The organism is Pseudomonas sp. TE24901 (assembly GCF_054058375.1).
Map to the genome: position 1 here is coordinate 56612 of NZ_JBSSAF010000011.1, position 114276 is coordinate 170887.

At 62.4% G+C, this 114276-nt stretch carries 100 protein-coding genes and 4 tRNA genes (2 of these 104 only partly in view); 48 read left to right on the plus strand and 56 right to left on the minus strand.

What is annotated here, in order from left to right; all coding sequences use genetic code 11:
* The 7 genes from ACVWVP_RS21765 to ACVWVP_RS21795 all read left to right on the plus strand — a co-directional run.
* Positions 1–1284 carry the 3' portion of a Na+/H+ antiporter family protein gene (locus tag ACVWVP_RS21765; RefSeq protein ID WP_259174622.1) on the plus strand. It extends 36 nt beyond the left edge of the window, so the window shows 1284 of its 1320 coding nt (coding positions 37–1320); its start codon lies off the left edge, out of view; its stop codon occupies positions 1282–1284.
* A gap of 986 nt (positions 1285–2270) precedes the next feature.
* Complete coding sequence (locus ACVWVP_RS21770; RefSeq protein ID WP_178924203.1) at positions 2271–3188, plus strand: substrate-binding domain-containing protein; 918 nt, start codon at positions 2271–2273, stop codon at positions 3186–3188.
* Positions 3189–3251: 63 nt separating this feature from the next.
* Positions 3252–4760: a sugar ABC transporter ATP-binding protein gene (locus tag ACVWVP_RS21775; RefSeq protein ID WP_457407972.1), complete on the plus strand. Its 1509-nt coding sequence runs from the start codon at positions 3252–3254 to the stop codon at positions 4758–4760.
* Entirely contained in the window at positions 4726–5718 is a 993-nt protein-coding gene (locus tag ACVWVP_RS21780; protein ID WP_178924199.1) for an ABC transporter permease, read from the plus strand. Before ACVWVP_RS21775 ends, ACVWVP_RS21780 begins: the two co-directional genes overlap by 35 nt.
* Positions 5719–5745: 27 nt before the next feature.
* Positions 5746–6825 carry an alcohol dehydrogenase catalytic domain-containing protein gene (locus ACVWVP_RS21785; protein WP_178924197.1) on the plus strand — a complete coding sequence of 360 codons (1080 nt, stop codon included), beginning with the start codon at positions 5746–5748 and terminating at the stop codon, positions 6823–6825.
* A gap of 2 nt (positions 6826–6827) precedes the next feature.
* On the plus strand, positions 6828–8360 hold the full coding sequence (locus ACVWVP_RS21790; protein WP_457407974.1) for an FGGY-family carbohydrate kinase: 1533 nt from the start codon (positions 6828–6830) through the stop codon (positions 8358–8360).
* Positions 8361–8495: 135 nt separating this feature from the next.
* Positions 8496–9221, plus strand: coding sequence for an SDR family oxidoreductase (locus ACVWVP_RS21795; protein ID WP_259175397.1), 726 nt, complete (start codon positions 8496–8498; stop codon positions 9219–9221).
* Here the strand turns inward: ACVWVP_RS21795 and ACVWVP_RS21800 are convergent.
* From ACVWVP_RS21800 to ACVWVP_RS21865, 14 genes are all read right to left on the minus strand, one after another.
* Positions 9218–10222: a LacI family DNA-binding transcriptional regulator gene (locus ACVWVP_RS21800; protein WP_457407976.1), complete on the minus strand. Its 1005-nt coding sequence runs from the start codon at positions 10220–10222 to the stop codon at positions 9218–9220. The genes ACVWVP_RS21795 and ACVWVP_RS21800 overlap by 4 nt on opposite strands.
* 58 nt (positions 10223–10280) lie before the next feature.
* A complete protein-coding gene (locus ACVWVP_RS21805; protein WP_178924190.1) occupies positions 10281–11144 on the minus strand; it encodes a LysR family transcriptional regulator in 864 nt (287 codons plus the stop codon).
* A 497-nt stretch (positions 11145–11641) separates the two neighbouring features.
* Entirely contained in the window at positions 11642–13048 is a 1407-nt protein-coding gene (locus ACVWVP_RS21810) for an amidase (protein WP_457407978.1), read from the minus strand.
* Positions 13045–14313: a Zn-dependent hydrolase gene (locus ACVWVP_RS21815; RefSeq protein WP_457407979.1), complete on the minus strand. Its 1269-nt coding sequence runs from the start codon at positions 14311–14313 to the stop codon at positions 13045–13047. The genes ACVWVP_RS21810 and ACVWVP_RS21815 overlap by 4 nt, the downstream gene beginning before the upstream one ends.
* A gap of 13 nt (positions 14314–14326) precedes the next feature.
* Positions 14327–15022, minus strand: a complete 696-nt coding sequence (locus ACVWVP_RS21820) for an ABC transporter ATP-binding protein (protein WP_105522648.1) — start codon at positions 15020–15022, stop codon at positions 14327–14329.
* The gene (locus tag ACVWVP_RS21825; protein WP_010209301.1) at positions 15022–15771 is read right to left on the minus strand and encodes an ABC transporter ATP-binding protein; all 750 of its coding nucleotides are present in this window, start codon (positions 15769–15771) and stop codon (positions 15022–15024) included. The genes ACVWVP_RS21820 and ACVWVP_RS21825 overlap by 1 nt, the downstream gene beginning before the upstream one ends.
* Positions 15768–16778: a branched-chain amino acid ABC transporter permease gene (locus tag ACVWVP_RS21830; protein WP_178924185.1), complete on the minus strand. Its 1011-nt coding sequence runs from the start codon at positions 16776–16778 to the stop codon at positions 15768–15770. Before ACVWVP_RS21830 ends, ACVWVP_RS21825 begins: the two co-directional genes overlap by 4 nt.
* A 1-nt stretch (position 16779) precedes the next feature.
* Entirely contained in the window at positions 16780–17640 is an 861-nt protein-coding gene (locus ACVWVP_RS21835; RefSeq protein WP_176998951.1) for a branched-chain amino acid ABC transporter permease, read from the minus strand.
* Between the two features lie 57 nt (positions 17641–17697).
* Entirely contained in the window at positions 17698–18900 is a 1203-nt protein-coding gene (locus ACVWVP_RS21840) for an ABC transporter substrate-binding protein (RefSeq protein ID WP_178924183.1), read from the minus strand.
* 162 nt (positions 18901–19062) lie between these two features.
* Positions 19063–19830, minus strand: a complete 768-nt coding sequence (locus ACVWVP_RS21845; RefSeq protein WP_178924181.1) for a FadR/GntR family transcriptional regulator — start codon at positions 19828–19830, stop codon at positions 19063–19065.
* Positions 19831–19946: 116 nt separating this feature from the next.
* Positions 19947–20708 carry an alpha/beta hydrolase gene (locus ACVWVP_RS21850; protein ID WP_259175391.1) on the minus strand — a complete coding sequence of 254 codons (762 nt, stop codon included), beginning with the start codon at positions 20706–20708 and terminating at the stop codon, positions 19947–19949.
* A 107-nt stretch (positions 20709–20815) separates the two neighbouring features.
* Complete coding sequence (locus ACVWVP_RS21855; RefSeq protein ID WP_457407984.1) at positions 20816–22228, minus strand: efflux transporter outer membrane subunit; 1413 nt, start codon at positions 22226–22228, stop codon at positions 20816–20818.
* Positions 22221–24191: a MacB family efflux pump subunit gene (locus ACVWVP_RS21860; RefSeq protein ID WP_457407986.1), complete on the minus strand. Its 1971-nt coding sequence runs from the start codon at positions 24189–24191 to the stop codon at positions 22221–22223. Before ACVWVP_RS21860 ends, ACVWVP_RS21855 begins: the two co-directional genes overlap by 8 nt.
* 1 nt (position 24192) lies before the next feature.
* Positions 24193–25365, minus strand: coding sequence for an efflux RND transporter periplasmic adaptor subunit (locus tag ACVWVP_RS21865; RefSeq protein ID WP_259175386.1), 1173 nt, complete (start codon positions 25363–25365; stop codon positions 24193–24195).
* A gap of 259 nt (positions 25366–25624) precedes the next feature.
* Between ACVWVP_RS21865 and ACVWVP_RS21870 the strand changes: the two genes are divergently transcribed.
* The 4 genes from ACVWVP_RS21870 (at position 25625) to ACVWVP_RS21885 (ending at position 29764) form a co-directional block, all read left to right on the plus strand.
* The gene (locus tag ACVWVP_RS21870; protein ID WP_178924171.1) at positions 25625–26107 is read left to right on the plus strand and encodes a sigma-70 family RNA polymerase sigma factor; all 483 of its coding nucleotides are present in this window, start codon (positions 25625–25627) and stop codon (positions 26105–26107) included.
* A 121-nt stretch (positions 26108–26228) separates the two neighbouring features.
* Positions 26229–27566, plus strand: coding sequence for a lysine N(6)-hydroxylase/L-ornithine N(5)-oxygenase family protein (locus ACVWVP_RS21875; RefSeq protein WP_178924169.1), 1338 nt, complete (start codon positions 26229–26231; stop codon positions 27564–27566).
* A gap of 147 nt (positions 27567–27713) precedes the next feature.
* Positions 27714–28934 (plus strand): putative DNA modification/repair radical SAM protein, encoded by a 1221-nt coding sequence (locus ACVWVP_RS21880; RefSeq protein ID WP_457407988.1) that lies wholly within the window; start codon positions 27714–27716, stop codon positions 28932–28934.
* On the plus strand, positions 28931–29764 hold the full coding sequence (locus tag ACVWVP_RS21885; protein WP_457407989.1) for a TIGR03915 family putative DNA repair protein: 834 nt from the start codon (positions 28931–28933) through the stop codon (positions 29762–29764). Before ACVWVP_RS21880 ends, ACVWVP_RS21885 begins: the two co-directional genes overlap by 4 nt.
* 35 nt (positions 29765–29799) lie before the next feature.
* On the opposite strand, the gene ACVWVP_RS21890 is transcribed toward ACVWVP_RS21885, so the two are convergent.
* The 7 genes from ACVWVP_RS21890 to ctlX all read right to left on the minus strand — a co-directional run bounded on the left by ACVWVP_RS21890 (position 29800) and on the right by ctlX (position 35719).
* Positions 29800–30297, minus strand: coding sequence for an Lrp/AsnC family transcriptional regulator (locus ACVWVP_RS21890; RefSeq protein ID WP_071487193.1), 498 nt, complete (start codon positions 30295–30297; stop codon positions 29800–29802).
* Positions 30298–30301: 4 nt separating this feature from the next.
* Complete coding sequence (locus ACVWVP_RS21895) at positions 30302–31132, minus strand: ABC transporter ATP-binding protein (RefSeq protein ID WP_178924164.1); 831 nt, start codon at positions 31130–31132, stop codon at positions 30302–30304.
* 3 nt (positions 31133–31135) lie between these two features.
* Positions 31136–31849: an ABC transporter permease gene (locus tag ACVWVP_RS21900; RefSeq protein ID WP_178924163.1), complete on the minus strand. Its 714-nt coding sequence runs from the start codon at positions 31847–31849 to the stop codon at positions 31136–31138.
* Positions 31846–32547 (minus strand): ABC transporter permease, encoded by a 702-nt coding sequence (locus tag ACVWVP_RS21905; RefSeq protein ID WP_178924161.1) that lies wholly within the window; start codon positions 32545–32547, stop codon positions 31846–31848. Before ACVWVP_RS21905 ends, ACVWVP_RS21900 begins: the two co-directional genes overlap by 4 nt.
* 177 nt (positions 32548–32724) lie before the next feature.
* The gene (locus ACVWVP_RS21910; protein WP_178924159.1) at positions 32725–33504 is read right to left on the minus strand and encodes an ABC transporter substrate-binding protein; all 780 of its coding nucleotides are present in this window, start codon (positions 33502–33504) and stop codon (positions 32725–32727) included.
* Between the two features lie 225 nt (positions 33505–33729).
* On the minus strand, positions 33730–34776 hold the full coding sequence (locus ACVWVP_RS21915; RefSeq protein WP_457407994.1) for an ornithine cyclodeaminase: 1047 nt from the start codon (positions 34774–34776) through the stop codon (positions 33730–33732).
* Positions 34777–34792: 16 nt separating this feature from the next.
* Positions 34793–35719, minus strand: coding sequence for a citrulline utilization hydrolase CtlX (gene ctlX / locus ACVWVP_RS21920; RefSeq protein WP_178924155.1), 927 nt, complete (start codon positions 35717–35719; stop codon positions 34793–34795).
* Positions 35720–36004: 285 nt separating this feature from the next.
* Here ctlX and ACVWVP_RS21925 point away from each other — a divergent pair, with 285 nt between their 5' ends.
* On the plus strand, positions 36005–36898 hold the full coding sequence (locus ACVWVP_RS21925; RefSeq protein WP_457407997.1) for a GNAT family acetyltransferase: 894 nt from the start codon (positions 36005–36007) through the stop codon (positions 36896–36898).
* A gap of 141 nt (positions 36899–37039) precedes the next feature.
* Here the strand turns inward: ACVWVP_RS21925 and ACVWVP_RS21930 are convergent, their stop codons facing one another.
* From ACVWVP_RS21930 to ACVWVP_RS21950, 5 genes are all read right to left on the minus strand, one after another.
* Positions 37040–38059: a branched-chain amino acid aminotransferase gene (locus ACVWVP_RS21930; RefSeq protein WP_176998934.1), complete on the minus strand. Its 1020-nt coding sequence runs from the start codon at positions 38057–38059 to the stop codon at positions 37040–37042.
* 193 nt (positions 38060–38252) lie between these two features.
* A complete protein-coding gene (lpdA, locus tag ACVWVP_RS21935; RefSeq protein ID WP_457407999.1) occupies positions 38253–39632 on the minus strand; it encodes a dihydrolipoyl dehydrogenase in 1380 nt (459 codons plus the stop codon).
* 3 nt (positions 39633–39635) lie between these two features.
* Complete coding sequence (locus ACVWVP_RS21940; RefSeq protein ID WP_178920896.1) at positions 39636–40895, minus strand: dihydrolipoamide acetyltransferase family protein; 1260 nt, start codon at positions 40893–40895, stop codon at positions 39636–39638.
* Entirely contained in the window at positions 40896–41954 is a 1059-nt protein-coding gene (locus ACVWVP_RS21945) for an alpha-ketoacid dehydrogenase subunit beta (protein WP_176998931.1), read from the minus strand. It abuts the gene before it with no gap.
* A gap of 1 nt (position 41955) precedes the next feature.
* Positions 41956–43191, minus strand: a complete 1236-nt coding sequence (locus tag ACVWVP_RS21950) for a 3-methyl-2-oxobutanoate dehydrogenase (2-methylpropanoyl-transferring) subunit alpha (protein ID WP_259175374.1) — start codon at positions 43189–43191, stop codon at positions 41956–41958.
* A gap of 195 nt (positions 43192–43386) precedes the next feature.
* Between ACVWVP_RS21950 and bkdR the strand changes: the two genes are divergently transcribed.
* On the plus strand, positions 43387–43875 hold the full coding sequence (gene bkdR / locus ACVWVP_RS21955; protein WP_178920892.1) for a Bkd operon transcriptional regulator BkdR: 489 nt from the start codon (positions 43387–43389) through the stop codon (positions 43873–43875).
* Positions 43876–44034: 159 nt separating this feature from the next.
* Here the strand turns inward: bkdR and ACVWVP_RS21960 are convergent, their stop codons facing one another.
* Positions 44035–44898, minus strand: a complete 864-nt coding sequence (locus tag ACVWVP_RS21960; RefSeq protein WP_178920890.1) for an MBL fold metallo-hydrolase — start codon at positions 44896–44898, stop codon at positions 44035–44037.
* A gap of 95 nt (positions 44899–44993) precedes the next feature.
* Here ACVWVP_RS21960 and ACVWVP_RS21965 point away from each other — a divergent pair, with 95 nt between their 5' ends.
* The 5 genes from ACVWVP_RS21965 (at position 44994) to ACVWVP_RS21985 (ending at position 50387) form a co-directional block, all read left to right on the plus strand.
* On the plus strand, positions 44994–45329 hold the full coding sequence (locus tag ACVWVP_RS21965) for an ArsR/SmtB family transcription factor (RefSeq protein WP_017136253.1): 336 nt from the start codon (positions 44994–44996) through the stop codon (positions 45327–45329).
* Between the two features lie 51 nt (positions 45330–45380).
* On the plus strand, positions 45381–46625 hold the full coding sequence (locus ACVWVP_RS21970; RefSeq protein WP_178920888.1) for an NAD(P)/FAD-dependent oxidoreductase: 1245 nt from the start codon (positions 45381–45383) through the stop codon (positions 46623–46625).
* Entirely contained in the window at positions 46626–47432 is an 807-nt protein-coding gene (locus tag ACVWVP_RS21975; RefSeq protein WP_178920886.1) for a sulfite exporter TauE/SafE family protein, read from the plus strand.
* Positions 47433–47601: 169 nt separating this feature from the next.
* On the plus strand, positions 47602–49245 hold the full coding sequence (locus tag ACVWVP_RS21980) for an MFS transporter (protein ID WP_178920884.1): 1644 nt from the start codon (positions 47602–47604) through the stop codon (positions 49243–49245).
* Complete coding sequence (locus ACVWVP_RS21985; RefSeq protein ID WP_259175369.1) at positions 49242–50387, plus strand: HlyD family secretion protein; 1146 nt, start codon at positions 49242–49244, stop codon at positions 50385–50387. Before ACVWVP_RS21980 ends, ACVWVP_RS21985 begins: the two co-directional genes overlap by 4 nt.
* 72 nt (positions 50388–50459) lie before the next feature.
* Here ACVWVP_RS21985 and ACVWVP_RS21990 read toward each other — a convergent pair whose 3' ends face one another.
* The 8 genes from ACVWVP_RS21990 to ACVWVP_RS22025 form a co-directional block, all read right to left on the minus strand.
* Entirely contained in the window at positions 50460–51320 is an 861-nt protein-coding gene (locus tag ACVWVP_RS21990; protein WP_457408006.1) for an aldose 1-epimerase, read from the minus strand.
* Between the two features lie 11 nt (positions 51321–51331).
* A complete protein-coding gene (locus ACVWVP_RS21995) occupies positions 51332–52207 on the minus strand; it encodes an SMP-30/gluconolactonase/LRE family protein (RefSeq protein ID WP_178920878.1) in 876 nt (291 codons plus the stop codon).
* A gap of 3 nt (positions 52208–52210) precedes the next feature.
* A complete protein-coding gene (locus ACVWVP_RS22000) occupies positions 52211–53035 on the minus strand; it encodes an NAD-dependent epimerase/dehydratase family protein (RefSeq protein WP_178920876.1) in 825 nt (274 codons plus the stop codon).
* 226 nt (positions 53036–53261) lie between these two features.
* Positions 53262–54524: an OprD family porin gene (locus ACVWVP_RS22005; RefSeq protein WP_457408009.1), complete on the minus strand. Its 1263-nt coding sequence runs from the start codon at positions 54522–54524 to the stop codon at positions 53262–53264.
* Between the two features lie 689 nt (positions 54525–55213).
* Positions 55214–56071 (minus strand): copper homeostasis membrane protein CopD, encoded by an 858-nt coding sequence (gene copD / locus ACVWVP_RS22010; RefSeq protein WP_457408011.1) that lies wholly within the window; start codon positions 56069–56071, stop codon positions 55214–55216.
* A 3-nt stretch (positions 56072–56074) separates the two neighbouring features.
* A complete protein-coding gene (copC, locus tag ACVWVP_RS22015) occupies positions 56075–56440 on the minus strand; it encodes a copper homeostasis periplasmic binding protein CopC (protein WP_259175359.1) in 366 nt (121 codons plus the stop codon).
* Complete coding sequence (locus ACVWVP_RS22020) at positions 56434–56901, minus strand: GNAT family N-acetyltransferase (RefSeq protein ID WP_178920869.1); 468 nt, start codon at positions 56899–56901, stop codon at positions 56434–56436. The genes copC and ACVWVP_RS22020 overlap by 7 nt, the downstream gene beginning before the upstream one ends.
* A 95-nt stretch (positions 56902–56996) precedes the next feature.
* Complete coding sequence (locus ACVWVP_RS22025) at positions 56997–57860, minus strand: sensor domain-containing diguanylate cyclase (RefSeq protein WP_178920868.1); 864 nt, start codon at positions 57858–57860, stop codon at positions 56997–56999.
* A 238-nt stretch (positions 57861–58098) separates the two neighbouring features.
* Here ACVWVP_RS22025 and ACVWVP_RS22030 point away from each other — a divergent pair, with 238 nt between their 5' ends.
* Positions 58099–58719, plus strand: coding sequence for a TetR/AcrR family transcriptional regulator (locus ACVWVP_RS22030; protein WP_025854871.1), 621 nt, complete (start codon positions 58099–58101; stop codon positions 58717–58719).
* Between the two features lie 122 nt (positions 58720–58841).
* Here the strand turns inward: ACVWVP_RS22030 and preA are convergent, their stop codons facing one another.
* From preA to hydA, 3 genes are all read right to left on the minus strand, one after another.
* Entirely contained in the window at positions 58842–60116 is a 1275-nt protein-coding gene (gene preA / locus ACVWVP_RS22035) for an NAD-dependent dihydropyrimidine dehydrogenase subunit PreA (RefSeq protein ID WP_178920867.1), read from the minus strand.
* Entirely contained in the window at positions 60116–61483 is a 1368-nt protein-coding gene (locus ACVWVP_RS22040) for an NAD(P)-dependent oxidoreductase (protein WP_259175351.1), read from the minus strand. Before ACVWVP_RS22040 ends, preA begins: the two co-directional genes overlap by 1 nt.
* A 158-nt stretch (positions 61484–61641) precedes the next feature.
* A complete protein-coding gene (gene hydA, locus ACVWVP_RS22045) occupies positions 61642–63081 on the minus strand; it encodes a dihydropyrimidinase (RefSeq protein WP_457408018.1) in 1440 nt (479 codons plus the stop codon).
* 591 nt (positions 63082–63672) lie between these two features.
* Between hydA and ACVWVP_RS22050 the strand changes: the two genes are divergently transcribed.
* Together ACVWVP_RS22050 and ACVWVP_RS22055 are read left to right on the plus strand one after the other, a co-directional pair.
* The gene (locus ACVWVP_RS22050; RefSeq protein WP_259175348.1) at positions 63673–65160 is read left to right on the plus strand and encodes an NCS1 family nucleobase:cation symporter-1; all 1488 of its coding nucleotides are present in this window, start codon (positions 63673–63675) and stop codon (positions 65158–65160) included.
* Positions 65161–65328: 168 nt separating this feature from the next.
* Positions 65329–66612 (plus strand): Zn-dependent hydrolase, encoded by a 1284-nt coding sequence (locus ACVWVP_RS22055; RefSeq protein WP_457408020.1) that lies wholly within the window; start codon positions 65329–65331, stop codon positions 66610–66612.
* Between the two features lie 105 nt (positions 66613–66717).
* Here ACVWVP_RS22055 and ACVWVP_RS22060 read toward each other — a convergent pair whose 3' ends face one another.
* Genes ACVWVP_RS22060 through ACVWVP_RS22070 form a run of 3 tightly spaced genes read right to left on the minus strand, consistent with a single transcriptional unit; the run spans position 66718 to position 72500 of the window.
* Entirely contained in the window at positions 66718–68136 is a 1419-nt protein-coding gene (locus tag ACVWVP_RS22060; protein ID WP_457408021.1) for an efflux transporter outer membrane subunit, read from the minus strand.
* Positions 68120–69289: an efflux RND transporter periplasmic adaptor subunit gene (locus ACVWVP_RS22065; protein ID WP_259175344.1), complete on the minus strand. Its 1170-nt coding sequence runs from the start codon at positions 69287–69289 to the stop codon at positions 68120–68122. The genes ACVWVP_RS22060 and ACVWVP_RS22065 overlap by 17 nt, the downstream gene beginning before the upstream one ends.
* Positions 69279–72500: an efflux RND transporter permease subunit gene (locus ACVWVP_RS22070; protein ID WP_457408023.1), complete on the minus strand. Its 3222-nt coding sequence runs from the start codon at positions 72498–72500 to the stop codon at positions 69279–69281. The genes ACVWVP_RS22065 and ACVWVP_RS22070 overlap by 11 nt, the downstream gene beginning before the upstream one ends.
* Before the next feature lie 226 nt (positions 72501–72726).
* Between ACVWVP_RS22070 and ACVWVP_RS22075 the strand changes: the two genes are divergently transcribed.
* On the plus strand, positions 72727–73137 hold the full coding sequence (locus ACVWVP_RS22075) for a PA0061/PA0062 family lipoprotein (protein ID WP_178920856.1): 411 nt from the start codon (positions 72727–72729) through the stop codon (positions 73135–73137).
* Here ACVWVP_RS22075 and ACVWVP_RS22080 read toward each other — a convergent pair.
* On the minus strand, positions 73134–73295 hold the full coding sequence (locus ACVWVP_RS22080; protein ID WP_259175342.1) for a hypothetical protein: 162 nt from the start codon (positions 73293–73295) through the stop codon (positions 73134–73136). The two genes, ACVWVP_RS22075 and ACVWVP_RS22080, sit on opposite strands and share 4 nt — an antisense overlap.
* 211 nt (positions 73296–73506) lie before the next feature.
* Between ACVWVP_RS22080 and ACVWVP_RS22085 the strand changes: the two genes are divergently transcribed.
* Positions 73507–74169, plus strand: a complete 663-nt coding sequence (locus ACVWVP_RS22085) for a peptidase C39 family protein (protein ID WP_178920851.1) — start codon at positions 73507–73509, stop codon at positions 74167–74169.
* Between the two features lie 144 nt (positions 74170–74313).
* Here ACVWVP_RS22085 and pbpG read toward each other — a convergent pair whose 3' ends face one another.
* Positions 74314–75237: a D-alanyl-D-alanine endopeptidase gene (pbpG, locus tag ACVWVP_RS22090; protein ID WP_176998904.1), complete on the minus strand. Its 924-nt coding sequence runs from the start codon at positions 75235–75237 to the stop codon at positions 74314–74316.
* A 207-nt stretch (positions 75238–75444) separates the two neighbouring features.
* Positions 75445–76299: a bifunctional methylenetetrahydrofolate dehydrogenase/methenyltetrahydrofolate cyclohydrolase FolD gene (gene folD / locus ACVWVP_RS22095; protein WP_178920847.1), complete on the minus strand. Its 855-nt coding sequence runs from the start codon at positions 76297–76299 to the stop codon at positions 75445–75447.
* 275 nt (positions 76300–76574) lie between these two features.
* Between folD and ACVWVP_RS22100 the strand changes: the two genes are divergently transcribed.
* The 10 genes from ACVWVP_RS22100 (at position 76575) to ACVWVP_RS22145 (ending at position 86197) form a co-directional block, all read left to right on the plus strand.
* Positions 76575–76651 (plus strand) — tRNA-Arg (locus tag ACVWVP_RS22100).
* A gap of 32 nt (positions 76652–76683) precedes the next feature.
* Positions 76684–76759 (plus strand) — tRNA-His (locus ACVWVP_RS22105).
* 56 nt (positions 76760–76815) lie between these two features.
* Positions 76816–76900 (plus strand) — tRNA-Leu (locus tag ACVWVP_RS22110).
* A 76-nt stretch (positions 76901–76976) separates the two neighbouring features.
* A tRNA-His gene (locus ACVWVP_RS22115) sits at positions 76977–77052 on the plus strand.
* A 612-nt stretch (positions 77053–77664) separates the two neighbouring features.
* A complete protein-coding gene (tig, locus tag ACVWVP_RS22120; protein ID WP_178920845.1) occupies positions 77665–78975 on the plus strand; it encodes a trigger factor in 1311 nt (436 codons plus the stop codon).
* A gap of 91 nt (positions 78976–79066) precedes the next feature.
* Positions 79067–79702 (plus strand): ATP-dependent Clp endopeptidase proteolytic subunit ClpP, encoded by a 636-nt coding sequence (gene clpP, locus ACVWVP_RS22125; RefSeq protein ID WP_017129550.1) that lies wholly within the window; start codon positions 79067–79069, stop codon positions 79700–79702.
* Positions 79703–79814: 112 nt separating this feature from the next.
* On the plus strand, positions 79815–81098 hold the full coding sequence (clpX, locus tag ACVWVP_RS22130; protein WP_010209414.1) for an ATP-dependent Clp protease ATP-binding subunit ClpX: 1284 nt from the start codon (positions 79815–79817) through the stop codon (positions 81096–81098).
* Between the two features lie 175 nt (positions 81099–81273).
* Positions 81274–83670: an endopeptidase La gene (gene lon, locus ACVWVP_RS22135; protein WP_178920843.1), complete on the plus strand. Its 2397-nt coding sequence runs from the start codon at positions 81274–81276 to the stop codon at positions 83668–83670.
* A 148-nt stretch (positions 83671–83818) separates the two neighbouring features.
* Positions 83819–84091, plus strand: a complete 273-nt coding sequence (locus ACVWVP_RS22140; protein ID WP_003174819.1) for an HU family DNA-binding protein — start codon at positions 83819–83821, stop codon at positions 84089–84091.
* Between the two features lie 231 nt (positions 84092–84322).
* Positions 84323–86197 carry a SurA N-terminal domain-containing protein gene (locus tag ACVWVP_RS22145; RefSeq protein ID WP_178920841.1) on the plus strand — a complete coding sequence of 625 codons (1875 nt, stop codon included), beginning with the start codon at positions 84323–84325 and terminating at the stop codon, positions 86195–86197.
* Positions 86198–86245: 48 nt separating this feature from the next.
* On the opposite strand, the gene ACVWVP_RS22150 is transcribed toward ACVWVP_RS22145, so the two are convergent.
* Positions 86246–87421 carry an MFS transporter gene (locus ACVWVP_RS22150; protein WP_457408026.1) on the minus strand — a complete coding sequence of 392 codons (1176 nt, stop codon included), beginning with the start codon at positions 87419–87421 and terminating at the stop codon, positions 86246–86248.
* A gap of 118 nt (positions 87422–87539) precedes the next feature.
* Here ACVWVP_RS22150 and ACVWVP_RS22155 point away from each other — a divergent pair, with 118 nt between their 5' ends.
* Both ACVWVP_RS22155 and ACVWVP_RS22160 read left to right on the plus strand, forming a co-directional pair.
* Positions 87540–88439, plus strand: a complete 900-nt coding sequence (locus tag ACVWVP_RS22155) for a LysR substrate-binding domain-containing protein (RefSeq protein ID WP_457408028.1) — start codon at positions 87540–87542, stop codon at positions 88437–88439.
* Positions 88440–88528: 89 nt separating this feature from the next.
* The gene (locus ACVWVP_RS22160; protein WP_259175321.1) at positions 88529–89326 is read left to right on the plus strand and encodes a DUF2242 domain-containing protein; all 798 of its coding nucleotides are present in this window, start codon (positions 88529–88531) and stop codon (positions 89324–89326) included.
* A 1-nt stretch (position 89327) separates the two neighbouring features.
* Here the strand turns inward: ACVWVP_RS22160 and aceE are convergent, their stop codons facing one another.
* The gene (aceE, locus tag ACVWVP_RS22165) at positions 89328–91988 is read right to left on the minus strand and encodes a pyruvate dehydrogenase (acetyl-transferring), homodimeric type (protein WP_457408032.1); all 2661 of its coding nucleotides are present in this window, start codon (positions 91986–91988) and stop codon (positions 89328–89330) included.
* A 145-nt stretch (positions 91989–92133) separates the two neighbouring features.
* Here aceE and ACVWVP_RS22170 point away from each other — a divergent pair, with 145 nt between their 5' ends.
* Positions 92134–92604 (plus strand): MarR family winged helix-turn-helix transcriptional regulator, encoded by a 471-nt coding sequence (locus ACVWVP_RS22170; RefSeq protein WP_178920831.1) that lies wholly within the window; start codon positions 92134–92136, stop codon positions 92602–92604.
* 62 nt (positions 92605–92666) lie between these two features.
* Here ACVWVP_RS22170 and ACVWVP_RS22175 read toward each other — a convergent pair whose 3' ends face one another.
* On the minus strand, positions 92667–93671 hold the full coding sequence (locus ACVWVP_RS22175) for a transketolase-like TK C-terminal-containing protein (RefSeq protein WP_457408035.1): 1005 nt from the start codon (positions 93669–93671) through the stop codon (positions 92667–92669).
* Positions 93672–93816: 145 nt separating this feature from the next.
* On the opposite strand from ACVWVP_RS22175, the gene ACVWVP_RS22180 reads away from it, so the two are divergent.
* On the plus strand, positions 93817–93996 hold the full coding sequence (locus tag ACVWVP_RS22180; protein ID WP_457408037.1) for a hypothetical protein: 180 nt from the start codon (positions 93817–93819) through the stop codon (positions 93994–93996).
* Positions 93997–94004: 8 nt separating this feature from the next.
* Here ACVWVP_RS22180 and ACVWVP_RS22185 read toward each other — a convergent pair whose 3' ends face one another.
* Positions 94005–95039 carry an AraC family transcriptional regulator gene (locus ACVWVP_RS22185; protein ID WP_259175318.1) on the minus strand — a complete coding sequence of 345 codons (1035 nt, stop codon included), beginning with the start codon at positions 95037–95039 and terminating at the stop codon, positions 94005–94007.
* Positions 95040–95043: 4 nt separating this feature from the next.
* Positions 95044–96174, minus strand: coding sequence for a carbon-nitrogen hydrolase family protein (locus ACVWVP_RS22190; RefSeq protein ID WP_457408040.1), 1131 nt, complete (start codon positions 96172–96174; stop codon positions 95044–95046).
* Between the two features lie 212 nt (positions 96175–96386).
* On the opposite strand from ACVWVP_RS22190, the gene ACVWVP_RS22195 reads away from it, so the two are divergent.
* Together ACVWVP_RS22195 and ACVWVP_RS22200 are read left to right on the plus strand one after the other, a co-directional pair.
* Positions 96387–98426 carry an NADPH-dependent 2,4-dienoyl-CoA reductase gene (locus tag ACVWVP_RS22195; RefSeq protein WP_259175316.1) on the plus strand — a complete coding sequence of 680 codons (2040 nt, stop codon included), beginning with the start codon at positions 96387–96389 and terminating at the stop codon, positions 98424–98426.
* Positions 98427–98483: 57 nt separating this feature from the next.
* Entirely contained in the window at positions 98484–99368 is an 885-nt protein-coding gene (locus ACVWVP_RS22200) for a 1-aminocyclopropane-1-carboxylate deaminase/D-cysteine desulfhydrase (RefSeq protein WP_259175315.1), read from the plus strand.
* Between the two features lie 44 nt (positions 99369–99412).
* On the opposite strand, the gene ACVWVP_RS22205 is transcribed toward ACVWVP_RS22200, so the two are convergent.
* The 3 genes from ACVWVP_RS22205 to ACVWVP_RS22215 form a co-directional block, all read right to left on the minus strand.
* Positions 99413–100006 (minus strand): cytochrome b, encoded by a 594-nt coding sequence (locus ACVWVP_RS22205; protein WP_259175314.1) that lies wholly within the window; start codon positions 100004–100006, stop codon positions 99413–99415.
* Positions 100007–100238: 232 nt separating this feature from the next.
* A complete protein-coding gene (gene phnX / locus ACVWVP_RS22210) occupies positions 100239–101066 on the minus strand; it encodes a phosphonoacetaldehyde hydrolase (RefSeq protein WP_259175312.1) in 828 nt (275 codons plus the stop codon).
* A gap of 87 nt (positions 101067–101153) precedes the next feature.
* A complete protein-coding gene (locus ACVWVP_RS22215; protein ID WP_457408042.1) occupies positions 101154–102263 on the minus strand; it encodes a 2-aminoethylphosphonate--pyruvate transaminase in 1110 nt (369 codons plus the stop codon).
* Between the two features lie 112 nt (positions 102264–102375).
* On the opposite strand from ACVWVP_RS22215, the gene ACVWVP_RS22220 reads away from it, so the two are divergent.
* Both ACVWVP_RS22220 and ACVWVP_RS22225 read left to right on the plus strand, forming a co-directional pair.
* Positions 102376–103233, plus strand: coding sequence for a LysR substrate-binding domain-containing protein (locus ACVWVP_RS22220; RefSeq protein WP_178918838.1), 858 nt, complete (start codon positions 102376–102378; stop codon positions 103231–103233).
* Positions 103234–103331: 98 nt separating this feature from the next.
* Entirely contained in the window at positions 103332–104039 is a 708-nt protein-coding gene (locus ACVWVP_RS22225) for a YebC/PmpR family DNA-binding transcriptional regulator (protein ID WP_016974084.1), read from the plus strand.
* A 120-nt stretch (positions 104040–104159) separates the two neighbouring features.
* Here the strand turns inward: ACVWVP_RS22225 and ACVWVP_RS22230 are convergent, their stop codons facing one another.
* Positions 104160–105464: a protein kinase gene (locus ACVWVP_RS22230; RefSeq protein WP_457408044.1), complete on the minus strand. Its 1305-nt coding sequence runs from the start codon at positions 105462–105464 to the stop codon at positions 104160–104162.
* A 39-nt stretch (positions 105465–105503) separates the two neighbouring features.
* Positions 105504–106598, minus strand: a complete 1095-nt coding sequence (gene zapE / locus ACVWVP_RS22235; RefSeq protein ID WP_457408046.1) for a cell division protein ZapE — start codon at positions 106596–106598, stop codon at positions 105504–105506.
* 215 nt (positions 106599–106813) lie between these two features.
* Here zapE and ACVWVP_RS22240 point away from each other — a divergent pair, with 215 nt between their 5' ends.
* The 7 genes from ACVWVP_RS22240 to ACVWVP_RS22270 all read left to right on the plus strand — a co-directional run bounded on the left by ACVWVP_RS22240 (position 106814) and on the right by ACVWVP_RS22270 (position 113185).
* Positions 106814–107317: a Csu type fimbrial protein gene (locus ACVWVP_RS22240; RefSeq protein WP_457408142.1), complete on the plus strand. Its 504-nt coding sequence runs from the start codon at positions 106814–106816 to the stop codon at positions 107315–107317.
* Complete coding sequence (locus ACVWVP_RS22245) at positions 107311–107853, plus strand: Csu type fimbrial protein (protein ID WP_259175307.1); 543 nt, start codon at positions 107311–107313, stop codon at positions 107851–107853. Before ACVWVP_RS22240 ends, ACVWVP_RS22245 begins: the two co-directional genes overlap by 7 nt.
* Before the next feature lie 18 nt (positions 107854–107871).
* Positions 107872–108414: a Csu type fimbrial protein gene (locus tag ACVWVP_RS22250; RefSeq protein WP_178918842.1), complete on the plus strand. Its 543-nt coding sequence runs from the start codon at positions 107872–107874 to the stop codon at positions 108412–108414.
* Between the two features lie 4 nt (positions 108415–108418).
* Positions 108419–108919, plus strand: a complete 501-nt coding sequence (locus ACVWVP_RS22255) for a Csu type fimbrial protein (RefSeq protein ID WP_178918843.1) — start codon at positions 108419–108421, stop codon at positions 108917–108919.
* Positions 108920–108944: 25 nt separating this feature from the next.
* Complete coding sequence (locus ACVWVP_RS22260) at positions 108945–109739, plus strand: fimbrial biogenesis chaperone (RefSeq protein WP_178918844.1); 795 nt, start codon at positions 108945–108947, stop codon at positions 109737–109739.
* 99 nt (positions 109740–109838) lie between these two features.
* Positions 109839–112175 carry a fimbria/pilus outer membrane usher protein gene (locus ACVWVP_RS22265; RefSeq protein WP_457408050.1) on the plus strand — a complete coding sequence of 779 codons (2337 nt, stop codon included), beginning with the start codon at positions 109839–109841 and terminating at the stop codon, positions 112173–112175.
* Between the two features lie 23 nt (positions 112176–112198).
* Positions 112199–113185, plus strand: a complete 987-nt coding sequence (locus ACVWVP_RS22270; protein WP_457408052.1) for a Csu type fimbrial protein — start codon at positions 112199–112201, stop codon at positions 113183–113185.
* Here the strand turns inward: ACVWVP_RS22270 and ACVWVP_RS22275 are convergent.
* Positions 113182–113931 carry an anti-sigma factor family protein gene (locus ACVWVP_RS22275; protein ID WP_259175302.1) on the minus strand — a complete coding sequence of 250 codons (750 nt, stop codon included), beginning with the start codon at positions 113929–113931 and terminating at the stop codon, positions 113182–113184. The two genes, ACVWVP_RS22270 and ACVWVP_RS22275, sit on opposite strands and share 4 nt — an antisense overlap.
* Positions 113928–114276: the 3' portion of a sigma-70 family RNA polymerase sigma factor gene (locus ACVWVP_RS22280; RefSeq protein WP_178918848.1), read on the minus strand. It continues 158 nt past the right edge of the window; 349 of the gene's 507 nt are visible here — the last part of the coding sequence; the start codon falls outside the window, past its right edge — the gene reads right to left on this strand; the stop codon is at positions 113928–113930. The genes ACVWVP_RS22275 and ACVWVP_RS22280 overlap by 4 nt, the downstream gene beginning before the upstream one ends.

Below are 114276 nucleotides of genomic sequence, written 5' to 3' on the forward strand. Positions count from 1 at the left end.
GTGCTCAGCTTGTCCCGCGTGCATGTGGTCATCGCCATCATCGTCGGCGCCCTGGTGGGCGGCTTGACCGGTGGCCTGGGCATCGAGGCCACGCTCAAAGCCTTCAACGGCGGGCTGGGCGGCGGCGCTACTGTGGCGCTGTCCTACGCCTTGCTCGGCGCGTTCGCCGTGGCCATTGCCAAATCCGGCCTGGCCCACGCGCTGGCCGACAAGGCGCTGATGCTGGTGGACCGCCAGGAAGCCACCGGCGGCAGCCATGTCAAATGGCTGTTGATCGGCCTGCTCTGGGTCGTGGCGATCGCCTCGCAGAACATCCTGCCGATCCATATCGCGTTTATCCCGTTGCTGGTGCCGCCGCTGCTGTACGTGCTGACCAAGCTGCAACTGGACCGCCGCCTCATTGCCTGTGTGATGACCTTCGGCCTGATCACCCCGTACATGTTCCTGCCGGTGGGCTTCGGCAATATCTTCCTCAACCAGATCCTGCTGGCCAACGTGGCCAAGAGCGGGGTGGACATCAGCCAGGTCAACGTCACCCACGCCATGGGGTTGCCAGCGCTGGGCATGGTGGTCGGCCTGCTGGTGGCGGTGTTCGTCAGCTACCGCAAGAAACGCGTATATGACCTGGAGAAAATCGAACGGGTCGAGCAAGTAGCCGTGCAGTACAACCCGCTGACCCTGCTGGTGGCCGGCCTGGCGATTGCCTCGGCGTTCATCATTCAGCTGTGGCTGGACTCGATGATCATCGGCGCCCTGGCCGGTTTCCTGATCTTCTCGGTGTCGGGCATCGTGCGCTGGCGCGAGACCGACGACCTGTTCACCGAAGGCATGAAGATGATGGCCATGATCGGCTTCATCATGATCGCCTCCTCAGGCTTCGCCGAAGTGCTCAAGGCCACAGGCGACGTGCGCTCGCTGGTGGAAGCCTCGGCGGCCTTCATCGGCCATAGCCGTGGCGTCGGCGCCTTGTTGATGTTGTTGGTGGGGTTGCTGGTGACCATGGGCATTGGTTCGTCGTTCTCCACGGTGCCGATCCTGGCGGCGATTTTCGTGCCGCTTTGCGTACAGCTGGGTTTCAGCCCGCTGGCCATCGTGTGCATCGTCGGCACGGCCGGCGCGTTGGGCGATGCGGGGTCGCCGGCGTCGGACTCCACCCTGGGCCCGACCTCCGGTTTGAACATTGACGGCCAGCATCACCATATCTGGGATACGGTGGTGCCGACGTTTTTGCATTACAACATTCCGCTGTTGGCTTTCGGCTGGCTTGCCGCCATGACGCTCTGATTGGGGACGGAGTACCTATCCATTGTTTGGGTAACGGCTACTTAGGGTTCCGCCCTTACGGCGGGTCACTTTTGGAAGAGCGCCAAAAGTAACCAAAAACGCTCTGCCCCAACACTCGGCACCTCGCCTAGGCTCGGTGTGCCCGAACGCAGGCTTGAATCCGTGGGCCGCCGCCACGCGCCATCCATGGCGCGGGGCGGCTAAGCCGGCGTCCTGCCGGGTTACCCACGGATTCAAGCCTGCGTTCGGCCAGCGTGTTTGACGGGGCGCCTAAGATCAAAATCAAAAGCAGACGCGGCGGCCTGGTAGCCGACCGGTATCTGACTGTCGGCCCGGGTCAACTGTGGGAGCTGGCTTGCCTGCGATGCAAACACCTCGGTACATCAGGCACACCCAATCGATGCCATCGCAGGCAAGCCAGCTCCCACAGTGGGGCTCCGCGTTCTGCCTGATTTTTTGCGCCATCGTTAACCACCATCGCCGCGGTGCGACGATTCGACAAGCCGGCTCCTACAGTGGACCGCGTTTGCCTTTGCTTTTGCCTTTGCTCCACACCACTCAAGCCGGCTGTCAGGCCGCTGTGCTTTTGCTTTTGATCTTGATTTTGATCTTAAGCGCCCCGTCAAACACGCTGGCCGGAATTCGGCAGGGATTTGGGGGGTAAGCCGGCAGGACGCCGGCTTAGCCGCCCCGCGCCATGGATGGCGCGTGGCGGCGGCCCCCCAAATACCTGTCGGATTACGGGCACACCGAGCGTGAGCGAGGTGCCGAGTGTTGGGGCAAGAGCCCTTTGGTTACTTTGGGGCTCTTTTCCAAAGTGACCCGCTGTAAGAGCGGAACCAATATCAGCCATCCCCCAATAACGGATATGCCCCCAAAGCCCGACCAACGGCAGCTTGCACCTTCCCCCCAACCTTGCTAACTTCCCACAAAATGTTAACGATAACATTTGCTCTAACAATAAAAACAAAACAGAGACCCACGCCATGAAAATGCTCCCGAAAACCCTGTGTTTACTGGCCGTCAGCATCACCCTCGGCACTCAGGCGTTCGCCGACGCCGCCAAACCCATCCGCATCGGCGCGTCCTTCCAAGAAATCAACAACCCCTATTTCGTCACCATGAAAAACGCCCTGGAAGAAGCGGGCGCGACCATCGGCGCGAAATTGATCATCACCGACGCCCGCCACGACGTGTCCAAGCAAGTCAGCGACGTTGAGGACATGCTGCAAAAAGGCATCGACATCCTGCTGATCAACCCCACCGACTCGGTCGGCGTACAGTCGGCCGTCAAATCCGCCCATGCCGCCGGCGTTGTGGTGGTCGCGGTAGACGCCCAGGCCGACGGCCCGCTGGACGCCTTTGTCGGTTCAAAAAACTTCGACGCCGGTTTCCAGGCCTGTGAATACCTGGCCAAGAACATCGGCGACAAAGGCAATATCGCCATCCTCGACGGCATTGCTGTAGTACCCATTCTGGAGCGCGTGCGCGGTTGCAAAGAGGCCGTGGCCAAGCACCCGGACATCAAGATTGTCAGTATCCAGAACGGCAAGCAGGAACGTGACCAGGCGCTGACCGTCACCGAAAACATGCTGCAGGCCCAGCCCACCCTCAAGGGCATTTTCAGCGTGAATGACAACGGCTCCCTCGGCGCGTTGTCGGCCATCGAAGCCAGTGGCCTGGACGTGAAACTGGTGAGCGTCGACGGTGCGCCGGAAGCGATCAAGGCGATCCAGAAACCCGGCAGCAAGTTCATCGCCACCTCGGCCCAGTACCCCCGCGACCAGATCCGTCTCGCCCTGGGTATCGCCCTGGCCAAGAAGTGGGGCTCGCAAGTGCCCGCCACGATTCCGGTGGACATCACCCTGATCGACCAGGCCAAGGCCAAGGACTTCAGCTGGTAAATCGCCCCGGCCCCGCGCCATGCGTGGGGCCCCGGTCATCCTTCTGAGCACGAGGTCGGCGGTATGAGCAGTCTTCTGAAGCTGGAAAACATCTGTAAGCGTTACCCGGGGGTGCAAGCCCTCAAGTCCATCAACCTGCAAGTGGAGCGGGGCGAGATCCACGCGTTGCTGGGAGAAAACGGTGCGGGCAAGTCGACTCTGATGAAGATCCTGGGCGGCGTCGAGCATCAGGACGAAGGGCAGATCCTGATCGACGGTCAGGCCCGGCAGTTTGCGACTTATCGCGATGCGATCGCCGCCGGCATCGGCATCGTGTTCCAGGAATTCAGCCTGATTCCTTACCTCACCGCCGTGGAAAACATCTTCCTCGGCCATGAGCTGAGCAACCGCTTCGGCCTGTTGCGCAAGCGCGAAATGGTCGAGGTGTCCGAGGCCCTGTTCAAACGCCTGGGGGTCACCCTGGACCTGCAGTGCGCGGTCAAGCACCTGAGCGTGGCCGAGCAGCAGTTCGTCGAAATCGCCAAGGCCCTGGCCCTGGATGCGCGCCTGCTGGTGCTGGACGAACCCACCGCAACCCTCACCCCTAGCGAAGCCGAGCTGCTGTTCGACATCATGCGCGAGCTCAAGCGCCAGGGCGTGGCGGTGATTTTTATCTCCCACCACCTGGAGGAGATTTTCCAGGTATGCGACCGCATCAGCGTGCTGCGCGACGGCGGCAATGTGGGCGTGACCGATGTGGCTGACAGCGACATCGACCGCCTGGTGGAAATGATGGTCGGACGCCGCCTGGAAAGCAGTTTTCCACCCAAGCCGACAACGGCGCGCGGCCCGCTGCTGCTGGAGGTCAAGGACATCCAACTGGTGCGCAACGGCCCCCACAACTGCTTTCAATTACACAAGGGCGAGATTCTTGGCTTTGCCGGCCTGGTCGGCTCCGGTCGCACCGAGCTGGCGCTGGGCATGATGGGCGCGCTGCCGTCGGTGAGCAAAGACGTGTGGCTGCGCGGTGAAAAAATCACCCTGGATGACCCGGCCCAGGCCCTGGCCCATGGCATCGGCCTGCTCCCGGAAAGCCGCAAGAGCGAAGGGCTGATTACGGATTTCAGCATTCGCGAAAACATCTCCCTGAACAACCTGCCCAAATACCAGAACGCCAGTGGCCTGATCGACAAGGGCCGTGAATGCGCCAGTGTCGACAGCCTGATGAAACAACTGTCGATCAAGGCGCCCAGCGGCGAAAGCCGGGTGTTCAACCTCAGTGGCGGTAATCAGCAAAAGGTGGTGATCGCGCGCTGGATCAACCATCACTGCGATGTGCTGGTGTTCGATGAGCCCACGCGTGGCATCGACGTCGGCGCCAAGGCGCAGATCTACGCCTTGATGCGCAGCCTCACTGAACAGGGCTACGCAATCATCATGATTTCTTCCGAACTGCCGGAAGTCATCGGCATGTGCGACCGCGTCGCCGTGTTCCACAAGGGCGCCATCGTCAAGGTACTGGAAGCGTCTGCCGTCAATCCTCAAGAGGTCATGCGCCATGCAACAGGGGGCTCAAGTGAATATGTCCATTAACACCCCAGGCACCAGCCCGTTGCGCCTGAACCTGGCGCGGCTGGTGCGCTCGCCGGCGTTTTACCCCTTTGTGGGGCTGGTGGTGGTGACGCTGGTGATGATCCTGGCCAGCGACACCTTCCTCACCACCAGCAACCTGTCGAACATCGCCCGTCAGGTGTCGATCAACGCGATCATCGCCGTGGGCATGACCTGCGTGATCCTCACCGGCGGCATCGACTTGTCGGTGGGGCCGGTGATGGCCTTGTCCGGCACGCTGACAGCCGGGCTGATGGTGGCGGGGCTGCCGCCTGGGTTGGCCATCGGCGCCGGGATGCTGATCGGCGTGGCCTTCGGCATCGGCAACGGCCTGTTCGTCGCCTACCTGCACATGCCGCCGATCATCGTCACGCTCGCGACCATGGGCATCGCCCGGGGCCTGGGCCTGATGTACACCGACGGCTACCCGATCTCCGGGTTGCCGGAGTGGTTTGGCTTCTTCGGCCGCCAGAGTCTGTTCGGCATCGAGGTGCCGATCCTGATCATGCTGATCACCTACGCCGCAGCCTATGTGCTGCTGCAACACACGCGCATCGGCCGCTACATCTACGCCATCGGCGGCAATGAAGAAGCCGTGCGTTTGTCGGGCGTGCGCGCCGCGCGCTTCAAATTATTGGTGTACGGCATCAGTGGCCTGACTGCGGCGATTGCCGGCCTGGTGCTGACGTCACGCCTGATGAGTGGCCAGCCGAATGCCGGCGTGTCGTTCGAGCTGGATGCGATTGCCGCCGTGGTACTCGGTGGCGCCTCGATTGCCGGTGGGCGCGGGGTCATCGTCGGCACCTTGCTCGGCGCCATGCTGCTGGGTGTGTTGAACAACGGCCTGAACATGCTGGGCGTGTCGCCCTACGTCCAGAGCGTTATCAAGGGCGGGATCATTTTGCTGGCGATTTTTATCAGCCGTCAGCGCCACAAATAACCTTCTAACAAAAACAGGACCCACACCATGGACAAGCACACCGAAATGCAAGCCGTCGTCTGCCACGGCCCGAAAGACTATCGCCTGCAACGCATCGGCAAACCCCAAGCGCGGCCCAATGAACTGGTGATCCGCATCGCCGCCTGCGGCATCTGCGCCAGTGACTGCAAATGCCACTCGGGGGCGGCGATGTTCTGGGGCGGCGACAACCCGTGGGTCAAGGCGCCGGTGGTGCCGGGGCACGAGTTTTTCGGCTACGTGGTGGAGGCAGGCGAGGGTGCCGAGGAGCACTTTGAGGTCAAGGTGGGTGACAAGGTCATCGCCGAGCAGATCGTGCCGTGCGGCAAGTGCCGCTTCTGCAAATCCGGCAAGTACTGGATGTGCGAAGTGCACAACATCTTCGGCTTCCAGCGTGAAGTGGCCGAAGGCGGCATGGCCCAGTTCATGCGCATTCCCAAGACCGCCATCGTACACAAGATTCCGGAGTCGGTATCGCTGGAGGATTCGGCGCTGGTGGAGCCCATGGCGTGCTCGATCCATACCGTCAACCGCGGCGATATCCAGCTCGACGACGTGGTGGTGATCGCAGGCGCCGGCACCCTCGGGCTGTGCATGGTCCAGGTGGCCGCGTTGAAAACTCCGAAGAAACTCGTCGTGATCGACATGGTCGACGAGCGCCTTGAACTGGCGAAAAAATTCGGCGCCGACGTGGTCATCAACCCCTCGCGGGACAACGCCCGTGAAATCATCAACGGCCTGACCGACAACTATGGCTGCGACGTGTACATCGAGACCACCGGCGTGCCGGCCGGCGTCACCCAGGGCCTGGACTTGATCCGCAAGCTCGGCCGCTTTGTCGAGTTCAGCGTGTTCGGCGCCGAGACCAGCGTCGACTGGTCGATCATCGGCGACCGCAAGGAACTGGACGTGCGTGGTGCGCACCTGGGGCCGTATTGCTACCCGATCGCCATTGACCTGTTCGAGCGTGGCCTGGTCACCTCCAAAGGCATCGTCACCCATGACTTTCCGCTGGACGACTGGGCCGAAGCCTTTGAGCTGGCCAACTCGACCAAATCGATCAAGGTGCTGTTGAAGCCGGTGGTCTGAGCATGAGCTACGTGATGGGGGTCGACATAGGGACCCAGAGCACCAAGGCGCTGCTGGTGGATGGTCAAGGCACGATCATCGCCCAGCACAGCCAGGGGTATCGCGTGGATACCCCGAAAGTGCGCTGGGCCGAGCAATGGCCGCAGGTCTGGTTGGACGCGGTTGAGGCTTGCGTGGCGCAGTGCATGGCAGAGGCCGGTGTTGCCAAGGCGCAAGTCAAGGCGCTGTGCATCAGCAGCCTGTATGGCGGTTCGGGGATTGCGGTGGACGCGCAGATGACGCCGCTGCACCCGTGCCTGATCTGGATGGACCGCCGCGCGAGTGAGCAGGTCGCCTGGGTGCGGGAAAACGTTGACCTCACGCGGTTGTTCGAGGTCACCGGCAACTCGGTCGACAGCTACTACGGCTTCACCAAGATGCTCTGGCTCAAACAGCATCAACCTGAGGTGTGGGCCAGCACGCGCTACTTGCTGCCGCCCAACAGCTACATCAACTGGTGCCTCACGGGCGAGTTGGCGGTGGACCACAGCAGCGCGGGCAACATCGGTGGCGTCTACGACGTGAAGGCGCGCGGCTGGTCTGCTGAGATGCTCGATGCATTGGGCATCCCGCAGGCGATGATGCCGGAGCGGCTGGTGTATTCCGGGGAAATCGTGGGTGGTTTGTTGGCGGATTGGGCGACGCGCCTGGGCCTGCAGGCAGGCACGCCGATCCTGGCCGGTGGCGTCGATGCGGCCATGGCCACGCTGGCGGCGGGCGTGACGCAGCCGGGCAACCATGTGGCGATGATCGGCACCAGCATGTGCTGGGGCTACCTGAACCAACAGGTGGATGCCCATCACGGCCTGGTCAGCATGCCCCACGTCTACAACGGCCACCGCGACCTGTACATCTTCGGCGGCGCGATCACGGCGGGCGCGTCGGTCAGCTGGTTTCGCGAGCAGTTCTGCCAGGCCGAAGAGCAGCAGGCCAAGGCCACCGGCCAGGACAGCCTGGTGCTGCTGGAGCAGGCGGCGACGAAGATCCCGGCGGGCAGTGAAGGCCTGGTGTTCCTGCCCTACCTGATGGGCGAGCGCAGCCCGGTCTGGGACGACCGCGCCAGTGGCAGTTTTGTCGGGTTGAACCTGTATCACACGCGCATCCACCTGTACCGGGCGGTGCTGGAGGGCGTGAGTTTTGCCCTGCGGCACAACATCGAAGCGGGCACGCGCGGTGCGCATTCGCTGGACCCGCGCCTGATCGTGGTGGGCGGCGCGAGCCATTCGGATTTGTGGATGCAGATCATCGCCGATGTCACGCGCTACCCGGTGTACACCATCGTGCAGGAGGTGGAAGCAGCGTTGGGCGCGGCCTTGCTGGCAGCGCACACGGTGGGGTTGGTGAGTGATGGGGAGATGGACAAAGGCTGGGTACAACTGGCGTTGCGGGCACAGCCCAAGCGGGAAACTATCGCCACCTACGACCACGCGTTTGCCGAGTATTTGAAGCTGTATCCGGCCCTGAAACCGATCATGCACACCTTGCAATCTCATTGAATCAACCCATTCCAATGTGGGAGCTGGCTTGCCTGCGATTGCGGTGTATCAGTACCAGATGGATTGGCTGACACTCCGCTATCGCAGGCAAGCCAGCTCCCACAGGGGATCTTCATCGTCTATGGAACAGTGACCATGAACGCAGCCTTCGACTTCACCCACCACCGCATTCTTGTCACGGGCGCCAGCAGCGGCATCGGCCGTGAAATCGCCGTGCAACTGATCGCCAGCGGCGCCGATGTCTTCGCCCTGGGCCGCGATGCCCAGGCCTTGGCCACGCTCGGCTGCCACACTCTGTGCCTGGACATCGCCGACAGCGCCGCCCTCGACCGGGCCCTGCAAGACCTGCCGCCCTTGCACGGCCTGGTCAACTGCGCCGGTATCTCGCGCCTGGAACCCGCCGCCGCCATCAGCGCCGAAGCCTTTGATCAGGTGATGAACGTCAACGCCCGGGCCGCCGCCCAAGTCGCCAGCCGTGTGGCGGCGAAGATGATCGAAGCGCAGATCGCCGGCAGCATCGTCAACGTCTCCAGCCAGGCTTCATTGGTGGCCCTGGACGATCACCTCGGCTACTGCGCTTCCAAGGCTGCGCTCGATGCAATCACCCGCGTGCAATGCGCCGAGTGGGGCCGCTTCGGCATTCGGGTGAACAGCGTCAACCCGACGGTCACGCTGACGCCGATGGCGACCATGGCCTGGTCCGCGCCGGCCAAGCGCGACCCGGCCCTGGCGGCCATTCCCCTTGGGCGCTTTGCACACCCTGTGGAAGTTGCCTTGCCGGTGCTGTTTCTGCTCAGCCAGGCGGCGAGCATGATCAGCGGCGTCAGCCTGCCCATCGATGGCGGCTACACCAGCCGCTAGCCGTTTTCCAGCAGGCCGGCGATCACCACCTTGTCCCGTGGCTTGAAGGGGTCTTCGAGGCGGTCGAGCAGCAGGCGTACCGCGCTGCTGCCGGCCAGGGACGCGTCGTGGGCGACGCAGGCGATCGGCACGCCGAAGATATCGGCGAAGGGCAGGCGGTCGATGCCGCAGATGGTCAGGCTGTCATGGGGGATGTTGTGCATGCGCAGCGCACGCAGGGCGCCGAGGGTGATCAACTGGTTGAAACCCATGATCGCATCCGGCGCCGAGTGTTCGGCCAGGTAGTCGAGGGTGTGCAGGTAGGACGGCATCAGCGTGTAGTCGCCGGCCTGTACTTCAACCTGCACGTGGGGGTGCTCGGCCAGGACTTCGCGCAGGCCCTTGAGGCGCTCCACGGTGATGCGCGAATGCTCGGGGCCGGTCAGCACCAGCAGGCGCTTGAGGTGCGGGGTCTGGCGCAGCAGGTAATGGGCAGCCTGGATGCCGCTGTGGTAGTTGTCGAGCACCACGCGGCTGAACGGGCTGTCGTGGATCGTGCGGTCGAGCAGCACCACCGGGGTCTTGCCGTTGCCCAGGCGTTCCAGGTAATCGGGTTGGTAGTTCGGCTCATCGGAGACCGGCGACAGGATGATCCCCGCCACGCGATAGCCGAGCAGGGTGTCCACGGCTTTGCTTTCCAGTTCTTCAAGTTCGTCGGTGTCCACCAGCATGATGGTGTAGCCGTACTTTTTCGCCTCGCGGGAAATCGCCTTGATCATCTCGCTGTAGAACGGGTTGTCCACGGAGGCGGTGATCACCCCGATGATCAGGCTTTCACTGCGCTTGAGCCCGCGGGCGAAGGCGTTGGGCACGTAGTCCAGCTCCCGCGCCACTTCGAGGATGCGCGCCAGGGTGGCCGGCTTGACCAGGTCGGGTTTGCTCAGCGCGCGGGACACCGTGATGGTGGTCATGCCGACCCGCTTGGCGATGTCGCTGATGGTGACGGACTTTTTCTTGTTCATCGGTAAGGCTGCAAGAGGAAACACCCGCAGGCTAGCATGCACGGCGGCCGTTGGTGATTCAAATCAACGGATCCCAACGCTGCGACCAGTCACTTTCGGCCTTGACCACTCCCCGCAGCAATTCCAGTGCCTGCTGCAACACAGCCGAGTCCCGCGCCCGCGAATACACCAGGTACGTGGGGAAACTGAACTCCGGCGCCTTGGGCACCCGCTGCATCACGCCGCTGTCCAGGTAGCTTTGCACGACCCGCGTGCGGAAGTAGCCGGCGCCGCCGTTCTCCAGGATGTACTGCAACGCCAGCGGCCCCAGGTTGAAGCTCAGTGCGGCGCGGGCCTTGTCGGGCAGGGCGGTGTCGTGTTGCTGGCGAAACCCCGGGCCCCAGTCGATGTACACGTAGGGATCGGGCTTGCTGACCAACTGCACCAGGATCAGTTTTTCTTCCAGCACCTGCTCCACTTGCAAGCCGGGCCAGTAGTGCGGCTGGAACACCAGCGCCGCGTCGAGCACCCCCAGCTCCAGTTGGCGCAGCAGGTAGTCGCCTTCACGCACCTCGGTACGCAGGGCATGGCCGGGGATGTGTTCACGCAGGGCCTGGGCCCAGCCCAGCATCAACGGGTTGCACAGGCTGACTTCGCCGCCGATGTGCAGCACGTTGCGGTAGCCATCGGGCAACGGCAGGTCGCGCTTGGCCGCTTCCCAGGTCTGCAGCAACTGGTTGGCGTACACCACAAAGGCCTCGCCATCCGGCGTCAGTCGCGCCCCCGCGCGGTTGCGCACAAACAAGGTGCTGCCCAACTGGCTTTCAAGGTTCTTGACCCTGGCGGTGATCGCGGTCTGGGTGACGTGCAGCTTCTCGGCCGCCGCAGCCAGGCTGCCGCAGCGAGTGATTTCGAGGAAAGTGCGTGCCAGTTCGATATCCATGAAGCCCCCGGGAAATGAGTGGAAGGCATTGTAGTGGAATGCGCTCAACACGGTAGGAGCCGGCTTGTCCCTCTGGCTGGCGACTGCTATCTAACTGTAGCCCCGCGATCCAATGTGGGAGCTGGCTTGCCTGCGAAGGCGGCCTGACAGGCGACCAGGATGTTGGATCAGACGGAGTACATATCCGTTATCTAGGTAACGGCGGCTATTGGTTCCGCCCTTACGGCGGCTCACTTTTGAAGAGCGCAAAAGTAAGCGAAACGCTCTTGCCCCAACACTCGGCACCTCGCTTAGGCTCGGTGTGCCCGTAATCCGACAGTGATTTGGGGGGGCGCCGCCACGCGCCATCCATGGCGCGGGGCGGCTAAACCGGTATCCCTGCCGGTTTACCCCCCAAATCCCTGCCGAATTCCGGCCAGCGTGTTTGACGGGGCGCCTGAGATCAAAAGCAAGATCAAGATCAAGAGCGGCTCGCTTCGCATCGTGGTTGGCGGGGTCTACAGTGTTTTGGTGATTGGGGCTTGTAAGTGCTTTGTGGGGAATGCTTTTGCATACACCTGGCACACCCTTAACACCTGCTCATCGGCAAACCGCGCGCCGACCACGTGCAAGCCCACCGGCAGGCCATTCGCTGCCAAACCGCACGGCACCGAGGCGGCCGGTTGTTGCGTCAGGTTGAAGGGGTAGGTGAACGGCGTCCATTCCATCCAGGCCTGCATGCCCGAACCGGGCGGTACGTTATGCCCGGCCTCGAACGCAGTGATCGGCATCATCGGCGAGACCAGCACGTCGTAGTGCTCATGGAACGCCGCCATGCGCGCCACCAACGCGGCGCGGGCTTCAAGGGCGGCGTTGAAGTCATCCAGGCTCAAGCGTTCGCCCTGTTGCGCGATGCTCAGTAGCCCAGGGTCGAGCAGCTGTTTCTGCGCCTCGCTCATGGGCCCGGTGAGGCGTGCGGCACCGGCCGCCCACAGGGTGTTGAACACCTCCAGCGGGTCGCTGAAGCCCGGGTCGATCTCTTCCACGTGCGCGCCCAGTTGCACCAGGCCCTGCACGGCCCGGGCGACGACGCTGGCTACCTGCGGGTCGACATTCACGTAGCCGAACGCGGGGCTGTAGGCCACGCGCAAGCCTTTGAGGTCCGTGTCCGGGGTGAGCCAGGGCGTGGTCCTGGGCGCACCGATCAGGCCATCCCGTGCATCAGGTTGCGCGACGGTCTGCAGCATCAGCACGGTGTCTTCCACGGTGCGGGTCATCGGCCCCAGGTGCGACAGGATGGTCATCGAACTGGCCGGCCATTGCGGCACATAACCGAAGGTCGGCTTGATGCCGAAGGTGCCGGTAAACGCGCAGGGAATCCGGATCGAGCCGCCCGCATCGCTGCCCTGATGCAGCACGCCAAGGTTCAAGGCCGCGGCCGCGCCGGCACCGCCCGAGGAACCGCCGGCGGTGGTGCGGGTGTCCCACGGGTTGCGGGTGATGCCATACAGCGGGTTGTCGGTGACGCCCTTCCAGCCGAATTCCGGGGTGGTGGTCTTGCCCAGCAGCACGGCGCCGGCCTTGCGCATCAAGGCTGAAAAGGGTGCGTCCACGTCCCACGGCCCTTCGGCGGATGAGGTGCGTGAGCCTTTGCGGGTGGGCATGCCGACCGTCAGGGTCAGGTCCTTGATCGACGCGGGTACACCGTCCAGCGCACCGCACGGCTGGCCCTTGAGCCAGCGTTGTTCCGAAGCGCGCGCGGCGTTCAGTGCGCCTTGCGGGTCGACATGGCAGTAGGCATTCACCACCGGGTTGTAGCGTTCGATGCGCAGCAGCGCATCTTCGGTGACTTCTACCGGCGACAGGCTCTTGTCGCGAAAATGCGCCAGCAGTTGCAGCGCCGTCAGTTGGCCGATCTCACTCATGCCACATCCCCCTGGGCCGCGTTGACCATGGCGCGCAGCAGCACCGCGCAGCCTGCCGCCAGGTCGTCCGGCGCGGCGTTTTCGATTTCGTTATGGCTGATGCCGCCTTCGCACGGCACAAAGATCATCCCGGCCGGGCCCAGTTCGGCAACGAAAATTGCGTCGTGCCCGGCGCCGCTGACGATGTCCATGTGGCTCAAGCCCAAGGCCTGGGCGCCTTCGCGCACGGCGTTGACACACGCCGGGGCGAAGTCCAGCGGTGGAAAGTCGGCCGTCGGCGTCAGCTCAAAGCTCAAGCCGTGTCGCTGGGCGGCGGCTTCGATCACGCCGCGCACCTCATCGACCATGGCGTGCAGCTTGTCGGCGTGCAGGTGGCGCAGGTCGATCGTCATCTGCACCTGGCCGGGAATCACGTTGCGCGAACCCGGGTGCAGGCTCAGGCAACCGACCGTGCCGCAGGCATGGGGTTGTTGCTGGTGCGCGATGCGGTTGACCGCACTGACCACCTCGGCGGCACCCACCAGGGCGTCCTTGCGCAGGTGCATCGGCGTCGGCCCGGCGTGGGCTTCGACACCGGTGAAGGTCAGGTCGAACCACTTCTGGCCCAGGCAGCCCATGACCACGCCGATGGTGGTAGCCTGGTCTTCCAGTACCGGGCCTTGTTCGATGTGTGCTTCGAAATACGCACCCACCGGATGGCCAAGCACGGCGCGGGTGCCGGCATAGCCGATGCGCTGCAATTCGGCGCCCACCGACAGGCCCTGGTCATCGACTTTGTCGAGGGTGTCCTGCAAGTCGAACTTACCGGCAAACACCCCGGAGCCCATCATGCAGGGCGGAAAACGCGAGCCTTCTTCGTTGGTCCACACCACCACTTCAATCGGCGCTTGGGTTTCGATGCCCAGGTCATTCAGGGTGCGGATCACTTCCAGCCCGGCCATCACCCCGTAGCAGCCGTCGAACTTGCCGCCGGTGGGTTGGGTGTCGATATGGCTGCCGGTCATCACCGGGGGCAGGGCGGGGTTGCGCCCGGCACGGCGCGCAAAGATATTGCCGATGGCGTCGACACTGACGCTGCAGCCAGCCGCCTCGCACCATTGCACAAACAGGTCGCGGGCCTGGCGGTCGAGGTCGGTCAGGGCCAGGCGACACACGCCGCCCTTGACGGTGGCACCGAGCTGGGCCAGGTCCATCAGCGATTGCCACAAACGGTCGCGGTTGATCAGCGGGGCGTTGCTCTGGAGCGGTTGCGCAAAACTATTCATCTGCATTCTCCGGTCAGGCACTCAGGGCCAAATAGCGATTCTTGATACTCGGGTCGGCGCGGAAGTCAGCGGCGCTGCCCTCGTACACCACGCGGCCTTGTTCGAGCACGTAATGGCGGTCGGCGAGCTTGTCGCAGACCATCAGGTTCTGTTCCACCAGCAGCACGGGCAGGCCATCGTCCTTGACCTTGCGCAAGATTTTCACCAACTCGTCGACGATCACCGGGGCCAGGCCTTCGGTGGGCTCGTCAAGGATCAGCAGCTTGGGATCGTTGAGCAGGGCGCGGGCGATGGCGAGCATCTGCTGCTCGCCACCCGACAATGCGTGGCCGGCATTTTTGCGCCGCTCCTTGAGGCGCGGGAACATGGCGTACACGTCTTCAAGCTGCCAGCGGCTGGTCTTGCGCGCAGCAATGCGCAGGTTCTCTTCGACGGTGAGCAGGCGGAAAATCCCGCGATTTTCCGGCACCAGCGCCAGGCCCTGGCGGGCGATTTCAAAGATCTTCTGCCCCACCAATGCCTGGCCGTTGAAATGGATCTGGCCCTGGCGCGGGCAGATGATGCCGAGGATGCTGCGCAGGGTAGTGGTCTTGCCAGCGCCGTTGCGCCCTAGCAGCGTGACCAGTTCGCCGGGGTTGACGGTCAGCGACACGCCTTCGAGCACATGGCTCTTGTCGTAGTAGGAATGAATGTTTTCGACGATCAGCATCAGGCAGCCTCCCCAAGGTATGCAGTGCGCACACGTTCATCGGCGCGCACGAATTCCGGCGTGCCTTCCACCAGGATCTGGCCGTGGCTCATCACCGTGATGCGTTGGCTGATGGACATGACAATGCTCATGTTGTGTTCGATCAGCAGCACCGTGTGGTCGCGGCCGAGGTCGCTGATCAGTTGGGTCATGATCGGGATGTCGTCGATGCCCATGCCCGAGGTGGGTTCATCCAGCATCAACAGTTTGGGCTTGGAGCAGATCGACATGCCCACCTCCAGCACCCGTTGCTGGCCGTGGGACAACTCGCCGGCCAGGGTGTCGGCGCGGGCGGTGAGTTGCAGGCGCTCCAGCACTTGGTCGGCCATCTCCAGGTGTTCGCGCTTGCTGTCGACACGGCGCCAGAAGTTCAGCGCGCGGGCACCGTCGCGGCCTTGGGCGGCCAGGCGCAGGTTTTCGCGCACGCTGAGGTTCTGGAACAGGCTGGTGAGCTGGAACGAGCGCGCCATGCCCAGGCCGACGCGGCCATGGGCGGGTTTGCGCATCAGGTTCTTGCCGTCGAAATGAATCGCCCCGGCCGTGGCCTGGCGTTCGCCGGTCAGGCAGTGGAACAGGCTGGTCTTGCCCGCGCCGTTGGGCCCGATGATGGTGTGGATAGTGCCGGCCTCGACCTTGAGGTTCACACCGTTCACCGCATGGAAGGCGCCATAGGCCAGTTCCAGGTCTTTGGTTTCCAGCAGGATGCTCATAGCCCTTCCTCCTTGGCGACAACTGCGGCCTTGCGGCTGCCGCGTACCTTTTCGAACAGCGACGCGAGGCCGCCCCACAAACCACCCCGCATGAAGATCACCACCAGGATCAGGATCACCCCCAGCAGCATCAGCCAGCGTGGCCACAGGTCGGAGAGGAAATCGCCGAGCAGCACGATGGAGCCTGCGCCCAGCAGCGAACCGAACAATGAGCCGGTGCCGCCGACGATGGTCATGATCAGGATGTTCTCGGACATCGCCAGGTCGATGTTCGACAGCGGCACAAAGTGCAGCAGCATCGCGTACAGCGCGCCGGCAATCCCGGTGACGGCGCCGGACAGCACAAACACCAGGATCTTGAAGTGGCGGGTGTCGTAGCCGATGGCCGAGGCGCGGGTTTCGTTTTCACGGATCGCCATCAGCGTGCTGCCGAACGGCGAGGCGATCACCCGGCGCGCGCCGATGAAAATCAGCAGGAACAGCACCGCGACAAAGGCGTAGAAGGCGCGGGCGTCGCCGAGCGACAGCAGCACCGTTTCACCGACACGGATCTCCGGGCGCGGCACGCTGAGCAGGCCGTTGTCACCACCGGTCCAGTCGCTGAGGGTGTAGGCGACGAAGTAGGCCATCTGGCTGAACGCCAGGGTCAGCATCACAAAGTAGATGCCGGTACGCCGGATCGCCAGGGCACCCACCAGCAAGGCCAGGAAGCCACCGGCCACGGCGGCGCCGAGCAGGGCGGCGAACAACCCCAGTTGCAGGTGCAGCATCAGCAACGCGGCGCAGTAGGCGCCCGCGCCGAAGAAGATGCCTTGGCCGAACGACAGCAGCCCGGTGTAACCCAGCAGCAGGTTGCAGGCCAGGGCGGCCATGGCAAAGATCAGGATCTCGGTGGCCAGGGTCGCCGAAGGCAAGATCAACGGCAGCCCAATCAGCACCGCCAACACCCACAGCAACATAGCGCGCGATTGCGTCTTGGCAAACGGCAGGGGATTTTTCTCGCTCATGTCAGGCTCTCCCGAACAGGCCGTAAGGACGCACCAGGATCACCACGGCCATCGCGCCGTAGATCATCAGGCTCGCGCCCTGGGGCCAGAGTGTGGTCATCAGGCTTTGCACCACGCCCACCAGCAACCCGCCGACCAGCGCACCGCTGAACGAGCCCATGCCGCCGATCACCACCACCACGAAGGCCACGCCCAGGATCTCCGGGCCGACAAAGGGCTGGGCGCCGCGCAACGGGGCGAACAGCACGCCCGCAACGCCGGCCAGGGCAACACCGAGGGCGAACGTCATGGAGAACAGACGAAAGATATTGGTGCCCAGCAACGACACGGTTTCAGTGCTTTCACTGCCGGCGCGCACCAGGGCGCCGAAGCGCGTACGTTCCAGCAGCAGCCACAGGCCCAGGCCGACCAGGCCGGAGAAACCGATCAGGAACAGGCGGTAGTGCGGGTACACGAAGTCGCCCACCACCAGCACGCCGCGCAGCAATTGCGGTACCGCAACGCTTTTGCCCACCGGGCCCCAGATCATCACGCTGGCTTCCTGGATGATCAGCGCGATCCCCAGGGTCACCAGGATCTGGAACATGTGCGGCAAGTGATAGATGCGCTGGATCAACAGTCGCTCGATCACCCAGGCCAACGCGGCCACCACCAGCGGCGCGATCAGCAGCGCCAGCCAGAAGTTGCCGGTGAGGCTGACGGCGGTGTAGCAGATGTAGGCACCCAGCAGGAAGAACGCGCCGTGGGCAAAGTTGACGAAGTTGAGCAGGCCGAAAATGATGGTCAGCCCGACGGCGATCAGGAAATAGATCATTCCCAACCCCAAGCCGTTGAGTATCTGGAACAGGTAAAGATTAAGCATGCAGGCACCCTCGGCAGGAAGCTGCTCACGCAGCCCTGCTGTGCAATGTTCAGGGGATCAGGCGAGCGTGCAGCCGGTGGCTTCCACGGGCGGGAACGACTGGCCGGCGCTGAGTACCTTGGCCAGGTCATCCTTGTCGGCCATGTCGCTGGCGGCTTTGCCGATGAGCAGGTAGTAGTCCTTGATCACCTGGTGATCGCCGGCGCGGATCGACTCCTTGCCGGTCGGGCCTTCGAAGCTCAGGCCTTGCATGGCCTTGGCCACGGTGGGGCCGTCGAAGCTGCCCGTCGATATGATGGTGTCGAGCATGACCTTGGTGCTGATGTAGTCAGCGGCCAGCGGGTAGGTGGGGTTGATGCCGTATTTGGCCTGGGTCAGCTTGACCAGTTCGCGGTTGAGCGGGGTGTCGACCTGATGCCAGTACTGCGCGCCGAGGTACACGCCTTCGAGTACATCGCTGCCCAGTTCCTGGAATTGATCGAGGCCCGCGGACCATACCAGCAGCACCTTCATGCGTTCCTTGATGCCGAAGTTCACCGCCTGGCGCAGGGTGTTGGACGACTGGCTGCCGAAGTTGAGCAGCACCAGCACATCGGGCTTGGCGGCGATGGCGTTGGTCAGGTAGCCGGAGAATTCCTGTTCCTGCAGCGAGTGGTAGCTGTTGCCGATGTGCTCCAGGCCATTTTCCTTGAGCACGTTCTTGGCGCCTTCGAGCAGCGCTTCGCCGAACACGTATTGCGGGGTGATGGTGTACCAGCGCTTGGCGTCCGGCAGCAGCTTGATCAACGGCACCATGGTTTCGCGGATCGCGCCGTAGGTGGGCACCGACCAGCGGAAGGTCGCGTGGTTGCAATCCTTGCCGGTGACTTCATCGGCGCCCACCGGGGTCATGAACACACCGCCGACCTTGTCCACTTCCTTGGCCACGGCCAGCGCCGAGGACGACAGGGTGCAGCCCTGGAAGAACCGTGCGCCGTCCTGCTGGATGGCTTCCTGCACCTTGCGCACCGCCTTGCCGGCGTTGCCTTCGGTGTCGATGACCTTGTAGTTCAACGGGCGGCCGAGCACTTCGGGGTGTTGGCCCACCGCCAGGCGTGAACCCATGTCGGCAAACTTGCCATAGCTGGCAAAGGCGCCAGACATGGACTTGAGGCCGTAGAAGGTAAAAGGCTCGGCGGCGAATGCCGACCGCACGCTCAGCGGAAGGCTGAGGGCCGCGGCGGCGGTAAGACTGGCTTTCAATAACGTACGACGCTGCATGGGGTGACTCCCTGGTTTAGTTATTGGCAGGAGCGGCAAGGGCGATACGGTGGAGCAAGGGCCTGTGGGCAGGCCTGTTATTGGATGGGGTGAAACGGTTTGACGGTTTGATCCGGGTCGAAATGTAGGAGCCAGCTCCCACATTGGGTCCGTGGTGTTTTTTTAAGAGTGATCAAACTCCAGCAGAAAGTGCGGGCTGACCTCGCCTTCAAGGGCGGTCATGTGGTGTTCGGCATCGCACATGTGTTCGTGCATCAGGCTGCGCACCGCGCTTTCGTCCCCGGCGCGAAAGGCGATCAGCAACTGCTTGTGGTAGTCGAGGTTGGCCGCATCGAACTGTTTGCGCTTGGGCTTGTAGGCTTTTTTCAGCACCACCAGGTCGCGCAGCAGGTCGTTGAGAAATTGCGCCATGAAACTCAGCAGCGGGTTGGGGCAGGCCTTGGCCAGCAGGTTGTGGAACTCCAGTTCCGCCAGGCGTTGTTCGCGTTGGCCGGCTTCGCTGTCTTCCGGTGCGCTGCAGAAATCCACGTTGTCCTGCAGGGCCTGGTAGTCGTCCTCGCTCAGGCGCCCGAGCACCGACACCGCCAGTTCCACCTCGATGACTTTGCGCAGTTGGTACACCTGCTCGCCGTCCAGGTGCTGGAAGTGCAGGTAATTGCGCAACGCTCGGCTGGCCGGCTCGGTGCCGGCCTGGTTCAAGTACGCGCCGCCGCTGGGGCCGGTGCGGGTGCTTACCAGGCCTTCGACTTCCAGGGCCTTGAGCGCTTCGCGTGCCGAACCCTTGGAGCACTGGAAGCTTTCCATCAACTCACGTTCGGTGGGCAAACGGTCACCGGGCTTCAAGGCGTCGGTGACGATGGAGCGCTTGACCGACTCGACAATCACATCGGACAGCTTCTGGCGTTTGCGTTTCAGCGGGCGGCTTAGCATGGGTTCGATTTATCGTATTAATGCGGATAAATAGCACTTAATAACGCTTGAGCCGTCAGGTCAACGCAGGGTGTCGTTTTCGGTGGCAAGGGGTCGCAAATGCGTTATTGCGGGTGTCATTCCCACTGGCCGCTGTCGACACAACGTGCTGAAGGCGGCGGTTGTTTTCCATACATCAGGAAGTCGCCCAACCACCGTTCGACGCAGCCGTTGGCGAGCTTGCTCGGGGCGGGCGGCGCCTTGAGCAACAGGTGCTCGATACCCGATGTGATGGGGTCACCGTGGCTGGCATTAACCAGCACCATGCGCGCAACACGCTCCGGAAACAGCGCGCCATAGCGGCTGCCGAGCCGGGTGGCGTCAGCATTGCCGACAAAGTTGAGGCGTGCCTCGCCCAGTTGTGTGCGCACAAACTCCATGTCCAACGCCGCTTGCTCGACGCCTTGGGCCTGGCGCAAATCACGCGGGGTGAGTTCGATCACGTCGTAAAGGTTGGTCAGTGCGCGGTAAGCCGGTGTGGCGTAGGACTCCCAGCGGCTGGCGAGCTGGAGGGCGAAAGGCGTGTTTTTGCCATGGTGCGGTTCGCCGGACTGGGCGAACACGACGCCCTCGCGGTTCAACGGCTGGCGGGCGCCGACACGGGTCAGCACCAGGCGTATGCGGCCGCGCGCAGGGGCTGCGTGGTCGCGGGGTACGCTCACCACGCCGCATTGCGTGCGTTCCAGCACTTCCGGGTCCAGCCGGGCAACGGCGGGCAGCGGACAGTCCAGCAGCCAGTCAATGGCGGTGGGTGGGATCAGCGGCTCGGCCAGGGACGGGGCGGCGATGAGCCCGATCAACCACCAGGCCAGGCGAGTCACGCGAACACTGGGTTTCATCAAAAGGTCCTGGGCTGCCGTGTGAGAGCGGCTTTTTTACCAAGGACCCCAGGTTGAATAATGTAGGTTGATAAAACGACTTCAGTAGGAAGCCAGACTTTTGTTTATCAGATTTCGGTTTTCCAGCCGCCGCCCAATGCTTTGTACAAGGCAATGCTGGCCTGCAGTCGCGACAGTCGCAGCTGCACGTTCAAATCCTGCGCGGCGTACAGGGTGCGCTGGGTTTCCAGCACCGTCAGCAAGTCCTCGGCCCCCGCCTGGTAGCGGCTTTCGGCGATCTGGAAGGCGGTCTGGGCCTGCTCTAGTTCCTCGGCTTGCCACTGACGCTGCTGGTCCAGGCGCGTGATGCTGCTCAGGGCTTTTTCGACGTCGGCAAAGCCGTTGATGATTGCCCCGCGATAGGTCTGCAGCAGCTCATCCTGGCGGGCGCTGGCCTTGTCGCGTTCAGCACTTAAACGCCCATGGTTGAAGATCGGCGCCACCAGCCCTGAGGTCAGGTTGTAGAACGGGCTGCGCAGGATGTCTTCGGCCTTGTACGACCCCGACCCCACGGTGGCGCCCAGGGTGACCGTGGGCAACATGGCCGCCCGGGCCACGGTGACGTCGGCACGGGCGGCCGCCAATTGCGCTTCGGCCTGGGCCAGGTCGGGGCGGCGGCTCAGCAATTGGCTCGGCACGCCCGCGCCGATAGACGGCCAGTTGAGCGCCTGGAACCCTTCGTTGCCCAGGTCCAGGGCCTGCACCGGCTGGCCGAGGAGGGCAGCGAGGGTGATCCGGGATTCTTCCGCCACTTGCTGGATCAGCGGCAGTTGCCGTTGCTGGCTGGCGACCAGGCTTTTCTGCTGGGCCAGTTCCAGGGCGGTGGCGGAGCCGGCGGTGTAGCGGGTTTGTACCAGGTCCAGCACGTTGCGCGCATTCGCCAGGTTCAGCTCGGCGATCTGTTGGCGCTGGCGTGCGGCCAGGGTTTGCGCGTAGCGGTCGGCGACGTTGCTGAGCAGGGTCAGCTCCACGGTGGCCTGGTCGAATTCACTGGCCCGCAGGCTTTGCAGGGCGCTGTCCCGTGCGGCGGCGCGTCCGCCCCAGAAGTCCACCTCGTAACTGGCGGTGAGGTTGGCGCCGAAGCTGTCGACGGTGTTGTTGCTTTCGGTGGCGTCCAGGGCCGAACTGCCGCTGCCGCGCAGCAGTTTCTCACGGCTGGCGGAGAGGTTGAGCTTCACCTCGGGCAACAGCGGCGCACCGGCGATCACGGCGCTGGCCTGGGCCTGGCGCACCCGGGCCATGGCGGCGGCCACGTCGTAACTGTCGCGGCGGGCCTGGTCGATCAGGCGGTTGAGTGACGCGCTGCCAAATTGCGTCCACCAGCGGCGGTTGAGCGCCTGGGCGGCATCCCGTTCGGCGTATTGCCAGGTGGCGGGCGTTGCGATACCGCTGTCGACGGCGGGCGGGTTGCCGGTGCAGGCGTTGAGCAACAGGCACAGGCTGAGCACGGACAGGGGCGGTGCGATGGATCGTTTATTCACTGGTCAACGCCTTAACCGGATCGAGCCGGGCAGCTTTACGGGCCGGCATGAAGCCGAATACGACACCGGTGACCAGCGCACAGCCAAACGCGCCCAGCACCGCCACCAGGGAAAACTGCACCGCCACTTCGGCCAGTACCAGCACGCCGCCCACCAGCAGCGCCAGGGCGATCCCGAACAGGCCGCCGACCAACGAAAGCATCACTGCCTCAGTGAGAAACTGGCGCAGGATGTCGCGCTGGCGCGCCCCAGTGGCCATGCGGATACCGATTTCACGGGTACGTTCGCGCACGGTCATCAGCATGATGTTCATCACGCCGATTCCGCCCACCAACAGGGAAATGGCGGCGATCGAGCCGAGCATCAGCGACAGGGTGTTCTGGGTGCGCGCCTCGGCCTGGATCATCGCGGCGTTGTTGGTCAGGTGGTAGTCGTCCTTGCCGTGGTGCAAGCGCTTGAGCAACTGGTCGATGGCCTGTTCGGCGTCGTGTACCCGGCTGGCGTCGGCGGCGGCAATCACCACGTATTCCGGGTTGTAGCTACCGAACAGGCGGATGCTCGCGGCGGAGTAGGGGATGGCGATGCGGTCGTCGCTGTCTTTGTTGCCGGAGCTGGAACCCTTTTCCTGCAGCACGCCGATCACCTGGAAGGGGACGTTCTCGATCAGGATGTATTGGCCGATGGGGTTGACCAGCCCCTTGAACAGTTTGTCGCGTACCCGCGCGCCGATGACCGCCACGGTGGCGGCGTTGCGCTCGTCGGCTTCGGTGAAGTAGCTGCCTTCCACCACGGGCCAGTTGAAAATAGTCGGGAAGTTGGTGTCGTTGCCGCCGACGTACGCCATGTAGTCGATATTGCCGAAGCGCACACCGGCCTCGGCGCCGTTGACCGGCATGATCCGCTTGACCTGCGGCAGCGTGGCCAGGGCCGCCACGTCCTGCGGGGTGATGATGCCCAGCGGCGTGCGCGGGTTGGGCGACGAGCCGCTGACGTACAGGATGTTGGAGCCGAACGCGCCCATTTGTGCCATCACCTGGCGCTTGCTGCCTTCGCCGACCGCCAGCATCACCACCACCGACGCGACACCGATGATGATGCCGAGCAACGTCAGGGCGGTGCGGAAGCGGTTGATCCACATCACCCGCCAGGCCGCGCGCACCGCGTCAAGCAGTTCCGCTTTCCAGGCGCCGTTGTGTTCGGCACCGTCGGCCAGGCGCTGGCGCAGGTCCACGGCTTGCAGGGCGCCCGCCGCGAGGGAAGGGGCGGCGTTGCTGTCATCGGCCGAGTCGCTGATGATCAGGCCGTCGCGGATCTCGATGATGCGATTGGCCCGCGCGGCCACATCGCGGTCGTGGGTGATCAGGATGACCACGTGGCCCTGGCTCGCCAGTTCGTCGAGCAAGGTCATGACTTCGGCGCCACTGTGGCTGTCGAGGGCGCCGGTGGGTTCGTCCGCGAGGATGATATGCCCGCCGTTCATCAATGCCCGGGCAATCGATACCCGTTGCTGCTGGCCACCGGAAAGCTGGTGCGGGCGGTTGCCGGTGCGCTCGGCCAGCCCCAGGCGAGTGAGCAGGGCGCTGGCACGGGCATGGCGTTCGGTGGCGCTGATGCCGGCATAGATCGCGGGCATTTCGACGTTTTCCTGGGCGGAACCGGAGGGGATCAGGTGATACCCCTGGAACACAAATCCGAAGGCTTCGCGGCGCAACCAGGCCAGGGCGTCGGTGTCGAGGTGGGCGACGTTTTCGCCGGCGAACAGGTACTCGCCTTCGGTGGGCCGGTCGAGGCAACCGAGGATATTCATCAAGGTGGACTTGCCGGAGCCGGAAGCACCGACGATGGCAACGAACTCCCCGGCGTGGATCGACAGGTCGATGCCGCGCAATACATCGACCTGCGGGCTGTCGCCGCCGCCGTAGGATTTGCGGATGTGCTTGAGTTCGATCAGGGGCGTGGTCAAGTCAACCCCCGCTGCCGTCGGCCGGGCCGATCAGCAGGTGATCGCCTTCGTTCAGGCCGCCCAGCACCTGCACCCGCAGGCGGTCGCTGATGCCCAGGTGAACTTCGCGGTCTTCGATGGCGCCGTTTTTCGCCACGACCCGGGCGATTTGCTTGTCGCCAGTGGGCATGCCTTGCAGGGCGGCAACCGGCACCGTGAGGGCGTCCTTGACTTGGCTGGCGACGAAAAATACCTGGGTGGTCATTTCGGCCATCAGTGCATTATCGGCGTTGTCCACATCCAGCAGCACGGTGTACAGCACCACGCGGCCGCTGCCGCTTTTGCTCGAACTGCTCGGGCTGCCGCTGCCTTGGCTGGTCTCGTTGAGCGGCTTGGGCGGGATCGGCAGGATCTGGCGCACGGTGCTGGTCCAGCGCCGGCTGCCACCGGCGAGGGTGGTGAAATAGGCGCTCATGCCGGGCTTGACGTGGCCGATGTCGGCTTCGGAGACTTCGGCCCACACGGTCATCGGCGACAGCTTGGCGATGCGCAGGATCAAGGGGGTCTGCTGCTGGGCGTTGAGGGTCTGGCCGACCCGCGCGTCCACCGCGACCACGGTGCCGGCCATGGGCGCGAAAATCCGTGTGTAGCCCAGTTCGGCTTCGTCACTGCGCAGGCTGGCCTGGGCCTGGCGGATCTGCGCCTGGAACATGTCGACCCGCGCCTGGGTGGCACTCAGTTCGGCCTTGGCGGTCTGCACGTCTTCTTCGCGGGTGGCGTTGCCGGCGGCCAGGCGTTGCTGGCGCTGGTACTTCTGGCGCGCCAGTTCGTGCTGGGCCTTCTGTTCCTGCAACTGGGCCTTGAGGTTCTCGATGGCGTAGCGGCTGGCGTCAAGCTTGGCCTTTTGCGTGGACGGGTCGATCTCCACCAGCAGTTGGCCTTCCTTGACCTGGTCGCCGGCCTCGACGTGGATCTTCTGGATCTGCCCGGACGCCTGGGCGCCTACGTCCACGTATCGACGCGGTTGCAGGGTGCCCAGGGCGGTCACGCTGTTTTCGATATTGCCGCGGGTGACGGTGACCGTGACCAGGTTGTCGCGTCCCGACGGCAGCACCTGCCAGGCGGCAACCGCAATGATGGGGATCAGGCACGCCACAACAAGCAGGGCGCGTCGGGCAGGTCGAGGGCGTTTCATGCTTAGGTTCCAGCAATGGAAGTTCGGGGCGCAGTTGCGCAGAGCTGACAGTTAAACGATGGAAAAGCGTGGGGATTTAGGCTGTTACACAAGCAGTTACAGGTCTTTTCAGTAAAAAAAATCGCGTGTGGGTGTGAGACTTCTTTAAAAGTAGATGAGAATTACTATAAATTGCACACACTCAAACTGCCATCATCGATGGGCTGTCTTCTTTAGCACTCAAGGATCTGATGCCGTCTCCACCGGGCGGCCGGGAGTCATGTTGGAAAACTACTATCGCGAGCTGGTGTGTTTCCTCAACGCCAAGCTGGGCAACCGTCAGGTCGCCGAGGATGTGGTGCATGACGCTTATGTCCGGGTGCTCGAGCGCTCCAGTGACACGCCGATCGAGCAGCCCCGCGCGTTTCTGTACCGCACCGCACTCAACCTGGTGATCGACGGCCATCGGCGCAACGCCCTGCGCCAGGCTGAACCCCTGGACGTGCTCGACAGCGAAGAGCGCTTCGCCGCTTGCTCGCCCCACACCAGCCACGACCAGGGCCAGCGTCTGGAGATGCTTGAACGCGCCCTGGCCGAGTTGCCTGCGGTCTGTCGCGACAGCTTCCTGTTGCGCAAGCTCGACGGCCTGTCCCACCTACAGATCGCTGAACGCCTGTGCATTTCCCGCAGCCTCGTGGAAAAACACATCGTCAACGCCATGAAGCACTGCCGGGTGCGCATGCGCGAGTGGGAAGCGCACTGATCGGCGAGTTAGTTAAATTTTATTTCACTGTCCTCGTTTCCTATCAACACACGGCCTGTTGTTCAGGCCTTGAAGGTATTCCCGCCCCAATCGCCAAGGGGCTTATCCAGAGGACACTGGAATGACACAGGCAATTGCTTCGCCCGCGGTTCACGACCTGATCGGTATCGGTTTCGGCCCTTCGAACCTGGCGCTGGCCATCGCCCTGCAGGAGCGTGAAAAGGCCCAGGGCAAACTGGACGTGCTGTTTCTCGACAAGCAGGCCGACTACCGCTGGCACGGCAATACCCTGGTGACCCAGAGCGAATTGCAGATCTCGTTCCTCAAGGACCTGGTCACCCTGCGCAACCCCACTAGCCCTTATTCCTTCGTCAACTACCTCAAGGCCCACGACCGTCTGGTGGATTTCATCAACCTGGGCACCTTCTACCCCTGCCGCATGGAGTACAACGACTACCTGCGCTGGGTTGCCGGGCAGTTCCAGGACCAGGCCCGCTATGGCGAGGAAGTGCTGGCCATCGAGCCGATCCTGCACCAGCAACAGGTGGAAGCCTTGCGCGTGATTTCCCGCGATGCCCTGGGCGAACAGCATGTGCGCACCACCCGCTCGGTGGTGGTCAGCGCCGGGGGCACGCCGCGCATTCCCGAAGCCTTCAAGGCCCTCAAGGATGACGGCCGAGTGTTCCACCACTCCCAATACCTGGCACGCATGGCCACCCAGCCGTGTGTCGACGGCAAGGCGATGCGCATCGCGATCATCGGCGGCGGCCAGAGCGCGGCCGAGGCCTTTATCGACCTGAATGACAGCTTCCCGTCAGTGCAGGTCGACATGATCCTGCGCGGTTCGGCGCTCAAGCCGGCCGATGACAGCCCATTCGTCAATGAAGTGTTCTCGCCGGCTTTTACCGACCTGGTGTTCCAGCAGGTGGGTGCCGAGCGTGAGCGCCTGGTCGCCGAGTACCAGAACACCAACTATTCGGTGGTGGACCTGGACCTGATCGAGCGCATCTATGGCATTTTCTATCGCCAGAAAGTTTCCGGCATTGCCCGCCAGGCCTTCCGCACCATGACCGTGGTCGAGAAAGCCAGCGCCGGCCCGCTGGGCATCGAACTGGCCCTGCGCAACAACGCCACCGGCGAAACCAGCGTGAGCCACTACGACGCCGTGGTGCTGGCCACCGGTTACGAGCGCCAGATGCACCGCGAACTGCTGGCGCCGCTGGAAGCCTACATGGGCGACTTCGAAGTGGCGCGCGACTACCGCATCGTCACCGACGAGCGCTGCAAGGCGGGCATCTACATCCAGGGCTTCAGCCAGGCCAGCCACGGCCTGAGCGACACCTTGCTGTCGGTGCTGCCGATCCGCGCGGATGAGATCGCCGCGTCGCTGTTCGAGCACGACCGCAGCCGTGGCAAGGGGCGCTCGGTGCAGGATCTGCTGCTCGCCACGGCCAGCTGATATTTGGTTGCTATTACCTAACCCCTTGTAGGCGCCCGGCTTGTCGAATCGTCGCCGGCAAGCCGGGCTCCTACAGGTCGTCATTCCAGGCTGGCATTTGCGGGGGCTCGCTGATACTGTACAAAAAACCAGTATCGGTAGCCCTCCATGCAATTGATCGAAAAACTCAGCATCCTTGCCGACGCCGCCAAGTACGACGCTTCGTGCGCCAGCAGTGGTGCGCCCAAGCGCAGTTCCGAGGGCAAGGCGGGGCTGGGTTCCACCGATGGCATGGGCATCTGCCACAGCTACACGCCCGACGGGCGCTGCGTCTCGCTGCTCAAGGTGCTGCTCACCAACTTCTGTCTCTACGACTGCCAATACTGCGTCAACCGCCGCTCCAGCGACGTGCCCCGTGCACGCTTCAGCCCGGAGGAGGTGGTCACCCTGACCCTGGATTTCTACCGGCGCAATTGCGTCAGCGGGCTGTTTCTCAGTTCCGGCATCATCCGCTCGTCCGACTACACCATGGAACAACTGGTGCGCGTCGCGAAACTGTTGCGCGAAGAGCACGACTTTCGTGGCTACATCCACCTCAAGACCATTCCTGACGCCGACCCGGCACTGATCGCCGAAGCGGGGCGTTATGCCGACCGCCTGAGCGTGAACATCGAACTGCCCACCGAGGCCAGCCTGCGGACCCTGGCGCCGGAAAAAAAGATCGTGTCGATCAAGCAGGCCATGCAGACCATCTACACCGGCGAGCAAACGGTGCGCAACGAACCGCGTGCCCCGCGGTTTGCCCCGGCCGGGCAGAGCACCCAATTGATCGTGGGTGCCGACGACACCGACGACAGCACCATCCTCCACGGTGCCGAGGCGCTGTACGGCAACTTCAAGTTGCGCCGGGTGTATTACTCGGCGTTCAGTCCCATCCCCAACAGCCCCAAAAGCGTGCCCCTGGCCGCGCCGCCACTGATGCGCGAGCACCGTTTGTACCAGGCCGATTTCCTGCTGCGCAGCTACGGGTTCAGTGCCAATGAACTGTTCGAAGGCCCCGGCCACCTGGCCCTGGACATCGACCCCAAGCTGGCCTGGGCGCTGGAACACCGTGAAGTCTTCCCGCTGGACCTGAACCGTGCCGAGCCCACCTTGATCGCCCGTATTCCAGGCATTGGCCTGCGCACCACCCAGCGCCTGGTCGACCTGCGCCGCGAACGCAAGATCCGCTTCGAAGACCTGGCCCGCATGCGCTGTGTATTGGCCAAGGCCAAGCCGTTTTTCATCACCAGCGACTACCACCCGCAACAGGCCGACAGCACCAGCGTGCTGCTGCGCGAACAACTGCGCGACCGTCCGCAGCCGCAGCAAATGGGCTTGTGGGGATGATCAGCCTGGAATGCGACAACCTGTTCAGCACGTGGCGCGACCAGGCGCGCTGGCTGCTCAGCCATCAGGTGGACCCCAGCCAGGTCAGTTGGGGGGAAGTGCAGGCGGCGGACCTGTTTGCCACTGATGAGCCCATTCCCGCCGGGCTCGGGCCGTTCCAGACGCGGGTGCCCAAGGCACTGCTGGAGTTGCTGGAGTCCGCCGCCTGCTACCACGGCGACCAGCGCTGGAGCCTGTTGTATGAAGTACTGTGGCGCGTCAGCCATGGCGACCGCACTGCGATGTTGGCCGGTGACAAGCTGGGCAGTGAATTGCAGCGGCGTATCAAGCAGGTGAGTCGCGAAGCGCACCACTTGCATGCGTTTGTACGGTTTGTCGCGCTGCCAGCCGAGGCGGGCCCTGAGTTACCGGAATACGTGGCATGGCATGAGCCGGCGCACGACATCCTCAAGTCTGCCAGCCAGCATTTCGTCGGGCGCATGGGGCGCCACCGCTGGATGATCGCCACGCCGCTGGACGGGGTGTATTACGACGGCGAACAGATGATTCACCAGCGCAAGTGCCCCGAAGCCTGGCAGCAATTGGCGCAGAACATCGAGGACCCCCACAGTGACATGTGGCTGACCTACTACAGCCACATCTTCAACCCGGCGCGCTTGAACCCCAAGGTCATGGAAGGGCATTTGCCCAGCCGGTTCTGGAAGAATTTGCCGGAGGGCAAGTTGATCCCGGGGTTGATCACCGAGGCGCGGATGGGCAAGCAGAAAGATGGCCAGGCCACGTTGATTGGCGCCAAGCCTGGCAAAAAAATCGCAAGTGGGCACAGTTAGAAATGTGGGATCTCCATTGTTTTGGAGGATGGGTTTCAGGTCAGCTCGGTGGCAGTGTTCTTGACCACCGCCAACTCCGGATGCGCCACCAACTTGTCAATGTGCAATTCGTCATTGTTCAACCAGGTCTCCGTCAGCACCCGGTAGTGCTCCATGTCGCGGCAGCGCATGCGCAGGCTGTAGTCGAACGGCCCGCTGATCAACTGGCACTCGAACACCTGCGGGCAGGCCTTGACGCACGCCTCGAAGGCTTTTTGCGCCGAGCGCCCGCTCTGGTTGGACAAGGCCACCAACACCAATAGCGACAACCCGGGCGAGACCATCTGCACGTCGATGATCGCGCCATACCCGCGAATCACCCCGCGCCGCTCCAGTTTGCGCACCCGTTCCAGGCACGGCCTGGGGGTCAGGTGCACCAGCGACGAAAGCTTTTCGTAGGTGATACGCCCCTGGTGGCGCAGCACGTCGATGATCGCCTCATCGATGCGATCCAGCGCAGGGGAGGAGTGGGGTCCGTTGGCCTTGGTATCCATGAGTTCACTTCAAACGGTTGGAAAGAAATTGCTGCAAGCGCTCGCTGCCGGGGTGGTCGAGGATCGCGGCGTTGCCTTGTTCCTCGACCCGGCCCTGATGCAGGAACAGCACTTGGCTGGACACCTGGCGGGCAAAGCCCATCTCGTGGGTGACCATCAGCATGGTACGACCTTCCTCGGCCAACGTCTGTATGACTTTGAGAACTTCTCCTACAAGTTCTGGGTCCAGCGCTGACGTCGGTTCATCGAACAGGATGATCTCCGGCTCCATTGCCAGGGCGCGGGCAATCGCCACCCGCTGCTGTTGGCCCCCCGACAGGAACGCTGGGTATTGGTCCGCCACGCGGCCGGGCAAACCCACCTTGTCGAGGTACAGGCGCGCGCGTTGTTCCGCCTCGGCGGCGCTCACGCCCAACACCCGGCGCGGGGCCATGGTGATGTTTTCCAGCACAGTCATGTGGCTCCACAGGTTGAAATGCTGGAACACCATGGCCAGGCGCGTGCGCAGGTTCTGCAGTTGGGCCTGATGCGGCGCGCGGGTCCCGGCGCGGCCTTGCTGCATTTCAATGCTGATGCCGTCCAGGGTGATCACCCCGGCATCGGGTTGTTCAAGAAAGTTGATGCAGCGCAGCATCGTGCTTTTGCCGGAACCGCTGGCGCCGATCAGGCTGATCACATCGCCTTGGCGTGCGTTCAGCGACACGCCCTTGAGCACCTCGTGCTCGCCGTAGCGTTTGTGGATGCCCTCGACTTGCAGCTTGATCGCTGCGGTGGCGGGTGTGGCAACGGGGAGGTCGACGGGATAGGCGGCCAGGGCCTGCGCGGACTGATTCATGGGTTAGCCTCGGGTAGGAACAAGAAAACGCATCCAGCGACGTTCGGCCAGTCGAAACAGGCCCACCAGTGCAAAGGACAGCAGCATGTACAGCAGGGCGGCGATACCGAAGGCCTGGAACGTCAGGAACGTCTCGGCATTCGCATCGCGGGCCACCTTGAGGATGTCGGCGACGGTGGCGGTAAACGCCAGCGAGGTGGCGTGCAGCATCAGGATCATTTCGTTGCTGTAGGCCGGCAACGCACGGCGCAGCGCGGCCGGTACCACTACAAACAGGTTCAGGCGCCAGCCGTGCAGGCCATAAGCGCGCGCCGCTTCGATTTCGCCGTGGGGGATATTGCGGATCGCTCCGGCAAAGATCTCCACGGTGTAGGCGCAGGTGTTCAGCACAAAGGCCAGCAATGTGCAGTTCAGTGCATTGCGGAAAAACTGGTTGAGCAGGACGTTGTCCTGCACCAGTTCCAGGCTGTACAGCCCGGTGTAGCAGATCAGCAATTGGATATACAGCGGCGTGCCGCGAAACAGGTAGGTGTAGACCTCCACCGGCCAGCGCAGCCAGAAGTGCGGCGAGACGCGGGCCAAGGCCAAGGGGATCGACAGGCAGAACCCCAGGACCACCGAAACAATGAACAGCCACAAGGTCATGGCAACGCCTGACAACCCTGCGCCATCGCTGAACAAGTAAGCCAGGCCGTATTGCTGGAACAGTTCGATCATCGCGCCATCCCCTTGATGCCCAGGTTGTAGCGCCGCTCCAGGCGCTTGAAAATGCGATTGGAGAGGGTGGTGATCACCAGGTACACCAGGCCCGCAAGGATCAGGAAATACAGCGGTTCATTGGTGCTCTTGCCGGCGTTCTGCGCCGCCTTGACCAGGTCCGACAGGCCGATGATCGACACCAGCGCCGTGGACTTGAGCAGCACCAGCCAGTTGTTGCCCAGGCCCGGTAGGGCGAAGCGCATCAACTGCGGGAACAGCACCAGGTGAAAACGCTGCCAGCGGCTCAGGCCATAGGCGGTGGCGGCTTCCAGCTGGCCGGCGGGTACACTGAGGATCGCCCCACGGAAGTTCTCGGTGAAATACGCGCCGTAGATAAAGCCCAGGGTCACGACGCCAGCGGTGAAAGGGTCGATTTCAAAGTAGTCCCAGCCGAACGTTTCGCTCAGGTCGTTGAGCCACAATTGCAGGCTGTAGAAAATCAGCAGGATCAGCACCAGGTCCGGCACGCTGCGGATCAGCGTGGTGTACAGGGTGGCCGGCACCCGCAGCCATTTCACGCTGGACAGCTTGGCACCCGCGGCGATCAGGCCCAGGGCAAGGCTCAGGGCCAGCGCGAGGAACGCCAGCTTGAGCGTCATCCAGGCACCGTGGGCGAGCATCGGGCCGTAGCCTTGCAAGTTGAGGAGTTCGTTCATGGTGGGTATCTCTCAAGGACGCAGACGACCTTTGTAGGAGCCGGCTTGCTGTGGCGAGGGAGCTTGCTCCCGCTCGACAGCGCAGCTGGAGCCGGCTTTTTTGGGGCTGCTTCGCACCCCAGCGGGAGCAAGCGCCCTCGCCACAAAAGCCGGCTCCTACAGGGTGAGGCGTTGGGATCACTCGTTGTAGATGTCTTGATCGCCGAAGTACTTCTTCTGGATCTGCGCGTAGGTGCCATCGGCCTGCACGGCGGCGATGCCCTTGTTGATCAGCGCGCGCAATGCCTGGTCGTTCTTGCGCAGGCCCATGGCAATGTCCAGGGGCAAGGTCGGGTCCTTGAAGGCGGGGCCGGTCTTGTAGTCGGCGCCTTCAGGCTTGGACAGGAAGTTGAGCTGGGCTTCGAGCTTGTCGGTCAGGGTGGCGTCGAGGCGGCCGTTTTGCAGGTCGGCGTAGTTTTGCTCCTGGGACTGGTACGCCTTGATCTGCGCCCCCAGCTTGGCCAGGTGGGCACGGGCGTAGGCTTCTTGCAGCGAGCCTTGCAGCACGCCCACTTGTTTGCCTTTCAACGATTCCGGCGTGTCACCGAAGTCAGCGCTCTTGCGGGTGATCACCGAGGTCGGGCTGAGGAACAGGCGGTCGCTGAAGTCGATGACTTTTTCCCGCGCCGGGGTCACGGCCATGGACGACATGATCGCGTCGAACTTGCGTGCCCGCAGGGCCGGGATCATGCCGTCGAATTCGTTGTGCACCCAGGTGCACTTGACCTCAAGCTTGGCGCAGATCGCGTTGCCCAGCTCGATATCGAAGCCTTGCAGGCTGCCGTCGGCGGCCACGGATTCGAAGGGTGGGTATTCGGGGAATACGCCGAAGCGGATTTCTTTCCAATCCTGGGCGTGAGCGGCGCTGGCGCAGAGTGGCAACAGCAACGCGGCGAAGAGTGATCGCAGTGGAGTCATGGGTTGTCCCTATATGTTGTAATTGATGTCAGGGCATTGAATCGCTGGGCACAGAGAATGCTTCATGATGGTGCGTTTTTTGTGTCGTTTACCCCGTGCATAAAGCGCGAATTGCGCTGTTGAACCGTGCAATGCAGCGGAATCGGCTGCTGCACGTGCTGAATCGGCTTTTTGTCGGTTGAATTCTGGCCGGCCCTGGTCGCAAAGGGGCAGGCCAGAGCGGTCTCAGGCGCGCTTTTTGTGCTGTGCGCGGGGCTGTTGGGCCAGTCGTGCGAACAAATCTTTTGGATCGGCCAGCGCCGGCACCAGCTCCAGGGTGCTGCCCACGTCCAGCGCTTTGGCCTCGTCCAGCACATAGCGCAGCGCCGAGTAATCTTCGATGGCAAACCCCACCGAGTCGAACAGGGTGACCTGGCGCGCGTTCTCGCGGCCAGGCTGCTGGCCATTGATGACTTGCCACAATTCGGTCACCGGCGAGTCTTCCGGCATGTGCTGGATTTCACCCTCAATGCGGCTTTGCGGTTCGTACTCGACGATCACCCGGGCGCGTTCGACGATACGTCGGTCCAGCTCGGTCTTGCCCGGGCAGTCACCGCCCACGGCGTTGAGGTGCATGCCGGGTTCGATCATCTCGTCGGTGAGGATGGTGGCGTAGGCCTTGTCGGCCGTGACGGTGGTGACGATATCGGCGCCCTTGACCGCCTCGGCCACGCTGCCGGCCAGGATCACCTTGATGGCCGGGAAGGCCTTGAGGTTGGCGGCCAGCTTGGCGGTGGCCTTGGCGTCGATATCGAACAGGCGGATCTCATTGATGCCGAGCATGGCGTGGAAGGCCAGCGCCTGGAATTCACTTTGCGAGCCATTGCCGATCAACGCCATGCTGCGGCTGTTGTCACGGGCCAGGTAACGGGCGACCAGGGCCGAGGTGGCGGCGGTGCGGATCGCGGTGGTCAGGGTCATTTCTGCCAGCAGCACCGGTTCGCCGGTGTCCACATCGCCCAGGGCGCCGAAGGCCATCACGGTGAGCATGCCGGCCAAGGTGTTTTTCGGGTGGCCGTTGACGTACTTGAAGGCGTACAGCGAGGCGTCCGACACCGGCATCAACTCGATCACGCCGTCCGGCGAATGGTTGGCCAGGCGTGCGCATTTCTCGAAATCCTGCCAGCGCAGGTAGTCGGCGCGGATGTACTCGGCCATCTCGGTGATGCAGGTCTGCAGGCCTTTTTGCGAGACCAGGTAGCTGAGGTCGTTGACGTCGATATAGCGGGTCATGGCAAGACTCCTTGATTTATTGGAAGGTGGCGCGGACGGGCAGGTGCACTTCCGCCAGCATGCAGCGGGCACTGCCGCCGCCGATGCGTTCGATGTTGTCGATGTTCACCACCACCGGGCGGGTGTGGCGCTCCACGTGCTGGCGCTGCGCGGGCTGCAGGGCGCCCCAGGCGCTGGCGGACATCACCAGCAGTGGCTGGCCGTCGCGGTCGTGGACTTCAAGCATGTTGCCGGCGAAGGCTTCGAGCTGGTCGAAGTCCAGGCCGAGGATGTCTTTGCCGGTGTCGCGCAGGGAGCGTTCCAGGGTCAGGCGCTCGCTGTCGTCAGGCAGGGCCTGCAGGCACACCACCGAGAGGTCGCGGCCGACGCTCATCATCACGTTGCTGTGATAGATCGGTGCGTGATGGCGGTCGACGGCGTGGAACACGCAGAGCTGGTAGTCGAGGCGTTCGGCGAACTGGCGCAGGGCGTCGTGGTGGGTGCGCCCGGAGTGGCAGGCGTAACTGATGCGGTGCTGACGGTCGAGCACCATGCTGCCGGTGCCTTCGAGAAAGATGTTCTGTTGTTCCAGGTGGCTCAGGTCAATGGTGCTGTTGATCGCAAAGCGTTGCTCCAGCACCTGCAGCACGCCTTTGTGGCGTTCCAGTCGTCGGTTCTGGCCTTCCATCGGGTACAGCACCAGGCTGCCGTCGGCGTGGCTGCTCCACCAGTTGTTGGGGAAGATCGAGTCAGGGGTGTGGGGGGCCGGCGTGTCTTGCACCACCAACACTTCCACGCCGTGGCTGCGCAGGGTGTCGACATAGCCGTCGAACTCTTCCAGCGCTTTCTGCTGTGCACTGAGCGGGTCCTGGGGCGGGCGCTGGAAACGGTTGTTGATCGCGGTGTCCGGGTTGAAGGCAAAGCGCGCCGGGCGAATCATCAAGACGGTGTTGGTGGTTTGCATGGGTGCACGAATCCATGAGGTTGAGCTGTGCGCTTATTTTGTGGCTTGTGCCGGATGAATCCCGGCTGAAACAGTGGGGCGGTTCAGCCGGGAAAGCTGAAAAGGGCAGTGGCGCAGCCGAATCGGCTGTCGATCTGAAATGCTTTCAAATGTGGGAGCTGGCTTGCCTGCGATAGCGGTGTATCAGCAACAGATGCTTCGACTGACAGACCGCTATCGCAGGCAAGCCAGCTCCCACATTAGTATGGGGATGGTTTTGATATCTGTTTCTGCAAGGAGCCCTGCATGTCGACTGCCGTTCGTCTCGCCCAACCCACCGATGCTGAAGGCATCAGCCAGGTCATCCTGGCCGCCCTGCACAGCAGCAATGCGCGGGATTACCCGGCCGAGGTGATCGCCCGCGTCGCGAGCAACTTCACGCCTGACGCGGTATTGGCGTTGCTCACGCGGCGGCTGGTACTGGTGGCGGTGCAGGGCCAGGCGATCGTGGCCACGGCCGCCCTGGACAGCAACGTGGTGCGCTCGGTGTTCGTCAATCCCGATTTGCAGGGGCAGGGCATTGGCCGCCTGTTGATGATCGAGCTCGAACTGCGCGCCCGTGAGGCCGGGGTGACGGTGCTGAGTGTGCCGTCATCGCTGACGGCCGAGCCGTTCTACACCAAGCTGGGGTTTCACACCGTGCGCGACGTGTACCACGGCAATGAGCGCACGCTGGTGATGGAAAAGGCGCTGTCGTCCCGCCATCCCATCGGCCCGTATCGCGACCGACAGCACCGTACGCAGGTGGTGGCGTTGTGGCAGGAGGCGTTTGGCTATGACACCGCCCACAACCTGCCGAGCCTGGCGATCGACAAGAAGCTGGCGGTCAACGATGGGCTGTTCTTTGTGGCGACGGATAAAAAGGCCGTGATCGGCACGATACTCGCCGGGTACGACGGTCATCGTGGCTGGTTGTATTCGGTGGCGGTGCACGCCGATTATCGGCGCCAGGGGCTGGGCGCCTCACTGGTGCGGCATGCGGAGCAGGCACTGATTGCGCTGGGCTGCATGAAGATCAACCTGCAGATCACCAGTGGCAATGAGGCGGTGGTGGGGTTCTATGGAGCGCTGGGGTATGGGGTGGAGCCGAGGATCAGCATGGGCAAGAAGATTGCCCAGAACATTCCGGCCCAACCTTGAGAACACTGAAAACAAATGTGGGAGCTGGCTTGCCTGCGATGGCGGTGTGTCAGTCACTGTAAATGTTGACTGATACACCGCCATCGCAGGCAAGCCAGCTCCCACAGGTTTTGTGGTGTTGCCGGGCGTGGAGCGCTGGGCTTAGACCTTGACGATCCAACCCGCTGGCGCTTCAACGTCGCCGGTCTGCACGCCAGTCAGCTCTTTGTAGAGCTTCTGGGTGATCGGGCCCACTTCGGTCTCGCTGTGGAACACGTGCAGCTTGCCGTTGTACTGGATGCCGCCGATTGGCGAGATCACCGCAGCGGTACCGCAAGCGCCGGCTTCCTTGAACTGGTCCAGTTTGTCGATGAACACTTCGCCCTCGACCACTTCCAGGCCCAGGCGGGTCTGGGCCAGTTCGATCAGCGACAGGCGGGTGATGCCTGGCAGCACCGAAGGCGACTTCGGCGTGATGAACTTATTGTCGTGGGTGATCCCGAAGAAGTTGGCCGAACCGACTTCTTCGATTTTCGAGTGGGTCATCGGGTCCAGGTAGATCGCGTCGGCGAAACCGGATTTCTTCGCTTCTGAGCCCGGCATCAGGCTGGCGGCGTAGTTGCCACCGACCTTGGCGGCACCGGTGCCCTGTGGCGCAGCGCGGTCGAAGCTGGAGATCTGGAAGTTGTGCGGCACCAGGCCGCCCTTGAAGTAGGCGCCAACCGGGATCGCAAACACCGAGAAGATGAATTCCGGTGCGGTGCGCACGCCGATGTTGTCACCGGTGCCGATCACGAACGGGCGCAGGTACAGCGCGCCGCCACTGCCGTACGGCGGGATGAAGCGCTCGTTGGCCGCGACCACTTTTTTGCAGGCTTCGATGAAGTCTTCGGTCGACACGTGCGGCATCAGCAGGCGGGCGCAGCTGCGCTGCATGCGGGCGGCGTTCTGGTCCGGACGGAACAGGTTGATCGAACCGTCCTTGCAACGGTAGGCCTTGAGGCCTTCGAAGCACTGCTGGCCATAGTGCAGGGCGGTGGAGCCCTCGCTGATGTGCAGCACATTGTCGTCGGTCAGGGTGCCTTCTTGCCATTCGCCGTTTTTCCAGACCTGGAGAAACCGCTTGTCGGTCTTGATGTAGTCAAAACCCAGCTTGTCCCAATTGATGCTTTCGTTACCCATGACACCCTCTATCTCTGGTCAACCGCCTGGTCGAAGGCAGGCTTGTCGGTTTTTTTCTGGATGGGCGCAACAATACTTCATTCTGGCTTTATGTGGGAGCGGGCTTGCTCGCGAAAGCGGTGTGTCAGTCATCCGATTTATTGACTGATCCACCGCTTTCGCGAGCAAGCCCGCTCCCACAAGGACCGCGGTTTTACAGGTGCAACGCGTGGCCCAACGCCCGCAGCGCGGCTTCCAGCACCGCCTCGCCAAGCGTCGGGTGGGCGTGGATGGTGCCCGCCACATCCTCCAGGCGCGAGCCCATTTCCAGGCTCAGGCCAAACGCGGTGGACAGCTCCGAGACGCCCACCCCCACGGCTTGCCAGCCGACGATCAGGTGGTTGTCACGGCGCGCCACCACCCGCACGAAGCCGGTTTTCGATTCCAGGGTCATCGCCCGGCCATTGGCCGCAAACGGGAAACTCGAAACGATGCAATCCAGTCCGGCAGCCTTGGCCTCGTCCGGGGTCTTGCCGACCACCACCACTTCCGGGTCGGTAAAACACACGGCGGGGATCGCGGCCGGGTTGAATTCGCGGGCTTGACCGCTGATCAGCTCGGCGACCATTTCGCCCTGGGCCATGGCGCGGTGCGCCAGCATCGGCTCGCCGCTCAGGTCGCCGATGGCATACACGTTGCGCATGCTGGTCTGGCAACGGCTGTCGATCTTGATCGCCGCACCGTTCATCTCAAGGTTCAGCGCTTCAAGGTTCCAGCCCTGGGTATTGGGTTTGCGGCCCACGGCCACCAGCACTTGGTCGGTTTCCAGCGACAGCGTGTCGCCATTCGGATCGCGCACTTGCAACTGCGAGTCGGCAAAGCCCGTCACGCTGTGCTTGAGGTACAGCTTCACCCCCAGTTGCTTGAGGGACTCGGCCACCGGCGCCGTCAGCTCGGCATCGTAGGCCGGCAGGACGCGATCCTGCGCCTCGACCACACTGACTTCGGCGCCCAGTTTGCGGTAGGCAATGCCCAGTTCCAGGCCGATATAGCCGCCGCCCACCACCACCAGGCGCTTGGGCACGCTCGTGGGCGCCAGGGCTTCGGTGGACGAGATGATCGGCCCGCCAATCGGCAGCATCGGCAGGTTGACGCTTTTCGAGCCGGTGGCCAGCAGCAGGTGTTCGCAGGTGATGCGCTGGTCGCCGACGTCGACGGTCTTGCCGTCCACCACCTTGGCCCAGCCGTGGATCACCTGCACCTTGTGCTTCTTGAGCAATGCCGAAACGCCGGTGGTCAGGCGGTCGACGATACCGTCCTTCCATTCCACGCTCTTGCGGATGTCCAGGGTCGGCACATCCACTTCGATGCCCAGTTTGGAGCCTTGGCTGTGGTGCACGGTTTGCTGGAACTGCTCGGCCACATGGATCAGGGCCTTGGACGGAATGCAGCCGATATTCAGGCAGGTGCCGCCCAGTGCCTGGCCTTCCACCAGGATGGTCGGGATGCCCAGTTGGCCGGCGCGGATCGCCGCCACATAACCGCCAGGGCCGCCGCCGATGATCAGCAGCGTGGTGTTCAAAGTCTGCGTCATGCCTTACTCCAGGAACAAGCTGGCGGGTTGTTCGAGCAGGCCGCGAATGGCCTGGATGAATTGCGCCGCGTCCATGCCGTCGACCACGCGGTGATCGAACGAGCTGGAGAGGTTCATCATCTTGCGCACCACGATCTGGCCCTTGATCACCATCGGCCGCTCAACGATACGGTTGACGCCGACGATGGCCACTTCCGGCAGGTTCAGCACCGGCGTGCTGACGATGCCGCCCAAGGCGCCCAAGCTGGTCAGGGTGATGGTCGAGCCCGACAGTTCGTCGCGGCTGGCCTTGCCATTGCGCGCGGCGGTGGCCAAGCGTGCGATTTCCTCGGCATTGCCCCACAGGCTACGGGCTTCGGCGTGACGCACCACGGGCACCATCAAGCCGACGTCGCTCTGGGTGGCGACGCCCACATGCACCGCGCCAAGACGGGTGATGACCTGGGCTTCGTCGTCATAGCGCGCATTGATCTGCGGGAAGTCCCGCAACGCCACGACCATGGCGCGCACGATGAACGGCAGCAGGGTCAGCTTGCCGCGTGTAGCGCCGTGTTTCTCGTTGAGGTGCACGCGCAGCTCGTCGAGGGCGGTGACGTCGATCTCTTCCACGTAGCTGAAATGCGCGGCGCGCCGCGTGGCGTCCTGCATGCGCTGGGCGATCTTGCGGCGCATGCCGATCACCGGGATCTGTTCTTCGGTGTTGCGCTCGGCGTAAGGGTTGGCGGCTGTGGACGCTTTCGTCGTGCCTTGTTGCAGATAGGCGTCGAGGTCTTCGTGCAGGATTCGCCCGGCCGGGCCGGACCCCTGCACCAGGCGCAACTGAATGCCGGCGTCCAGTGCGTGTTTGCGCACGGCCGGGGAGGCCAGGGGGCGCTCGTCGGCTGCACGCGCCACCGGTGCCTGGGCTGCGATAACCGGCGCCGGTGTGCTTTCAACCGCCACCGGCGCGGGCTTGGCTTCGACCACCGGTGCGGCCTTCGGCGCTTCCTTCACGGCGGGGGCTTCCTTGGCGTTGCCGGCGCCTTCCACTTCGATGCTGATCAGAATACTGCCCACGGCCATGACTTCACCCGGCTCGCCGCCGAGGGAAATCACCTTGCCGTGCACGGGCGAGGGAATGTCCACCATCGCCTTGTCGGTCATGACATCCGCCAGTACCTGGTCTTCGACGACCATGTCGCCGACCTTTACATGCCACACCGACAATTCAACTTCCGCAATGCCTTCGCCAATGTCCGGCATCTTGATAACGTGCGTGCCCATTCAGACCTCCATGACCCGTTTCAACGCCGCGCCCACTCGGGACGGCCCTGGGAAATACGCCCACTCCTGCGCGTGCGGGTAGGGGGTGTCCCAGCCGGTGACGCGTTCGATCGGCGCTTCCAGGTGGTGGAAGCAATGCTCTTGCACCAGCGACACCAGCTCGGCCCCAAAACCGCAGGTGCGCGTGGCTTCATGCACCACCACGCAACGGCCGGTCTTTTTCACCGACTTGACGATGGTGTCCAGGTCCAGCGGCCACAGGCTGCGTAGGTCGATGACCTCGGCGTCGATGCCGGTTTCTTCGGCCGCCACTTGCGACACATACACGGTGGTGCCGTAGGTCAGCACGGTCACGGCTGAGCCTGGGCGCACGATGGCGGCCACGTCCAGCGGCACGGTGTAGTAGCCGTCCGGGACTTGGGCTTGCGGGTGTTTCGACCAGGGCGTTACCGGCCGGTCGTGGTGGCCGTCGAACGGGCCGTTGTACAGGCGCTTGGGCTCCAGGAAGATCACCGGGTCATCGTTTTCGATGGAGGCGATCAGCAGGCCCTTGGCGTCATAGGGGTTCGACGGCATGACGGTGCGCAGGCCGCAGACTTGGGTAAACACCGCCTCGATGCTCTGGCTGTGGGTCTGGCCGCCGTAGATGCCGCCGCCGCAGGGCATGCGCATGGTCAGCGGCGCGGTGAACTGGCCGGCCGAGCGATAACGCAGGCGCGCCGCTTCGGAGATGATCTGGTCGGTGGCGGGGTAGACGTAGTCGGCAAACTGGATTTCGGCCACCGGGCGCAGGCCATAGGCGCCCATGCCTACGGCGACGCCGACGATGCCGCTTTCGGAGATCGGGGCGTCGAATACCCGCGAGCTGCCGTACTTGTTCTGCAAGCCTTCGGTGCAACGGAACACGCCGCCGAAGTAACCCACGTCCTGGCCGAACACCACCACGTTGTCGTCACGTTCGAGCATCACATCCATGGCCGAGCGCAGGGCCTGGATCATGGTCATGGTGGTGGTGGTCATGGCGGTTTCCACTTCAATACTGTTGTTGTGATCGTTCATGTCAGATCCCCAACTCTTGACGCTGGCGCTTCAAGTGCTCCGGCATCTCTTTATAGACGTCTTCGAACATGGTCGCGGCGCTTGGAATCTGGCCACCGGCCAGGGTGCCGTACTGTTCGGCTTCTTTCTGCGCAGCGATCACTTCGGCTTCCAGTTCGGCACTGACCGCCGCGTGTTCCTCTTCGGACCACTGGCCAATCTTGATCAGGTGCTGCTTGAGGCGTGCAATCGGGTCGCCCAAGGGGAAGTGACTCCAGTCGTCGGCGGGGCGGTACTTGGACGGATCATCGGAGGTGGAATGCGGGCCGGCGCGGTAGGTGACCCACTCGATCAGTGTCGGGCCCAGGTTGCGGCGCGCACGCTCGGCGGCCCAGGCGGAGGCTGCGTACACCGCGATAAAGTCGTTGCCGTCCACGCGCAGGGAGGCGATGCCGCAACCAACGCCGCGTCCGGCGAAGGTGGTGGCTTCACCACCGGCAATGGCCTGGAAGGTGGAGATGGCCCACTGGTTGTTGACCACGTTGAGGATCACCGGCGCGCGGTACACGTGGGCGAAGGTGAGGGCGGTGTGGAAGTCGGATTCGGCAGTGGCGCCGTCGCCGATCCAGGCCGAGGCGATCTTGGTATCGCCCTTGATCGCCGAGGCCATGCCCCAGCCCACGCCTTGTACGAATTGGGTGGCGAGGTTACCGGAAATAGTGAAGAAGCCGGCGTCCTTGACCGAATACATGATCGGCAACTGACGCCCCTTGAGCGGGTCGCGCTCGTTGGACAGCAGTTGGCAGATCAGGTCCACCAGCGGCACGTCGCGGGCCATCAGGATGCTTTGCTGGCGGTAGGTGGGGAAGCACATGTCGTCGATGTTCAAGGCCAGGGCCTGGGCGCTGCCGATGGCTTCTTCGCCCAGGCTCTGCATGTAGAACGACATTTTTTTCTGGCGCTGGGCGACCACCATGCGGTTGTCGAAAATGCGCGTCTTGAGCATGGCGCGCATGCCGCGGCGCATGATCTCGACGGAGACGCCTTCGGCCCACGGCCCCAGGGCCTGGCCCTGGTCGTCGAGCACGCGGATCAGGCCCTTGGCCAGGTCGGCGGTGTCGGCGGGTTCTACGTCGATGGCGGGTTTGCGCACGGTACCGGCGTCGGTCAGGCGCAGGTACGTGAAGTCGGTCTTGCAGCCTGGGCGGCCCGAGGGTTCGGGAACGTGCAGGCGCAGTGGTTCGTACTGCTGGGTCATGGCTTTCTACGCTCTATCTTGTGAATTTCTTGTAGTGGGCGCGCTAGCTGACAGTCAGTCCCTGGGTAAGGGAAATCTTGTCCTACAACAATCATAGGCGGGGCGTAGAAGAATATTTATCTGTGTTTCATTGCGCTCAGGATCATTTGCGGATAAAAAAACTGCATAAACATAATAAACAGGTGATTTTGTCTCATGCGCAAACTGGACCGTACCGATATCGGCATTCTCAACGCCCTGCAGGAGAACGCCCGCATCACCAACGCCGACCTGGCGCGTTCGGTGAACCTGTCGCCCACGCCGTGTTTCAACCGGGTGAAGGCGATGGAGGAATTGGGGCTGATCCGTGACCAGGTCACCTTGCTCGACGCCGACCTGCTCGGACTGCACGTCAACGTATTCATCCATGTCAGCCTGGAGAAACAGAACGAGCTTGCGCTGCAGCAATTCGAAGGCGCAATTGCCGACCGGCCGGAAGTGATGGAGTGCTACCTGATGGCGGGCGACCCGGACTACCTGATCCGGGTGCTGGTGCCGACGATCCAGTCGCTGGAGCGGTTCATGATGGACTTTTTGACCAAGGTGCCGGGGGTGGCGAATATTCGGTCGAGCTTTGCGTTGAAGCAGGTGCGCTATAAAACGGCGCTGCCGTTGCCGGCCAATGGCATCAATCTAGGTCAGTGACGTGCCTTACTTTGTAGTGAGCGGGCTTGCCCCGCGCTGGGTGGCGGAGCCGCCCCAAAAACCAACAACTCGGTATTTCTGACGCACTGCGGCGTACTGGTTTGGGGGCGGCTTCGCCACCTGGCGCGGGGCAAGCCCGCTCACTACAAATTCAGCATGTCAGAGCCTGTTGAGGGGGATTTTGAGGTAGACGACGCCGTTGTCTTCCGCCGGCGGCATATTTCCCGCCCGCACATTCACCTGGATCGCCGGCAGCAACAGCGTCGGCATGCCCAACCCGGCGTCCCGTTGGGTACGCATTTCGACAAACGCTGCTTCATTCACACCGTCATGCACGTGGATATTCCCCGCGCGTTGTTCCGCAACAGTGGTCAGGCATTTCGCCGTGCGGCCTTCGGGCGGGTAGTCATGGCAAACGTACAGTTCGGTTTCCAACGGGAACGCCAGCAACTTACGCATTGACGCATACAGCTGCCGCGCATCGCCGCCCGGGAAGTCACAGCGCGCCGTGCCCACATCCGGCATGAACAGCGTGTCACCCACCAGGATCAACCGGTCGTCGATCAAGTAAGCCATGTCGGCCGGCGTATGCCCGGGCACATGCAGCGCCTGGGCCTTCAGGTTGCCGATATGAAACACCTCATCCGGCGCAAACAAGTGATCGAACTGCGAGCCATCCACGCGAAATTCCGGCTCCAGGTTGAACAGGTTCTTGAACACACCCTGCACGGTGCTGATGGACTGGCCGATGGCAATCTTGCCGCCCAGGGTGCGCCGCAAATACGGCGCGGCAGACAGGTGGTCGGCGTGAGCGTGGGTTTCCAGCAGCCATTGCACCTGCAAGTGATGTTCACGGACAAAGGCGATGACCTTGTCGGCCTGGGCCGTGTCGGTACGCCCGGAAGCCGGGTCGTAGTTGAGCACCGAGTCGACGATGGCACAGGGGCCACCGTCGGCTTCATAGATGATGTAGGTGTAGGTCGACGATGCCTCGTCCAAAAAAGCGTGAATCAACGCGGGCATGGCGGCTGTCCCCAATTGAAGAAAAAAGTCGTTACAATCAGTTTACGTTTACACATAATGTTTTGAGCTTAAGTGACAAAAAGGACCCGAGGCAAATGGAATCTACTCTGAGTGAAGGCGAAGTCGCCCAACTGCGCGCGTCGGCGTCCAAGGCCTGTTCCTTGCTCAAGGCGCTGGCCAATGAAGACCGTTTGTTGATCCTCTGCCAGTTGACCCAGGGCGAGCGCAACGTCGGCGAGCTGGAAACCATGACCGGCGTGCGCCAGCCCACACTGTCCCAACAGTTGGGCATCCTGCGCGACGAAGGGTTGGTCGCCACCCGTCGGGAAGGCAAATACATCTTCTACGGGCTGGCCAGCCATGAAGTGATTCAAGTGATGAAGACCCTGTCCGGCCTGTACTGCGGCGCGGTGATTAAAAGCTGGGCGTGACGCCATCCGGCAGCGACCCTTGTGTGCATTGAATAAAAAAGGCGATAGACCATGACCGACCAACACTGGGGCCCAACCATCAGTGGCGACATCGTAGTCATCGGCGGCGGCTCGGCAGGCATCGGCCTGCTGGCCAGCCTGCTCAAGCGCGACCCCCACCTGAACATCACCCTCATCGAACCCAGCGACCACCACAGCTACCAGCCCGCCTGGACGTTAGTGGGTGGTGGCGCCTACGACGTGAAGAAGACCCGTCGCCCATTGGCGGATGTGCTGCCCAACGGCGTGACCTGGATACAGGCCGCGGTCACCGAAATCCTGGCCGATGAGCAGACGTTGGTGCTCGACAGCGGCCAGCGCGTCAGCTGGAAAAACCTGGTGGTGTGCCCGGGCCTGCGCCTGGCCTGGGAGAAAATCGAGGGCCTGCAGGACACCCTCGGGCGCAACGGCGTCACCTCCAACTACAGTTACGAACACGCCGCCTACACCTGGCAACTGGTGCAGCAGCTCAAGGGTGGCAAGGCGATCTTTACCCAGCCGGCCATGCCGATCAAATGCGCGGGCGCGCCGCAAAAGGCGCTGTACCTCTCCTGCGATCACTGGCTCAAGCAGGGCGTCCTGAACAACATCGATGTCGAATTCAACCTGGCGGGTGCCGCGCTGTTCGGCGTGCCGACCTTTGTGCCGCCGTTGATGAAGTACGTTGAAAAGTACAACGCCCGCCTGGTGTTCAATGCCAACCTGGTCAAGGTCGACGGCCCGGCGCGCAGGGCCTGGTTCGAGGTGAAGGACGCCGAGGGCAACGTCACTGTTCAAGAGAAAAGCTTCGACCTGCTGCACGTGGTCCCGCCGCAGGTTTCCCCGGACTTCATCCGCCACAGTGCGTTGGCCGACGCGGCCGGCTGGTGCGAGGTCAACCCCCACAGCCTGCAGCACCTGCGTTACCCGCACATCTTCGGCCTGGGCGATGTGTGCGGCACCACCAACGCCAAGACCGCCGCCGCCGTGCGCAAGCAGATCGTGGTGGTCGCCGAAAACCTGCTGGCCCTGCGCAAACAGGCGCCGCTGCCCCTCAAGTACGACGGTTATGGCTCCTGCCCGCTGACGGTGGAGAAGGGCAAGGTGGTGCTGGCCGAGTTCGGCTATGGTGGCAAGCTGCTGCCGACTTTCCCTCTGGACCCGACCCAGGCACGCCGTTCGATGTGGTTCCTCAAGGCGACGCTGCTGCCGTGGTTCTACTGGAACGGCATGCTCAAGGGCCGCGAGTGGCTGACCCGCCTGAGCAAGGTGGACTGAATGCTGCTGGCCAGTGTGTTGGGTATCTTGATGGGCCTGGTCATGGGCCTGACCGGTGCCGGCGGCGGCATCCTCGGCGTGCCGGCGCTGGTACTGGGCTTGGGCCTGAGCATGACCCAGGCCGCACCGGTGTCGCTGCTCGCCGTGGGTGCGGCGGCAGCGGTGGGGGCCGTCGACGGCTTGCGCCATGGCCTGGTGCGCTATCGCGCGGCGTTGCTGATCGCGGTGTTGGGCGGGTTGTTTTCGCCGGTGGGGGTGTTTTTCGCTCACCAATTGCCGGAATACCTGCTGATGGGCCTGTTCAGCGCGCTGATGGTGCTGGTGGCCTGGCGCATGTTGCAGCGCGAAAAGACCGAGGCCGGGCCCAGTGACCATGGCGCCGCGTCCTGGGGGCAGAAGAACTGCATGCTCAACCAGCAGACCGGGCGCCTGGCCTGGACCGCCAAATGCACGGCCACCCTGGCGGCGCTCGGCGCCGTGACCGGTGCCGTGTCGGGCCTGCTCGGCGTGGGCGGGGGCTTTCTGATCGTGCCGGCATTCAAGCAGCTCACCGACGTGCAGATGCGCGGCATTGTCGCCACCTCGTTGATGGTGATCAGCCTGATCTCGTTGATCGGTGTGGCGGGCGCGTTCCATGCCGGTGTGCGCATCGAACCGGTGGGGTGGATGTTCATTGGCGCCAGCATCGTCGGCATGCTCGCCGGTCGGCGCCTGTGCGCGTTGATCCCCACGCGCACCCTGCAAGTCGGCTTTGCCGGCCTGTGTGTGCTGGTGGCGGCGGGCATGTTGATCAAGGCCGCTCTCTGATCCCACACTCTGGCTGGCGCTGATCACTTGAAAACGATCACCCCCCTGTAGGAGCCGGCTTGCCGGCGATGAGGCCCTGGAGAACATTGTTGTTCTTAAAACTGTCATCGCCGGCAAGCCGGCTCCTACCTGTACACTGATCGCCAGCCTTGGATATCTAGATCTGCAAATGGACAAATACACCCCCCACGCCTGGGAACCCCACGAGCGCCCGAGCCTGCCCGGTTCGCCGTCGACGCCGTTGCACCCCACGCACAAGCGCTGGCTGTTCGCGATGGTGGGCGTGCTGGTGGCAATCACCGGGGGCTTGGGCAACGCGCTGGTGATTGCCAACCTGCAATACCTGCAAGGCGCCCTGGGCGCGACCACTGCCGAAATGGCCTGGCTGCCCGCCGCCTATGTGATGACCAACGTGTGCATGAACCTGCTGCTGGTGAAGTTTCGCCAGCAGTTCGGCCTGCGTGCATTCACCGAGGTGTTCCTGGTGCTGTATGCCCTGGTGACCTTCGGCCACTTGTTCGTCAACGACCTGAGTTCGGCCATCGCGGTGCGTGCCGCTCACGGCATGGTGGGCGCGGCGCTCAGTTCCCTGGGCTTGTACTACATGATCCAGGCGTTCCCGGCCAAGTGGCGCCTGAAGGCGCTGGTGCTGGGCCTGGGCACGGCGCAGTTGGCGTTGCCTTTGGCCCGGCTGTTCTCCGAAGACCTGCTGCAAATCGCCGAATGGCGCGGCTTGTACCTGTTCGAACTGGGCATGGCGCTGATCTGCCTGGGCTGCGTGTTCCTGCTCAAGTTGCCGCCGGGCGACCGCTTCAAGACCTTTGAAAAACTCGACTTCCTCACTTTCGCCTTGCTCGCCACCGGCGTGGCGCTGTTGTGCGCGGTGTTGTCCCTGGGGCGTATCGACTGGTGGCTCGAAGCCCCGTGGATCGGCGTGGCGTCGGCCTGTTCCCTGGTGCTGATCATGGCCGGCCTGGCCATCGAGCATAACCGCAGCAACCCGATGCTGATGACCCGTTGGCTTGGCAGCGGGGTGATGATTCGGCTGGCGCTGGCGGTGATCCTGATTCGCATGGTGCTGTCCGAGCAGTCCACCGGCGCGGTGGGCTTCATGCAGATGCTGAACATGAGCTACCAGCAGATGCACACGCTGTACGTGGTGATGCTGGCCGGGGCGATTGCCGGGCTGGCCGTGAGCGCGTTGACCATCAACCCGGCGCACCTGTTGATGCCGTTGGTGATCTCCCTGGCGCTGATGGCGGTGGGGTCGGTGATGGACAGTTTTTCCAGCAACCTGACCCGCCCGGAAAACCTGTATATCAGCCAGTTCCTGCTAGGCTTCGGCGGGACTTTCTTCCTCGGACCGACGATGGTGCTGGGTACGAAAAACGTGCTGACCAACCCGCGCAATCTGGTGAGTTTTTCGGTGATGTTCGGCATTTGCCAGAACCTCGGCGGCTTGATCGGCGCGGCGTTGCTGGGCACTTTCCAGATTGTGCGGGAGAAATTCCACTCCAGCATGATCGTCGAACACCTGACCCTGCTCGACCCGCGTGTGGCCGCGCGGGTGAACAGTGGCGGCTCTGCCTACGGCGGCATCATCGCCGATCCCGAGCTGCGCAACCTCATGGGCATTCGTAGCCTGGCCACGGCCGCCACCCGTGAAGCGAACGTGATGGCCTACAACGATGTCTTCATGTTGATCGCGATCATCGCGATACTCACCATGATCTGGATCTTTATCCGCAGCTTGTGGCTGATGAGCACCACCCGAGCAGCCACTCCCGTTCAACCCAGCGGCGCACCTTCATGACCGAACCTTCCACCACGACCACCACCGCCATTGCCGCCACTCCGGAAGGCAGCACGCCCCCCGGCGCCGTGCCCACCGAGCTGCGGCCGTTGCGGGTACGCATTCTTTCGTCCCTGGGCTTTGCCGCGATTGCCGTCGTCGGCGTGCTGATCGTGCTGTACGCCTGGCAGCTGCCGCCGTTCAGCAGCGCGGTGGAAACCACCGAGAACGCCCTGGTGCGCGGTCAGGTCACGATCATCGGGCCGCAACTGAGCGGCTATGTGTTCGAAGTGCCGGTGCAGGACTTCCAGTACGTGAAGGCCGGCGACCTGTTGGTGCGCCTGGATGACCGCATCTACAAACAGCGCCTCGACCAGGCGCTGGCACAACTGGCGGTGCAAAAGGCCGCCTTGGCCAATGTGGTGCAGCAGCGCAACAGCGCCGAAGCCACGATCAAATTGCGCCAGGCTGCCTTGGCCGACAGCCAGGCGCAGTCGCGCAAAAGTACTGCCGACTTGCGCCGCAATGAAGAGCTGATCAGTGACGGCTCGGTGTCCAAGCGCGAGCTGGACGTGACCCGTGCGGCCAACGCGCAGACCATCGCCGCCGTGGCCCAGGCCCAGGCAAACCTGGAAATCGCGCGGCAGGACTTGCAAACAGTGATCGTCAATCGCGGCTCCCTGGAAGCGGCCGTCGCCAGTGCCGATGCGGCGGTGGAGCTGGCGCGGATCGACCTGTCCAACACGCGCATCACCGCGCCGCGTGACGGCCAGTTGGGGCAGATCGGCGTGCGGCTGGGGGCCTACGTCAACTCCGGCGCGCAGTTGATGGCGCTGGTGCCGCCGCAGTTGTGGGTGATCGCCAACATGAAGGAAACCCAGATGGACAACGTGCAGGTCGGCCAACCGGTGACCTTCACGGTGGATGCGCTGAACCACCGCAAATTCCACGGCACGGTGCAGCACATTTCCCCGGCCACAGGTTCTGAGTTCAGTCTGTTGCAGGCGGACAATGCCACCGGCAACTTTGTGAAGATCGCCCAGCGGGTGCCGGTGAGGATCACGGTAGATCCGGACCAGGCCGAGAGCGAACGGTTGCGGCCGGGGTTGTCGGTGGTGGTGAGTATCGACACGGCGGGGCGCCTGAAGAACAGCCCGCCTTGATCCCCTTTGGATCAAACCGCTGATTGCTTGATGTGGCGAGGGAGCAAGCTCCCTCGCCACAAACACCGATTCCTACAAGGGGCTGTATTTCAGGGTGAAGTTGAGGTGGCTGGACTGGCCTTGTTCCAGCAGTTTCAAGCCGGGCCTGCCGGGCAGGTGGTGGGCATTCACGGGATGGCTCACCGGTTCGATGCAGAAGAACTCCAGCCCCGGTGGGCAGTACAGTAAAAAGTAGTCGCTGCCTTCGGCTTGGCATTCCAGGGTGTAGCCCAGCTCCGGCTGTTCGATCACGCAGTGGCCGTCCCACTGGCAAAAGCCGTTGTCCACCAAGCCTTCGGGTAAACCCTTCAACTGCCGGAAATCCCACTCGGCAGGCACCGGTGCCAGCCCTGTGGGCAGCTTGGACGCATCACTCATCCACACGTGTGACGCCTTTGCCTGCAGCCGTGTCCCCGGTTTGCGCGGCAAGTAAGGATGCAATCCCAAACCATGCCACGCAGGCTGTGCCGCCAGATGGGTCACGCGTAATGCGATGATCAGTTCGCCACCCTCCAACCGAAACCGTTGCTCGGCGCGATAGGCGAATGGCGTGTCGCACTCCACCGCCAACACCACTTCATCGGCGGCCTGGCTGACCACCTGCCAAGCCTGTTGCCAGGCAGAGCCATGAATCGGCAATGGGTCGAGCGGGCTGTTGGGCGTCAATGCCAGCCAACCGTCCGGGTTATCAAAACCGCCTTCGGCAATCCGGTTGGACCAGGGCGCCAACGGGTAGCACCCCAGCTTGCCCGGCAAGCCGGTGTCCAGCGCCTGCTGGTCACTGTGGCGCAACAACGGCTGCCCGGTGGCGCGCACCCGCCAGTTGACGATGCTGCCGCCCACGACCGGGGCCAGGGTGAGGTGGGTGAGGGCGTCTTCGAGTTCGATCAGCATCGGCATTCCACCTAAAGCGCGAAGGTCGGTTCTGCCAGGCCTTGCACGCCCGGGTTGAGGGCGAAAACGCCGCCGGACACGGACTGTTCGCTCTGGTCATCACGGATCGAGGTGACGAACAGGGTGTCCAGGCGGCTGCCACCAAAGGCGCACATGGTGGGCTTCTTCACCGGCACGGCCAGGGAGCGGTCGAGGCGACCGTCGGGAGTGAAGCGATGGATCAAGCCGGCGTCGTTGGCGCAGATCCAGTAGCAACCCTCGGCGTCCACCGCTGCGCCGTCGGGGCGGCCAGGGTAGGCATGCATGTCCACGAACACACGGCGGTTGGACGGCGTGCCGGTGTCGATGTCGTAGTCGAATGCCCAGATCTGTTGCACCAGCGGGTGCGAGTCCGACACGTACAGCGTGCGCCCATCCGGGCTGAACGCCAGGCCGTTGAGGGTGATGAACCCGCCCAGTTGCGCATGGGGCGCGGTGCCGCTGGCATAGCGATACAGGGTGCCTTCGGCCGCGTTCAAGCCCATGTTCAACACCATGCTGCCGGCCCAGAACCGGCCCTGGCGATCGCAGCGCCCATCGTTCAGGCGCATGTCGGCGCGTGGGTGCTGCACGTTGGCCAACAGGGTGGTGTCGAGGCTGCCATCGTTGTGCGGCGTGAGTTGGAAAAAGCCGCTTTCCATCCCGGCCACCCAATTGCCCGTTTGCGTACGGGCAATGCAGGCGAGCATCTGCGGGGCTTTCCAGGCGGCAATATGCCCAGTGGCGGCGCTCCAGCGTTGCAGGCCGCCGTTGGGGATGTCCACCCAGTACAGCGCGTTTTCTTCAGGCACCCACACCGGGCATTCGCCCACCGCGTTGCGGGCGTCGACGATCAGTTCTGCACTCATGGCTCAATCGCCGAACGGGCCGGCCGCGCAGAAGGCGCCGCCCTGGTAGACCTTGGCCGGGTCATCGGCGGCCACCGGTGGCTGGGTTTCGACCTGTGCGCGAAACACTTCGGAGTTGTCCTTGGGGGCATAGCCCAAGTGGGCGGCGTAGCGGTTGTCCCACCAGGTGTCGAGGTTATCCGACATGCCGTAGACCACGGTGTGGCCGACGTCTGGCGTGTACAGCGCGCGTTCGAGCAGTTGGGTGAGGTCATCGAAACTCAACCAGGTGTGCATCATGCGGCGGTTCTGCGGTTCCGGGAACGAGGAGCCGATGCGGATGCTCACGGTCTGGATGCCGTAGCGATCGAAATAGAAGCTGGCCATGTCTTCGCCGTAGGACTTGGAGAGGCCGTAGTAGCTGTCTGGGCGGCGTGGCGAGTGGGCGTCGAGGATTTCGCCTTGCTTGTGAAAGCCGATCACATGGTTGGAGCTGGCAAAGATCACGCGCTTGACGCCATGGCGGCGGGCAGCTTCGTAAATGTGGAAGATGCCGCTGATATTGGCGCCGAGGATCTCCTCGAACGGGCGCTCCACGGACACGCCGCCGAAGTGCAGGATCGCGTCGACGCCTTCCACCAGGTGGTGCACGGCTTGTTTGTCGGAGAGGTCGCAGGTGTGCACTTCTTCATGGGCGCCGGCTGCGGGGGCCATGGCGGCGATGTCCGAGAGGCGCAGCACCTGGGCATAAGGGCGCAGGCGTTCGCGCAGGACTTTACCCAGGCCACCGGCAGCGCCGGTCAGCAGCAGGCGGTTGAAGGGAACGGGTGCAGTAGTCGTGGTGGTCATGGGCGTTCCATTATTGTTGTAGGTTGTCGTATGACTTTGCCAAAGTATCCTTATGGATCCCCCACGTTGTCAACGCTCCTACCTCTGCATGACATTCAAATGTGGGAGGGGGCTTGCCCCCGATGGCGGTGGATCAGTGGGACGATCTGTTGACTGACACTCTGTCATCGGGGGCAAGCCCCCTCCCACATGGGTTTCGCAGCGGTTGATAGATCGTTGCCAAGCGTTAAAGCAGAGAGAGGGGGTAGCTGATAAACAGCCGGTTCTCATCAAATTCATTGTTGCTGAAGTCCCGGCGCAGCGACGAATTCCTCCAGCGCAGGTTCAGGTCCTTCAGCGTACCGCTTTGGATGGTATAGGCCAGCTCCGATTCACGGCCCCATTCCTTGCCATCGGTGATCGCCCCGGTGTGCACGTTACTGCCGCTGATGTAGCGGTTCATCATGGTCAGCCCGGGAATGCCCAGCACCACGAAGTTGAAATCATGGCGCACCTGCCAGGATTTTTCCTTGGCGTTGTCGTAGCTGGCGTTATAGCTGTCGTTGGCCAGCGTGCCGCCGCTGGTGCCGTTGACCTTCATCCATACGCTGTCGCCGGTGAGTTTCTGCAGGCCCACGTAAAAGGCGTTGCCCTTGTATTTGGCCGAGAGCAGCGCGGAAAAGGTCTTGTTGTCGAGATCACCCGCCAGGGCGCGTCCGTCTTCCTTGCCGGTGAAGTAACCGAGGTTGGCGCCCAGGGTCCAGTCACCGACCGGCTGGCTGTGGGTCAGGTTGAAATAGCGTTGCTGGTAGATGTCGGAAAGCTCGGCGTACCACACGCCTACTTGGGTGCGCTTGTTATTGAAGCTGTATTCACCGCCGCCGAAGTTGAAGCGGTCGGAGGTGAAGGCGGCTTTGCCGTTCATGAACAGGTCTTCCATGCTCGCGTCGTTGCGCGGGCTGTTGCCGCGAAACTGCCCGCCGTAAAGGGTCAGGCCGGCGATTTCGTTGGAAGTGACTTGGCCACCCCGGAAGGTCTGTGGCAGGGAACGGCCGTCATCGGAGCGCAGGATTGGCAGCACCGGCATCCATTCGCCGACTTTCAATTCGGTCTTCGACAGCCGGGTCTTCAGCGCCACGCCCAAGCGCCCGAAGTTGTCGGCCGGGCGCCCATCATCGTGGATCGGCAACAATTGGGTGCCACCGGTGCCTTTGCCGCCATCGAGTTTCTGCGAGTACAGGCCCAGCACATCCAGGCCAAAACCGACCGTGCCCTGGGTGAAGCCGGAGCGGGCGTCGATGATGAAGTTTTGCGTCCACTCCTGGGCCTTGGCCTGGGGGTAGGTGGGGTTGGTGAAGTTGCGATTGAAGTAGGCATTGCGCAGGTTGAGCGTGGCCGTGGCGTCGTCGATAAAACCGTCGGCGTGGGTGGTCAGGGGTAGGGTGCAAACCAGGCTGCCGAGACCGAGAAGGCCGATACGCGAGGAGGAATTGCGGGCGAATGGACTCACAGTGAAACTCCCTTTTATTTGTTGTTTTTATTATTTGTCGTACGTCGTCGTACAACATTGCGCGGATATTTGCGGGGTTTTCACGGGGTGTCAAGCAGAAGTTATACGATGACTTGGGCCGCACGGATCAAAATGCGGGCGCGGTTTCTGTGGGAGCTGGCTTGTCGGATCGCCGCACCGCTGCGATCGCCTCAACCGGGTATGCCTGATTCACCGAGTTGCCTGCATCGCCGGCAAGCCAGCTCCTACACGTACCTGCTTTTGATCCAACCACTCTGGTCGGCTACCAGGCCGCCGTGCTCTTGCTTTTGATCTTGATCTCAGGCGCCCCGTCAACCACGCTGGCCGAACGCAGGCTTGAATCCGTGGGTAACCCGGCAGGACGCCGGGTTAGCCGTCCTGGGCCAAGGATGGCCCATGACGGCGGCCCACGGATTCAAGCCGGAGTGAGGGAACACCGAGCCTAGGCGAGGTGCCGAGTGGTGGGGCAAGAGCCTTTTGGTTACTTTTGGCTGGGCCGGCATCCCGGCTCTTTCCAAAAGTGACCCGCTGTAAGAGCGGAACCCATATCAGCCGTTACCAAAATAACGGATATGCACTCGATCCTAGTCGCCAGACATACCGCCTTCGCAGGCAAGTCGAACCGTCGCACCGCAGCTCCCACAGTGATGGCATTTCAACGTGGATTTTTAACCCGCCATGACCATCGGCGGCAGGGTACCGAGCAGGGAAACGGCCGCAACCGCGCCAATGCCCAGCGCCCATTCCAGCATCACGCTGGCCCTCAAGCTGCCCACGCGCTCCTCGCAGCGCTCGATGCGCAGACGGTTGAGCAACGCCAGGGCAAGCATCCCCAACACCAGCATCACCTTGATCAGCAGAATCAAGGCAAAGCCACTGAACAAAGGCGTCGGCCACAGTTGCCCGGTCAGCACGCGCACATTGATCAAGCCGGTCACCAACAACCCTACGACCAAGCCATACCCCACACCGCTGAAGCGCCGCAGGATCGGCTCCAGCCGGTGGCCCTGCGGTTGGCGCAGGATCAACACCAGCACCAGCAGGCCACCCAGCCACGTGCCGACACACGCCAGGTGCACCACCTGGTTGAGGATCAGCAGTTGCCCGCTAATCCCGTCGAGCATGGCGCCATGCCCCACCGGGGCGAGTGTCACCAGCAGCAGGGCGATCAACGGCAGGCGCAGCGCAGGCCAGGGTGTGATCAGCGCCAGCACCAGCAGCAGGTTGAACAGCAGGTGCCAGGCCCACACCTGGCCGAAGAAGGTTTTGCCCAGCACCAACTGCACGGTGGCCGGTTGCAAGGCCGCGTCCCAACTGCCCGCCATGCTGGCGGTGATCAACAGTAGCCACGCTACGCCAGAAAACAGCCCGACCCAGGCCAGGGCGCGGGTGATGCGCAGCAGGCGCCGGTCCAGTGCCGGCTGCGGTTCAGCGCCGAGCAGCCAGGGCCTGAAGACACAGGCCCCGAACATCAGCAACACGACGATGAAATGCAGGAAGCGACACAGCACCAGCAGGGTCGCCATGGGTTATTGGCCGACCTTGAAGCTGTATTCACCGTTGCTCTTGTGGGTGTCGACCGAGACAGCGTTCCACACCACTTTGTAGTTGCCGGCAGCCAGCGGGGCGGCCGGTGTCACCACCAGGACTTTCTTGTCGGCGTCCGGCGTTTCCAGGCCCTTGATGGCGATTTCGGTGCCGTCCTTGCTCAGGGAGACCTTGGTGAACGTGGCTTCGACGCCTTCGCTGAAGGTCAGGCGCAGGTCGGCCGGGGCGGCGACGGTGCTGTCGGCGGCAGGGGTGGCGCTCTTGAGGTGAGCGTGGGCGAACGCTGCCGAGGCTCCCAGCAGGGAGGCGAGCAGCGCGGCAGTGGTGAGGGTTTTCTTGATCAGCATGGTTCAGCACCTTCAGGTGAGAGAGTCGGTAACGCCAAGTGCAGCAAGGGAAAGGGCTTGCCTTCGCCATCCAGCGGCGAACGCGCGACCTGGATGAAACCATAGTGCAGGTAGAACCCCACGGCCTGGGGGTTCTGTTCGTTGACGTCCACCGTCAGGGTGTCGTGGCGGGCGCGGGCGTGGTCCAGCAGTTGGCGGCCAATACCCTGGCCACGGCGCGCAGGCTCGATGAAGAGCATTTCCACATTGTGCCCACCGGTGCCGATAAAACCGGCGACGCCGGCGCTGTCTTCATACACCCACACGTCGAGGGCGGGCATGGGCAGGTACGTATCACGCACCAGAGGCAGCAAGCGTTGAATGTCATCCTCGGGGAGGAAGTCATGGGTGGCTCGCACCGAGCGCTCCCACAGTGCTCCCAGCACTGGGTCGTCGGCGGCCACGCGAGGTCGAATAGTCATGGCAGTGATCCTTCATTGGGATCGCGATCCTAACCAATCCGATTTCCAGCGGAAAGGCTCGTACAGGAAGTTTCACCTGGCTTGCACGCGGCTCTTCACTCCGCCGCAAGCCTGCGCCGTTTTGTCTGGTACATGTCACCGTCGGCATGGCTGAGCAGCGTATCGGCGTCCTCACCGTCCGCTGGATAAAACGCCACGCCGATGCTGCAGGACGGCATCTTGACCCCTTCGAAGCCTGCGCCCAACGGTTCTGCCATGACCGCGAGGATCTGGGTCACTTTCGCGTAAACGGCGTCCTGGGACTGGATATCCGTCAGCAGCACCGTAAATTCATCCCCGCCCATCCGCGCCACCAGGTCGCCCTCACGCACACAGCGTTCCAGCCGTCGTGCAATCACGCAGAGCACCCGGTCGCCCACGCCATGGCCATGCACGTCGTTGATGCCCTTGAAGTCGTTGACGTCCAGAAACAGCAACGCCAGGGTGCTGTTTTGCCGTTGCGCGGCCTGAAGGGCCGTGTCCAGCCCGTCATTGAACAGCGAGCGGTTGGTCAGCGCCGTCAGCGGGTCGTGATGGGCGAGGAAACGCAGTTCCTCCTCGGCCTGGGTGAGGGCCGTGACGTCCCGTGCAACGCCGATCCGTGCCCCCACTTCTTCGGACCAGAAGGCGGCCCACAGGATATGCACGACACCGCCGTCCTTGCGGATATAGCGGTTGCGGAAGTCGACATGGGGTTTGCCGTTCATGACCCGCACGATGGAGGCCCGGGTGCGCGCCAGGTCCTCAGGGTGCATGTAGTCGGTGATGAGGGTGCCGGTCAATTCGTCGGCACGGTAACCGAGCAATGCTTCACAGGCATCGCTCACAAATACGATGTGGTTGTTGCTTTCGACCACGAAGACCGTGTCCAGCATCAGGTGAATCAATTTTGGATAGAGGGCTTGCAGGTCAACGGCCATAGGTCAGGGGTCCGGTTCAGATGTGCCGATCATAGCCCGTTCACAAGGCAGGACGCCGAGGAAAACTGCAGCCTTTGCGCCGCAAAAGTCGATCTGTCGATCAACGGCATGTCCGGGCAATCGGCTGCGTAAGCCGAAGTTGGGGCAGCAGGTGTGTGGCCTAATGTGTCTGTTCATGATGTGATGGCGCACGTGCCGTTTGAAGCGTCCATAGACAGTGAGTGGGTTTGCAGCCTTTATGGGTAATCACAAGATCGGAATTCGTCGAGTCAACGTCGAGAAAATCCTGCTGGCGGCGGAGAAAATCTTCGCCGAAAAAGGCTATGGCAGCACCGCCATGGCCGACATTGCCGAAGAAGTGCAACTGCCTCGTTCCAACCTGCATTACTACTTCACCACCAAGAGCGAACTGTACAGCGCGGTGCTGTTCGACTTGCTGGAAGTGTGGAAGCAGGACGCCCTGAGTTTCGAAACCTTCGATGACCCAAGGGTGGTGCTCAGCAGTTACATCCGCGCCAAGATGCAGCGTTCGCGCACGCGGCCGTATGGATCCAAAGTCTGGGCCAACGAGATCATCCATGGCGCGCCCACCCTCGGTGAGGCGCTGGATGAAAGCCTGTACGACTGGGCCAAGATGAAGGAAGCGAAGATTCGCCAGTGGGTGGAGGACAAACGCATCCTGCCGGTGGAGCCGTCGAGCCTGCTGTATATGATCTGGGCATCGACCCAGCACTATGCCGACTTCGATCACCAGGTGAAGATCCTGAATGACCACCAGCCGTTGTCGGACATGCAGTTCGAGAAGGCGATACAGACGGTGACGAGTGTGATCTTGCGGGGGATTGGGTTGGAGCCTTGATTTTTGTGGTGAACCTAAGGGCCCCTTCGCGAGCGAGCCCGCTCCCACAGTTGACCGCGTTATAGAGGGAGGAATGCAGTCGAATGTGGGAGCGGGCTTGCTCGCGAAGGCGGTCTAAAGGGCTACACCGCCTCCCGGTAGGGATTCCTAGGATCCTGCGTCCAATTCAAAAACGGCTTGCCGGTGTCCATCGGCACCATCTCGATACAGTCCGCCACCGGGCAGGTGATCTGGCACAGGTTGCAGCCCACGCACTCTTCATCGATCACCTCATATTTGTGCGTGCCATCCGCCAATTTCACGCTTTCGATGGCCTGGTGTGAGGTGTCTTCACAGGCGATATGGCAACGCCCACAACCAATACAGGCTTCCTGGTCGATCTTGGCGATCACCTGGTAGTTGATATCCAGGTACTTCCAGTCTGTGGTGTTGCCCACCGCCCGCCCGGAAAATGCCTGCAAGTTGTTGTAACCCTGACTGTCCATCCACCGCGACAACCCATCCTTCATCTCCTCGACAATCCGGAACCCATGCAGCATCGCCGCCGTGCACACCTGCACCGCGCCGCAGCCCAGCGCGACGAATTCCGCCGCATCGCGCCAGTTGCCGATGCCGCCAATGCCGCAAATCGGCAGGCCCTGGGTCTGCGGGTCGCGGGCGATTTCGGCGACCATGTTCAGCGCGATCGGCTTGACCGCCGAGCCGCAATAGCCGCCGTGGGTGCTTTGGGTGCCGACCACCGGCAGGGCGACCATGCGCTCCAGGTCGACGCTGGTGATGGAGTTGATGGTGTTGATCAGCGACACCGCGTCCGCCCCACCGCGATACGCCGCCCGCGCGGCCACGCGGATATCGGTGATGTTCGGCGTGAGCTTGACGATCACCGGCAGTGAGCAATAGGTCTTGCACCAGCGTGTTACCTGTTCCACATACTCCGGCACCTGGCCAACCGCCGCGCCCATGCCGCGCTCGGGCATGCCGTGGGGGCAGCCGAAGTTCAGCTCGATACCATCGCAACCGGTGGCTTCCACCAGGGGCAGGATGTTTTTCCACGATTCCTCTACGCACGGCACCATCAGCGACACGATCAGTGCGCGGTCCGGCCAATCCTTTTTCACCTGGGTGATTTCCCGCAGGTTAATCTCCAGGGAGCGGTCGGTGATCAACTCGATGTTGTTGATGCCCAGCACTTCACGGTTGGCGCCGTAATGGGCCGAATAGCGTGACGACACGTTGACCGCCGCCGGGTCTTCACCGAGGGTTTTCCACACCACGCCGCCCCAGCCGGCTTCGAAGGCGCGCACCACGTTGTAGGCCTTGTCGGTGGGCGGCGCAGAGGCCAGCCAGAAGGGGTTGGGGGCTTTGATACCGGCAAATACAATCGAGAGATCGGCCATTACGCAGCCTCCACAGTCAGCATGAGTTGGGCGTGCATGGCCTCGGCGGCCAGCTTGCCGTGTTGCACAGCCTGCACGGTGAGGTCCTGACCGAGGCTGACGCAATCGCCTCCGGCGTACACCCCGGGAACGCTGGTTTGCAGGTGCTCATCGACGAAGATCCGCTCGCCCACGCGGTGCAGCTGCTGGGCCAGCGGGTCGTGCAGTGCCGCGTTGTCGAAGCCCTGGCCGATGGCCTTGAAGATCGCATCGGCGGCCAACTCGAAGGTTTCGCCCGTGGGGTGCAGGCGGCCGTTTTCCATGCGCGTGCGCAAGAAACGCATGCCGCGCACATGGCCCCGATCATCCAGCAGGACTTCTTCGGGTTGCGCCCAGGTCAGCAGGCGGACCTGGTTGGCCTTGGCAATGTCCTGCTCATGGTGGGTGGCGCCCATGTCCGCCAGGCCACGGCGGTACACCAGGTTGACGTCGCGGGCGCCGAGGCGGGCCATCTGCACGGCCATGTCGATGGCGGTGTTGCCGGCACCGAGCACGATGCAGCGGTCGGCCAGGGGCAGTTGCGTGAGGTCATCGGCCTGGCGCAGTTCACGGATGTAGTCGGTGGCGGCGAGCAAGCCGGGGGCGTCCTCATGGGGCAGGCCGAGCTGTTTGCTGGCGGCCAGGCCGAGGCCGAGGAACACCGCGTCGAACTGCTGGTGCAGTTCGCTCAAGGTGAGGTGGTCGCCCAGGCGTTGGCCATGGCGAATCTCGATGCCGCCAATCTGCAGCAGGAAATCCAGCTCCTTCTGGGCGAAGTCATCCACCAGCTTGTACTTGGCGATCCCGTATTCATTCAGGCCACCGGCTTTTTCCCGGGCTTCGAAGATCACCACGTCATGGCCGTGCATCGCACTGCGGTGGGCACAGGCCAGGCCCGCAGGCCCGGCGCCGATCACCGCGATGCGCTTGCCGGTCGACGCGGCGCGATGAAACGGATGCTCGGTGAAGTGTGCGTTGTCCACCGCGTAGCGCTGCAACAGGCCGATCAGCACCGGGGCGCATTCTTCGGCGTTGTTACGCACACAGGCTTGCTGGCAGAGGATTTCGGTGGGGCACACCCGCGCACAACTGCCGCCGAGGATGTTGGCCGAGAGGATCTTCTGCGCGGCGCCTTGGATGTTTTCGGTGTGGATGTTGCGGATGAACGACGGGATGTCGATCTCGCTGGGGCATGCGTTCACACACGGCGCGTCGTAGCAGTACAGGCAGCGCGAGGCTTCCAGTTGGGCCTGGCGCGCGTTGAGCGGCGGCGCCAGGTCGGTGAAGTGGCTGGCGAGCGTTGCCCCGTCTTCATGGGGATGGGGGAGGTGGGTCAGGGTCTGGATCACGGGTTTGGCCTCACGGTTTTTTTTGGATTGCCTCTAAGTGGGCATTTTTTGTTGCCTGTACTGGCCTCTTCGCGAGCAAGCCCGCTCCCACATTCGACCCCATTTTGTCTGGGGGAACGCGGTCGAATGTGGGAGCGGGCTTGCTCGCGAATGCGGTATCAGCGCTTTACAGCCACGGGCCTGGAATGCTCAGCCCGCTTGCTCAACTGCTCAAACACCGCCGGATACGCCGGCCGCTCCACATACCGCCCGGCCCCACGTTCGGCACGCAGGTCACCGTCGGCCCACACCAGTTTGCCCTGGCTGATGGTGTGGCTCGGCACGCCGCGCACGGTCTTGCCTTCGAAGATGTTGAAGTCGACTTGCTGGTGGTGGGTCTTGGCGGAAATGGTCCGCGTACCCTCGGGGTCCCACAGCACCAGGTCGGCATCGGCGCCGACGCGGATCGCACCTTTGCGGGGGTAGAGGTTGAAGATCTTGGCGGTGTTGGTGGAGGTCAGGGCGACGAATTCCTGCATCGACAAGCGCCCGCTGTTGACGCCTTCGTCCCACAACACGGCCATGCGGTCTTCGATACCTGCCGTGCCGTTGGGGATCTTGCTGAAGTCGTCCCGGCCAGCGGCTTTTTGTTCGGCGCAGAAGCAGCAATGGTCGGTGGCGGTGGTGTGCAGGTTGCCCGATTGCAGGCCATGCCACAGCGCTTCCTGGTGCCCGCGCGGGCGGAACGGCGGGCTCATCACATAGCCCGCTGCGGTCTGCCAGTCGGGGTGCTGGTACACGCTGTCGTCCAGCAGCAGGTGGCCGGCGAGCACTTCGCCATAGACCGGCTGGCCTTTGCTGCGGGCGTAGGTGATTTCATCCAGCGCTTCCTTGGTCGACACATGCACCAGGTACAGCGGGGTGCCGATGGTCTCGGCAATGCGGATCGCCCGGCTGGCCGCTTCGCCCTCAACTTGCGAGGGCCGCGACAACGGGTGCGCTTCCGGCCCGGTGATGCCCTGGGCCATCAGCTTGCGTTGCAGGTGATACACCAGCTCGCCGTTTTCCGCGTGCACGGTGGGCACGGCGCCCAGTTCCAGGCAGCGCTCGAAGCTCGCCACCAGGGTGTCGTCGGCCGCCATGATCGCGTTCTTGTAGGCCATGAAATGCTTGAAGCTGTTGATGCCGTGGTGGCTGACCAGCTCGGCCATTTCCTCGCGCACCTGCTCGCTCCACCAGGTGATCGCCACGTGAAAGCCGTAGTCGGAGGCGGACTTTTGCGCCCAGCCGCGCCATTGATGAAACGCCTCCAGCAACGACTGCTGCGGGTTGGGGATCACAAAGTCGATGATCGAGGTAGTGCCACCGGCCAGGCCAGCGGCGGTGCCACTGAAAAAGTCTTCGCTGGCCACGGTGCCCATGAAGGGCAGTTGCATATGGGTGTGGGGATCGATGCCGCCCGGCATCAGGTATTGACCGCTGCCATCGAGTATTTCAGTGCCGGCGGGAATATCCAGGTTCGTACCAATAGCCCGAATTAGACCGCCTGCGCATAAAACATCGGCGCGGTAACTTTCATCATGGGTAATAACGGTGGCGCCACGGATCAACAGCGACATGTCGAGTTCCTCACAGGCTTGACCGGCTTGTGCCAGTTCTAAGTGTTGTAATGCTGCTTACCGATGGTCGGTTAATTCCTGTCATCGGTGACAGGAATAGAAACTAGCTCGAGTTTTTCGATTGGGCAAGAAGATTTTTTATAAGCTTATATCGTATTCAAAGTATTGATTTATAAGGATTAAAAATGATTTTCACCAAAATGAAGCGCTGTCTCACCATTTTGACGCACTTGACAGGTTCTTAAATTGAGCAACATTTCTTATTGCAAATCAGACGCTTGAGACATGCCCCTTGACGGGCATGGGAAATAAAAATAATTGTGTTGCACCAGATTGAGTCCTGACAGTTCGGATAACGTTCGCGTGATTTAGCCTGAGTCACGCAGCAAGTCCCCAGGGCCCAATCGGAAAGCTGATAAACATCAGTACGTTATATAAGCGGTGCGGTTTCGGTAACGGTTGTCGGCACGGTTATTGAGTGCAGTGGCGGCTGGCCGGGCCTGTGATGTCATGTTGTTTACGAGGTACTCCGGCCACCTGGCGTGATGCGTTGGGTGAGCAAAAATAATTCGAAAAAACCGTGGAGCGGCCATGCAACAGAACAGATCGCAAGTCATTGAGCGCAACGGCCTGTACGAACTCGACGCCGGCCCCGACGTCCTCGACAGCCCTCGCTACAACCACGACATGGCACCGACCAAGGTGCACGAACGAACCTGGAACAAATGGCACATCACCGCCCTGTGGGTCGGCATGTCGATCTGCGTGCCCACCTACACCTTGGGCGGGGTGCTCACGGCGTATTTCGGCTTGTCGGTGGGCGAGGCGCTGATGGCGATCTTGCTCGCGAACATCGTGGTGCTGATCCCGCTGACCCTCAACGCCTTCCCGGGCACCAAGTACGGCATTCCGTTCCCGGTGTTGTTGCGGTCCTCCTTTGGCATCCTCGGCTCCAACGTGCCGTGCCTGATCCGCGCGCTGGTGGCCTGTGGCTGGTTCGGCATCCAGACGATGTTCGGCGGGCTGGCGATCCACCTGTTCCTGGGCTCGATCTTCGAGGGCTGGAAGTCCCTCGGCGGCACCGGCGAGGTGATCGGCTTCATGATCTTCTGGACGCTGAACCTGTGGGTGGTGCTGCGTGGCGCCGAGTCGATCAAGCGCCTGGAAACCCTCTCGGCACCGCTGCTGGTGGCGGTGGGCATCGGCCTGCTGGTGTGGGCGATGCCCAATGTGTCCATCAGCGAGTTGATGGCGATCCCGCCCAAGCGTCCCGAAGGCGCGAGCCTCACCGGTTACTTCATGGCCGGCCTCACCGCCATGGTCGGTTTCTGGGCCACCCTGTCGCTGAATATTCCGGACTTCAGTCGTTATGCGAAAAGCCAGAAGGACCAGATCCTCGGGCAGATTTTCGGCCTGCCGCTGACCATGTTCCTGTTCGCCGCCCTCGGCGTGATCATGACCGCCGCGTCGGTGAAACTGGTGGGCGTGAGCGTGTCCGACCCGGTGACGCTGATCGGGCATATCCAGAGCCCGGTGTGGGTGGCCATTGCCATGGCGCTGATCATCATCGCCACCTTGTCCACCAACACCGCGGCGAACATTGTCTCGCCCACCAACGACTTCCAGAACATCGCGCCGAAGCTGATCAACCGCACCACGGCGGTGATCCTCACCGGGCTGGTGGGGCTGGCGCTGATGGCCCATGAGCTGCTGAAAAAGCTTGGGCTGATCGTGTCCGACGTGAGCCTGGAGACCGTGTATTCCAACTGGTTGCTGGGCTACTCCAGCCTGCTGGGACCCATCGCCGGGATCATGGTGGTGGACTATTTCATCACCCGCAAACAGCAACTGGACCTGGCCGGTTTGTACCGCGATGACGTGTACCCGGCGTGGAACTGGAGCGGCTTCATTGCCTTCGGCGTGCCGGTGGTGCTGACGTTGCTGTCCCTGGGCAGTGATGCGTTCAGTTGGTTCTACAGCTATGGCTGGTTCACCGGTTCGGCATTGGGCGGCTTGATGTATTACGGGCTGAATGCCAAGCGTGCGGCCCGTCCAGTGACCGCCAAATCCCCGCTGTAACCGAAGTGGAATGCAATCCACATGTGGGAGCGGGCTTGCTCGCGAATGCGGTGCATCAGTTATCGAAAGTGTTGCCTGAAAGACCGCTTTCGCGAGCAAGCCCGCTCCCACATTTTTGATCGAGTTACGCTCGTTCAACCTATAAAAATGTAGCCTGAGGAGATCCCCATGAACGCTGCCCTCGACGTTCTGCAATCCACCCATCAGCACATCAACCGCGACCGTTTGTGGCAGTCCCTGATGGACCTGGCCAAGCTCGGTGCCACGCCCAAGGGCGGCGTGTGTCGCTTGGCCCTTACCGACCTCGACCGCAAGGCCCGCGACCTGTTCGTGCAATGGTGCGAAGCGGCGGGCTGCACGGTGACCGTCGACGGTATCGGCAATATTTTTGCCCGTCGCCCCGGGCGCAATCCCAACCTGCCACCGGTGATGACCGGCAGCCATATCGACACTCAGCCCACCGGTGGCAAGTTCGACGGCTGCTTCGGTGTGCTGGCCGGCGTGGAGGTGCTGCGCACCCTCAACGACCTCAACGTGGAAACCGAGGCACCGCTGGAAGTGGTGGTGTGGACCAATGAAGAGGGCTCGCGTTTCCCGCCGTGCATGATGGGCTCGGGGGTGTTTGCCGAAAAATTCACCCTGGCCGATACCCTGGCCAAGGTCGATGCTGACGGCGTCAGCGTGGGCGATGCGTTGAATGCGATTGGCTATGCGGGAACGCGCGCCGTCAGCGGGCACAAAGTCGGTGCTTACTTCGAAGCGCACATCGAACAAGGCCCGATCCTTGAGGATGAACAGAAAACCATCGGCGTGGTGCTGGGGGCGCTGGGCCAGAAATGGTTCGACCTGAGACTGCGCGGCGTGGAAGCCCACGCGGGACCTACCCCGATGCACCTGCGCAAGGACGCCCTGGTGGGCGCGGCGGCGGTGGTGGCCGCGGTGAATGCGGCGGCGCTGGGCCATCAGCCGCATGCGTGCGGCACCGTCGGGTGCCTGCAGGCGTATCCGGGGTCGCGCAATGTGATTCCGGGTGAGGTGCGCATGACCCTGGATTTCCGTCACTTGGAACCGGCACGTTTGGACTCGATGATTGCCCAGGTGCGCAAGGTGATCGATGAGACCTGCGCCAAACATGGCTTGAGTTTTGAGATGGAGCCCACAGCGGATTTCCCGCCGTTGTACTTCGATAAAGGCTGCGTGGAGGCGGTGCGCGATGCGGCGAATGGGCTGGGCCTGTCGAACATGGACATCGTCAGCGGGGCAGGGCACGACGCGATTTTCGTGGCCGAACTGGGCCCGGCGGGGATGATTTTTGTGCCATGCGAGGGCGGCATCAGCCATAACGAAATCGAGAATGCTGCGCCGGATGATCTGGCGGCGGGGTGTGCAGTGTTGTTGCGGGCGATGGTTGCTGCGTCCGCCGCGATTGCCAGTGGCAAGCTCGCTGCCTGAAATACCGTCATCGCAGCGATGCGGCGACCCGACAAGCCAGCTCCCACATTGAACGGTGTGAACCCGATCAAATGTGGGAGCGGGCTTGCGCGCGAAGGCGTTAGATCAGGCGCCGGGTTGCCAGCCACCGCCCAGCGCTGTGACTAAGCCGACGCTGGCTTGCAACTGCCGCGTCTGCACCGCCTGCAACGTGCGCTGTGCCTGCAACGCGGCGGTCTGCGCGGTCACCACATCCAGATAACTCACTGCCCCCGCCTGGTAGCTGTTCATCGCCAGCGCCTGGGTGTGCTGCGCCGCATCCGCCGCGGCTTGTTCATCCTGGGCTTCCTGCTGCAGATCTCGCAGTTGCGCCAGGTTATCTTCCACCTCGCGGATGGCTTTCAACACATGGCTGCGGTACTGCGCCGAAGCTTCTTCGAATTCGGCTTTGGCCTGACGCTCATTAGCGCTCAAACGGCCGCCATCGAAGATCGGCAAATTGACCAATGGCCCCAGCGCCCAATAACGATTACCCGCCGAAAACAGGTTGCCGACCCCCTGCGTCTGCCCGCCAATCAACCCGGTCAAACTAAAATCCGGGTACCACGCCGCCTTGGCCACGCCGATGTTGGCGTTGGCGGCAAACACCCTGCGTTCCGCCGCAGCAATGTCCGGGCGCCGTTGCAGCAGGTGGCTCGGCAGCTGCGATGGAATGCCGGGCAACGCGATTAATTGCTGGCTTGGCGGCAGCGTGAAGGTGCTGGCGGCTACCCCCACCAGTTCGCCAATCGCATGCTCGGTCAGGTTGCGCTGGCCGCGTACTTCATCCAGTTGAGCCTTGGCTTCGGCCAGCTGGTTTTGCGCGCGGGTCAGGTCCAGCTCCGAGGCAATCTGGCCTTCGTAGCGGCTGCGGGTCAGTTGCAATGCCTGGCTGAAATCGTCCAGCGAGCTGTTGAGAATCCGCGCCTGGGCATCCAGGCCGTTGAGCTGCACGTACAAGGTCGCCAACTGACGCTGCAGGCTCAAACGCGCCACGGCCAGGTCATCGCCAGACGCTTGCGCCTGGGCATCACCGGCTGCCACCTGGTTGCGGATTTTGCCCCACAGGTCCAGGTCATAGCTCAACGAAAACCCGGCGGTGTTGCTGTTGTACACCGACGGCTGCGTGCTGCCACGCAACGGTCGCGTGTCCGATTGCCGCTGGCGCAGGGGTTGCGCGCTGGCGGTGAGCTGCGGGAACAAGCCGGCATGCAGCTGGCTGGCGTAGGCCTGGGACGCATCAAAGTGCGCCAACGCTGCGGCCAGGTCCGGGTTGGCTTTGAGCAGCTGTTGTTGCAACGCGCTCAGGCGCGGGTCGTTGTAGAGCTTCCACCATTCGGGTGCCAACTGGTCGGACGGCTGCGCGCTGTGCCACGGGCCGTCGCTGGTCTGTTCGCGATAGCCGGCGGGCAGGTCCACGCTTGGCACCGTGTAGGTGGGCGCCATCGAGCAGCCTTGCAGCGCCAGCAGCATCAAGGCCGCGAAGGGCTTAAGCCTTGGGCGCATGCGCACCTCCTGCGGCATCGGCCAGTTGCACCGGGTCACCTTCGCGCAGGGCATCGGGCGGGTTGTCGACGATACGGTCGGCGGGCTTGAGGCCCTGGTCGATCACCAGGCGTTCGCCGAGGTCGAGGCCGATGTGGATGTTTTGCAGGTGCACGTGGTTCTGCGCGTCCAGTACCGCCACTTGGGTGCCTTGGGCGCGGAAGATCAGCGCGCTGGCCGGGATGCTCACGCCATGGGTGTCGGCCGGGATCGGCAAGGTGGCTTCGGCGTAGTCACCGGGCAGCAATTCACCGTTGGGGTTATCGGCCACGAACTGCGCGAGCAGGGTGCCGGAGCGGCGGTCGATGGCGGTGGAGTCGCCGATCAGGCGCGCCTTGAAGTGCTCGCCCGGGTGCTCGGGCACGGTCAGCTCAGCTTCGAGGCCTGGGTGGATCACTGCTGCATAGTTCTGCGGCACCGGCACGTACAGGCGCAGTTGGTGGGTGTCGGCGATGTTGAACAGCTCCGGGTCGCTGTCGGTATCGGCCTTGATCAACTGGCCGATGTCGGTGTTGCGTGCGGTGATGGTGCCGGCGAATGGCGCGCGGATGGTCTTGTAGCTTTCCAGTGCCGACAACCGTGCGTAGTCGGCAGCGGCGGCTTCGGCATTGGCTTTGGCCGCGGCGGCGTTGGAGGTCTTTTCATCGGCCTCCTGGCGCGACACTGAATGGCTGGCCAACAGGTTTTGCCAGCGCGTGGCGGTGGTTTGTGCCAGGCGCGCATTGGCTTGTTCCTGCATCAGCCGGGCGTGGGTTTGCGCCAGTTGCTGGTCCAGGTCAGGGCTGTCGATTTCGGCGAGGACTTGCCCGGCTTTGACCTGGGTGCCGATGTCGGCTTTCCAGTCCTTGAGGTAGCCACTGACCCGGGCGTGGATCGGCGCCTTGCTCCAGGCTTCCAGGTGCGCCGGCAAGCGCAGCGTGTCACCGGCCGCGTTTTGCTTGGGCTGGAACACCATCACCTGGGGGATGGCGGCCGTTTCCGTCCAGGCGGTCACCGATTGTTCGTGCATCGTGCGGGCGTGCAGGCCGTTGGCGACCAACAGGGCGGCCAGAGTCAGGCCGCCGACACCCATGAGCATCAGACGCTTGCGCGAGGGTTTGTGATCAGACGACATGTGAAGTTTCTCCAGCAACAGCGCGAGTAGGATGACGCCCGTGGACCAGGCTGAAGACCACGGGAACAAACAGCAGGGTGGCGACGGTGGCGAAGATCAAGCCACCGATCACCGCCCGGCCGAGGGGGGCGTTTTGTTCTTGGGAAATCGCCAGCGGCAGCATGCCGATGATCATGGCCAGGGCGGTCATGCACACCGGGCGAAAGCGCGTATAGCCGGCTTCCATCGCAGCCTTCAGTGCGTCGCCATGTTCGGCCAGGCGCTCACGGCAGAAGCTCACCACCAGGATCGAGTTGGCCGTGGCCACGCCCATGCACAGGATGGCCCCGGTGAGGGCCGGCACTGACAACGACGTGCCGCTGAGGAACAGCATCCACACGATGCCAGCCAACGCAGCGGGCAGCGCGGTGATGATCACAAACGGGTCGGCCCAGGACTGGAAGTTGACCACGATCAGCAGGTAGATCAGCACCACCGCACCGAGCAGGCCGAAGCTCAGGCCGCTGAAGGCTTCATGCAGCGCATCGATCTGCCCGTGCAGGCTGATCACTGCGCCTTTGGGGCGCATGGAGGCGGTGTCATCCAGCACTTTTTGCACGTCGCGGGCGACGCCGCCCAAGTCACGGCCTTGCACGTTGGCGTACAGGTCCAGGGTCGGCTCGATGTTGTAGTGGGTCACCACCGCCGGGCTCTGCACCCGCGAGATGGTGGCCACGCCGCCGAGGATCTGCGACTGGCCATCGGCACCGGTCACCGGCAAGGCCTCCAGGGTCGGCAGGCTGTCGAGGCGGTATTGCGGGGTGGCGGCGACGATCGAGTACGACACGCCGTTGGCCGGGTTGAGCCAGAAGGTCGGTGCCACTTGGGAGCTGCCGGCGAGGGAAGCGACCATGCTGTTGGTCACGTCACGCTCGGTGATGCCCAGGCCATTGGCACGCATGCGGTCCACGTTCACTTGCAGCGACGGGTAGCCGGTGGACTGCTGGATGCGCAGGTCGGCGATGCCCGGTACGTGTTGCAGGCGACGCTCCAGTTCCACCGCGTAGGCGCGGTTTTCTTCATCGCTGCGTCCGGAGATTTTTACGTCCAGCGGGGCGGGTGCGCCGAAGTTGAGGATCTGGCTGCTGATGTCGGCGGGCAGGAAGGCGAAGTGGCTGCCGGGGAAGCTTTCGGGCAGGGCTTCGCGCAGTTTCTTCACGTAGTCGGCAGTCGGTGCATGGTCTTTTTTCAAGGTGATCTGGATGTCGCCATCCTGCGGGCCGATGGTGCCGCTGCTGCTGTAGGCCATGTCGATGCCGCTGAGGGGAATGCCGATGTTGTCGACGATGGTGTCGAGTTCTTCGGCCGGGATCACTTCGCGGATCCGCGCTTCAATGCGGTCGAAGGCGGCCGCGCTTTCTTCGATGCGCGTGCCGAGTGGCAGGCGCACGTGCAGGGCGAGGGCGCCGGCGTCGGTGGCTGGGAAGAAGTCCTGCCCCAGGCTTGGCAGCAGCAGGAACGAGGCGAGCACGCAGCCCAGGAACCCGACGATAAAGCGCTTGCGGTGGGCCAGAGCCAAGGTCAGCAGGCCGTGGTAGGTGTCGCGGATATTCGAGAAGTGGCGCTCGAAACCTTGCTGGAAATTCAGCACCGCTTGCAGCACGGCATTGCGCGGTTTTGTGTGCTGCTCGCCTTCGTGGTGGTTGATGAACTCATCTTCCGGGTGATGCCCCGGCCCTTGCTCCGGCACATGGGGCTTGAGCAGGAACATCGCCAGGGTCGGCACCAGCGTACGCGACAGGATGAACGAGCTGGCCATGGCAAAGATCACCGCCAGGGCCATCGGCCGGAACAGGTAACCGGCGATGCCTTGCAGCAGGAACATCGGCACGAACACGATGCAGATGCACAGCAGCGAGACGAACGCCGGGCCAACGATTTGCGCAGCGCCATCGAGGATCGCGGTCTTCACCGCCTTGCCTTGTTCCAGGTGCCAGTTGATGTTTTCGATGGTTACCGTGGCGTCGTCCACCAGAATCCCCACCGCCAGCGCCAGCCCGCCGAGGGTCATGACGTTGAGGGTTTGCCCGGTGGCGGCCAGCAGGGCGATGGCCGAGAGCACGGCCAGGGGAATCGAGGCGGCGATGATCAGCGTCGACCGCCAGCTGCCGAGGAACAGCAGGATCATCGCACTGGTCAGCAGGGCGGCGATGATGCCTTCCTGGGCCACGCTGCCGACCGATTCTTTCACGAACACCGAGGCGTCACCCAGCAGCGAGGTCTTCAGCGACGGCGGCAGGGTTTCGTTGATGCGCGGCAGCATCTGGCGGATGCCGTCGATGATCGACAGGGTGGAGATGCTGCCGTTTTTCAGGGCCGGCATCAGCACGGCGCGGTGGCCGTCGACGCGCACGATGTTGGTCTGCGGTGGCGAACCGTCACGCACGTGGGCCACCTGGCCGATGGTGATCAGCGCACCGTCGACGGTCTTGATCGGCAGGTCGTTGAGTTCATCGATGGCCTTGGGGCTGTTGTTGAGCAGGATCGTGTATTCGTTGGGGCCGAGTTTGGCGGTGCCCACCGGGATGATCTGGTTCTGCAGCGCGAGTGCGTTGCCCACGTCCTGCGCCGACAAGCCTTTGGCTGCGAGTGCCTGCGGGTCGAGGTCCAGGGTGATCTGGCGTTGCTTGCCGCCCATGGGCGTGGGCATGGCCAGGCCGGGCAGGGCGCTCAGGGGCAGGCGGATGTTGTTCTGCACCAGGTCGCGGATCTTGGCTTCCGACAGGCTGGGGCTGGAGAACGCCATCTGCAGGATCGGCACGGTGGAGGCGCTGTAGTTGAGGATCAGCGGCGGCGTGATGCCCGGTGGCATCTGCTTGAGGACGGTTTGTGAAACGGCCGTCACTTGGGCGTTGGCGGTGCGGATATCCACGCCGGGTTGGAAGAAGATCTTGACGATGCCCATGCCGGGCAGCGATTGCGATTCGATGTGTTCGATGTCGTTGACGGTGGTGCTCAGGGAGCGTTCGTAGGTGTAGATCACCCGACCGGCCATGGCGTCCGGCGACAGGCCGTTGTACTGCCAGACCACGGCGACCACGGGGATGCCGATATCGGGGAAAACATCCGTAGGAGTTCGCAGGGCCGCCATCGGCCCGATGATGCAGATGAATATGGCCAACACGATAAACGTGTACGGCTTTTGCAGTGCGGTCTTTACCAGCCCGAGCATGCGTGAACCTCCATTGGAGCAGGATTGCAAACCCCGGCAGTCTTGCCCGACCCACCTAACACGCGCCTTTCAGCGAGGTGAAGGAACATTTAGTTAAGGGCTGAAGATCGTTTCATATGTATTCATTTGTTCTACAAAGGGTGGCTCCTCAAGCTTGTAACCCATCGGACGCGACACCGTTGAGTGCCGTCCACCGCGTTTATCGATGTCCTTTTGGAGCCCTGCCATGTCACTTAAACCGTTGTTGTTGATCCCTGCCCTGGGTGCTGTCCTGTTGTTGTCGGCCTGCGCCGGCCCCCTTCCCAAGGCTGACCCGAGCGAAGCCTGGATTGGTTTGAAGGAAGAAGCACCGAATGACCTGATGGCCGAGCGCGTGGATGGCAAGCGCGTGGATGATGGGCGCTTTTTTGAAGTGACCCCGGGCGAGCATCGCCTGGATGTGACGCTGTTCGAAGAAGAGCCAGGCGACGACAACCAGCAGGACTGCCAGGGTCGGGTCGACTACAAGCATTTCAAGGCGGGTGAGCACTACACCCTGGTGGAATCCAGCCTGGGCACCACCGTGCGCGCCTCCCTCAAGGATGGGCACGGCAAGGAAGTGGCTGCGACGCAGGACTTCAGTTGCATGCCTGGCTAGGCGTGGTGCACCGCGGCCTTATGGGGCTTGGCCGGTGCAGCCGGTTTGACGTGGGGGTGATGGTGCCGACGGGTCACGCGCATGACCCCCCACAACATGGCGCCGGCAACCGCCAGCCAACCGCAGATCAACAGGAAAATCGTTGTTGCAAGGCTCATTCGGGCCTCCTTTCGCCCCCTGCGGGGCACACACAGTCTTCTCAATGGACAGTCTAGTCACCTGGCGGTTGCCCGCTATTGACCAATGGTCGAGTCCGTCCAACTTCTTTGCTCTATCCCGCGTGTTTTACTAAGGCCTTGGGCTATACCGGCGTGGCTCGGCGCCCTATGATCAAGGCCCTTACCGGAAGCTGATCAAGCGAGTAGAAAATTGCGGTTACGGTCGAACCTTCAAACATCCTTGTTGCTGGCCTGCGCGCTGGGGTTGGGCGCCTGTTCCGGGCAGCCGTCGAAACTGGCGGGCCTGCCGGAGCGTGTCGAACTCAATGGCGTGCCGACCTTTCGCAGCGAGGCTTACCAGAGCGGCCCCTCGGCTTTAGCCAGCATGCTGTCGCAACAAGGCATTGTCATGACACCGGGGTTGTTGGATAAACCGCTGCACTTGCCGGGCGGCGAGGCGAACCTTGAGCGCACCATGCAGGTGCTGGCGCGCGAGTACGGGCTGATGGTGTACCCGGTGGATGCCAAGCTGACGGCGGTGCTGGCGCAGGTGGCGGCGGGTTACCCGGTGATGGCGCGGATCAATTCGAGCTTCTGGTCGGGGACGCGCTACGTCGTGGTGGTGGGGTTCAACCAGCAGAAGAGTACCGTGCTGCTGCGATCGGGCATGGACCGGCGGCTGTTGATGAGCTTCAGCGACTTCGAATCGGCGTGGAAGAGTGCGGGTAACTGGGGGATTTTGACCCAGCGCCCGAGCCAGTTGCCGGCCAATGTGGATGCACAGCGTTGGCGTGATGCGGCCAATGCGACGGCGCAGGCTGGGCAGGAGCAGGCAGCGGCGCAGGCGTTGAAGGTGTTGGCGGAGAAAAAGTAAACAACAGAGCGTCGCAAACCCCTGTGGGAGCGGGCTTGCTCGCGAACGCGGTGGATCAATCGCTACTTTCGGTGACTGACACTCCGCCTTTGCGAGCAAGCCCGCTCCCACATAAACCCGTGTTCACACAGGGAGGTAGCGGGTTTAGCGGCGCACTTCTGCAGCGTTAGGACGGTTCTTCAGGTTCTTGTCGGCCTTGTAGCGCAATGCTACGTCAGGCACCGAGCCGCTCTTGCCGGTCTCGACCCAATTGCGGATGCGGCCAGCGTCGGCGAAGTGAGTGAACTTGCCGAAAGCATCCAGGATCACCAGCGACACCGGGCGGTTACCCATGCTGGTAACCAGCACCAGGCAGTGGCCGGCCTGGTTGGTGAAACCGGTCTTGGTCAGCTTGATGTCCCAGTTGGCGCGGTTGATCAGGTGGTCGGTGTTGGAGAAACCCAAGGTGTAGTTGGGTTTGCGGAACGACACGGTTTTTTCCTTGGTGGTGCTCAACTGGCTCAACAGCGGATAGTGGCGCGCAGCGGCCAGCAGCTTGCTCAAGTCGCGGGCGGTGGACACGTTGTGGATCGACAGGCCGGTGGGCTCCACGTAGTGGGTGCTGGTCATGCCCAGCGCCTTGGCCTTGGCGTTCATCGCCGCGATAAACGCCGGGTAGCCGCCCGGGTAGTGGTGGGCGAGGCTGGCGGCGGCGCGGTTTTCCGAGGACATCAGGGCGATCAGCAGCATTTCCTTGCGCGGCATTTCGCTGCCGATTTTCACGCGGGAGAACACGCCTTTCATTTCCGGCGTGTCCTTGATGTTGATGTCGATGTACTCATCCATGTTCTGCTTGGCTTCCAGCACCACCAGGCCCGTCATCAATTTGCTCACCGAGGCGATGGGCACCACCACGTCCGGGTTGCTGGAATAGATGACCTTGTTGGTCTGCAGGTCCACGAGCATGGCGCTGCCGGAGGCGATTTGCAGTTTGGAAGTATCACGCGGCGCCAGGGTGGTTTCGGCGGCGTGTGCAAAGGTGCCTGTAAATGCAAAAAATAGGCTGACGAGAGAGAGACGAATTTTCACGCGGATGAACTCGCTAAAAAAGTAAGGAAATACCGTTCGGGAACGGGTTTTTGATAAATGCCGTTACATTTTAGGAGTATGGATCAGAAACTGTCGAATGTTCTTCTAGAGCCGGACGAAAGTTCTTAAAAACTAAGAAAAAAAGGGTTTTTTACGGACAATAAAAAGCCCTGCGATAAGGCAGGGCTTTTTCAGTACGCCTGGTTATTAACCGTGCAGGGTCTCTGCGGCATACAGGGTGTTTTCCAGCAGGCAGGCACGTGTCATCGGGCCAACGCCGCCGGGTACCGGCGTGATCCAGCCGGCACGGGGCAGGGCGGTTTCGTACACCACGTCGCCAACCAGCTTGCCGTCTTCCTGGCGGTTGATGCCCACGTCGATCACGATGGCGCCTTCCTTGATCCACTCACCCTTGACCAGGCCCGGCTTGCCGGCGGCCACGACCACCAGGTCAGCGCGGCCGACGTGGCCCGCCAGGTCCTTGGTGAAGCGGTGGGTGACGGTCACGGTGCAGCCGGCCAGCAGCAGCTCCATGGCCATTGGGCGACCCACGATGTTGGAGGCGCCAACCACGACGGCGTCGAGACCGTAGAGGTCGACACCGGTGCTTTCCAGCAAGGTCATGATGCCTTTAGGGGTGCACGGGCGCAGCAGCGGGATACGCTGGGCCAGGCGGCCGACGTTATAAGGGTGGAAGCCGTCCACGTCTTTGTCGGGGCGAATGCGCTCCAGCAGTTTGGAGGCGTCCAGGTGTTCGGGCAGCGGCAGTTGCAGCAGGATGCCGTCGATGGCCGGGTCATCGTTGAGGCCGTCGATCAGGTCGGTGAGGGCCTGTTGGGTGGTCTCGGAAGGCAGGTCGTAGGCCTTGGAGATAAAGCCGACCTCTTCACAGTCTTTACGCTTGTGCGAGACATAAACCTGAGAGGCAGGATCGCTGCCGACCAGGATCACCGCGAGGCCGGGCGTACGCAGGCCTTGCTGGCTACGCTCGGTGACGCGTTTGGCGATCTGCTGGCGCAGGCTGGCGGCGATTGATTTGCCGTCGATAAGTTGTGCAGTCATTACGCGTGATTAACCATCGAGAGGGGGAAGAAAAGTGCGCGCATTCTCGCATGCCAGGACGTGAGGGCAAAGGCGCTTGGTCAGCAAATTGCCCTAACCCCTTAAATAAAATGAATTTTTTTCAAAAAAGATTTGACGGGTTTCCAGGCCCTCTATACTATTCGTCGCACTTGTCGGGCACAGCCTAGCACTGGTTAAGAAGGTCGAGCAGAATGGTTGTTCTGCAAGGCTGGAAGCACTTAGTTTGTAATCCTCCAAGAGTACAGATTAATAAGGCGCCCGTAGCTCAGCTGGATAGAGCATCCGCCTTCTAAGCGGATGGTCGCAGGTTCGAGTCCTGCCGGGTGCGCCATTAGGCAGCTTTGGCACAAGTAGCGCAATATGGTGGGCGTAGCTCAGTTGGTAGAGCACAGGATTGTGACTCCTGTTGTCGTGGGTTCGATCCCCATCGTCCACCCCATATTTCGAAAGGCGCCAGATTAAACATCTGGCGCCTTTGCTTTAAGAGCTTCAAGCGCGGATGTGGTGGAATTGGTAGACACACTGGATTTAGGTTCCAGCGCCGCGAGGCGTAAGAGTTCGAGTCTCTTCATCCGCACCAATCAAGCTTTACCTGGTCTTCGGGCAGGGTGAGGCCAGACAAGGAAGCTGTTCGAGTTCTTTGTTGATGCAATATGGTGGGCGTAGCTCAGTTGGTAGAGCACAGGATTGTGACTCCTGTTGTCGTGGGTTCGATCCCCATCGTCCACCCCATATTCGGAAAAGCGCCAGGTCAATGATCTGGCGCTTTTTTTTGCGTCCCGAAAAGGCTCTGTCGTGCTTACAGAGGTGGGAATGTCCTTGTATGGGCCTGGATTCCCGTCAGGTGGTGATTGACGTCCAGAAAAAAACAAGCATTCTCAATGCCTTGGCGTTAGAATCGTTGCCGGTTTTGAGCGTGTGGAACTGATTCAGGGCTATTTCCGGATCAGTACAGCTATTTAATAGCGAAGACGGCACAGTACCTGGAAACGGGGGCTGTGCCGTTTTTGTTTAAGTGTTTCGAGTTTTCAGGGTAGGGCGCTTCGTCGTATTTGTGTGTCTCGATGCTGCCGCCGTACCCGCTGGTCTTGCGTGCAAGTCCAGCGGTCAGGGGCGTGTTTCCAGGCTCTTCTATATATAGAAGGGTTGAGGCAGAGCCCTGGCGTGATGAGCTGTATTTGCTAACGGGATGAGGTGCATGCGTGCACTTGAACCTATAAATGGCCTGCTGTTTTTCTACCCGTTTTCAGTAGGGTGACTTCTTGAGTTTGACCCACTAGAATGCATGCCCTTGATTCTGGGGTCGGAAACGGCCGGCTAACGTCTGTGCAACGAGGAATATCCATGCAAGTTTCTGTTGAAAATACTACTGCCATCGAGCGCCGCCTGAGCATCACCGTTCCGGCAGAGCGTATTGAGACTGCGGTCAACAAGCGTCTGCAGCAGACTGCCCAAAAGGCCAAGATCGCTGGTTTCCGTCCAGGCAAAGTGCCAATGACCGAAATCAAGCGCCGTTTCGGTGCCGATGCGCGCCAGGAAGCGATTGGTGACGTGATCCAGGCTTCCTTCTACGAAGCCGTTGTCGAGCAGAAGCTGAACCCGGCTGGCTCGCCTTCGATCGAGCCTAAGTCCCTGGAAGCTGGCAAGGACCTGGAATACGTTGCCGTATTCGAAGTGTTCCCAGAGTTCGAAGTTGCCGGTTTCGACGGTATCGCCGTAGAGCGCCTGAGCGCTGACGTAGCTGATTCGGACCTGGACAACATGCTGGAAATCCTGCGCAAGCAGAACACCCGTTTTGAAGTGGCCGACCGTGCTGCCCAGAACGAAGACCAGCTGAACATCGATTTCGTTGGCAAGGTTGACGGCGAAGCATTCGCTGGCGGCTCCGCCAAGGGCACTCAACTGGTGCTGGGTTCCAACCGCATGATCCCTGGCTTCGAAGACGGCCTGCTTGGCGCCAAAGCCGGCGAAGAGCGCGTTCTGAACCTGACTTTCCCAGCTGACTACCAGAACCTGGACCTGGCTGGCAAAGCCGCCGAGTTCACCGTGACCGTCAACAGCGTTTCCGAGCCTAAGCTGCCTGAGCTGAACGAAGAGTTCTTCGCTCAATTCGGTATCAAGGAAACCGGTATCGAAGGCTTCCGCACCGAAGTTCGCAAGAACATGGAGCGCGAGCTGCGCCAGGCCATCAAGTCCAAGGTCAAGAACCAGGTCATGGACGGTCTGCTGGCCGCCAACCCGATCGAAGTGCCTAAGGCCCTGCTGTCCAACGAAGTGGATCGCCTGCGCGTTCAAGCGGTTCAGCAGTTCGGTGGCAACATCAAGCCTGACCAACTGCCGGCCGAGCTGTTCGAAGAGCAAGCCAAGCGCCGCGTTGTGCTGGGCCTGGTCGTGGCTGAAGTGGTCAAGCAATTCGACCTCAAGCCTGACGAAGATCGCGTTCGCGAAATGATCCAGGAAATGGCTTCGGCCTATCAGGAGCCTGAGCAGGTCGTGGCTTGGTACTACAAGAACGACCAGCAACTGAACGAAGTACGTTCGGTTGTGCTGGAAGAACAAGTTGTGGATACTGTTCTGCAGAAGGCTAAGGTGACCGATAAAGCGGTCTCTTACGAAGAAGCAGTCAAACCGGCGGAAGCAGCACAAGCCGACTGATTGTCCAACTCGTTGGAAATTCAACCATAAGCCAGCCTCGCGCTGGCTTATGCGTTTTCAAGACATGACTATTTGGGAGTAACTGCAGAGCATGTTCCGTAATTCCTATATTCAGCAGAACTCTGATATCCAGGCCGCTGGCGGCCTGGTCCCGATGGTTGTAGAGCAGTCCGCTCGTGGCGAACGCGCCTACGACATCTACTCGCGCCTGCTCAAGGAGCGAGTGATCTTTCTGGTTGGCCCCGTAGAGGACTACATGGCCAACCTGATCTGTGCGCAGCTGCTGTTCCTTGAAGCCGAAAACCCGGACAAGGACATCCATCTCTACATCAACTCCCCAGGCGGTTCGGTCACTGCAGGCATGTCGATCTACGACACCATGCAGTTCATCAAGCCGAACGTGTCGACCACCTGCATCGGCCAGGCGTGCAGCATGGGCGCATTCCTGCTGACCGCAGGTGCCGAAGGCAAGCGTTTCTGCCTGCCCAACTCGCGCGTGATGATTCACCAGCCACTGGGCGGTTTCCAGGGGCAGGCGTCGGACATCGAGATCCACGCCAAGGAAATCCTGTTCATCCGCGAGCGCCTCAATACATTGATGGCCAAGCACAGCGGGCGCACCCTGGAAGAAATCGAGCGCGACACCAATCGCGACAACTTCATGAGTGCCGAAGCTGCCAAGGCATACGGCCTGATCGATGAAGTGATTACCCAGCGCCCCGCTTAATATAAGCCGCTCAAAATAGGGCTGGTCGGCGTGTCCGACCACTGGCGGGCTTGAAAAAGCCCGCATAAGCCTTCATCTTGTGTTGCAAGCCTATCGGATTTGGATCGAACGAATGACTGACACCCGCAACGGCGAGGACAACGGCAAGCTGCTCTATTGCTCCTTCTGCGGCAAAAGCCAGCATGAAGTACGCAAATTGATTGCCGGCCCCTCGGTGTTTATCTGCGACGAGTGCGTCGACCTGTGCAATGACATCATCCGTGAGGAGGTGCAGGAAGCCCAGGCCGAGAGCAGTGCGCATAAATTGCCTTCGCCTAAAGAAATCAGCGGCATCCTTGACCAGTATGTCATTGGTCAAGAGCGTGCAAAGAAGGTTCTGGCCGTAGCGGTGTACAACCACTACAAGCGCCTGAACCAGCGTGACAAGAAAGGCGACGAAGTTGAACTCGGCAAGAGCAACATCTTGCTGATCGGTCCTACAGGCTCGGGTAAAACCCTGCTTGCAGAAACCCTCGCTCGCCTGCTGAACGTTCCGTTTACCATCGCCGACGCCACCACCCTCACCGAGGCTGGCTACGTGGGTGAGGACGTCGAGAACATCATTCAGAAGCTGCTGCAGAAGTGCGACTACGACGTAGAGAAGGCCCAGATGGGTATTGTCTACATCGACGAAATCGACAAGATCTCGCGCAAGTCCGACAACCCGTCGATCACCCGGGACGTTTCCGGTGAAGGCGTGCAGCAAGCCCTGTTGAAACTGATCGAAGGCACGGTCGCTTCCGTACCGCCACAAGGCGGCCGCAAGCACCCGCAGCAGGAATTCCTTCAGGTTGATACACGCAACATCCTGTTCATCTGTGGCGGTGCGTTCTCGGGTCTGGAAAAAGTTATCCAGCAGCGCTCCACCCGGGGTGGCATCGGCTTCAGTGCCGAAGTGCGCAGCAAGGAAGAAGGCAAGAAGGTGGGCGAGTCCCTGCGTGAAGTCGAGCCTGACGATCTGGTCAAGTTCGGTCTGATCCCGGAATTCGTTGGCCGTCTGCCGGTCCTGGCTACGTTGGACGAATTGGATGAGGCGGCTTTGATCCAGATCCTCACCGAGCCGAAAAACGCCCTGACCAAGCAATACGCCAAGCTGTTCGAGATGGAAGGCGTGGACCTCGAGTTCCGCACCGACGCCCTGAAGTCCGTGGCCAAACGGGCGCTGGAGCGCAAGACCGGTGCACGTGGCCTGCGTTCGATCCTCGAAGGCGTTTTGCTCGACACCATGTACGAAATCCCCTCGCAGTCCGAGGTGAGTAAAGTGGTGATCGACGAAAGCGTTATAGAAGGCAAGTCCAAGCCACTGTATATCTACGAAAACAGTGAGCCGGCTGCCAAGGCTGCACCGGACGCGTAAGCGTTTTGCAGTCGCAGAGCAAGCAAGGGGCCTTTCGGGGCCCCTTGTTTTTTGGGGCGGTTTTTTAATTAGCGTTGATTCATGCGTTTAACTGCTGGCATTGCGCTTGTTTTTTTTGCATGCAGCCCCCATCTTGGTTTCAAGCTTATTTTTCATCTGTCATAGAGGCGAAATCATGAAGACCACCATCGAATTGCCTCTCCTGCCGTTGCGTGATGTCGTCGTCTATCCGCACATGGTTATCCCGCTGTTCGTGGGGCGCGAGAAGTCTATCGAAGCCCTCGAGGCCGCGATGACGGGCGACAAGCAGATCCTGCTGTTGGCCCAGAAGAATCCTGCTGATGATGATCCAGGCGAAGACGCCCTGTATCGCGTCGGCACCATTGCCACTGTCCTGCAATTGCTCAAGCTGCCTGATGGCACCGTCAAGGTGCTGGTAGAAGGCGAGCAGCGGGGCGCCGTGGAGCGTTTCATGGAGGTGGATGGCCACCTGCGCGCCGAGGTGGCGCTGATCGACGAAGTCGAAGCCCCTGAGCGCGAATCCGAAGTGTTTGTTCGCAGCCTGCTCTCGCAGTTCGAGCAGTATGTGCAGTTGGGCAAGAAAGTCCCGGCTGAAGTCCTGTCTTCCCTCAACAGCATCGATGAGCCAAGCCGCCTGGTCGACACCATGGCCGCGCACATGGCGCTGAAGATCGAGCAGAAGCAAGACATCCTCGAAATCATCGACCTGTCGGCCCGTGTCGAGCACGTGCTGGCCTTGCTGGATGCCGAAATCGACCTGCTGCAGGTTGAGAAGCGCATCCGTGGTCGCGTCAAGAAACAAATGGAACGCAGCCAGCGCGAGTACTACCTGAATGAGCAGATGAAGGCCATTCAGAAGGAACTCGGCGACAGCGAGGAAGGCCACAACGAAATCGAAGAGCTGAAAAAGCGCATCGATGCCGCGGGCCTGCCCAAAGACGCCCTGACCAAGGCCACCGCCGAGCTGAACAAGCTCAAGCAAATGTCGCCGATGTCGGCCGAAGCCACTGTGGTGCGCTCCTACATCGACTGGCTGGTGCAGGTGCCGTGGAAGGCCCAGACCAAGGTGCGCCTGGACCTGGCGCGTGCCGAGGATATTCTCGACGCCGATCACTACGGCCTTGAAGAAGTCAAAGAACGCATCCTCGAATACCTCGCCGTGCAAAAGCGCGTGAAGAAGATTCGTGGCCCGGTGTTGTGCCTGGTGGGTCCGCCTGGTGTGGGTAAAACTTCCCTGGCCGAGTCCATTGCCAACGCTACCAACCGCAAATTCGTGCGCATGGCCCTGGGTGGTGTGCGTGATGAAGCGGAAATTCGTGGTCATCGCCGTACTTACATCGGTTCGATGCCAGGAAGATTGATTCAAAAGATGACAAAGGTTGGCGTGCGCAACCCGCTGTTCCTGCTCGATGAAATCGACAAGATGGGCAGCGACATGCGTGGCGATCCAGCGTCGGCGTTGCTGGAAGTGCTCGATCCTGAGCAGAACCACAATTTCAACGACCATTACCTGGAAGTCGACTACGACCTGTCCGACGTGATGTTCCTGTGCACCTCCAACTCCATGAACATTCCGCCAGCATTGCTGGACCGGATGGAGGTGATTCGTCTGCCGGGTTACACCGAAGACGAGAAGATCAACATCGCCGTCAAATACCTCGCGCCCAAGCAGATTTCGGCCAATGGCCTGAAGAAGGGCGAGATCGAATTTGAGGTCGAGACCATTCGCGACATCGTGCGCTACTACACCCGTGAGGCCGGAGTACGGGGCCTGGAGCGCCAGATCGCGAAAATCTGCCGCAAGGCGGTCAAGGAACACGCACTGGAAAAACGCTTCTCGGTGAAGGTGACAGCCGACTCGCTGGAGCACTTCCTCGGCGTGCGCAAATTCCGCTACGGCCTGGCCGAACAGCAGGATCAGGTAGGGCAGGTCACTGGCCTGGCGTGGACCCAGGTGGGCGGCGAATTGCTGACTATCGAAGCGGCGGTGATCCCTGGCAAAGGCCAACTGATCAAGACCGGTTCACTGGGTGATGTGATGGTCGAATCCATTACCGCCGCGCAGACCGTGGTGCGCAGCCGCGCGAAGAGCCTGGGGATCCCCCTGGACTTCCACGAGAAGCACGACACTCACATCCACATGCCGGAAGGGGCTACCCCGAAAGACGGCCCTAGCGCTGGCGTAGGCATGTGCACGGCCCTGGTGTCGGCATTGACCGGCATTCCGGTACGCGCTGACGTGGCCATGACGGGTGAAATTACCCTGCGTGGTCAGGTACTGGCGATCGGTGGTTTGAAAGAGAAATTGCTGGCTGCACATCGGGGCGGTATCAAGACCGTGATCATTCCGGAAGAGAATGTTCGCGACTTGAAGGAAATTCCTGACAACATCAAGCAGGATCTTCAGATTAAACCGGTTAAATGGATTGACGAGGTCCTGCAAATTGCGCTGCAATACGCGCCGGAGCCCTTGCCGGATGTGGCTCCGGAGATAGTCACAAAGGACGAAAAACGCGAGTCTGATTCCAAGGAAAGAATTAGCACGCATTAATGCGATTAAGCCTGGTGGCTTCCTTGACAGCTTTTTAGAGCCCTTGTTATAAAGCGGCTCTTAAGTGTCTGTAGGCCATTCAGCACTGGTTTTTGCTTTCACCAAAAAACTTAGAATCATACTCAATAGATATATAAGGGGACTTAGAGTGAACAAGTCGGAACTGATTGATGCTATCGCTGCATCCGCTGATATCCCGAAAGCTGCTGCTGGCCGTGCGCTGGATGCAGTAATCGAATCCGTCACTGGCGCTCTGAAGGCCGGCGACTCCGTGGTACTGGTAGGCTTCGGTACTTTCTCTGTGACTGATCGCCCAGCTCGCACTGGCCGTAACCCACAGACTGGCAAAGCACTGCAAATCGCTGCTGCCAAGAAACCAGGTTTCAAAGCCGGTAAAGCCCTGAAAGAAGCCGTTAACTAAGCTTCGCTCAAGCCTTACCTACCCGGGTCGGACGAAGGTCCGGCCTGGCAGCGGAGCGGTAGCTGACCCAAGTATCCATCGGGTCGCCACGCCGGGGGTGTGGGTTCAAACCCCCGTCCGCTCCGCCAGTTACGAGAAGGCGCATCCTCGGATGCGCCTTTCTTCTATCCGGACTCTACCCACGCTCCACGGTTGCCTAATTTTTGAAGTTCAACCGTTTCTGGGGGACGCATGCTGCAGAATATCAGGGACAATTCACAAGGCTGGATTGCCAAGACCATTATCGGGATCATCGTCGCATTGATGGCGTTTACCGGTATCGAGGCCATTTTCCAGGCTTCGACCAACAATAAGCAGGACGTGGCCAAGGTCAACGGTGAAGAGATCACCCAGACCGAACTGAGCAACGCTGTCGATATGCAACGCCGTCAGCTGATGCAACAGCTGGGCAAGGATTTCGATGCCTCCCTGCTGGACGAAAAGTTGCTGCGCGACGCGGCCCTCAAGGGCCTGATCGATCGCAAACTGTTGCTGCAAGGCGCGGCGGATTCCAAGTTCGGCTTCTCTGAAGCGGCACTGGACCAGGTGATCCTGCAGACTCCGGAATTCCAGGTGGACGGCAAGTTCAACGCCGAACGCTTTGACCAGGTGATCCGTCAGCTGGGTTACAGCCGTATGCAGTTCCGTCAGATGATGACCCAGGAAATGCTGATCGGCCAGGTTCGCGCAGGCATCGCCGGCAGTGGTTTTGTGACTGACGCCGAAGTGCTTGCATTCGCCCGTCTGGAAAAACAGACCCGCGATTTCGCCACCGTCAATCTCAAGGCCAACCCTGCCGCGGTGAAACTCACCGACGATGAGGTCAAGGCTTACTACGACCAGCACGCCAAAGAGTTCATGACCCCGGACCAGGTGGTCATCGACTATCTGGAGCTGAAGAAGTCTTCCTTCTTCGACCAGGTCACCGTCAAGGACGATGAACTGCAAGCGGCCTATCAGAAAGAAACCGCCAACCTCGCTGAACAGCGTCGTGCCGCGCACATCCTGATTGAAGTCAACGACAAGGTCACCGAGGCGCAAGCCAAGGCCAAGATCGAAGAGATCCAGGCACGCCTGGCCAAGGGTGAGAAGTTCGAAGCCCTGGCCAAGGAATTCTCCCAGGACCCGGGTTCGGCCAACAATGGCGGTGACCTCGGTTTTGCCGGCCCTGGCGTCTACGACCCGGACTTCGAAACTGCCCTGTATGCCTTGAACAAGGACCAGGTATCGGCACCGGTACGCACCTCGTTCGGCTGGCACCTGATCAAGTTGCTCGGCGTTGAGGCACCGCAAGTGCCAACGTTCGCCAGCCTGAAAGACAAGCTGACCCGCGAGCTCAAGACCCAACAGGTTGAACAGCGTTATGTCGAAGCGACCAAGCAATTGGAAGACGCGGCATTCGAAGCCTCCGACCTGGCGCAGCCCGCTGCTGACCTGAAACTGACTGTGCACACCTCCGCGCCATTCGGCCGTGAAGGTGGCGAAGGTGTTGCGGCCAACCGTGCCGTGGTGACCGCAGCGTTCAGCCCGGAAGTGCTGGATGAAGGTGCCAACAGTTCGGCCATCGAGCTGGACCCGGAAACCATCATCGTGCTGCGTGCCAAAGAGCACTTGAAGCCAACGCAGCTGCCGCTGGAAAGCGTCTCTGCGGCAATCCGCACCCAGATGACCAAGGAGCGCGCCAGCGCGGCGGCCAAGACCCATGCTGACGAGTTGATCGCCAGCCTGCGTGATGGCAAGACCCCGCTGAACCAGCCGATCGACGGCCAGGCCTGGAAGGTTACCGAAGCGGCTACCCGCAACCAGGAAGCGATTGACCCGGCCGTGCTGCAAGCACTGTTCCGCATGCCCAAGCCTGCGGCCAAGGACAAGCCGACCTTCACCACCGTGACCCTGGCTGACGGTAGCCTGGTGATCGTACGCTTGAACGGCGTCAACGAGGCGGCTGCTCCTACGGACGAAGAGAAAGCGCAATACCGCCGCTTCCTCGCCTCCCGTATTGGCCAGCAAGACTTCGCGGCGTACCGCAAGCAGTTGGAAGCCAAGGCTGACATCAAGAAGTTCTGATGCACGCCTGAACAAGAAGCCCCCGGCCTGAAAAGACCGGGGGCTTTTTTATGGGCGTCGCGCGGTCTTCAGCGCGCCTGCAAAGGCCAATAACATCAGCAACACCACCGCCCAGGCAAAGGCCGAGACGCCCCAGCCCTGCAGCAACACACCGCCCGCCAACCCGCCACCTGCAATGCCCAGGTTCCACACGGTCACCAGCATCGATTGCGCGGCATCCGCCGACTCGCCGGCCGATTTGGCCAGTGCCGTTTGCAGCAGGGCCGGCAGCCCGCCGAATGCCAGGCCCCACAGCGCCACGGCGAGGTAGATGATCACCGGCTGCTTGATCCAGAACGCCAGCGCCAAGGCGATCAGGCCAAACAGTGCGCAACTGATCAACAGCAGCGTGCGCAGCCATCGGTCAATCAACACACCGGCCAGCCAGATGCTTAACAACGCGGCGAGGCCGAACACCAGCAGCACCCGGTCTACATCGGTGGCAATGCCCGCAGGCACCAGCAGCGGGGCGATGTAGGTGTAGAGAATGTTGTGCGCCAGCACGTAGGTAAAGGTCACCCACAACACCGGACGAATACCCGGCAACGCCACTACCTCATGCAGCCCCAGGCGTTTACCCGCCTGTTCGCCGGCGAAGTCCGGAAGTTGCAGGCGCGCCCAGATCAGCAGCAGTAGCGTGAGCCCGGTCATGATTGCAAAACTCAAGCGCCAACCCACGGCCGCGCCGAGGAAGGTGCCAGCGGGCACCCCCAGCGACAGTGCCAACGGTGCCCCGAGCATCGCTACCGCAATTGCGCGGCCTTGCAGGTGGGGCGCCACCATCCGGCTGGCATATCCGGCCAGCAGCGCCCACAGCAGCCCGGCAAACACACCCGCGAAGAAGCGCGCCACCAGGGTCAGCCCGTAGTGACTGGAAAGCGCAGTGACGCTGTTAACCAATGCAAAGCCGCCGATGGCCACCAGCAGCAACGGTCGGCGTCGCCAGCTTCGGGTCAGCAGTGTCAACGGGATGGCCGCCAGCAGTGATCCAAGGGCATACAGGGTGACCAGTTGGCCGACCAGCGCGGGCGACACGCCGAGGCCGTCGCCCATCTGCGGCAGCAGCCCTGCAGGCATGGCTTCGGTGAGGATGGTGATAAACCCGGCGCTCGCCAGGGCGAGCAGGCCGCCCAATGGCAACGTGTCCCGCTGGGTGGTCACGGGAGATTCGGTCAGTGAGGTCATCGCGCTCTATCCAAGCAAAAGGCAAGGCGGCAGAGTAGGGGGCTGTGGTCAACGGAAAAACAGGCTAAGGTTCCGAACTTATCGGACGCTGATGTCCGCAATCAATAAGGACCCTGTCATGGACAGTCTGGGCAGCCTTTCGGTCTTCGTGCAGGTGGCCGAGACTCGCAGTTTTACCGTCGCCGGGCGTGTGCTGGGTGTGTCGTCCTCGGCCATCGGCAAAACCATCGCGCGTATGGAAGAACGCTTGGGCGTGCGTTTGTTTCACCGCAGCACGCGCAGCATCACCCTGACCGGGGAGGGCGCGTTGTTCCTGGAGCGCTCGCGGCGCATCCTGGCAGAGGTCGAGGCTGCCGAGCGTGAGCTCACGGAGGCCAGCGCCACACCCCGCGGCAAATTGCGCATCAGCGTGCCGCAAGTGCGCGGCCTGTTGATGCCGGTACTCAGCGATTTCATGCGCGCCTATCCGCAGATCGAACTGGATGTGGATTTCTCTGACCGCATGGTGGACGTGATCGAAGAAGGGTTCGATGCGGTGATTCGCACCGGCAAGCCCGAAGACTCCCGACTGATGGCACGTCACCTGGGGCACTATCAATTGGTGCTGGTGGGCACCCCGGCCTACTTTCGTGAGCACGGCACGCCGCAGCAGCCCCAGGATTTGAACAGCCATGCCTGCCTGCGCCACAAGTTCTGCGCGACCGGCAAACTGGAGCCCTGGCCCTTGCGCCTCGAGCCTGGCGCCGCAGAGCCGGTGTTGCGCGCGCCGTTGGTCAGTACCACCGTCGAGTCACTCAACCATGTAGTACACGAAGGCTTGGGCATCGCCTGCCTGCCGGACTATATGGTCAAGCAAGCCGTGGCGGAGGGGCGCCTGCAGCGGGTACTGGACGATTACCTGGAACATCGCGGCAGCTTCTGGATGTTGTGGCCCTCCAGCCGTCATGCCTCGGTCAAACTGCGCGTGTTTATTGAGCATATGTGCGCAGGGTTATTTCCTGCAGGCACCGGTGCGTAGGTCTGTGACGTTTTACCGACAGGAATCCGCGCGCCAAGGCCTCGTTCTGTTGCACAATACCGGCCGGACTGTTTTTCTCAGGATTTTCGATGTCGACATCATTTCACTTGCGTAACCTCGGGTTGGCGCTGGTGCTGGCGGGCGCCGCGGGCTGCTCGTCACCCAAGACCGCTATTTATGAACATGAGAATTTCGACGACTCCGGCACGTTCTCCCGTGATTACCCGGTCAGCGATGCGGCTGCCTGTGAGGCGGCGCGTCGTGCGCTGTTGAGCCAGGGTTACATCATCACCAGCAGCGATCCGAAGTTGGTGGTGGGTAACAAGAGCTTCCAGCAGACCGGCGAAACCCACATGCAGATCAGTTTCAACGTGGTGTGCGCCAATGATGGCAAGGGCAACAATCACTCGACGATGTTTGCCAACGCCCTGCAGGACCGTTATGCCCTGAAGAAGGTCAACAACTCCGCGAGCCTGGGCGTCGGCGTGTTGGGGTCGGTGTCGATGCCGATCGGCTCCACCGATGATTCGATGGTGAAAGTGGCGAGCGAGACTGTCTCCGCGCCGAAGTTCTACGAACGTTACTTCGCCCTGGTGGATGTGTTCCTGCCGCAGGAAGTGAAGCAGGCCGAACATATTCCCGAGAAGCCCAAGGCCGACCTGGGCGTGCCGGAACCCAAGGCTGCTCCAGTTGCCGAGAAGGTCGAGGCGCCGAAGGAAGAACCCGCCGCACCGGCTGCTCCTGCTGCGTCCGAGCCTGTGGTGCCGCCTGCCGAGCCGGCACCCGTGGTGCCTCACGAGGAGCCTGCTCCGGCACCCGCGCCGACCAATCCAAGCCTGCCGGCGCCGACAGAAGCGATTCCGCCCCTGCCAACGCCTGCGCAGTGACTCAGACCGCTACGGGGTCGGCCTTGTCGACGTCGATCCCGTAGCGGCTGATGGCTTCACCCACCTTATCCCGGCCAATCACGCCGTCATCCGCCAGGGCCTTCAGCGCCGCCAGCACGATGAAGTGCCGGTCCACTTCAAAGAACGCACGCAAGGTTTCCCGGGTGTCTGATTGCCCGAAACCGTCGGTGCCCAGCGCCACAAATCGGCGGCCGTTGACGAAGGGGCGAATCTGGTCGACGAACAGCTTCATGTAGTCCGTCGCCACCACCACCGGCCCAGGCTGGCCGGCCAGGCACTGCTCCACGTAACTCGCACGCGGCTCGCTGTGCGGGTGCAGCAGGTTCCAACGTTCCACCTGGTGCCCGTCACGGCGTAACTCGGTAAGGCTGGTCACGCTCCACACATTGCTGCGTACGGCAAAATCCTTTTCGAGCAATTCGGCGGCGGCGATCACCTCCCGCAGAATCGAGCCGCTGCCCATCAACTGCACCTGTGGCTGTTGGCTGGCTGTCAGCCTGTACATACCCTTGAGGATGCCTTCCTCGACACCTTCGGGCATGGCCGGGTGTGGGTAGTTCTCGTTGAGCAGGGTGATGTAGTAGTAAATGTCCTCCTGTTCGACGTACATGCGCCGCATGCCTTCGCGAATGATCACCGCCAGCTCGTAGGCATAGGTCGGGTCATAGGACACGCAGCATGGAATCACCGACGACAGGATATGGCTGTGGCCGTCGTCATGCTGCAAGCCTTCGCCCATCAGCGTGGTACGCCCGGCCGTGGCCCCCAGCAGGAAGCCACGGGCCCGTGCGTCACCGGCCGCCCAGGCCAGGTCGCCGACACGCTGGAAGCCGAACATCGAATAGAAAATGTAGAACGGCACGGTCATCAGGCCGTGGTTGCTGTAGGACGTACTCGCTGCGATCCACGAGGAAATGGCGCCGGACTCGTTCAGGCCTTCCTGCATGATCTGCCCGTCTTTGCTCTCTTTGTAGTAGCTCAGTTGCCCGGCGTCTTGTGGGGTGTAGAGCTGGCCGACGGCAGAATGGATGCCGATCTGGCGGAACAGGCTTTCCATGCCGAAGGTACGCGATTCATCCGGCACGATGGGCACGATCAGCTTGCCCAGGCTGGGGTCTTTGAGCAGGGTGCCGAGGATGCGCACAAACGCCATGGTGGTGGAGATCGCGCGTTCGCCGGTGTCCTTGAGTTGGGTGGTGAACGCGCTCAGTTCGGGAATCTGCAACGGCTCGACGGCGCTATGACGCGCCGGTACGTAGCCACCCAACGCCTGGCGGCGTGCCGCGAAGTAGCGCGCTTCTTCGCTGTCGGGCGCTGGCTTGAGGTAGGGGATCTGGTCGAGCTGGTCGTCCGCCACGTCCAGGTCGAAGCGGTCGCGAAAGGCCCTGACGGCGTCGGCGCCCATCTTCTTGAGCTGGTGGTTAATGTTCTGGCCTTCGCCGGCTTCGCCCATGCCGAAGCCCTTGACCGTTTTCGCCAGGATCACCGTCGGCTGGCCTTTGTGGCGCATGGCAGCCGCGTAGGCGTTGTAGACCTTGTCCGGGTCATGCCCGCCCCGTGAGAGCTTCCAGATATCGTCGTCGGACATATCGGCGACCAGTGCCAGCAACTCGGGGTATTTGCCGAAGAAATGTTCGCGCACATAAGCGCCGTTCTGCGACTTGTAGTTCTGATAGTCGCCGTCGACGCATTCCATCATGCGTTGGCGCAGCAGGCCGCTCTTGTCCTTTTCCAGCAGCGCATCCCAGCCGCCGCCCCAGATCACCTTGATCACATTCCAGCCGGCGGCGCGGTACAGGCTTTCGAACTCCTGGATCACCTTGGCATTGCCGCGCACGGGGCCGTCCAGGCGTTGCAGGTTGCAGTTGACCACGAAGATCAGGTTGTCGAGTTTCTCGCGCCCGGCCAGGGAGATGGCGGCCAGGGATTCCGGCTGGTCCATTTCGCCGTCACCGAGGAAGGCCCACACCTTGCGGCCCTGGTGCGGCTTGAGCGCACGCAGTTCCAGGTAGCGCATGAAGCGCGCCTGGTACGCCGCAGTGATCGGCCCCAGGCCCATGGACACGGTGGGGAACTGCCAGAAGTCCGGCATCAGCCGAGGGTGAGGGTAGGACGACAAGCCCTCGCCACCGGCTTCGCGGCGGAAGTTATCCAGCTGTGCCTCGCTGATGCGCCCCTCAAGGTAGGCGCGTCCGTAAATGCCTGGGGAGGAGTGGCCCTGGATATACACCAGGTCGCCGTCGAACGTGTCGGTGCGGCCACGGAAGAAATGGTCAAAGCCTACGTCGTACAGCACGGCGGCTGACGCGTAGGTCGCGATATGCCCACCCACGCCTGAGTGTTTGCCAGCGCGCAACACCATGGCCATGGCGTTCCAGCGGATAAACGCGTTGATACGGCGCTCGATGGCCAGGTTGCCGGGGTAGGGCAGTTGGCGTTCGAGCGCGATGGTGTTGACGTAGGGCGTGGTCACCCGCCCGTGGAAGTCGCCATGCCGCGCTACGTCGAAATCCAGCAACTGATCAATCAGGTAGTGCGCACGCGGGCGGCCTTCGGTGGACAGCACCGATTCGATGGACTCCAGCCATTCGCTGGTTTCCTGTGGATCGTTGTCCGGTCTTACTGCGTGATTCGTGGTCATGTGCGGCTCCAGGGTAGGCAGATTTCAAGCGGCAGGCTCTTTGTGGGAGTGCTGCAAAAGTAATTGCAATTGCAACTACATGCCGGAATCTAGCGCGGGATGAGGTACTATTGCAACCTTCTTGAAAACCCCCGGATGGTGTTGCATGTCGTCGAAAGAGCCTGATGTCTGGTTTCGTTTTGTCAGGGCCCACAGGACGGTCATCCGTGAGATCGAACGCCGCCTGGCCGAGGCTGGCCTGCCGCCCTATGCCTGGTATGACGCCTTGTGGGGCCTGGAAAGCGGCCCCGACGGCACCCGCCGCATGCACGAATTGGCCGATGTGCTGGCGATCGAGCGCTATAACCTGACCCGGCTGGTAGACCGCCTGGAAAAGGACGGCCTGGTGGTGCGTTCACGTTCCGAGGGTGATGGTCGTGCGGCGTTTGCCTCGATCACCGACGCTGGCCGGGTGTTGCGTAAAAAGATGTGGAAGATCTACGAAAGCACCGTGGATGAGCTGTTCCTCTCGCAGATCGAGCCGGAGCAGCGCCAGCTGTTTGCCGACACCCTGGAGCGCACGGCGGGGTTGGCGATGGAGGCAGGTGTGCAGCCCAGGACCCGGCGCAAATCCTGACCCCGGTGGAGATCCACTGTGGGAGCAGGCAAGCCAGCTCCCACAATTAAACGCATTCCAGTTCATTCGAGGGGGTACCGGGCCATCGCTGTTTCCACCTGCTGAAGATCAATGCACCCTTCATTCGCCAGCGCCCGAAGCGCCGACACCACGATCCAATACCGGCTCGGCGCCGACACCTGTACCGTCCCCGCGCCCAGCGCGACAAACCGGGCATCCACATACCCGGCCAACTGATCGACAATCGCCTGCGGGTAGCCGGTCACGGCTATCACTGGACCCTGGCTGTCACCAAGGCAATCGCGCAAATGGCAGCCCTGCCTGGGCGCTGTAGGATGCAAGCGGTTCCACCGCTCGGCCGCCGCCGCTTCACGGGCCAGGCGGGTATAGCTGGGGCAACTCCACACCTGCGCCGAAATATTCCAATCCTGTTTGAGCAATTGCGCAGCGTGCATCACCGCTTCCAGCGCCCGGCCCGCGCCGAGCAGTCGCACCTCAGCCGGGCCGTCAGGCGTGATCCGGTACATCCCCTTGAGTGCGCTCTTGCGCTGCCGGGCAGTGAGCGGCATGGAGTACTCATGGTCATGCAGCGCTAGGTAATAAAAACCGGGCATGCCGTCGACATACAGCCGGCGCAGACCCTCCAGCACAATCGCGCGGGCTTCTTCTGCGCAAGCCGGGTCATACGGGGTGCAATGGGGATGGGTAGAGAGCCACAACGGCAGTGAAGGTTGTGCGCCTTTGGGCCAGGTTGAGAGTTGGTTCTCGATGCTATTGCACAGGATGCCACGCCGCGCCGTCTGGTCCGAGAGTGCACACAACTGCGCAGAAGACGCGGCACTGTGCAGGTACAACAGCGGTTTTTCCGCGGTGTTGCGTCCGAACCAAACCGGCCAACTGTTCGCACGGCGTGAGTGTGACTGGCCGCGAATCACCCAGGCATGACGGCTGGACTCCAACGTATTGGCCATGGCCATGACGGTAGACAGCGGTGAGTTGCGCGGCTGCCCGGCAGCATTCAATGCATCGATGCAGAGCAGCGCCGAAAGCGCGGTTGAAGCGGGCATGGGTCGAGCCCCCTGATGGTGGATGCCCATACCCTAAAGGAAAAACTCATACGATTGCAATTGCAATGATTGCAATAGCGCCTCAAATCGCGAGTGCTAAATCATCCCAACGCTGCTACGTTTATTCTTGAAGTGCAGGAACGTCATGGCGTCGACATTTTTTCGTCATCACGGCACTTTAGGCTGGGTTTGCAGGTCATTTATCTGCGAACGCTTTCAACCTGAAAAGGAGTCCACCATGGACGATTACCAAGAAGAGCTGCTGGAGTACCACGCGTTTGAAATGGATCCACTGGATCCAGCCGACGACGCCACCGAGCTGTAAGACCGACTTCAGGCGGAATGCCGTTGACTGCGGCGAAATTCCCCTGGGGTCTGGTTGTTCCACCGCCTGAACGCCCGTTGAAACGCCTGGGCCGAGGCAAAACCGAGCAAGTAGGCGATCTCGCCAAACGCCAGTTCCGTGTCGCGAATGTAGGTCATGGCCAAATCGCGGCGGGTATCGTTGAGAATTGCGCGAAACTGAGTGCCTTCTTCGGCCAGTTTGCGGCGCAGCGTCCAGGTTGGCAGCTTCAAGCGTGCCGCCACCTCTTCCAGGTCGGGTTCCCGGCCGCCATTGAGCATCGGCCCGAGCAACCGGGTAATGCGCTCGCGCAGGCTGCGGGTGCGGGTCAACTGCTCCAATTCCCGTTCACATAATTGCAGCAGCATCTGCCAGGTACTGGGGCAGTGCTGGGGGTTGCGCATGGCCAGGGTGTGCTGGCTGAGGCGCAGTTGGTTGGCCTCGGCACCGAAGTGCAGCGGACCATCGCCCAGCACGCTGTAGTCTTCGCTGTAGTCTGGCGCTTCAAACTCGATATCAATGCGCTGTGCCTGCACTGGCTGCTGGGCCAGGCTCGACAATTGGTGCAGCCAGCCGGCGATGATTGAGTCCACCACAAAGCGGTTGTAGGCGTTGTAGGGGCTGATGGAATAGAAGCGCAGCCAGGCGCCTTCGGCATCCTCATGAAAGCTCGACTGCCCGCGATAGTTGGAGCCGTACAACGCCTCGAAACGGGTCAGGGCACGTGCCGCCTCCCGCACGTTGGGCGCCTGGGCGGCCGTTACACCCGCCAGGCCAGCCTGGCTCAGGCGGCTGAGCTGGCCCATGCGCAAACCCAGGCTGGGAGCGCCGGTGAGCTGGATGGCCGCATGGCCCAGGCGCATGTAGCGCGGGATCGACAAACGCGCGCCGGCTTCGGCGAGGCGCGCCGGGTCGAGGCCGTATTGCAGCAGCAGCGGTTGTGGGTCCAAGCCATGGCTGTGGACGGCATCGGCCAGGGCCTGCACGAAGCCGACCGACAGATCCCCCAGGCGTACGGGCTTCACGGTGTCACAACCAGATATTCAGCAAGCGTGCGCCACGGGTGCCGCTGTCGGCGGTGACTTGCCCGTTGCTGCTCAGGAAGCTGTGGCCGGCGGTGCCCAGGTCCCAGAATTGTCCGCGCAGGAACACGCTCATGCCGGCGGTGGCTTGGCTGACCGGCTGTTGGCTGATCAGGGTCAGGCGGCGCCAGGCTTCGCCTTCGCTGAGTTCCTCGGGCTTGAGGCTGATTTCGGTGGGGGTCGAGACACTCTTGAAGCCGCGCCACGGGCGGTCCCAGGTGTCGCGGCCGATGACAAACGCCGGCACCGCCACCAATTGCGCGCCTTGCTCGTTGAGCTTGCGGTAGTTGTCCGGGTACCAGCTGTCGCTGCCGATCAGCACGCCCAGGCGACCGGCCGGGGTATCCACCACGCTGACGATGTTTTCATCACCCGGTTCGATAAACCCGCGCTCGTCGTAGATCGGGTAGAGCTGGCGCTGCGGCTGGCCAACGGGCAGGCCGTCGGTACCGAACACCAGGCTGGCGTTGTACAGCGCGCCATGGCCCACCTGCAGTTGGCCGTCTTGAACACTTGGGTTGGGCAAAGCGATGGAGCCGGCCACCAGGGTCACGCCAAATTCCTTGGCCAGGCCGCCGAACAGCGCCTGGTAGTCGCGGGCCATGCCCTTGGCCTTCATGCGCAGGTAGGCGTCGTCGGTACGGTTATCGCCGGTGGCGGCGATCCAGGCACGGGCAAACAGGAACGGGTTGCTGGCCGACAGCCAGTTCATTGCATCTTTAAGGTGGGTGGCCTGGTACAGCTCGTTTTTCTCGCCGCTGAGCATCAGCCAGGTGCCGATGTGCTCGGGCAGCACCACGATGGTTTTCTGATTGATCAGCCCCTGGTCCCGGGCCTTTTGCAGATAAGCCGCGAGCTTCAGGTGCAGGCGTTCAAGGCTCTGGTAGTCGGCCGGGAACAGCTCCGGCTGGATGCCCAGCAAGTTGCCCCGATCGGCCGGTAGGCCTTCATTCACGGCCAGGGTAATGCGCAGGTCCGACAGGTAATGCGCCACGGGGCGCTCCTGGGTCCAGACCAGATACGCGGCGACGGCGGCAACCAGGGCCATGGTGACGGTGAAGGCAAGAAGTTTACGCATGGGGCAACAGACAACAGACCGTGTATAGGGTTCGCCGACTAGGGTAGGGCCCATGGCAGGGCTTGCCAAGGGGCGCTGTGCATTTGGATCAATAACTTGTCAGTTTCAGTCATTGAGCCGTCGTCCAGCGCCTCTTAGTCTGTGGGACATAAACCGATGGCAGGCCATTCGAGCCTGTCACGTCCCGTGATGATCCGTTGTGGAGCTTGACCATGACCGCTGCTGCCTACCCGCACCTGCTGGCCCCGTTGGACCTGGGTTTCACCACCCTGCGCAACCGTACCCTGATGGGCTCGATGCACACCGGCCTGGAAGAAAAACCCGGTGGTTTCGAACGCATGGCCGCCTACTTTGCCGAGCGCGCCCGTGGCGGTGTCGGCCTGATGGTCACCGGTGGCATTGGCCCGAACGATGAGGGCGGGGTGTACGCCGGTGCGGCCAAGCTCACCACCGACGCAGAAGCGCAGAAGCACAAGATCGTGACTCAGGCCGTGCACGAGGCAGGCGGCAAGATCTGCATGCAGATCCTCCACGCCGGCCGTTATGCCTACAGCCCCAAGCAGGTGGCGCCCAGCGCGATCCAGGCGCCGATCAACCCGTTCAAGCCCAAGGAGCTGGACGAGGAGGGCATCGAGAAGCAGATCCAGGATTTCGTGACCTGCTCGTTGCTGGCCCAGGTGGCTGAGTACGACGGCGTCGAGATCATGGGCTCCGAAGGCTATTTCATTAACCAGTTCCTCGCCGCCCACACCAACCATCGCACCGACCGTTGGGGCGGCAGCTACGAAAATCGCATGCGCCTGGCGGTGGAAATCGTGCGCCGCGTGCGCGAGGCCGTGGGCCCGAATTTCATCATCATTTTCCGCCTGTCGATGCTGGACCTGGTGGAGGGTGGCAGCACCTGGGAAGAGATCGTGCAGTTGGCCAAGGCCATCGAGGGCGCCGGCGCGACGATCATCAACACCGGCATCGGCTGGCACGAAGCGCGAATCCCGACCATCGCCACCAAGGTGCCGCGTGGCGCATTCAGCAAAGTCACCGCCAAGTTGCGCGGTGCGGTGCAGATCCCTTTGATCACCACCAACCGTATCAACACCCCGGAAATCGCCGAGCAGATCCTCGCCGAGGGCGACGCCGACATGGTGTCCATGGCGCGGCCGTTCCTCGCCGACCCGGCGTTCGTCAACAAGGCGGCGGCCGGGCGTGCCGATGAAATCAACACCTGCATCGGCTGCAACCAGGCCTGCCTGGACCACACCTTCGGCGGCAAGCTGACCACCTGCCTGGTCAACCCTCGGGCGTGCTACGAGACCGAGCTGAACTACCTGCCGGTCAAGCAGATCAAGAAAATCGCGGTGGTCGGTGCGGGGCCTGCGGGCCTGGCGGCGGCGACGGTGGCAGCGGAGCGCGGTCACCAGGTGACGTTGTTCGATTCGGCCAGCGAAATCGGCGGCCAGTTCAACATCGCCAAGCGCGTGCCGGGCAAGGAAGAGTTCTTTGAAACCCTGCGGTATTTCAAGCGCAAATTGCAGACTACCCATGTCGAGCTGTGCCTCAACACCCGCGTGGATGTGGAGCAATTGGCGGCCGGTGGGTATGACGAAATCATCCTGGCCACCGGTATTGCCCCGCGAACGCCGGCGATCCCGGGTATCGAGAACGCCAAGGTGCTGAGCTACCTGGACGTGATCCTGGAGCGCAAGCCCGTGGGCAAGCGCGTGGCCGTGATCGGCGCTGGCGGTATCGGTTTTGACGTGTCGGAGTTTCTCGTGCACCAGGGCGTCTCCACCAGCCTGGACCGTGACGCGTTCTGGAAAGAGTGGGGCATCGACACCCAACTGCAGGCCCGTGGCGGCGTGGCCGGCATCAAGCCGCAGCCGCACGCACCGGCGCGTGAGGTGTTCTTGCTGCAACGCAAGACCTCCAAGGTGGGTGATGGCCTGGGCAAGACCACCGGCTGGATCCACCGCACCGGCCTCAAGAACAAACAGGTGCAGATGCTCAACAGCGTCGAATACCTGAAGATCGACGACGAAGGCCTGCATATCCGCATCGGCGCCGAAGGCGAGCCCCAGGTGCTGGCGGTGGACAACATCATCATCTGCGCCGGCCAGGACCCGCTGCGCGAACTGCAGGATGGCCTGGTTGCCGCCGGCCAGAACGTGCACCTGATCGGCGGTGCCGACGTGGCCGCCGAGCTGGACGCCAAGCGCGCCATCAACCAGGGCTCGCGCCTCGCCGCCGAGCTGTAAAAGCCGAAGAGGGGTGGTGTTAAACTACTGCCCCTTTTTTCATGCAGATGTTCCCCGATGGGTCCGTTCGATTGGCTTCCCCAGGCACCGCTTGAGCCCTTGCAGTTGGACTGGCTCAGAGGTGTCGAGTTGGCGGTGCTGCGCCTGGACCGCATCGATCCGCTGATCAGCGGCAACAAGTGGTTCAAGCTCACCGGGCACCTGGCCCAGGCGCAAGCCGCCAGCGGCCTTATCAGCTTGGGCGGCGCTTACTCCAATCATCTGCACGCCGTGGCGGCAGCGGGGAAACGCTTTGGGTTTCCCACTGTCGGCCTGCTGCGCGGCCACCCGCAAGACACCCCCACCGTTCTCGATCTGAAAGCCTTTGGCATGCAACTGCATTGGCTCGGTTATGGCGGCTATCGCGCGCGCCATGCGCCGGGTTTCTGGGCTCCTTGGCGAGAGCAGTACCCGGATTTTCATCCTGTGCCCGAAGGGGGCGGTGGGCGGGCGGGAGCAATGGGGTGTGCGGAGCTGGTTGAGCAGGTGCGCGGGCAACTGGCGGCGCTCGGCTGGGACGATTACGACGCCTGGTGGCTGGCAGCGGGCACCGGCACCACCTTGGCGGGCTTGGCACTGGCGGAGGCCGGCGCGCACCCGGTGTACGGCGCCATGGCCGTGCCTGATGATCACGGTGTCGCCCAGAATGTCGACGCCATCGTGCGGGGGGGTTATGAGCTGTTGGACGCCAGCCGAGGGGGCTTTGCCAAGGTCGATCCGCTGCTGCTCGACTTCATCGACACCACCGAACGCGCCTGCGGCCTGCCGCTGGAGCCGCTCTACACCGGCAAGGCATTGTTGGCGTTGAAACAACAGATCGAAGCCGGACGCTTCAGCCCCGGCACCCGCCTGATTTTCGTCCACACCGGAGGCCTGCAAGGCCGCCGCGGCTTTGCAGCCTAGCGCAGATCCCCTGTGGGAGCGGGCTTGCTCGCGAATACGGTCTATCAGTCAACTGTTTTGGTGGCTGTTCCGCTGCCTTCGCGAGCAAGCCCGCTCCCACCTGGCATCATTCTCAAGGCAGTGTTATCGCGCAGCACATAATGATGAAAGATACCCGCCAGAGCATGCAGGCCAATCAGCCAGTAGCCGATCTTGCCGAACAGCACATGCCAGCCTTCGATCTGCTTGGCCAGGGCTTTGTTCTCGGCGATCAGCGGCGGCAACTCCATGCCGTAGAACATCACCGAATGCCCTTCGGCGCTGACGATCAGCCAGCCGGCAATCGGCATGCCGATCATCAAGGCATACAGCGCGAAGTGCATCAGGGTGGCCAGCAGGCTCTGCCATGCCGGCGGTGCCGGTACGATCTTTGGCGCCACTCCCAGGCTGCGGGCAAACAGGCGCAGCCACACCAGCACAAACACGGTGAGGCCGAACATGAAGTGCATTTCAACGATCAACGTTCGCCCGCCACTGCCTTTGGGGAATTGGCCGCGTAACTCAATGCAGGCGTAGACCACCGCCAGCAGCACCACCATCAACCAGTGCAACGCGATCGACATGGTGCTGTAGCGCGTATCGGAGTTTTTCCACGGCATCGCTGGGTTCCTCACTCATCAGGGCAAACCTGTGGCGAGGGAGCTTGCTCCCGTCGGGCTGCGTAGCAGCCCCCTGTCCAGGGTCGCTTCGCGCCCCAGCGGGAGCAAGCTCCCTCGCCACAGGTACAGTTTCATCACAGGACAACATTGCGTTCTTGGATGACGCAGTGGTTTAACTGTATGCCGGTTTTGAGTGGTTTGCCTGGCGTGAATGCCGTTGTGTTGACCTCTATCAGTGGCTTTGCGGCATTTCACCGCGGGCCAGGCGCTTGTTGATATCGGTGATGACCGCCGGCAGGTCGTTGAGGGTGTCGATCAGGTAGTGCGGGCGCGAGCCCTCGAAGATCGCCTCGATGCGCTTGCGCTCGCTGGTCAGGGTGGCGGCATCCAGCGCGCGGAACTGCTCGTAGGTCAGGCCCAGGGCATTGCCGGAGCAGGTCAGGGCCACGGTCCACATGCCAGCGCGGCGGCCTTCGAGTATGCCTGGCACGGTATCGTCAACCTTGACGCACGCCGCCACATCGTCAATGCCCAGGGCAATCACGTTGGCCAGTGCCTGGGCCGGCCACGGGCGGCCGTTGGGCACCTCGTCGGTAGCCACCACATGGTCGGCGATATAGCCGTTGGTGGCGGCCAGGGCGACGACTTTATCCATGACTTGCTTGGGGTAGCCGGAGCAGCTACCCACCTTGATGCCTTGCACCCGCAGGCGCGCAATGGTGTCCAGGGCGCCGGGGATCAGCGCCGAGTGCTCGGCAATTTTCTCGATCTGCAGCGGCATGAAGCGCTGGTAGATGGCGGTCACATCATCGTCGGTCGGCGTGCGGCCAAACGCCTTGCGATAGCGCTCGGCAACCTGGGGTTGGTCGCAGAGCGTGCGGATGTGGTCCCACTTGCCCATGCCCATCGGGCCACGGGCTTCTTCGATGGAGACCTGCACGTCGAACTCGGCAAACGCCTCGACAAAGATCTGGGTGGGCGCGAACGAGCCGAAGTCGACCACGGTGCCGGCCCAGTCAAGAATGACGGCCTGGAGGGTGTTGGGGTTCTGATAGTTCATACACAAATCCTGTGGGTCAAATTGGGAACTGTAGGAGCCGGCTTGCCGGCGATAGCGATCGTGAGGACGCCATCGCCGGTGAGGGGGTCAGATGTCGAGTATTTCCATTTCCTGCAGCACTTCGGCGATCGCCGTCACGGCAGCCCGCATCCCGGCTGCATCCACATGCCCGATGCAGCCCACGCGGAAGGTCTCAACCTGGGTCAACTTGCCCGGGTAAAGGATGAAACCCTTGGCCTTGACCCGTTCGTAGAAGTCCTTGAACTGATAACGCGGGTCTTTGGGGGCGTGGAAGGTGACGATGATCGGCGCCTGGATCGCGGCCGGCAGGAAGCTGCGCAAACCCAGTGCGGTCATGCCGTCCAGCAATGCCTGGCAGTTGCCCGCGTAACGTTGGTGCCGCGCGGGCAGGCCGCCTTCTTCGTGGTATTGCAACAACGCTTCGTGCAGCGCCGCCACCACATGGGTCGGCGGGGTGAATCGCCATTGGCCGGTCTTGGCCATGTAGGCGTGCTGGTCGAACAGGTCCATCGCCAGGGAGTGGCAATTGCCTTCGGCGGCGGCCAGTGCCTGCTTGTCGGCGAAGACAAAACCCATGCCCGGCACACCTTCCAGGCACTTGCCCGAGGCGGCGATCAAGGCGTCGAACGGCACGTGGCGGGCGTCGATGGTGAGTGCGCCGAAGGAACTCATGGCGTCGATGATCAAGCGCTTGCCGTGCTGTTTCACGACCTGGGCGATGTCCGGCAGTGGGTTGAGGATACCCGTGCTGGTTTCGCAGTGGATCAACGCGACGTGGGTGATGCTGGGGTCGGCGAGCAACAGGCGCTCGACGTCGGCGGCGCAGGTGGGTTCGTCTTCGGCGGTTTCAAAGGTGCTGAAGTCGCGGCCTAACACTTCGCAGATCTTCGCCAGGCGCTTGCCGTACGCGCCATTGACCAGCACCAGCACTTTGCCATTGCGTGGTACGAGGGTGCCGATGGCGGCTTCGACGGCGAAGGTGCCGCTGCCTTGCAACGGCACGCAGTGGTGGCTGGCCGCACCGTCGATGATTGCCAGCAATTGCTCGCAGACGCTGGCGGTGAGCTGATTGAAGCGCTCATCCCACGAACCCCAGTCCATCATCATCGCCTGACGGGTGCGGTGGGAGGTGGTCAGGGGGCCGGGAGTCAGCAGGATCGGCGCGGCAGTGGTCATCTCAAGTCCTCGCAAAGCATCGGGGTTGAATCTACGGCGCCTAAATTGCAGTTTGGCTTGTTATCAATCAAATTGTTTGTTGTTATGCGAGCTATCAGTGAGGCCGATAGCTATGAACCTGTTCCAATTGCGTGCATTCGATGCCGTGGCCCGCGAGGGCAGCTTTACCCGTGCGGCGGCGCGGCTGTTTATCAGCCAGCCGGCGGTGACCGGGCATATCAAGGCCCTGGAGGAGTACTACCAGATCCCGCTGTTGCGCCGTACTGCCCGTCGCGTGGAGTTGACCGAGGAGGGCACGCGCCTGGCGGCTATCACCCGGGCGATCTTTGGGTTGGTGGACGAGGCGCAGGCGCTGCTGGAGGCCAATCGACAACTGCTCACCGGACGCCTGGAAGTGGCAGCCGATGGTCCGCACCTGGTGATGCCGATGATCGCCAGCCTGCGTGCGCGCTACCCCGGCATCACCGTCAACCTGCGCCTGGGCAACGCCCAGGAAACCCTGGCGGCGCTGTTGTCCGAGCATGCTGATGTGGCCGTGCTCACCGAAGTGGAACCGCGCACTGGCTTGCACCTGCAGCCGTTGAGCGAGTCGCGGATTTGCGCCCTGGTGCCGGCCGGGCACCCGTGGACGGCCGAGAAGGCGGGCATTCGCCTGGAGCAACTGAACGAGGTGATCATGGTGCTGCGTGAGCCCAGTTCCATCACTCGGCGCACCTTCGACAACGCCTGCCTGGCAGCTGCGGTGCAGCCCAAGGTGCTGCTGGAGCTGGACAGCCGTGAAGCGGTGACCGAGGCCGTCGCCGCCGAGCTGGGGGTGGGGGTGGTGTCGTCGATGGAAGTCAGCCAGGACCCGAGGGTGCGTGCGGTTGCGCTGCAGGGCGAGGGGCTGGTGAACCGGCACATGCTTGGCTGCATGGAGCGGCGCCGATCGCTGCGATTGATCCAAGCCTTTTTCGAGCTGGCGCCCTGACGGTTTTTGGTGGAACGATGGGTTTTTGCGCTATAAACTCTGCCCCCAAAGCGCCGGCCAGTAGACGTTTGGGCGCGATGGATAGAAGAGAGTGAGTCATGGGCGCACAGTGGAAAGTCAAACATAAAGAAGCGGCAGCCAATGCCAAGGGCAAGATCTTCGGCAAGCTGGTGAAAGAAATCACCATCGCCGCCCGCAACGGCGCCGACACCGCCACCAACGCCCACCTGCGTCTGGTAGTGGAGCAGGCCAAAAAGGCTTCGATGCCCAAGGAAACCCTGGACCGCGCCATCAAGAAAGGCGCCGGCCTGCTGGGTGAAACCGTGCAGTACCACCGCGTGACCTACGAAGGGTTCGCGCCGCACCAGGTGCCGCTGATCGTTGAGTGCGTGACCGACAACATCAACCGCACCGTGGCGGAAATCCGCGTGGCCTTCCGCAAGGGCCAGCTCGGCGCTTCCGGCTCCGTGGCCTGGGACTTCAACCATGTTGGCCTGATCGAAGCCTCGCCGGACACCCCGGACGCCGACCCGGAAATGGCTGCCATTGAAGCCGGCGCCCAGGATTTCGAAGACGGCGAAGAAGAGGGTTCCACCCTGTTCATCACCGAGACCACCGACCTGGATGCCGTGCAAAAAGCACTGCCGGAACAGGGCTTCACCGTGCTGTCGGCCAAGCTGGGGTATATCTCGAAGAACCCGGTGAGCGGCCTGACCGACGAGCAGATGGCTGAAGTTGAAGCCTTCCTGGAAGGCCTGGACAACCATGACGACGTGCAGGACATGTTTGTCGGCCTGGCGGGCTGATCTGTAGCTATGAATGTGATCTAAATGTGGGAGCGGGCTTGCTTGCGAAGGCGGTGTATCAGTCAATCATGCGGGCGACTGACACTCCGCTTTCGCGAGCAAGCCCGCTCCCACATTGGTTTAGGGGTGTTGTATAGAGACAAGGGTGGTTTCGATTTCGCTGAAGGCTGGTCGTGCGAGCACATCCGGCTGGCAGCAACGTTCCTGCAACGTGATCAGCGCTTGATCGACCGACCCCGTCTCGACCCGCTCCAACAATTCCCCCAGCAACACCCCGAATGCCCTGACCTCGATCCGCTGCAATGCGCGGGTTTCCTCGGTATCCGCCGTGGCATGGAACGACGCCGCGCCAAAATCCCCCAGCAGGCAATCGCCGGCTTCATTCCACAGGATGTTGTGGCCGTAGAGATCGCCGTGGGTGATGCCATGCCGGTGCAAGTGGGCCGCCACCGAAGCAATCCCCCGCGCCATGCGCAGCGCTACTTCGAGACTAAAGCGAGTACCCGGCTCATAAATGTCGCGGGTGCACGACGCCAGGCTCGGCAGGGCCGCGAGGTTGCGGTAGCTTGGGTCGATCAGGTCCATGACCAGTGCAGCCTGGCCCTCCGGATGGCCGACCACGCGGCCTTCGACCTTGATCAGGTTCGGGTGCAGCCCGGCCGCGATGCAGGCCTGCATTTCGTGCAACGGCGAGCCATCGCTGGTGATCGTGCCTTTGTACAGCTTGACCGCGACCGGCTTGGCGGCGGGCTTCCATAGCGCCTTGCGGATAATGCCCGAAGCGCCTTCGCCCAGCACCTCGGCCAGTTCCAGGTCCGACCAGGCAATATCCGGCGTCGCGTCATCGGCCGACACGTCCACCGCCATCTCCACCGGATTGCCCGCGTAGGCCAGCCAGGTCAGGCTTGGCAGGGTCAACAGCCACTGTGGCAACTGGGGAAAGCGGTTGGAGGCGATGCGCAGCAGTTCCAGGTTCTTGCAGTTGACCAGGCTCCGGGGCAGCGCCGTGAGCCGGTTGCCGGCCAGCATCAGTTTTTGCAGCAAGGGCCGCTCGCCCAGTTCGTCCGGCAGTTCGCTGATGTGGTTATCGGTGAGGATCAGCCAGCGCAACAACGGCGGCAACGCAGCGGCGGGCACGAGGCTGATCTGGTTAGCCTTGAAGCCGATCATGCTCAAGTTGGCGCACTGGCCCAGGCATTCCGGCAGTTCGGTAAAGGCGTTCTCCGAGCAGAACAGCACGCGCAGGTGCGTGAGGCGGTGCAGGTCGTCGGGCAGGCGGCTCAGGGCGTTGCCCGTGAGGTTGAGGATTTCCAGCGAGTCGGCCAGTTCGAAGATTTCCGGCGGGAATTCAGTCAGCCCGCAGGACAGGTCCAGGCGTTTGATGCCGGCCAGCTGGCCGGCCTTGAGTTGGGCGAGGGTATTCATGAACGGCGCGATCACTCGGCAAGGGTGCGTAAATGGCGCTCATGATACCGGGTCGGGCGAGTGTTGCGGGCTCACCGATTGCAATTGGCCCAGGCGGCTGGCGGTGCGGGCCAGGTCGATGGCCTGGCCCTCCAGCGACTGTGCCAAGGGCTGCCGACCGATCAGGGTGAGGCGCTTGTCCTGATCGTAGAGCACGTCCACCAGGTTGATGAAACGCTGCTGCACAGCAATCGGGCTGTCGGCCAGGTGCGGCAGCCCGTCGATGATCCAGTGGTCGAAGTCCTGGCACAGCAGTAGGTAATCCATCACGGCGGTGAGCTGTTCGCACAGGTCGTTGAAGGTAAAGGCGATGGTTCGCCCCTGGCGGCTGCGGCAGGTCAACTGGCGGGTGCCGACGGGCAACGGTTGCGGCGGGCAATCGTCGGCGGGCAAGCCAAGGGCTTCGCGCTGCGCCAGGCTGCCGGGCCACACGTACTGGCCGCCGGTGAAGCGCTGCTGCGCGTGGGCCTGGGGCAGGCTGCGAAAGTCTTGCGGCGAGCTGACCTCCAACACCTCCATGCGCGCGGCGATCAGGTCGATCACCGGCTTGAACCGCTGGTGATACAGCGGGTTGGGCAACAACCCTTCGGGCGCGTAGTTGGAGGTCACCAGCACCAGCACGCGGCGCTGGAACAGCGCCTTGAACAAGCGGCTGATGAGCATGGCGTCGCCGATGTCGTGGACATGAAACTCGTCAAAGCACAGTACGCGACAGCCCGCCAGTAGCTCATCCAGGGTGACACCCAGGGCATCGTCATCGGCCTGATGCTTGAACATGCCCCGGTGCAATTGGGCGAAGAACGCGTGGAAGTGTACGCGTTGTTTTTCGGCAATCGGCAGGGCCTGGAAAAAACCGTCCAGCAGCCAGCTTTTGCCACGCCCCACCGGGCCGTGCAGGTACAGGCTGCGGGTGGGCTGGCCCGCGAGCAGGTGCCCGGTTTCGCGGGCCAGGGCGGCAATCGCCTGGGTCTGGCCCGCGCTGAGGGTATAGCCCTGTTGTGCGGCCTTGGCCTGGAAAAACGCCGGGATCGGCGACGCAGCCAGGGCTTCGGCGGGTTTGCCGAGCAGGCGCCGGATAAGGGAAAGCACGGCCAATACACATCACTCTGTCTTTCGATGGTCACCCACTTTAGGGCGCCCGTCACGATTTGACCAATAGAGAAGGGTGCCACCACCTATCTCGAAAAGGCATGGCGCAACGCTGAATCCGCCGAGACTGGCAGTTTCCCTCTGAATGGCTAACCTCATACACAGCAGTCACCCCTGTATAAGGAATTGGGGCAGTGAAGGGACGAGCGGTATTGGCAGTCATGGGCGCGATGCTCTGCAGCACGGCTTCAGGTGCGCAGCTCCAGGTGGAGGTGCGGATCGACGTGCAGCGGGGTTGCCAGTTGGTGGGCACCACCCGCAGCGCTGGCATCGAGCAACTTGGCGTACTGGATTTTGGCAGCGGCCCGCGTCTGGATGACCCGGCCGGCCCCCTGAGTGCGGCCCTGATCAGCCAGCGGCAACCGCGCCTGGAATGCAACCCCGATACCCCTTACCAAGTCCGCGTCGACGGCGGCCTGCATGGCGGCACGGGCGAAGTGCGCTACCTCGCCGCCGCAACGCCATCGTCCAGCAAACCCATTCCCTACCGTCTTTACGCTGACGCCGCGCGGCGCATTCCGCTGCCGGTGAATGAGCCGCTCAGCGGTCGTGTGCCAGACACCGGGAGCGTTGACCTGCCGCTGTACGGGCGCATCGAGCCGCTCAAGGAAATTCCCGCCGTTGGTCGCTACAGCGACCTGCTCAAGGTGACCGTCACATGGTGAGTCGCAGCCTGGCCCTGGCGGCGTTCGGCGGCTTGTTACTGCTCGCCGATGACGCCTGGGCGGCGGTCGCCAGCGGGCAGATTCATGCGCGCCTGGTGATCACCGCCAGTTGCCAGGTCAGCAGCGTTGAAAGTGCGCCGGTGAGTCCTACAGGTGGCACAGCGCTCCTGGACTTCGGCAGCCAGGGGCCGACCTGGAACAACACCTTGGCGGCGGGCGTCACCGACGGCGACAAGGCGCCGCTGTCAGTGTCATGCAACCCTTCGGTGGTCAGCAGCTTTACCGTGACCATCGACGGCGGCGCCCACGGTGACGGCACCACGCGGCGTCTGAGCAACGGCACCCAGACCATACCGTATCGACTTTCGGCCGATCCGTTGGGACACAGCACCTACAACATCGGCCAGCAGCGAAATTTCGTCGTGACCCGGGGCGCGCAGATACCCATTCCGGTATTCGGCTCGGTGGTGGCGAATACCAGGGCCTTACCGGCCGGCATCTACACAGACACCCTGACGGTGACTCTGGATTGGTAAACCATGAGGATGGATATCATGCATGTACTCGTATCGCGTTTAGGCGTTTGTGCGCTGGGCCTGGCAATGGCCTCCAGCCTCAATGCGGCCACCACCGTGACCGGCCAGATCACCTCCAGCCTGACGCTGATCGCCAGTTGCCAGGTCAACGGTTCTGGCGCGGCCAGCGGGTTGAACTTCGGTAGCCTCAACTTCGGTACAACCAACAGCCTGTTCACCAATGCCGACGCCCAGTTGCTGGGCGGTACCGGTACGGGCGGAGCGTTGTCGGTGCTGTGCTCGGCGGGGACTGCGCCGACCATCAAAGTGCGTGCGGGGGCCCATGACAATGCCTCCGCCGGCGGTACTCGGGCACTGGCCGATGGTCTCGGCAACTTTGTGCCCTATGACTTCTACACCGACAGCGGGCATTCCTCGCTGCTGGCCATCGATGGCGTGATCGCCCTCGCCACCAGCACCGGCGTGGCGCAAACCGTGAATCTCTACGGTCGTGCGGTGGGCAAGGCGGGGCTGCCGGCGGGCACCTACACCGACACCGTGGCCGTGGAACTGACGTTCTAGCGTCATGACCCGGTCAGGGTGGGTGAGGGCGTTGCTGGTGTGCGGGCTGGTGGTGCCACTGCCGTTGTCGGCGGTGACCAGCCAGAGCTTCCAGGTGAGCGCCACTGTCACCCCCGGCTGCCTGGTGGTGGGGGGCGGCTCCAACTATGGGGCGCTGACCTATGGCAGTTATTCGGCGCTGTCCACCAGTACGGTGAGCGCCGCCCTGATCGGTGGTGTGACCCTGCAATGCACGCCGGGGGTGACGCTGAGCATGAGCGTCAACGGCGGCCTGCACAGCAACACCGGGCGCAATTTGCAGCTCAATACCGGCACTGCACGGGTGGCGTATCAGTTGTTTCAGGATGCAGCGTTCAGTCAAAGCCTGGGGATCAGTCAGAGCGTCAACGTGACCTACAGCGATGCAAACAACATCAGCCTGCCGATCTACGGGCGGGTGCAGTTACCGGGCAACCAGCCTGGGGGGACGTACAGCGACACGTTGCAGGTGCAATTGTCGTGGTAGGGCTATGGGTATGAGGAGTGGTTTTATGTGTTCACCTTCCCGGCGGTTGTGGGCCGCGGGTTTTGCTGTGTTGGCGGGGGCATTGAGCAATGTGGTGGCGGTGCAGGCGGCCAGTTCGGTGCTGATCTGGCCGATCGACCCGGTGCTGGAGGCCGACCAGCAGGCCAGTGCGTTGTGGCTGGAAAACCGTGGCACCGAGACGGCCAACTTGCAGATTCGTGTATTCGCCTGGAGCCAGAACGGCTTCGACGAGCAATACCAGAACCAGCGCGACGTAATAGGCAGCCCGCCGGTAGCGAAGATCGAGCCGGGGCAGAAACAGCTGGTGCGCCTGACGCGCACCCGTGAAGTGCCACCCGGGCAAGAGCTGGCCTACCGCATCATCATCGATGAAATCCCTTCGCCCTTGCAGGTGCCGACCCCACCGGAAGGCAAGAACACGGCGGCGGCGATTCGCTTCCAGATGCGCTACTCGGTGCCGTTGTTTGCGTATGGCGCGGGTCTGTGGAGCAAGGAAGACGCCACGCGCCAGCGCGATCCCAAGGGCGCCGGCAAACCGGATCTGAGCTGGCGCAAGGTCTCGGTTGCCGGGCGCAGTTACATCGAAGTTCGCAACCAGGGCGCCGTGCATGCGCGACTCACCGACGCGTCGTTCAAACAAGGCGGTCAGACACGACCTGTGGCGGACGGCCTGCTGGGCTATGTGCTGCCGGGCGCGACGATGCGCTGGCCGGTGCCGGAGGCGGTGTCAGCCGACCAGCCGTTGCAGGTGCGGATCAATGGCGCGGCACAGGTGGAGGCCCTGGCGCCGGCGCGATAACGGAGTAGGCAGCGGGACGGGGTAAACCCGGGTTCAACAGGATGGAGATGTCCATTGAAGGACACAACGCCATGTGTGAGTCGTGGTCGGGCTCGTTGTATGTGGCCGTCGGTGGCAGTGGTGAGCGGGCTGTGGGGCGCGATGTTGGCGCTTCCGGGGGTGGCTGGCGACCTGCCGCCGCCCCCGAGCAGTATGGAGGCTGTCGCCGATGCACAGCTGTTTCTGGAACTGGTGGTCAACCAGATGGACACCGGCCGCGTCATCGCGGTCGATCAACGGGCGGGCGAGCTGTATGTGCCCGCCAGCGCGCTGCAGGACGTCGGCATGAAACTGCCCAGTGATCCCACCGGCAGCATCGCCCTGGACAAGCTGCCCGGCCTGCACAGTGACTACGACAGCAACGGCCAGCGCCTGTTGCTGGATGTGCCGCCGTCGTGGTTGCAGGAACAGTTCATCGGCAACCGCAACACCTATCCGCGCACTCAGGCCATGAGCAGCTTCGGTGCCTTGCTCAACTATGACCTGTACTTCAACGACACCGAAGAAGGTGGCAGCTACCTGGCCGGCTGGAACGAAGTACGGCTGTTCGACACGTGGGGCACGTTGTCCAACACCGGGCAATACCGTCAGACCCTGTCGGGCAATGTGAGCAACAGCACCCTCGACAACGGCTATCGCCGTTATGACACGACGTGGCGTTTCTCCGATGACGAACGGATGCTCACTTACGAGGCTGGCGACGTGATCAGCGGGTCGCTGCCCTGGAGCAGTTCGGTACGTCTGGGTGGGGTGCAGTTCTCGCGGGATTTCGCAGTGCGACCGGACCTGGTGACGTATCCGTTGCCGCAGTTTGCCGGCGAGGCGGCGGTGCCCTCGTCGGTGGACCTGTTTATCAATGGCTACAAATCCGAGAGCGCCTTGTTGCAGCCGGGGCCGTACACCCTCACTAACGTGCCTTTTATCAACGGTGCCGGCGAGGCGGTGGTGGTCACTACGGACGCCTTGGGGCGCCAGGTGTCGACCACGGTGCCGTTCTATGTCACCAGCACTTTGCTGCAAAAGGGGCTGACGGATTTCTCTGTGGCGGCCGGGACCTTGCGCCGCGATTACACCGTACGGGATTTCGCCTATGGGCCGGGCGTGGCCAGTGGCACCTTTCGCTATGGCTACTCCGACAACCTGACCCTGGAAAGCCACGCCGAAGCGTCAAGTGACCTGACCCTCGGTGGCCTGGGCGGCAATCTGCGTCTGGGCAACTTCGGCATCCTCAATACAGCCCTCAGTCAGAGCCAGTTCGACGGTCGCAATGGCCAGCAACTGAGCCTGGGTTATCAGTACAACAGCACGCGCTACAGCCTGTCGTACCAGCGCGTGGAGCGGCACAACGAATACGCTGACCTGACCTTGGTGGACACCCCTTACGCGAGCCTCAGCAAGCGCAGCGAACAGGTTACGCTCAGCCTCAATCTGGAGCGTTTCGGTAGCCTGGGCGTGGGCTATTTCGACGTGCAGGCCGCGGACGATTCGCGCACGCGTCTGCTCAACCTGAGCTGGAGCAAGCCGCTGTGGCGCAATACCAGTTTTTACCTGTCGGCCAACCGTGAGGTCGGCGACAGCAACTGGGCCGTGCAGGCACAACTGGTGATCCCGTTCGACCTCAATGGCAGCCTGGCCCTGAGCAGCGAACGCAGCAAGGACGGTGCCAGTCGCCAGCGCATCAACTACAGCAGCTCGGTGCCCAGCGAAGGCGGGGTGGGTTACAACCTCGGCTACGCCCAGGGCGACGGGCCGACCTATCGCCAGGCCGACCTGACCTGGCGCTTGCAGTCGGTGCAGTTGCAGGCCGGTGTATACGGCAGCAGTGATGCCGAGACGCGCTGGGCGGATGCCAGCGGTTCGTTGGTGTGGATGGGCGGCGATACCTTCGCCGCCAACCGCATCAACGATGCCTTTGTGGTGGTGAGCACCCAGGGTTTCGCCGGGATTCCGGTGCGCTACGAGAATCAGTTGGTGGGCCAGACCGACCGTAACGGGCACCTGCTGGTGCCCTGGAGCAGCGCTTACTACCGTGCCAAATATGAGATTGACCCGCTCAACCTGCCACCGAATATCCAGAGCCCGAACGTGGAACAGCGGGTGTCGGTGCGCCGGGGCAGCGGTTACCTGCTGGAGTTTCCGCTGCGTCGGGTGATCGCCGCGAGCATCACCCTGGTGGACGGCCAGCACCAGGAATTGCCCTTGGGCAGCCTGGTGGTGCACGAGCAAAGCAACACCCAGGCGGTGGTGGGCTGGGAGGGTCTGGTCTACCTGGAAAACCTGGCGACCCACAACACATTGCAGGTCACGATGGTGGGCGGGCGTACCTGCCAGGCGACCTTCGAGATGGACGTGCAACAACCGGACGTGCCCCTGATCGGGCCGTTGGTGTGCCAATGAGCGACTGAACAAGGAGCGAGCGAGTGAGGGGCAAGGGATGGCTTTACAGCGTGTTGGCGAGCACCAGCCTTGGGGTGTCGGGGCAGGCGATGGCACTGTGTTCGGTGGTGGCGACGACACCGGCCAGCTTTGGCTCGGTCAGTTCGATCAACGTGCGCACGGCCTCGCAAGGCAGTTCGACCCAGAACGCCGGCTTGAGCTGCGGGGCGTCGCTGATCGCGTTGGGCACCAGCGATCACTTCTACCTGACCATCAGCTCGCTGACGGGCGGCCTGGTCGGCCCCACCGGTGATGTGATCGGCTATACGGTCTACGGCAACAACACCACCAACTTTCCGATCAATCGTAACAGCCAGTTCGACTTCGGCCCCAATGGCCTGGCTAACGCTGCCGGGCTGTTGAGCGGGCCGGGCAACAAGACCATGCCGCTGTACTTCGCCAGCATCACGGGCAGCAACGTGGCGGCGGGGGTCTACACCGAAGTGCTGAACCTGGCCTGGAGCTGGGATTACTGCATCGGCCTGGGGGTAGGGTCCTTGTGTGTGCTGCGTGACAGAAATCTTACGCCCCAGACCCGCACGCTGACGGTGAGCATGACCGTCACCAACGACTGCCAGATCACCGCGCCCAACATCAGCTTTGGCAGCGCACCGGTGATCAGCGCCTTTACCCCGGTCACTGGCCAGACCATCAGCATCTCCTGCACCAAGGGCAGTGCCTACAGTGTAGGTTTGAGCGATGGCCAGAACGCGGTCAGCGTGGGCGGGCGCCGGCGGATGATTTCGGGCAGCAACTACCTGGCTTACGACATCTTCAAGAGCGCCGGCACCACGCGCTGGGGCAGTGTCGGCGCTGCACGGCGAGACAGCTCCACCGCCGAGGTCAACCCGGGCAACGGCCTGGGCACCGGTAGCCAGGTGTTCAACTACAACGCCAAGATCTACACCGACCAGGCCACGCCGCCGGGCGGTACCTACCTCGACAACGTGGTGCTCGACGTGGGGTTCTAGAATTTGATCGTCTGCTTGATCAGCCGCGCGGTCGGCTCGTCATTGGGGCTGACCATCGCGTAGTTGTAGCCGGCGCCGGACCAGTATTCGGCCTGCAACCCGTCGGCGCTGCGGCTGCCCCGGGGCAGGAAGTTATTTTCCGGACCTGGTGGGCGGATGTAGAAACTGATCTTGTGGCCTTCACGGTTTTCATACATCACCATCGCCGCCGCCCCGGATTCGGTGGTCAGCAGGCGCCCGCTGACCGGCGTGAAACCGGAGGCGCTGAGGTCGGGAAGGCGGTGGGCCTGGTTGAAGTAACGGTCGAGCCAGGCCTGCATGTTGCCGCTGCCCTGGGTGTTGTAGTCGGCGGGCAGGATGCCGTCCTGAGCAAACAGGCGAAATGCCTGCATCGCATCGGCCATTGGCAGCATCGGCGGTTGAGTGACCTCGCGGGCATGCCAGCCGCCAATGCCGCCGAGGCTGACGGCGATCAGCAACACGGCGGCCGTTGCCAGGTGGCGGCGGGACTGGTGCCGGATACGCTGGCGAATCAGCGCAGGGTCCAGCTCAGGGTTGGCCGGTTGCTGCAAGGCACCGCTCAATGACGCGCGCAACAATTGCGCATCCTGTTGCCAGGCCTGGACCTGGGCGGCGACGTCGGGGTGGGCGGCCAGGTAGGTTTCGAGCACACGGCGATCACTCTCCAGCAGTTGGTGGTCGACGTAGGCATGCAAATCGCGTTCGCTGGGGGGCAGGCTGATCATTTGAGTATCCGCAGGGAAGGGCTGGCTATTTCGCCATCACTGAGTTGACGCAAGGCTTGGCGCGCCCGGGACAGGCGCGACATCACGGTACCGATGGGCACGTCGAGGATCTCGGCCACCTCCTTGTAGCTCAAGCCTTCGACCGACACCCACAGCAGCAAGGCGCGCTGTTCGGTGTTGAGCTGGTCGAAGGCTTGCAGGGTCGATTGGGCCATCACCGTGCGTTCGACCGACGGTTGCGCGTCATCGCGGCCGGTGAAGAATTCGAGCATGCGCGCATAGCGCCGGCTGCGACGGTGCGCATCAAGGAACTGGCGGTAGAGGATCGAGAACAGCCAGGCGCGC

Bases quoted from the DNA above. Each gene is read 5' to 3' on its own strand.
- ACVWVP_RS21770 (WP_178924203.1), top strand. From the start codon at position 2,271: ATGAAAATGCTCCCGAAAACCCTGTGTTTACTGGCCGTCAGCATCACC.
- ACVWVP_RS21775 (WP_457407972.1), top strand. From the start codon at position 3,252: ATGAGCAGTCTTCTGAAGCTGGAAAACATCTGTAAGCGTTACCCGGGG.
- ACVWVP_RS21780 (WP_178924199.1), top strand. From the start codon at position 4,726: ATGCAACAGGGGGCTCAAGTGAATATGTCCATTAACACCCCAGGCACC.
- ACVWVP_RS21785 (WP_178924197.1), top strand. From the start codon at position 5,746: ATGGACAAGCACACCGAAATGCAAGCCGTCGTCTGCCACGGCCCGAAA.
- ACVWVP_RS21790 (WP_457407974.1), top strand. From the start codon at position 6,828: ATGAGCTACGTGATGGGGGTCGACATAGGGACCCAGAGCACCAAGGCG.
- ACVWVP_RS21795 (WP_259175397.1), top strand. From the start codon at position 8,496: ATGAACGCAGCCTTCGACTTCACCCACCACCGCATTCTTGTCACGGGC.
- ACVWVP_RS21800 (WP_457407976.1), bottom strand. From the start codon at position 10,222: ATGAACAAGAAAAAGTCCGTCACCATCAGCGACATCGCCAAGCGGGTC.
- ACVWVP_RS21805 (WP_178924190.1), bottom strand. From the start codon at position 11,144: ATGGATATCGAACTGGCACGCACTTTCCTCGAAATCACTCGCTGCGGC.
- ACVWVP_RS21810 (WP_457407978.1), bottom strand. From the start codon at position 13,048: ATGAGTGAGATCGGCCAACTGACGGCGCTGCAACTGCTGGCGCATTTT.
- ACVWVP_RS21815 (WP_457407979.1), bottom strand. From the start codon at position 14,313: ATGAATAGTTTTGCGCAACCGCTCCAGAGCAACGCCCCGCTGATCAAC.
- ACVWVP_RS21820 (WP_105522648.1), bottom strand. From the start codon at position 15,022: ATGCTGATCGTCGAAAACATTCATTCCTACTACGACAAGAGCCATGTG.
- ACVWVP_RS21825 (WP_010209301.1), bottom strand. From the start codon at position 15,771: ATGAGCATCCTGCTGGAAACCAAAGACCTGGAACTGGCCTATGGCGCC.
- ACVWVP_RS21830 (WP_178924185.1), bottom strand. From the start codon at position 16,778: ATGAGCGAGAAAAATCCCCTGCCGTTTGCCAAGACGCAATCGCGCGCT.
- ACVWVP_RS21835 (WP_176998951.1), bottom strand. From the start codon at position 17,640: ATGCTTAATCTTTACCTGTTCCAGATACTCAACGGCTTGGGGTTGGGA.
- ACVWVP_RS21840 (WP_178924183.1), bottom strand. From the start codon at position 18,900: ATGCAGCGTCGTACGTTATTGAAAGCCAGTCTTACCGCCGCCGCGGCC.
- ACVWVP_RS21845 (WP_178924181.1), bottom strand. From the start codon at position 19,830: ATGCTAAGCCGCCCGCTGAAACGCAAACGCCAGAAGCTGTCCGATGTG.
- ACVWVP_RS21850 (WP_259175391.1), bottom strand. From the start codon at position 20,708: ATGAAACCCAGTGTTCGCGTGACTCGCCTGGCCTGGTGGTTGATCGGG.
- ACVWVP_RS21865 (WP_259175386.1), bottom strand. From the start codon at position 25,365: ATGAAACGCCCTCGACCTGCCCGACGCGCCCTGCTTGTTGTGGCGTGC.
- ACVWVP_RS21870 (WP_178924171.1), top strand. From the start codon at position 25,625: ATGTTGGAAAACTACTATCGCGAGCTGGTGTGTTTCCTCAACGCCAAG.
- ACVWVP_RS21875 (WP_178924169.1), top strand. From the start codon at position 26,229: ATGACACAGGCAATTGCTTCGCCCGCGGTTCACGACCTGATCGGTATC.
- ACVWVP_RS21880 (WP_457407988.1), top strand. From the start codon at position 27,714: ATGCAATTGATCGAAAAACTCAGCATCCTTGCCGACGCCGCCAAGTAC.
- ACVWVP_RS21885 (WP_457407989.1), top strand. From the start codon at position 28,931: ATGATCAGCCTGGAATGCGACAACCTGTTCAGCACGTGGCGCGACCAG.
- ACVWVP_RS21890 (WP_071487193.1), bottom strand. From the start codon at position 30,297: ATGGATACCAAGGCCAACGGACCCCACTCCTCCCCTGCGCTGGATCGC.
- ACVWVP_RS21895 (WP_178924164.1), bottom strand. From the start codon at position 31,132: ATGAATCAGTCCGCGCAGGCCCTGGCCGCCTATCCCGTCGACCTCCCC.
- ACVWVP_RS21900 (WP_178924163.1), bottom strand. From the start codon at position 31,849: ATGATCGAACTGTTCCAGCAATACGGCCTGGCTTACTTGTTCAGCGAT.
- ACVWVP_RS21905 (WP_178924161.1), bottom strand. From the start codon at position 32,547: ATGAACGAACTCCTCAACTTGCAAGGCTACGGCCCGATGCTCGCCCAC.
- ACVWVP_RS21910 (WP_178924159.1), bottom strand. From the start codon at position 33,504: ATGACTCCACTGCGATCACTCTTCGCCGCGTTGCTGTTGCCACTCTGC.
- ACVWVP_RS21915 (WP_457407994.1), bottom strand. From the start codon at position 34,776: ATGACCCGCTATATCGACGTCAACGACCTCAGCTACCTGGTCTCGCAA.
- ctlX (WP_178924155.1), bottom strand. From the start codon at position 35,719: ATGCAAACCACCAACACCGTCTTGATGATTCGCCCGGCGCGCTTTGCC.
- ACVWVP_RS21925 (WP_457407997.1), top strand. From the start codon at position 36,005: ATGTCGACTGCCGTTCGTCTCGCCCAACCCACCGATGCTGAAGGCATC.
- ACVWVP_RS21930 (WP_176998934.1), bottom strand. From the start codon at position 38,059: ATGGGTAACGAAAGCATCAATTGGGACAAGCTGGGTTTTGACTACATC.
- lpdA (WP_457407999.1), bottom strand. From the start codon at position 39,632: ATGACGCAGACTTTGAACACCACGCTGCTGATCATCGGCGGCGGCCCT.
- ACVWVP_RS21940 (WP_178920896.1), bottom strand. From the start codon at position 40,895: ATGGGCACGCACGTTATCAAGATGCCGGACATTGGCGAAGGCATTGCG.
- ACVWVP_RS21945 (WP_176998931.1), bottom strand. From the start codon at position 41,954: ATGAACGATCACAACAACAGTATTGAAGTGGAAACCGCCATGACCACC.
- ACVWVP_RS21950 (WP_259175374.1), bottom strand. From the start codon at position 43,191: ATGACCCAGCAGTACGAACCACTGCGCCTGCACGTTCCCGAACCCTCG.
- bkdR (WP_178920892.1), top strand. From the start codon at position 43,387: ATGCGCAAACTGGACCGTACCGATATCGGCATTCTCAACGCCCTGCAG.
- ACVWVP_RS21960 (WP_178920890.1), bottom strand. From the start codon at position 44,898: ATGCCCGCGTTGATTCACGCTTTTTTGGACGAGGCATCGTCGACCTAC.
- ACVWVP_RS21965 (WP_017136253.1), top strand. From the start codon at position 44,994: ATGGAATCTACTCTGAGTGAAGGCGAAGTCGCCCAACTGCGCGCGTCG.
- ACVWVP_RS21970 (WP_178920888.1), top strand. From the start codon at position 45,381: ATGACCGACCAACACTGGGGCCCAACCATCAGTGGCGACATCGTAGTC.
- ACVWVP_RS21975 (WP_178920886.1), top strand. From the start codon at position 46,626: ATGCTGCTGGCCAGTGTGTTGGGTATCTTGATGGGCCTGGTCATGGGC.
- ACVWVP_RS21980 (WP_178920884.1), top strand. From the start codon at position 47,602: ATGGACAAATACACCCCCCACGCCTGGGAACCCCACGAGCGCCCGAGC.
- ACVWVP_RS21985 (WP_259175369.1), top strand. From the start codon at position 49,242: ATGACCGAACCTTCCACCACGACCACCACCGCCATTGCCGCCACTCCG.
- ACVWVP_RS21990 (WP_457408006.1), bottom strand. From the start codon at position 51,320: ATGCTGATCGAACTCGAAGACGCCCTCACCCACCTCACCCTGGCCCCG.
- ACVWVP_RS21995 (WP_178920878.1), bottom strand. From the start codon at position 52,207: ATGAGTGCAGAACTGATCGTCGACGCCCGCAACGCGGTGGGCGAATGC.
- ACVWVP_RS22000 (WP_178920876.1), bottom strand. From the start codon at position 53,035: ATGACCACCACGACTACTGCACCCGTTCCCTTCAACCGCCTGCTGCTG.
- copD (WP_457408011.1), bottom strand. From the start codon at position 56,071: ATGGCGACCCTGCTGGTGCTGTGTCGCTTCCTGCATTTCATCGTCGTG.
- copC (WP_259175359.1), bottom strand. From the start codon at position 56,440: ATGCTGATCAAGAAAACCCTCACCACTGCCGCGCTGCTCGCCTCCCTG.
- ACVWVP_RS22020 (WP_178920869.1), bottom strand. From the start codon at position 56,901: ATGACTATTCGACCTCGCGTGGCCGCCGACGACCCAGTGCTGGGAGCA.
- ACVWVP_RS22025 (WP_178920868.1), bottom strand. From the start codon at position 57,860: ATGGCCGTTGACCTGCAAGCCCTCTATCCAAAATTGATTCACCTGATG.
- ACVWVP_RS22030 (WP_025854871.1), top strand. From the start codon at position 58,099: ATGGGTAATCACAAGATCGGAATTCGTCGAGTCAACGTCGAGAAAATC.
- preA (WP_178920867.1), bottom strand. From the start codon at position 60,116: ATGGCCGATCTCTCGATTGTATTTGCCGGTATCAAAGCCCCCAACCCC.
- hydA (WP_457408018.1), bottom strand. From the start codon at position 63,081: ATGTCGCTGTTGATCCGTGGCGCCACCGTTATTACCCATGATGAAAGT.
- ACVWVP_RS22050 (WP_259175348.1), top strand. From the start codon at position 63,673: ATGCAACAGAACAGATCGCAAGTCATTGAGCGCAACGGCCTGTACGAA.
- ACVWVP_RS22055 (WP_457408020.1), top strand. From the start codon at position 65,329: ATGAACGCTGCCCTCGACGTTCTGCAATCCACCCATCAGCACATCAAC.
- ACVWVP_RS22060 (WP_457408021.1), bottom strand. From the start codon at position 68,136: ATGCGCCCAAGGCTTAAGCCCTTCGCGGCCTTGATGCTGCTGGCGCTG.
- ACVWVP_RS22065 (WP_259175344.1), bottom strand. From the start codon at position 69,289: ATGTCGTCTGATCACAAACCCTCGCGCAAGCGTCTGATGCTCATGGGT.
- ACVWVP_RS22070 (WP_457408023.1), bottom strand. From the start codon at position 72,500: ATGCTCGGGCTGGTAAAGACCGCACTGCAAAAGCCGTACACGTTTATC.
- ACVWVP_RS22075 (WP_178920856.1), top strand. From the start codon at position 72,727: ATGTCACTTAAACCGTTGTTGTTGATCCCTGCCCTGGGTGCTGTCCTG.
- ACVWVP_RS22080 (WP_259175342.1), bottom strand. From the start codon at position 73,295: ATGAGCCTTGCAACAACGATTTTCCTGTTGATCTGCGGTTGGCTGGCG.
- folD (WP_178920847.1), bottom strand. From the start codon at position 76,299: ATGACTGCACAACTTATCGACGGCAAATCAATCGCCGCCAGCCTGCGC.
- tig (WP_178920845.1), top strand. From the start codon at position 77,665: ATGCAAGTTTCTGTTGAAAATACTACTGCCATCGAGCGCCGCCTGAGC.
- clpP (WP_017129550.1), top strand. From the start codon at position 79,067: ATGTTCCGTAATTCCTATATTCAGCAGAACTCTGATATCCAGGCCGCT.
- clpX (WP_010209414.1), top strand. From the start codon at position 79,815: ATGACTGACACCCGCAACGGCGAGGACAACGGCAAGCTGCTCTATTGC.
- lon (WP_178920843.1), top strand. From the start codon at position 81,274: ATGAAGACCACCATCGAATTGCCTCTCCTGCCGTTGCGTGATGTCGTC.
- ACVWVP_RS22145 (WP_178920841.1), top strand. From the start codon at position 84,323: ATGCTGCAGAATATCAGGGACAATTCACAAGGCTGGATTGCCAAGACC.
- ACVWVP_RS22150 (WP_457408026.1), bottom strand. From the start codon at position 87,421: ATGACCTCACTGACCGAATCTCCCGTGACCACCCAGCGGGACACGTTG.
- ACVWVP_RS22155 (WP_457408028.1), top strand. From the start codon at position 87,540: ATGGACAGTCTGGGCAGCCTTTCGGTCTTCGTGCAGGTGGCCGAGACT.
- ACVWVP_RS22160 (WP_259175321.1), top strand. From the start codon at position 88,529: ATGTCGACATCATTTCACTTGCGTAACCTCGGGTTGGCGCTGGTGCTG.
- aceE (WP_457408032.1), bottom strand. From the start codon at position 91,988: ATGACCACGAATCACGCAGTAAGACCGGACAACGATCCACAGGAAACC.
- ACVWVP_RS22170 (WP_178920831.1), top strand. From the start codon at position 92,134: ATGTCGTCGAAAGAGCCTGATGTCTGGTTTCGTTTTGTCAGGGCCCAC.
- ACVWVP_RS22175 (WP_457408035.1), bottom strand. From the start codon at position 93,671: ATGCCCGCTTCAACCGCGCTTTCGGCGCTGCTCTGCATCGATGCATTG.
- ACVWVP_RS22180 (WP_457408037.1), top strand. From the start codon at position 93,817: ATGGCGTCGACATTTTTTCGTCATCACGGCACTTTAGGCTGGGTTTGC.
- ACVWVP_RS22190 (WP_457408040.1), bottom strand. From the start codon at position 96,174: ATGCGTAAACTTCTTGCCTTCACCGTCACCATGGCCCTGGTTGCCGCC.
- ACVWVP_RS22195 (WP_259175316.1), top strand. From the start codon at position 96,387: ATGACCGCTGCTGCCTACCCGCACCTGCTGGCCCCGTTGGACCTGGGT.
- ACVWVP_RS22200 (WP_259175315.1), top strand. From the start codon at position 98,484: ATGGGTCCGTTCGATTGGCTTCCCCAGGCACCGCTTGAGCCCTTGCAG.
- ACVWVP_RS22205 (WP_259175314.1), bottom strand. From the start codon at position 100,006: ATGCCGTGGAAAAACTCCGATACGCGCTACAGCACCATGTCGATCGCG.
- phnX (WP_259175312.1), bottom strand. From the start codon at position 101,066: ATGAACTATCAGAACCCCAACACCCTCCAGGCCGTCATTCTTGACTGG.
- ACVWVP_RS22215 (WP_457408042.1), bottom strand. From the start codon at position 102,263: ATGACCACTGCCGCGCCGATCCTGCTGACTCCCGGCCCCCTGACCACC.
- ACVWVP_RS22220 (WP_178918838.1), top strand. From the start codon at position 102,376: ATGAACCTGTTCCAATTGCGTGCATTCGATGCCGTGGCCCGCGAGGGC.
- ACVWVP_RS22225 (WP_016974084.1), top strand. From the start codon at position 103,332: ATGGGCGCACAGTGGAAAGTCAAACATAAAGAAGCGGCAGCCAATGCC.
- ACVWVP_RS22230 (WP_457408044.1), bottom strand. From the start codon at position 105,464: ATGAATACCCTCGCCCAACTCAAGGCCGGCCAGCTGGCCGGCATCAAA.
- ACVWVP_RS22240 (WP_457408142.1), top strand. From the start codon at position 106,814: ATGGGCGCGATGCTCTGCAGCACGGCTTCAGGTGCGCAGCTCCAGGTG.
- ACVWVP_RS22245 (WP_259175307.1), top strand. From the start codon at position 107,311: ATGGTGAGTCGCAGCCTGGCCCTGGCGGCGTTCGGCGGCTTGTTACTG.
- ACVWVP_RS22250 (WP_178918842.1), top strand. From the start codon at position 107,872: ATGCATGTACTCGTATCGCGTTTAGGCGTTTGTGCGCTGGGCCTGGCA.
- ACVWVP_RS22255 (WP_178918843.1), top strand. From the start codon at position 108,419: ATGACCCGGTCAGGGTGGGTGAGGGCGTTGCTGGTGTGCGGGCTGGTG.
- ACVWVP_RS22260 (WP_178918844.1), top strand. From the start codon at position 108,945: ATGTGTTCACCTTCCCGGCGGTTGTGGGCCGCGGGTTTTGCTGTGTTG.
- ACVWVP_RS22265 (WP_457408050.1), top strand. From the start codon at position 109,839: ATGTGGCCGTCGGTGGCAGTGGTGAGCGGGCTGTGGGGCGCGATGTTG.
- ACVWVP_RS22275 (WP_259175302.1), bottom strand. From the start codon at position 113,931: ATGATCAGCCTGCCCCCCAGCGAACGCGATTTGCATGCCTACGTCGAC.